Origin of the sequence: Cupriavidus phytorum (assembly GCF_003254285.1) — a bacterium.
Lineage (GTDB): Bacteria > Pseudomonadota > Gammaproteobacteria > Burkholderiales > Burkholderiaceae > Cupriavidus > Cupriavidus phytorum.
Window position 1 is genome coordinate 1 of record NZ_QKZN01000016.1, and the last position, 111297, is coordinate 111297.

107 protein-coding genes, 1 pseudogene and 1 riboswitch (1 of these 109 only partly in view) are annotated in these 111297 nt (G+C 68.2%); of the genes and pseudogenes, 45 read left to right on the plus strand and 63 right to left on the minus strand.

What is annotated here, in order from left to right:
* The 14 genes and pseudogenes from C7416_RS26005 to C7416_RS26070 form a co-directional block, all read right to left on the minus strand.
* Nucleotides 1–134, minus strand: a pseudogene (locus C7416_RS26005) (S-(hydroxymethyl)glutathione dehydrogenase); the annotation flags it as partial.
* 174 nt (nucleotides 135–308) lie between these two features.
* Nucleotides 309–893, minus strand: coding sequence for a glycerol-3-phosphate responsive antiterminator (locus tag C7416_RS26010; protein ID WP_111521548.1), 585 nt, complete (start codon nucleotides 891–893; stop codon nucleotides 309–311).
* A gap of 5 nt (nucleotides 894–898) precedes the next feature.
* Nucleotides 899–2449: an FAD-binding oxidoreductase gene (locus C7416_RS26015; protein ID WP_111521549.1), complete on the minus strand. Its 1551-nt coding sequence runs from the start codon at nucleotides 2447–2449 to the stop codon at nucleotides 899–901.
* Nucleotides 2446–4125 carry a glycerol-3-phosphate dehydrogenase/oxidase gene (locus C7416_RS26020; protein WP_111521550.1) on the minus strand — a complete coding sequence of 560 codons (1680 nt, stop codon included), beginning with the start codon at nucleotides 4123–4125 and terminating at the stop codon, nucleotides 2446–2448. Before C7416_RS26020 ends, C7416_RS26015 begins: the two co-directional genes overlap by 4 nt.
* Before the next feature lie 18 nt (nucleotides 4126–4143).
* A complete protein-coding gene (locus tag C7416_RS26025; protein WP_111521551.1) occupies nucleotides 4144–5694 on the minus strand; it encodes an FGGY family carbohydrate kinase in 1551 nt (516 codons plus the stop codon).
* On the minus strand, nucleotides 5691–7154 hold the full coding sequence (locus tag C7416_RS26030; protein ID WP_111521552.1) for an MFS transporter: 1464 nt from the start codon (nucleotides 7152–7154) through the stop codon (nucleotides 5691–5693). Before C7416_RS26030 ends, C7416_RS26025 begins: the two co-directional genes overlap by 4 nt.
* Before the next feature lie 150 nt (nucleotides 7155–7304).
* Nucleotides 7305–8672, minus strand: coding sequence for an NTP/NDP exchange transporter (locus C7416_RS26035; RefSeq protein ID WP_111521553.1), 1368 nt, complete (start codon nucleotides 8670–8672; stop codon nucleotides 7305–7307).
* Nucleotides 8673–8680: 8 nt separating this feature from the next.
* A complete protein-coding gene (locus C7416_RS26040; protein WP_111521554.1) occupies nucleotides 8681–9598 on the minus strand; it encodes an aldo/keto reductase in 918 nt (305 codons plus the stop codon).
* Nucleotides 9599–9684: 86 nt separating this feature from the next.
* The gene (locus C7416_RS26045; RefSeq protein ID WP_111521555.1) at nucleotides 9685–10065 is read right to left on the minus strand and encodes a type II toxin-antitoxin system VapC family toxin; all 381 of its coding nucleotides are present in this window, start codon (nucleotides 10063–10065) and stop codon (nucleotides 9685–9687) included.
* Complete coding sequence (locus tag C7416_RS26050; protein WP_111521556.1) at nucleotides 10062–10268, minus strand: type II toxin-antitoxin system VapB family antitoxin; 207 nt, start codon at nucleotides 10266–10268, stop codon at nucleotides 10062–10064. The genes C7416_RS26045 and C7416_RS26050 overlap by 4 nt, the downstream gene beginning before the upstream one ends.
* Nucleotides 10269–10475: 207 nt before the next feature.
* A complete protein-coding gene (locus tag C7416_RS26055; protein WP_111521557.1) occupies nucleotides 10476–11837 on the minus strand; it encodes a GntP family permease in 1362 nt (453 codons plus the stop codon).
* A gap of 221 nt (nucleotides 11838–12058) precedes the next feature.
* Nucleotides 12059–12451 carry a RidA family protein gene (locus tag C7416_RS26060; protein WP_012355941.1) on the minus strand — a complete coding sequence of 131 codons (393 nt, stop codon included), beginning with the start codon at nucleotides 12449–12451 and terminating at the stop codon, nucleotides 12059–12061.
* A 52-nt stretch (nucleotides 12452–12503) separates the two neighbouring features.
* Nucleotides 12504–13958, minus strand: coding sequence for an N-acyl-D-amino-acid deacylase family protein (locus C7416_RS26065; RefSeq protein WP_111521558.1), 1455 nt, complete (start codon nucleotides 13956–13958; stop codon nucleotides 12504–12506).
* A gap of 2 nt (nucleotides 13959–13960) precedes the next feature.
* Nucleotides 13961–14866, minus strand: coding sequence for a MurR/RpiR family transcriptional regulator (locus C7416_RS26070; protein WP_111521559.1), 906 nt, complete (start codon nucleotides 14864–14866; stop codon nucleotides 13961–13963).
* A gap of 229 nt (nucleotides 14867–15095) precedes the next feature.
* On the opposite strand from C7416_RS26070, the gene C7416_RS26075 reads away from it, so the two are divergent.
* Genes C7416_RS26075 through C7416_RS26085 form a run of 3 tightly spaced genes read left to right on the plus strand, consistent with a single transcriptional unit; the run spans nucleotide 15096 to nucleotide 18009 of the window.
* A complete protein-coding gene (locus tag C7416_RS26075) occupies nucleotides 15096–16364 on the plus strand; it encodes an amino acid deaminase (RefSeq protein WP_111521560.1) in 1269 nt (422 codons plus the stop codon).
* A gap of 13 nt (nucleotides 16365–16377) precedes the next feature.
* Complete coding sequence (locus C7416_RS26080) at nucleotides 16378–17313, plus strand: sugar kinase (protein ID WP_111521561.1); 936 nt, start codon at nucleotides 16378–16380, stop codon at nucleotides 17311–17313.
* A gap of 51 nt (nucleotides 17314–17364) precedes the next feature.
* Nucleotides 17365–18009 (plus strand): bifunctional 4-hydroxy-2-oxoglutarate aldolase/2-dehydro-3-deoxy-phosphogluconate aldolase, encoded by a 645-nt coding sequence (locus C7416_RS26085; RefSeq protein ID WP_111521562.1) that lies wholly within the window; start codon nucleotides 17365–17367, stop codon nucleotides 18007–18009.
* Nucleotides 18010–18094: 85 nt separating this feature from the next.
* Here C7416_RS26085 and C7416_RS26090 read toward each other — a convergent pair whose 3' ends face one another.
* From C7416_RS26090 to C7416_RS26100, 3 genes are all read right to left on the minus strand, one after another.
* Nucleotides 18095–18226 carry an entericidin A/B family lipoprotein gene (locus tag C7416_RS26090; RefSeq protein WP_012355947.1) on the minus strand — a complete coding sequence of 44 codons (132 nt, stop codon included), beginning with the start codon at nucleotides 18224–18226 and terminating at the stop codon, nucleotides 18095–18097.
* Between the two features lie 145 nt (nucleotides 18227–18371).
* A complete protein-coding gene (locus C7416_RS26095) occupies nucleotides 18372–19688 on the minus strand; it encodes a GGDEF domain-containing protein (RefSeq protein ID WP_111521563.1) in 1317 nt (438 codons plus the stop codon).
* Nucleotides 19689–19991: 303 nt separating this feature from the next.
* Entirely contained in the window at nucleotides 19992–21305 is a 1314-nt protein-coding gene (locus tag C7416_RS26100) for a hemolysin family protein (RefSeq protein ID WP_111521564.1), read from the minus strand.
* Nucleotides 21306–21498: 193 nt separating this feature from the next.
* Between C7416_RS26100 and C7416_RS26105 the strand changes: the two genes are divergently transcribed.
* Complete coding sequence (locus tag C7416_RS26105) at nucleotides 21499–22404, plus strand: helix-turn-helix domain-containing protein (RefSeq protein WP_111521565.1); 906 nt, start codon at nucleotides 21499–21501, stop codon at nucleotides 22402–22404.
* Here C7416_RS26105 and C7416_RS26110 read toward each other — a convergent pair.
* Entirely contained in the window at nucleotides 22379–22903 is a 525-nt protein-coding gene (locus C7416_RS26110) for an acyloxyacyl hydrolase (RefSeq protein ID WP_111521566.1), read from the minus strand. The genes C7416_RS26105 and C7416_RS26110 overlap by 26 nt on opposite strands.
* Nucleotides 22904–23259: 356 nt before the next feature.
* A riboswitch (FMN riboswitch) is annotated at nucleotides 23260–23418 on the plus strand.
* Between the two features lie 166 nt (nucleotides 23419–23584).
* On the opposite strand from C7416_RS26110, the gene ribB reads away from it, so the two are divergent.
* Together ribB and C7416_RS26120 are read left to right on the plus strand one after the other, a co-directional pair.
* On the plus strand, nucleotides 23585–24292 hold the full coding sequence (ribB, locus tag C7416_RS26115; protein WP_146604306.1) for a 3,4-dihydroxy-2-butanone-4-phosphate synthase: 708 nt from the start codon (nucleotides 23585–23587) through the stop codon (nucleotides 24290–24292).
* 103 nt (nucleotides 24293–24395) lie between these two features.
* Nucleotides 24396–24983 carry a surface-adhesin E family protein gene (locus C7416_RS26120; protein WP_111521568.1) on the plus strand — a complete coding sequence of 196 codons (588 nt, stop codon included), beginning with the start codon at nucleotides 24396–24398 and terminating at the stop codon, nucleotides 24981–24983.
* Between the two features lie 37 nt (nucleotides 24984–25020).
* Here the strand turns inward: C7416_RS26120 and C7416_RS26125 are convergent, their stop codons facing one another.
* Nucleotides 25021–25446 (minus strand): RT0821/Lpp0805 family surface protein, encoded by a 426-nt coding sequence (locus C7416_RS26125; RefSeq protein WP_111521569.1) that lies wholly within the window; start codon nucleotides 25444–25446, stop codon nucleotides 25021–25023.
* A 201-nt stretch (nucleotides 25447–25647) separates the two neighbouring features.
* On the opposite strand from C7416_RS26125, the gene C7416_RS26130 reads away from it, so the two are divergent.
* From C7416_RS26130 to mdoH, 3 genes are all read left to right on the plus strand, one after another.
* Entirely contained in the window at nucleotides 25648–26019 is a 372-nt protein-coding gene (locus C7416_RS26130) for a hypothetical protein (RefSeq protein ID WP_111521570.1), read from the plus strand.
* Between the two features lie 378 nt (nucleotides 26020–26397).
* Entirely contained in the window at nucleotides 26398–27996 is a 1599-nt protein-coding gene (locus tag C7416_RS26135; protein ID WP_111521571.1) for a glucan biosynthesis protein G, read from the plus strand.
* Complete coding sequence (gene mdoH / locus C7416_RS26140) at nucleotides 27969–30593, plus strand: glucans biosynthesis glucosyltransferase MdoH (RefSeq protein WP_111521572.1); 2625 nt, start codon at nucleotides 27969–27971, stop codon at nucleotides 30591–30593. Before C7416_RS26135 ends, mdoH begins: the two co-directional genes overlap by 28 nt.
* 69 nt (nucleotides 30594–30662) lie before the next feature.
* Here mdoH and C7416_RS26145 read toward each other — a convergent pair whose 3' ends face one another.
* Nucleotides 30663–31250, minus strand: coding sequence for a hypothetical protein (locus tag C7416_RS26145; protein ID WP_111521573.1), 588 nt, complete (start codon nucleotides 31248–31250; stop codon nucleotides 30663–30665).
* Between the two features lie 392 nt (nucleotides 31251–31642).
* Between C7416_RS26145 and C7416_RS26150 the strand changes: the two genes are divergently transcribed.
* A complete protein-coding gene (locus C7416_RS26150) occupies nucleotides 31643–32866 on the plus strand; it encodes a Bcr/CflA family multidrug efflux MFS transporter (RefSeq protein ID WP_111521574.1) in 1224 nt (407 codons plus the stop codon).
* A gap of 18 nt (nucleotides 32867–32884) precedes the next feature.
* Here the strand turns inward: C7416_RS26150 and C7416_RS26155 are convergent, their stop codons facing one another.
* Nucleotides 32885–33754, minus strand: coding sequence for a mechanosensitive ion channel family protein (locus tag C7416_RS26155; protein ID WP_062803164.1), 870 nt, complete (start codon nucleotides 33752–33754; stop codon nucleotides 32885–32887).
* A gap of 214 nt (nucleotides 33755–33968) precedes the next feature.
* The gene (locus tag C7416_RS26160; RefSeq protein ID WP_111521575.1) at nucleotides 33969–35171 is read right to left on the minus strand and encodes an ammonium transporter; all 1203 of its coding nucleotides are present in this window, start codon (nucleotides 35169–35171) and stop codon (nucleotides 33969–33971) included.
* A 509-nt stretch (nucleotides 35172–35680) separates the two neighbouring features.
* Here C7416_RS26160 and C7416_RS26165 point away from each other — a divergent pair.
* From C7416_RS26165 to C7416_RS26175, 3 genes are all read left to right on the plus strand, one after another.
* Nucleotides 35681–35962 (plus strand): HU family DNA-binding protein, encoded by a 282-nt coding sequence (locus tag C7416_RS26165; protein ID WP_010814166.1) that lies wholly within the window; start codon nucleotides 35681–35683, stop codon nucleotides 35960–35962.
* Between the two features lie 198 nt (nucleotides 35963–36160).
* Entirely contained in the window at nucleotides 36161–36646 is a 486-nt protein-coding gene (locus tag C7416_RS26170; protein WP_012355963.1) for an acyl-CoA thioesterase, read from the plus strand.
* 21 nt (nucleotides 36647–36667) lie between these two features.
* Nucleotides 36668–37150, plus strand: a complete 483-nt coding sequence (locus C7416_RS26175; RefSeq protein WP_111521576.1) for a CreA family protein — start codon at nucleotides 36668–36670, stop codon at nucleotides 37148–37150.
* 22 nt (nucleotides 37151–37172) lie between these two features.
* Here C7416_RS26175 and C7416_RS26180 read toward each other — a convergent pair whose 3' ends face one another.
* The 5 genes from C7416_RS26180 to C7416_RS26200 form a co-directional block, all read right to left on the minus strand.
* A complete protein-coding gene (locus C7416_RS26180; protein ID WP_373425110.1) occupies nucleotides 37173–38015 on the minus strand; it encodes an acid phosphatase in 843 nt (280 codons plus the stop codon).
* Nucleotides 38016–38064: 49 nt separating this feature from the next.
* The gene (locus tag C7416_RS26185; protein ID WP_111521578.1) at nucleotides 38065–39810 is read right to left on the minus strand and encodes a class I adenylate-forming enzyme family protein; all 1746 of its coding nucleotides are present in this window, start codon (nucleotides 39808–39810) and stop codon (nucleotides 38065–38067) included.
* A gap of 96 nt (nucleotides 39811–39906) precedes the next feature.
* A complete protein-coding gene (locus tag C7416_RS26190) occupies nucleotides 39907–40671 on the minus strand; it encodes an SDR family oxidoreductase (RefSeq protein WP_111521579.1) in 765 nt (254 codons plus the stop codon).
* 248 nt (nucleotides 40672–40919) lie between these two features.
* Nucleotides 40920–41786 (minus strand): arylamine N-acetyltransferase family protein, encoded by an 867-nt coding sequence (locus C7416_RS26195; protein ID WP_111521580.1) that lies wholly within the window; start codon nucleotides 41784–41786, stop codon nucleotides 40920–40922.
* Nucleotides 41787–41813: 27 nt separating this feature from the next.
* Entirely contained in the window at nucleotides 41814–42515 is a 702-nt protein-coding gene (locus C7416_RS26200) for a Crp/Fnr family transcriptional regulator (protein WP_373425111.1), read from the minus strand.
* A 201-nt stretch (nucleotides 42516–42716) separates the two neighbouring features.
* Here C7416_RS26200 and C7416_RS26205 point away from each other — a divergent pair, with 201 nt between their 5' ends.
* Nucleotides 42717–43214, plus strand: coding sequence for an Mpo1 family 2-hydroxy fatty acid dioxygenase (locus tag C7416_RS26205; protein ID WP_111521582.1), 498 nt, complete (start codon nucleotides 42717–42719; stop codon nucleotides 43212–43214).
* On the opposite strand, the gene C7416_RS26210 is transcribed toward C7416_RS26205, so the two are convergent.
* The 3 genes from C7416_RS26210 to C7416_RS26220 are packed head-to-tail and all read right to left on the minus strand — an operon-like array spanning nucleotide 43215 to nucleotide 45624.
* Complete coding sequence (locus C7416_RS26210; RefSeq protein WP_111521583.1) at nucleotides 43215–44582, minus strand: sensor histidine kinase; 1368 nt, start codon at nucleotides 44580–44582, stop codon at nucleotides 43215–43217.
* The gene (locus tag C7416_RS26215) at nucleotides 44583–45257 is read right to left on the minus strand and encodes a response regulator transcription factor (protein ID WP_111521584.1); all 675 of its coding nucleotides are present in this window, start codon (nucleotides 45255–45257) and stop codon (nucleotides 44583–44585) included. It lies immediately after the preceding gene.
* A 16-nt stretch (nucleotides 45258–45273) separates the two neighbouring features.
* A complete protein-coding gene (locus C7416_RS26220) occupies nucleotides 45274–45624 on the minus strand; it encodes a PepSY domain-containing protein (protein ID WP_111521585.1) in 351 nt (116 codons plus the stop codon).
* Between the two features lie 347 nt (nucleotides 45625–45971).
* Here C7416_RS26220 and C7416_RS26225 point away from each other — a divergent pair, with 347 nt between their 5' ends.
* Nucleotides 45972–46430 (plus strand): HU family DNA-binding protein, encoded by a 459-nt coding sequence (locus C7416_RS26225; RefSeq protein ID WP_026163989.1) that lies wholly within the window; start codon nucleotides 45972–45974, stop codon nucleotides 46428–46430.
* Nucleotides 46431–46676: 246 nt separating this feature from the next.
* On the opposite strand, the gene C7416_RS26230 is transcribed toward C7416_RS26225, so the two are convergent.
* From C7416_RS26230 to C7416_RS26240, 3 genes are all read right to left on the minus strand, one after another.
* Nucleotides 46677–47045, minus strand: coding sequence for a 5-carboxymethyl-2-hydroxymuconate Delta-isomerase (locus C7416_RS26230; RefSeq protein WP_111521586.1), 369 nt, complete (start codon nucleotides 47043–47045; stop codon nucleotides 46677–46679).
* Between the two features lie 181 nt (nucleotides 47046–47226).
* Nucleotides 47227–47823, minus strand: a complete 597-nt coding sequence (locus C7416_RS26235) for an HAD domain-containing protein (protein ID WP_111521587.1) — start codon at nucleotides 47821–47823, stop codon at nucleotides 47227–47229.
* A gap of 185 nt (nucleotides 47824–48008) precedes the next feature.
* Nucleotides 48009–49634: a methyl-accepting chemotaxis protein gene (locus tag C7416_RS26240; protein ID WP_111521588.1), complete on the minus strand. Its 1626-nt coding sequence runs from the start codon at nucleotides 49632–49634 to the stop codon at nucleotides 48009–48011.
* 245 nt (nucleotides 49635–49879) lie between these two features.
* On the opposite strand from C7416_RS26240, the gene C7416_RS26245 reads away from it, so the two are divergent.
* Nucleotides 49880–51730, plus strand: a complete 1851-nt coding sequence (locus C7416_RS26245; protein WP_111521644.1) for an EAL domain-containing protein — start codon at nucleotides 49880–49882, stop codon at nucleotides 51728–51730.
* 6 nt (nucleotides 51731–51736) lie between these two features.
* Here the strand turns inward: C7416_RS26245 and C7416_RS26250 are convergent, their stop codons facing one another.
* Nucleotides 51737–52492, minus strand: a complete 756-nt coding sequence (locus tag C7416_RS26250) for a response regulator transcription factor (protein ID WP_111521589.1) — start codon at nucleotides 52490–52492, stop codon at nucleotides 51737–51739.
* Between the two features lie 443 nt (nucleotides 52493–52935).
* Here C7416_RS26250 and cls point away from each other — a divergent pair, with 443 nt between their 5' ends.
* The 4 genes from cls (at nucleotide 52936) to C7416_RS26270 (ending at nucleotide 56055) form a co-directional block, all read left to right on the plus strand.
* On the plus strand, nucleotides 52936–54372 hold the full coding sequence (gene cls, locus C7416_RS26255; protein ID WP_111521590.1) for a cardiolipin synthase: 1437 nt from the start codon (nucleotides 52936–52938) through the stop codon (nucleotides 54370–54372).
* A 124-nt stretch (nucleotides 54373–54496) separates the two neighbouring features.
* A complete protein-coding gene (locus C7416_RS26260; RefSeq protein WP_062803149.1) occupies nucleotides 54497–55141 on the plus strand; it encodes a TetR/AcrR family transcriptional regulator in 645 nt (214 codons plus the stop codon).
* A 333-nt stretch (nucleotides 55142–55474) separates the two neighbouring features.
* On the plus strand, nucleotides 55475–55795 hold the full coding sequence (locus tag C7416_RS26265; RefSeq protein WP_111521591.1) for a hypothetical protein: 321 nt from the start codon (nucleotides 55475–55477) through the stop codon (nucleotides 55793–55795).
* Nucleotides 55796–55872: 77 nt separating this feature from the next.
* Entirely contained in the window at nucleotides 55873–56055 is a 183-nt protein-coding gene (locus C7416_RS26270) for a hypothetical protein (RefSeq protein ID WP_111521592.1), read from the plus strand.
* Nucleotides 56056–56092: 37 nt separating this feature from the next.
* On the opposite strand, the gene C7416_RS26275 is transcribed toward C7416_RS26270, so the two are convergent.
* Nucleotides 56093–56518, minus strand: a complete 426-nt coding sequence (locus C7416_RS26275) for a hypothetical protein (protein WP_092316998.1) — start codon at nucleotides 56516–56518, stop codon at nucleotides 56093–56095.
* A 242-nt stretch (nucleotides 56519–56760) separates the two neighbouring features.
* A complete protein-coding gene (locus C7416_RS26280) occupies nucleotides 56761–57882 on the minus strand; it encodes a site-specific integrase (protein WP_111521593.1) in 1122 nt (373 codons plus the stop codon).
* Nucleotides 57883–57995: 113 nt separating this feature from the next.
* On the opposite strand from C7416_RS26280, the gene C7416_RS26285 reads away from it, so the two are divergent.
* From C7416_RS26285 to C7416_RS26295, 3 genes are all read left to right on the plus strand, one after another.
* Complete coding sequence (locus C7416_RS26285) at nucleotides 57996–58955, plus strand: DNA-binding protein (protein WP_111521594.1); 960 nt, start codon at nucleotides 57996–57998, stop codon at nucleotides 58953–58955.
* Between the two features lie 93 nt (nucleotides 58956–59048).
* The gene (gene parS / locus C7416_RS26290) at nucleotides 59049–59564 is read left to right on the plus strand and encodes a type II RES/Xre toxin-antitoxin system antitoxin (protein WP_111521595.1); all 516 of its coding nucleotides are present in this window, start codon (nucleotides 59049–59051) and stop codon (nucleotides 59562–59564) included.
* Nucleotides 59561–60034: an RES family NAD+ phosphorylase gene (locus tag C7416_RS26295; protein ID WP_111521596.1), complete on the plus strand. Its 474-nt coding sequence runs from the start codon at nucleotides 59561–59563 to the stop codon at nucleotides 60032–60034. The genes parS and C7416_RS26295 overlap by 4 nt, the downstream gene beginning before the upstream one ends.
* 7 nt (nucleotides 60035–60041) lie before the next feature.
* On the opposite strand, the gene C7416_RS26300 is transcribed toward C7416_RS26295, so the two are convergent.
* Nucleotides 60042–61619, minus strand: coding sequence for a fatty acid--CoA ligase (locus C7416_RS26300; RefSeq protein WP_111521597.1), 1578 nt, complete (start codon nucleotides 61617–61619; stop codon nucleotides 60042–60044).
* Nucleotides 61620–61803: 184 nt separating this feature from the next.
* On the opposite strand from C7416_RS26300, the gene C7416_RS26305 reads away from it, so the two are divergent.
* Entirely contained in the window at nucleotides 61804–64125 is a 2322-nt protein-coding gene (locus tag C7416_RS26305; protein WP_111521598.1) for an ATP-dependent DNA helicase, read from the plus strand.
* A 124-nt stretch (nucleotides 64126–64249) separates the two neighbouring features.
* Nucleotides 64250–64573 (plus strand): thioredoxin family protein, encoded by a 324-nt coding sequence (locus tag C7416_RS26310; protein WP_111521599.1) that lies wholly within the window; start codon nucleotides 64250–64252, stop codon nucleotides 64571–64573.
* A gap of 21 nt (nucleotides 64574–64594) precedes the next feature.
* On the opposite strand, the gene C7416_RS26315 is transcribed toward C7416_RS26310, so the two are convergent.
* On the minus strand, nucleotides 64595–65026 hold the full coding sequence (locus tag C7416_RS26315; protein WP_111521600.1) for a VOC family protein: 432 nt from the start codon (nucleotides 65024–65026) through the stop codon (nucleotides 64595–64597).
* 123 nt (nucleotides 65027–65149) lie between these two features.
* Between C7416_RS26315 and C7416_RS26320 the strand changes: the two genes are divergently transcribed.
* Nucleotides 65150–66034, plus strand: coding sequence for a LysR family transcriptional regulator (locus tag C7416_RS26320; protein WP_111521601.1), 885 nt, complete (start codon nucleotides 65150–65152; stop codon nucleotides 66032–66034).
* 7 nt (nucleotides 66035–66041) lie between these two features.
* Here C7416_RS26320 and C7416_RS26325 read toward each other — a convergent pair whose 3' ends face one another.
* The 6 genes from C7416_RS26325 to C7416_RS26350 form a co-directional block, all read right to left on the minus strand.
* Complete coding sequence (locus C7416_RS26325) at nucleotides 66042–66377, minus strand: cupin domain-containing protein (protein WP_111521602.1); 336 nt, start codon at nucleotides 66375–66377, stop codon at nucleotides 66042–66044.
* Nucleotides 66378–66500: 123 nt separating this feature from the next.
* Nucleotides 66501–66842, minus strand: coding sequence for a hypothetical protein (locus C7416_RS26330; RefSeq protein ID WP_111521603.1), 342 nt, complete (start codon nucleotides 66840–66842; stop codon nucleotides 66501–66503).
* A gap of 181 nt (nucleotides 66843–67023) precedes the next feature.
* A complete protein-coding gene (locus C7416_RS26335; RefSeq protein ID WP_111521604.1) occupies nucleotides 67024–68487 on the minus strand; it encodes an efflux transporter outer membrane subunit in 1464 nt (487 codons plus the stop codon).
* Nucleotides 68484–69392, minus strand: coding sequence for an efflux RND transporter periplasmic adaptor subunit (locus tag C7416_RS26340; RefSeq protein WP_111521605.1), 909 nt, complete (start codon nucleotides 69390–69392; stop codon nucleotides 68484–68486). The genes C7416_RS26335 and C7416_RS26340 overlap by 4 nt, the downstream gene beginning before the upstream one ends.
* The gene (locus tag C7416_RS26345) at nucleotides 69389–69607 is read right to left on the minus strand and encodes a DUF1656 domain-containing protein (RefSeq protein ID WP_111521606.1); all 219 of its coding nucleotides are present in this window, start codon (nucleotides 69605–69607) and stop codon (nucleotides 69389–69391) included. The genes C7416_RS26340 and C7416_RS26345 overlap by 4 nt, the downstream gene beginning before the upstream one ends.
* Nucleotides 69608–69629: 22 nt before the next feature.
* The gene (locus C7416_RS26350) at nucleotides 69630–71621 is read right to left on the minus strand and encodes an FUSC family protein (RefSeq protein ID WP_111521607.1); all 1992 of its coding nucleotides are present in this window, start codon (nucleotides 71619–71621) and stop codon (nucleotides 69630–69632) included.
* 208 nt (nucleotides 71622–71829) lie between these two features.
* Here C7416_RS26350 and C7416_RS26355 point away from each other — a divergent pair, with 208 nt between their 5' ends.
* Nucleotides 71830–72732 (plus strand): LysR family transcriptional regulator, encoded by a 903-nt coding sequence (locus C7416_RS26355; RefSeq protein WP_111521608.1) that lies wholly within the window; start codon nucleotides 71830–71832, stop codon nucleotides 72730–72732.
* Between the two features lie 40 nt (nucleotides 72733–72772).
* Here C7416_RS26355 and C7416_RS26360 read toward each other — a convergent pair whose 3' ends face one another.
* From C7416_RS26360 to C7416_RS26370, 3 genes are all read right to left on the minus strand, one after another.
* Nucleotides 72773–73339, minus strand: a complete 567-nt coding sequence (locus C7416_RS26360) for a hypothetical protein (RefSeq protein ID WP_111521609.1) — start codon at nucleotides 73337–73339, stop codon at nucleotides 72773–72775.
* A 112-nt stretch (nucleotides 73340–73451) separates the two neighbouring features.
* The gene (locus C7416_RS26365; RefSeq protein WP_111521610.1) at nucleotides 73452–75791 is read right to left on the minus strand and encodes a cytochrome P450/oxidoreductase; all 2340 of its coding nucleotides are present in this window, start codon (nucleotides 75789–75791) and stop codon (nucleotides 73452–73454) included.
* 87 nt (nucleotides 75792–75878) lie between these two features.
* Entirely contained in the window at nucleotides 75879–76874 is a 996-nt protein-coding gene (locus C7416_RS26370) for a Bug family tripartite tricarboxylate transporter substrate binding protein (protein ID WP_111521611.1), read from the minus strand.
* A gap of 179 nt (nucleotides 76875–77053) precedes the next feature.
* Between C7416_RS26370 and C7416_RS26375 the strand changes: the two genes are divergently transcribed.
* Complete coding sequence (locus tag C7416_RS26375; RefSeq protein WP_111521612.1) at nucleotides 77054–77887, plus strand: IclR family transcriptional regulator; 834 nt, start codon at nucleotides 77054–77056, stop codon at nucleotides 77885–77887.
* Between the two features lie 4 nt (nucleotides 77888–77891).
* Here C7416_RS26375 and C7416_RS26380 read toward each other — a convergent pair whose 3' ends face one another.
* From C7416_RS26380 to phnG, 7 genes are read right to left on the minus strand one after another with little or no spacing between them, the layout of a single operon-like run.
* The gene (locus tag C7416_RS26380; protein ID WP_111521613.1) at nucleotides 77892–79118 is read right to left on the minus strand and encodes an alpha-D-ribose 1-methylphosphonate 5-triphosphate diphosphatase; all 1227 of its coding nucleotides are present in this window, start codon (nucleotides 79116–79118) and stop codon (nucleotides 77892–77894) included.
* Between the two features lie 27 nt (nucleotides 79119–79145).
* Entirely contained in the window at nucleotides 79146–79883 is a 738-nt protein-coding gene (gene phnL / locus C7416_RS26385) for a phosphonate C-P lyase system protein PhnL (RefSeq protein ID WP_111521614.1), read from the minus strand.
* Nucleotides 79884–79888: 5 nt separating this feature from the next.
* The gene (gene phnK / locus C7416_RS26390) at nucleotides 79889–80665 is read right to left on the minus strand and encodes a phosphonate C-P lyase system protein PhnK (RefSeq protein WP_111521615.1); all 777 of its coding nucleotides are present in this window, start codon (nucleotides 80663–80665) and stop codon (nucleotides 79889–79891) included.
* On the minus strand, nucleotides 80662–81564 hold the full coding sequence (locus tag C7416_RS26395; protein WP_111521616.1) for an alpha-D-ribose 1-methylphosphonate 5-phosphate C-P-lyase PhnJ: 903 nt from the start codon (nucleotides 81562–81564) through the stop codon (nucleotides 80662–80664). The genes phnK and C7416_RS26395 overlap by 4 nt, the downstream gene beginning before the upstream one ends.
* Nucleotides 81561–82721, minus strand: a complete 1161-nt coding sequence (locus C7416_RS26400; protein ID WP_111521617.1) for a carbon-phosphorus lyase complex subunit — start codon at nucleotides 82719–82721, stop codon at nucleotides 81561–81563. Before C7416_RS26400 ends, C7416_RS26395 begins: the two co-directional genes overlap by 4 nt.
* A 1-nt stretch (nucleotide 82722) precedes the next feature.
* Nucleotides 82723–83340, minus strand: a complete 618-nt coding sequence (gene phnH / locus C7416_RS26405; RefSeq protein WP_111521618.1) for a phosphonate C-P lyase system protein PhnH — start codon at nucleotides 83338–83340, stop codon at nucleotides 82723–82725.
* A 1-nt stretch (nucleotide 83341) separates the two neighbouring features.
* A complete protein-coding gene (phnG, locus tag C7416_RS26410; protein WP_111521619.1) occupies nucleotides 83342–83863 on the minus strand; it encodes a phosphonate C-P lyase system protein PhnG in 522 nt (173 codons plus the stop codon).
* Nucleotides 83864–84041: 178 nt separating this feature from the next.
* On the opposite strand from phnG, the gene phnF reads away from it, so the two are divergent.
* From phnF to phnN, 3 genes are all read left to right on the plus strand, one after another.
* Complete coding sequence (phnF, locus tag C7416_RS26415) at nucleotides 84042–84776, plus strand: phosphonate metabolism transcriptional regulator PhnF (RefSeq protein ID WP_111521620.1); 735 nt, start codon at nucleotides 84042–84044, stop codon at nucleotides 84774–84776.
* Nucleotides 84777–84912: 136 nt separating this feature from the next.
* Nucleotides 84913–85638: a DUF1045 domain-containing protein gene (locus tag C7416_RS26420; RefSeq protein ID WP_111521621.1), complete on the plus strand. Its 726-nt coding sequence runs from the start codon at nucleotides 84913–84915 to the stop codon at nucleotides 85636–85638.
* Complete coding sequence (phnN, locus tag C7416_RS26425; RefSeq protein WP_111521622.1) at nucleotides 85635–86225, plus strand: phosphonate metabolism protein/1,5-bisphosphokinase (PRPP-forming) PhnN; 591 nt, start codon at nucleotides 85635–85637, stop codon at nucleotides 86223–86225. Before C7416_RS26420 ends, phnN begins: the two co-directional genes overlap by 4 nt.
* Before the next feature lie 2 nt (nucleotides 86226–86227).
* Here phnN and C7416_RS26430 read toward each other — a convergent pair whose 3' ends face one another.
* The 4 genes from C7416_RS26430 to phnC form a co-directional block, all read right to left on the minus strand.
* Complete coding sequence (locus tag C7416_RS26430) at nucleotides 86228–86689, minus strand: GNAT family N-acetyltransferase (RefSeq protein WP_111521623.1); 462 nt, start codon at nucleotides 86687–86689, stop codon at nucleotides 86228–86230.
* A 5-nt stretch (nucleotides 86690–86694) separates the two neighbouring features.
* A complete protein-coding gene (gene phnE / locus C7416_RS26435; RefSeq protein ID WP_111521624.1) occupies nucleotides 86695–87507 on the minus strand; it encodes a phosphonate ABC transporter, permease protein PhnE in 813 nt (270 codons plus the stop codon).
* A 105-nt stretch (nucleotides 87508–87612) separates the two neighbouring features.
* Nucleotides 87613–88596 carry a phosphonate ABC transporter substrate-binding protein gene (phnD, locus tag C7416_RS26440; RefSeq protein ID WP_111521625.1) on the minus strand — a complete coding sequence of 328 codons (984 nt, stop codon included), beginning with the start codon at nucleotides 88594–88596 and terminating at the stop codon, nucleotides 87613–87615.
* A 49-nt stretch (nucleotides 88597–88645) separates the two neighbouring features.
* Nucleotides 88646–89500 (minus strand): phosphonate ABC transporter ATP-binding protein, encoded by an 855-nt coding sequence (phnC, locus tag C7416_RS26445; protein ID WP_111521626.1) that lies wholly within the window; start codon nucleotides 89498–89500, stop codon nucleotides 88646–88648.
* 191 nt (nucleotides 89501–89691) lie between these two features.
* Between phnC and ampC the strand changes: the two genes are divergently transcribed.
* The 3 genes from ampC (at nucleotide 89692) to C7416_RS26460 (ending at nucleotide 93020) form a co-directional block, all read left to right on the plus strand.
* Entirely contained in the window at nucleotides 89692–90885 is a 1194-nt protein-coding gene (gene ampC / locus C7416_RS26450; RefSeq protein WP_111521627.1) for a class C beta-lactamase, read from the plus strand.
* Between the two features lie 250 nt (nucleotides 90886–91135).
* Nucleotides 91136–91573, plus strand: a complete 438-nt coding sequence (copM, locus tag C7416_RS26455; protein WP_111521628.1) for a CopM family metallochaperone — start codon at nucleotides 91136–91138, stop codon at nucleotides 91571–91573.
* A gap of 55 nt (nucleotides 91574–91628) precedes the next feature.
* Nucleotides 91629–93020 carry a YncE family protein gene (locus C7416_RS26460; RefSeq protein WP_111521629.1) on the plus strand — a complete coding sequence of 464 codons (1392 nt, stop codon included), beginning with the start codon at nucleotides 91629–91631 and terminating at the stop codon, nucleotides 93018–93020.
* Between the two features lie 39 nt (nucleotides 93021–93059).
* On the opposite strand, the gene C7416_RS26465 is transcribed toward C7416_RS26460, so the two are convergent.
* Nucleotides 93060–95072 (minus strand): hypothetical protein, encoded by a 2013-nt coding sequence (locus tag C7416_RS26465; RefSeq protein ID WP_240988279.1) that lies wholly within the window; start codon nucleotides 95070–95072, stop codon nucleotides 93060–93062.
* A gap of 14 nt (nucleotides 95073–95086) precedes the next feature.
* Here C7416_RS26465 and C7416_RS26470 point away from each other — a divergent pair, with 14 nt between their 5' ends.
* From C7416_RS26470 to C7416_RS26500, 7 genes are all read left to right on the plus strand, one after another.
* Complete coding sequence (locus tag C7416_RS26470) at nucleotides 95087–97108, plus strand: cache domain-containing protein (protein ID WP_240988280.1); 2022 nt, start codon at nucleotides 95087–95089, stop codon at nucleotides 97106–97108.
* Complete coding sequence (locus C7416_RS26475) at nucleotides 97105–97776, plus strand: response regulator (protein ID WP_111521632.1); 672 nt, start codon at nucleotides 97105–97107, stop codon at nucleotides 97774–97776. Before C7416_RS26470 ends, C7416_RS26475 begins: the two co-directional genes overlap by 4 nt.
* Nucleotides 97777–98005: 229 nt before the next feature.
* A complete protein-coding gene (locus C7416_RS26480) occupies nucleotides 98006–99454 on the plus strand; it encodes an aminotransferase class V-fold PLP-dependent enzyme (RefSeq protein WP_111521633.1) in 1449 nt (482 codons plus the stop codon).
* Nucleotides 99455–99488: 34 nt separating this feature from the next.
* The gene (locus C7416_RS26485; protein ID WP_111521634.1) at nucleotides 99489–99950 is read left to right on the plus strand and encodes a RidA family protein; all 462 of its coding nucleotides are present in this window, start codon (nucleotides 99489–99491) and stop codon (nucleotides 99948–99950) included.
* A 180-nt stretch (nucleotides 99951–100130) separates the two neighbouring features.
* Nucleotides 100131–101561, plus strand: a complete 1431-nt coding sequence (gene tcuA / locus C7416_RS26490) for an FAD-dependent tricarballylate dehydrogenase TcuA (RefSeq protein ID WP_111521635.1) — start codon at nucleotides 100131–100133, stop codon at nucleotides 101559–101561.
* The gene (gene tcuB / locus C7416_RS26495; protein ID WP_111521645.1) at nucleotides 101545–102756 is read left to right on the plus strand and encodes a tricarballylate utilization 4Fe-4S protein TcuB; all 1212 of its coding nucleotides are present in this window, start codon (nucleotides 101545–101547) and stop codon (nucleotides 102754–102756) included. Before tcuA ends, tcuB begins: the two co-directional genes overlap by 17 nt.
* A 75-nt stretch (nucleotides 102757–102831) precedes the next feature.
* Nucleotides 102832–103812, plus strand: coding sequence for a Bug family tripartite tricarboxylate transporter substrate binding protein (locus tag C7416_RS26500; protein WP_111521636.1), 981 nt, complete (start codon nucleotides 102832–102834; stop codon nucleotides 103810–103812).
* Nucleotides 103813–103856: 44 nt separating this feature from the next.
* Here C7416_RS26500 and C7416_RS26505 read toward each other — a convergent pair whose 3' ends face one another.
* The 3 genes from C7416_RS26505 to C7416_RS26510 form a co-directional block, all read right to left on the minus strand.
* Nucleotides 103857–104783, minus strand: coding sequence for a LysR family transcriptional regulator (locus C7416_RS26505; RefSeq protein ID WP_111521637.1), 927 nt, complete (start codon nucleotides 104781–104783; stop codon nucleotides 103857–103859).
* 184 nt (nucleotides 104784–104967) lie between these two features.
* Nucleotides 104968–105153 carry a hypothetical protein gene (locus tag C7416_RS29020; protein ID WP_146604307.1) on the minus strand — a complete coding sequence of 62 codons (186 nt, stop codon included), beginning with the start codon at nucleotides 105151–105153 and terminating at the stop codon, nucleotides 104968–104970.
* Between the two features lie 40 nt (nucleotides 105154–105193).
* Entirely contained in the window at nucleotides 105194–106507 is a 1314-nt protein-coding gene (locus C7416_RS26510) for a DUF3422 family protein (protein WP_111521638.1), read from the minus strand.
* 102 nt (nucleotides 106508–106609) lie between these two features.
* On the opposite strand from C7416_RS26510, the gene C7416_RS26515 reads away from it, so the two are divergent.
* Nucleotides 106610–107476 carry a LysR family transcriptional regulator gene (locus C7416_RS26515; RefSeq protein WP_111521639.1) on the plus strand — a complete coding sequence of 289 codons (867 nt, stop codon included), beginning with the start codon at nucleotides 106610–106612 and terminating at the stop codon, nucleotides 107474–107476.
* Nucleotides 107477–107733: 257 nt separating this feature from the next.
* The gene (locus tag C7416_RS26520; protein WP_111521640.1) at nucleotides 107734–108012 is read left to right on the plus strand and encodes a hypothetical protein; all 279 of its coding nucleotides are present in this window, start codon (nucleotides 107734–107736) and stop codon (nucleotides 108010–108012) included.
* A 68-nt stretch (nucleotides 108013–108080) separates the two neighbouring features.
* Here C7416_RS26520 and C7416_RS26525 read toward each other — a convergent pair whose 3' ends face one another.
* Nucleotides 108081–109382 (minus strand): MFS transporter, encoded by a 1302-nt coding sequence (locus C7416_RS26525; protein WP_111521641.1) that lies wholly within the window; start codon nucleotides 109380–109382, stop codon nucleotides 108081–108083.
* Between the two features lie 272 nt (nucleotides 109383–109654).
* Here C7416_RS26525 and C7416_RS26530 point away from each other — a divergent pair, with 272 nt between their 5' ends.
* Entirely contained in the window at nucleotides 109655–110632 is a 978-nt protein-coding gene (locus C7416_RS26530) for an NAD(P)-dependent oxidoreductase (protein ID WP_198035627.1), read from the plus strand.
* Between the two features lie 45 nt (nucleotides 110633–110677).
* Nucleotides 110678–111297, plus strand: the start of a protein-coding gene (locus C7416_RS26535; protein ID WP_111521643.1) for an aldehyde dehydrogenase family protein. Its footprint extends 811 nt past the window's final position; the window shows 620 of its 1431 coding nt (coding positions 1–620); its start codon is at nucleotides 110678–110680; its stop codon lies beyond the right edge, outside the window.

Here is a 111297-nt window from a genome sequence, read left to right on the forward strand (position 1 = left end):
TAGTAGTCGGTGTGGCAGATGCCGGTGGCCTTCACTTCCACCAGCACTTCGCCGGCGCGCGGGCCGTCGAGGTCGACGTCTTCGATGGTCAGCGGGGCGCCGGCTTTCCAGGCGATGGCGGCTTTGGTTTTCATGGGGTCCTCCGGGATCACGAATATGGGCGGCTTGCGGGGTGGCGCGGCGGCCAACGCCGCGAGAGCCGGCAAGCCCGGTCCGAGGACATGACTATACGATCTTCCTGCGGCATGAGGCCAGCTTTGGCCGATCAGCGGTCAGCGAAACCCGCCGGGCGATGCCCGGCGGGGGTCTCACGGCTGGAGCGCCTTCGCGTCCAGGCTCCATAGCGTGCGGTCGCTGGTCGACACCGCGACGGCGCCATGTGCCAGCGCGGCGCGGATATCGTCGCGGTTGCAGACAAAGCCAGAGGTCACGATCGGCGGCAGCGCCTTGCGGTCCGCTTCCGGCAAATGCGACAGCATCGGCGCCGGCATCAGCTGCACCAGGTTCGGGTCGCTCTGCTCGAGCGCCTTGACGCTGCGCGGCCACGTGGAGCGGTCGGTGACGAAGACCTTCTGCATCGTCACCATGCCGGCCCGATTGGCGCGCTGGATGGTGGCCACGCGTGTCGAGACCAGGCTGGTCACGCCGATGTCGGCAAGGTATTCGACGCCGCCCTTGTCCTGCGACAGGCCCTCGCAGCTGTCGATATTGACGATGACATACTTGCCGGCGCCGGCCAGCGTCGCGATCACGCGCTGCAGCTTGCGCAATTCGACGTTGGCGACGATGCAGACTTCGGCGACGCTTTCGAGGATGGCGTCGATCTGGTCGACACCGTAGAGCGTGCCGATGACGGGATGCCGCGTCAGGCGCGCACCGAGGGACCTGTCCATGCGGATTACTTCGCTTCATTGGCGAGCCGGTCGCCGAGACCCAGCTTGCCGGGGTTCAGGAGATGCTGCGGGTCAAGTGCCTGCTTGACCGCCGCCAGCAGCGGGAGCGCCGTATCTAGCGACGACGCCATATAGGGTGCGCGCAGCAGCCCGATGCCGTGGTGGTGGCTCAGTGCCGCATTGTATTGGATCAGCACCGCATTGGCCGCATCCCACGCCTGGCGATACCATTTCTGGCGGTCTTCCACCGCCACCTCGCCGCGCAAGGAGAAGTACAGGCAGGCCCCGTCGACGTAGGCATGCGACTGGTGCGCGGAGCCGGCGAGGGTGCCCGGCACCGCGTTGATCGCCTTGACCACGTCGGCGTAGATCGCAGCCAGGTCGCGCCAGGGTCCGCACATTTCCAGCGTGTCGGCGACAAAGCCGGGGCTGCGCTTGAAGCCCTCGGCGCTCTTGCCGGTCAGGTAGCGCGTGTCGAGCCAGCGCTCGAAGATGGCGGCGCCGTCGAGTTCCTCGCCCAGTTCCCGGCACACGCGTTCGCTGATCGTCATCACGGCATCGACCATCTCGCGCGCACCCTCGTCGGCGACCAGCAGCACATTGGTGTCGGGCAGACCGAACTGGACCCCGCTTTCGAGGGCGTCATAGAGGCGCAGCGCGGCCGGGTTGGCGCCGCGCTGCATGATCTCGCGGCAGGCGTCCAGGCCGGCCGCGAAGCTGCTGAAGCCATAGGCGATGGCGCGCCCGTAGTCGGGCAGGCGATGCAGCTTCAGGCGCACGCGTACGATCACGCCCAGCATGCCCTCGGAGCCGATGAACAGCTGCTGCAGGTCAGGGCCCACGGCCGCGCGCGAATAGCCCCCCACGGTCACCAGCCTGCCGTCTGCCAGCACCACGTCCATGCCGAACACCATGTCTTCGATCTTGCCGTAGCGCGTGGACAGCTGCCCGGCGCCGCGGCAGGCAACCCATCCGCCAACCGTGCTGATCGCGTACGAAGACGGCCAGTGGCCCATGGTCATGCCGAATTCGCGCTGCACGGTCTGCTCGAAGATGTCGCCGAACATGCCGGCTTCGACCTCGACGATCTGGCTTTCCTTGTCGATCCCGATCAGGCGGTTGAGCGCGCACACGTCGAGCACAATGCCGCCGCGCACGGGCAAGGCCGCTCCGGTCACGTTGCTGCGTCCGGCCGACACGGTGACCGGAATGGCGCCCGCGCTGGCGATGCGCATGACGGCCTGCACCTGTTCGACGCTGGAGACGCGCACGACGACAGCGCGCGGCGTGGCGGGCTTGCCGGCGGTCTCGGTGATCATGGAGCCGGCCCACCAGTCGCGGGTCCATGCCACCACATCTGCCGTAGCAGTGAGCACTTCGTCGGCAACCTCGCGCAGGGCTGAGAGCGTTGCGGCACTGACCTCGACCGCATCGCGCTGCAGGCCGGGCGCATCCGGGGTGTCGCGGATATTCGCCGCATACCCGGGCGGGGTATGCGCGCCGATGACGTATTGGCCGCGGTTGTAGCCGCGTTTGATGGCTTCCTTGCTGATCATGCTGGGTCTCCCATGAGGACGGATTTTTCGTGCGCGACGGCGGCGAGGTATGCGTTGACCTGCTGCGCCACTGCGGCTTCGGACAGGCCCAGTTCGGCCTGAAGGATCTGGCCCACCCGTGCCGCGGCGCGGGCGGAGGCATCGCGTGCCATCAGGCGCGCGCGGATGCGTCGTGACAGGACGTCGTCGACCGTGCCGGCCAACTCATGGCGCGCGGCATAGACGATCTCGGCTTCGGTATAGGGCAGGCCGTCGACGATCGGCCTGGCGAGGGCGGGGTCGGCCTGCAGGATGTCGCTGACGAAGCGGGCTTCGGTGCCATAGCGCTCGCCCAGGTGCGCGGCCATGCCGCCGGACGCGACGATGGCCTGCGCGTCATATCCGGCAGCGCCGAGCAGGTAGGCCGAACGGGTCCGGCACTTGCCGCGCTTGCCGATGACCTTCTGCGCCGCGTCGATGGTTTGCTCGGCCATGTGGCGCGAGGTGGTGAGCTTGCCGCCGACAATGGTCACGAGCCCGTCGTGCGCGGTATGGATCTCGTGGTCGCGCCTGATTTCCAGCGTCTTGCCGCCGGGCGGAGCCACCAGCGGGCGGCAACCCGCGATGCTGCCCACCACGTCCTGCGGCGAGAGGTCGACCTTGAGCGCCGAGCGCGCGCCCTCGAGCAGGAAATCCAGTTCCTGGCGCGTGCACAGCACGTTGTCGAGGTCGCCGTCATAGTCTTCGTCGGTGGTGCCGAGGTAGGACACGTTGCCCCAGCGCGTGATGGTGGCGCGGCGGCTGCGGCCGGGCACCGGGATCGTCACGGTGCAGTCGTTGCGGATCTTCAGCCACGGTATGGCAATGTGGACGCCCTTGGCCGGGCGTATATGCAGCGGCCTGGCTTCGCCCGGATTGCGGCCGGTCCAGTCGCGCAGCCAGACCCCGGTGGCCATGATCACCGCGCTCGCGCGCACGCGGATCTCGCGCTCGCCGGCGTGGACGATGGCGCCATCCACCTTGCCGTGCCCGTCGCGCGTGATCGCCGCGACGGTGGCATGGTTGAGCACGGCCGCGCCGTGGAATGCCGCGGTACGCGCCAGGTTCAGCGTCAGGCGGGCATCGTCGACGCGCGCGTCGAAGTACAGGTAGCCGCCGGTCAGGTGTTCCTCGTTGAAGGTCGGGCAGTGGGACAGCACCTCTGCCTTGGTCAGCTTCTGATGCAGGATGCCCTCGCGCCATCCGCCGGCCAGGTCGTAGGTCCACAGCAGGCTCTCGAAGGCCTTGGCCAGGCGCTTATCGAAGACGCCGTTGCGCTCCATCACCGGGAACAGGAACGGCAGCCGTTGCACCAGGTGGCGCGCGTTGCGGCGCAGGCGCTGGCGCTCGAGCAGCGAATGGCGCACCAGGCCAAGGTTGCCCTGTTCGATATAGCGCAGGCCGCCGTGCACCATCTTCGACGACTTGGACGAGGTCCCCGCGGCGAAGTCGCTCTTTTCGACCAGCGCCACGCGATAGCCGCGCAGGCTGGCATCGAGCGCGGCGTAGGCGCCGGTGACGCCGCCCCCGACCACGAGGATGTCGAACGTGTCCGTGCCAAGGCGGTCCAGCAGGTCTGCGCGCACCAGCCGCAACGGCTCCGTGCCGGTCATGGCGGCACGCTCGCGGTTCGCGCTGCGGGAGGGAAAAATCACCATGTCTGTGGTTGCTCCTGGTTAATGGGTCTGGGTGCGCATCCCGGCCGGCTTGGCCGCGAGCGCATCGGCATGGTCGAGTTCGGAGGCCACGCGCGCCTGCCAGTGCGCGCGCCGCTGGGCACGCTGATCGGCGCTGATTGCCGGCTCGAATACCGCCTCGGGCGTGGTGGTCGCGCGCGCTTGCTGCATCGAGTCCCACAACAGGCCCGAAGCGCCGGCAAGGTAGGCGATGCCGCGCAGGCTGGCGCGGTCAGTCTCTTTCATCCGGTGGACCGGAATGCCGCTGAGGTCGGCCTGCATCTGCAGCAGCGCATCGCTGCCGGACAAGCCGCCGCCAACCACCAGCGCCGACACCGGCACGCCGGCAATGTCCTGGTTGGCGTCGATGCATGAGGCTACGGACTGCGCAATGCCTTCCAGGATGGCAAAGGCCATCTCGGCGCGCGTCGTTGCCATCGAGATGCCGCTCAGCGCTGCGCGCGCCTCGGGCTGCATGCGCGGCACGCGCAGGCCGGTCAGCGCCGGGATAAAGCTCACGCCGCGCGCCGACGCCACCGTGCCGGCGAGCGCGCTGATCTGCCTGGCGTTGTCGAACCAGCCCAGCTTGCCGCAGACCCAGTCGAGCGCCGAGCCGGTGGTCGCGACAAATGTCTCCACCGAGAAATGCGACACGCCCTGTTGCCGGCGCGCCGTCATGGTCAGGGTGCTGTCCGACATGCCGGTGCGTGCGGGCAGCTGCGGACCGACGATCAGGTCGACGAAGCTGCCGGTGCCGTGCAGGCACATCGCCTGCCCGGGATCGAGGCATCCCAGGCCGATGGCCCCCGCGAGCTGGTCGCCCGCACAAGCCAGGATCGGCACGTCGAGCCCCAGCACTTCGGGCCGGGTGCGGCCAAAGTCGTCAGCATCCTGGCGCAATTCGGGCAGCAGTTCGCGCGGGAAGCCGAGCGCATCGATCCAATCGAGCTGGTAGCGGTGTTCCGTCAGCACGTAGGCGTTGCAGGACGTGGCATTGGTCGGCGTGGTCAGGCATGCGCGCGCTGTCGAGAGGTGCCACAGCAGCCAGGTGTCGATGGTGCCGAACGCCAGCCTGCCCGCACGAAAGGCTTCGGCTACCGTCGGCGTGTCGCGCAGGTGCCGCGCAGCCCACAGGTATGGCGAGCGAACGCCGCTGGGGCGGCCGACGGTCTGGCGCAGGATGGGGTCCCAGGCCGGCGCAAGCTGGCTGAGTTCCGCCGCATAGCGGGTGTCCTGCCATACCATCGCGGGTACCAGCGCGCGCCCGGTGCCGGTATCCCACAGCACCGCGGTGGCGCGTTGGGTGGCGACGGCAAGGGCCACTACGTTCAGGTTTTCGCCAGCCGCCTGCGACAACGTGGCGCGGCAAACCGAGAGGGTCCGCTCGAGCAAGGCGTTGGCGTCCTGCTCCACCACGCCGGGGCAGGGGCTGTGGATCTCGAGCGTGGCGTAGTGAAGGCATTGCACATGGCCGTCGGCGGAGACCACCGCGGCCCGCGTGCCCGAGGTGCCTTCATCGATCGCAAGGATGACGTCGTTGCGCGGAGTCATGGCCGGGCCTTTTCGATGACAGGATGCATCAGGGCCGACGCGTCGGCGATATCGCCCTTGAACTGCGGCGCATCCGCTTCGTTGTCGGGATGGATCGTGGTACGGGTCGGGTCCCAGCGGATCGAAAAGCAGACGACGCTGGCGAGCAGCGGCACCACGGACAGGATCAGGAAGGTGGTCTCCAGCCCGTACTGCGCGCGGAACAGGGGGAACACCAGCAGGCCCAGCGCCGCGCCGATGGCGCCGAGCGCCCCGATGATGCCGTTGGCACCGGCGCGCAGTTCGCTGCGGAAGGACAGGGACGAGAGGCTTTTGCCATTGGCGCCTGGCCCGGCAGAGTGGAACAGGATGAACAGCGACGGCACCACCACGGCCACCCAGATCGGCATCTTGCCGTTGAACAGCCCCAGGATCAGCAGCATGGCGAACACCGCTGCGAAGCCGAATGCCGAGGCTCGGCGCAGGCCCAGCGTGCGGCCTACCAGCGGAGACAGGAAGCCGCCGACAATGCCGCATACGTTGAACACCAGCGCGCCGATGGTCGCGTAGACGAAGTCCTTGCCGAACAGCGCGGCGCTGATCAGTGGCAGGTACCAGCCGATCGCGAAATACTGGATCGACTGCCCGATCTGCACGGTGGCCGCGAGAACGGTACGCGGCAGATAGGTGCCGCGGAAGATCAGCAGCACGTTGGCCAGGCCGCGGCGTGCCTGGTTGAGAACGCGGATCCGCTCCGCCGGCGGCGCGGCGACGAAGGCGCGCCCGTAGATGCGTGTCATGGCGCTGGCGGCATCGTCGAGCCGTTCCTTGCGCGCCAGCCAGGTCGGGCTTTCGACCAGGAACAGGGCCTGCAGCAGCAGGATAGCCACGCCGAACACCGCCGTGGCGGCGACCGAGTAGCGCCAGATCGCATCGCCGACGTCCCATGAGTAGAACAGCAGCGCCAGCAGCAGGTTGGCGCAGACGGCCGTGTACCACATGCCCTGCCATGTGTTCAGCCGGCTCTTGAGCTTTACCGGGGTGAATTCCGCCAGCACGGCCATGGCGATGGCAAAGTCGATGCCATAGGCGGCGCCGACAAAGAAGCGCCCGGCCAGGATCACTTCGAATCCGGGCGCAAACACCACCAGCAGCGCACCGGCCACTGCCAGGATTTTGGCCAAGATAAGCGGACGGACACGGCCCCAGCGGTCGGCCATCCAGCCACCGATCGGGTTGAAGGCAATGGCCACCCACGACGCAAACGACGTCAGCAGCGCAACGCTGGCGGGCGCGAGCTGGAGATCGCGCGTCATCGGCCCGAGGCCTGCGCTCAGCGCTGAATTGGAAAACGCGTCGAGGAACAGCCCGCCCAGGGCGAGCCACCAGATGACACCGGCCCTGCCGCGTATCCCGGGGCAGGAATCGATATAGGCAATGACATCATCGATGCCACGAAGCTTGATCGCAGAGGATTGCACGGCGGTCTCCTTTTACTTGTTCTGTAAGAGGCCGCGGCAACCGCAAGGCGCGAAGAGACCATCTTACAGATGGTCTCTATCTGGATCTGCGAGGCCAATGTATGACTTCGCAGGGTGGAGCGTCAACCGGGAAAACCCTTGATGGCGAGTCTAGCGTGCCGGCACATTGCGCGCCGCATGGCCAGGGCTGGCATCGGCCGGCTCAAGCTGCCCCGCATGCCGTCGCCCCAGCCACCAGCCCAGGCCCGCCCAGACCACCGCGAGCAACGCGCCCGCCAATGCCACCGTCGCCGGATGTCCGGACAGTGCATCGATCGCGGACTTGACCCACGCGCTGACCGCATCGCCGGCGCGGTAGACGGCGGTGTCGATGACGTTCTTGGCCTTGTACTTGGTCTCGGCATCGACGACGGTGAACAGCATCTCGCGGCCCGGGCGCAGCAGCGCGTATTCTCCGACGCGCCGCAGGATCATGACGCCGGCCAGCACGCCGAAGGTGGGCAGCAGCGCCAGCACGACAAAGCCAGCGGCAACGGCCAGCGGCACTGCGGTCAGCAGCACGGTGACGCCATAGCGGCGTGCCATGCGGCCGGTGAAGAATAGTTGTACCAGGATGGTCAGCGCCTGCACCACGGCATCCAGCGCGCTGAACACCTGGGTCTGGCGGGTGCGCTCGGGGAAGGCCTCGGCAACGAGCCGGGCCTGCTCGAAGTAAAGGAAGGTACTGGCCGTCGCCAGAAGGATCACGAACAGGCCGATGCCGAGCAGGTAGCGCGAGCGCAGCAGCAACGACAGCCCGGCCAGCAGCCCGCCGCCGATCGGGTTGGCCGGATCCTGCTCCGCGCTGGCAACGGCCTGGTCCGGCGGCCCCACGCCGGCGCCGGCACGGCGGCGCCAGCCGAACAGCCAGCCCACGCCCGGCAAAGTGGCGGCCAGCAGGGCGGCCGACAGCAGCATCAGGCCGGTCAGGCCGATGTGGGGCACCAGCCAGCCTCCCATCACCGGCCCGGCCAGTCCGCCCGCGCTGGCGCCGGCGGCCAGCAGCGCGAACAGGCGGCGCGCCTGCTCGGGCCGGAACACATCGGCCATCAGGCTCCAGGCCACCGACACCACGAACAGGTTGAATACGGACAGCCACACGTAGAACACGCGCGCCAGCCAGACGTTGTCGGGCAGGGCGCGCGTGGCCAGCGCAAAGGCCAGCAGGTTGGCAATGAAGAAGGCATAGACCCAGGGCACGAAGCGGCGCCGCGGCAGCCAGGCGCAGACCGCGCCGTACAGCGGGATCGCCGCCAGCATCACGACAAAGGTGGCGGTGAACAGCCATTGCAGGTTTTTCACGCCGCCGGCAATGCCCATGGTCTCGCGCACCGGGCGCAGCATGAAGTAGCTGGCGAACAGGCAGAAGAAGAACAGGAAGCCGGCCACCACGGCGCCGGCTTCGCCGCTGCGCACGCCGAAGCCGCGCCACAGCCGGGCCAGGCCGCCGGTGGGGGTGTCGCGCGCGGGCTCGTCCACGGGGCGGCTCAGCGCAGCAGCGCGGCGATGCGCTCGCGCTGGCCGGGATCGGGCATGCGGCCGAGCGCGGCGCCGAGGTTGTCGGCCATGTTGCGGGGCTTGGAGGTGGCCGGGATCGCCACGGTCACGGCCGGATGGCTGACGACGAATTTCAGGAACAGCTGGCCCCATGAGCCGCAGTCAATGTCGCCGGCCCATGGCGGCAGCGGGCGGTCCTTGACCACGCGGAACAGGCGACCGTCCTGGAACGGCCGGTTGACCAGCACCGCCACGCCGCGCGCCTCGCACAGCGGCAACAGCGTGCGCTCGGCATTGCGCTCGCCCACGGAGTAGTTGATCTGGACGAAATCCACGCGCTCGGCACGCACGATCCTCTCCAGCGCCTCGTGGGCGTCGTCGCGGTAATGGGTGATGCCAAGGTAGCGGATACGGCCCTGTTCCTTCAGCTGGCGCAGCCAGCGCAGGTTGCCCTGCCAGTCGATCAGATTGTGTATCTGCAGCAGGTCGACCTTGTCGACGTGCAGGTCGGCCAGCGACCGTTCCCATTGCGCCTGCGCCGGCGTGCCGGAACGGGCCGAGATCTTGGTGGCGAGGAAGACCCGGTTGCGCGCATTGGCCGCGCGCAGCAGATCGCCGGTCACGGCTTCGGCGCTGCCGTAGCTGGGCGCGGTGTCGACCACCGAGCCTTCGGTCTGCAGCAACAGCCCCATGACCTCCGCCAGCGGCTTGCGTTCGTCGGGGCCGGTGCCGACGTTGAAGGTATCGGCTGTACCCATGCCGATCACGGGCAGGGCTTCGGTGGTGCCGGGAATGGTGCGGCGCAGGGGCGCGGCAACGGTGGCGGCATGGGCCGGCGGCGCTGGTCCGATCCCGGTCGCGGCCAGTCCGGCGGCCAGAGCGAGAAATGAGCGACGGTCGATCGACATGGGGAGGGCTTCCCGGCGAGTCACTGACTGGTTGACCTTAGGCGGTGGGCCCGCCCATGTAAACCGTTGCGTGCGCGGCGCAAGCCCTAGTGCAGGCGAGGACGATATACCACGCCAAACCGGACGGACAGGTCGCTCAGGCGCTGGTCCAGCGTCCACAGGCGGGCACCCGGGGTGATCAGCGTCGAAGCCAGCAAGGTGACATCCACCAGGCCGCAGCCCAGCCCATACAGTTGCTCGCGCTCCACCAGTGCGATGACTTCTGCCAGCGTTGCCTGCCTGGCCGCCTGCAGCAGCCCGATGTCGCCGAGCGTCTGTGCCCGGGGCGCCGGGGGCGTGCCGCAGGCCAGTTCGGCCACGACCAGGGGATGGGTCAGCACCTGGTCCGCCTCCATCAGGCGGATCAGGGCGTCATTGCGCTGCCGGAAATGGCCCACCCATACCGAGGTGTCGACGAGCACGTTCATTTGACGCCGGGTTCGGGACTGCGGCGCGGTACGTCCTGCATGCCGGGCGCTGCGCCGCCGAGGGCCGCGAGGCGCTTGGCGGCCTGCACCCGAACGAATGTCTTGATTGCCTCGCGAAACAGATCTGCCTTGTCCATACCAGGGTCCGCCATCTCCAGTGCTTGTTCGTACAGGGCGTCATCGATCGTGACTGTCGTGCGCATCGCGGGCTCCTTGAATCAGTTTTGATGTCAATATGCATCAAAAACGGAATCAGGGCAAGGCCGCAATCGCTTGCGGACCGGGCGCTGCCGACACGCTTGCAGTATTGGCTGCCGGTGGCAGGGCGTCGATGAGAGATGTCGCATTCCGGGCCGGGCAGGCATGGTGCCGGAGCCGCCGCAGCGCGGCCCCGTCGGCCCCGTCCGTCGTCAGATCACCGTGGCCAGGCCGAGCGTCAGCAGCAGCGCCACCACCGAGATGATGGTTTCGCAGACCGACCAGGTCTTGAAGGTCTGGGCCACGGTCATGTTGAAGTACTCCTTGACCAGCCAGAAGCCGCCGTCGTTCACGTGCGACAGGATCAGCGAGCCGGCGCCGGTGGTCAGCACCAGCAGCTCCGGGCGGGTGCCGGGCACGCTCGCGGCGATCGGCGCGACGATGCCCGCTGCGGTGGTCATGGCAACCGTTGCCGAGCCCGTGGCGATGCGGATCATCACCGCTACCAGCCAGCCGAGCACCAGCACCGAGACATTGGCGCCGGTGGCGACGTCCACGATGGCGGTGGAGATGCCCGAGTCGCGCAGGATGCGGCCGAAGCCGCCGCCGGCGCCGACCACCAGCGTGATGATGGCGGTGGGCGCCACGCACTCGTTGGTGAACTTGAGGATGGTCTCGCGATTGAAGCCGCGCGCCTTGCCGAAGGTGTAGAAGCTCACCAGCGCGGCGATCAACAGCGCCATCACCGAGTTGCCGATCAGCTTCAGGAAGTCGTTGGCGAAGGTCTTGGGCGTGGTGAACAGGTCGGCCCAGCTGCCGATCAGCATCAGCACCACCGGCAGCAGGATGGTGAACACCGTGATGCCGAAGCCCGGCAGCTCGTGCGATTCCTTGACGCGCTCATCCTCTTCGGTGAACTGCTCCGCCAGCGGGTTGTATTCGGGCAGCTTGACGTAGCGGTCCATCAGCCGGGCGAACAGCGGGCCCGCCAGCGCCGCGGTGGGGATGCCGACAATCAGCGCGTACATGATGGTCTTGCCGATATCGGCGCCGTATGCGGTCACCGCCAGCAGCGCCGCCGGGTGGGGCGGGATCAGGCCGTGCACCACCGACAGGCCGGCCACCATCGGAATGCCGACCAGCACCATCGACGTGCCGGTGCGCTTGGCGACGTTGAAGGCGATCGGCACCAGCAGCACGAAACCCACTTCGAAGAACACCGGCAGGCCGACGATGAACGCGATGGTGGCCATGGCCCAATGCACGTTCTTCGCGCCGAAGAAATCGATCAGCGTGTTGGCGATGCGCTCGGCGCCGCCGGACTCGGCCATCATCTTGCCAAGCATCGTGCCCAGACCCACCACCAGCGCGATATGCCCCAGGGTGCCGCCGACACCGGCTTCAAACGACTTGACGATCTCGCTCATCGGCATGCCCACGGCAAAGCCGAGCAGCACCGAGACGACGACCAGGGTAATGAACGGGTTGAGCTTGTAGCGCGCGATCAGCACCACCAGTGCGATCACTGCGATCAGCGCATACACCAAGAGCGTGGTTCCGGTGACGGCACCCATATTGTCTCCTTGCGTGGAAAAAGAGCCGCTTGTGGCGGCAGCAGAGGTTTGGCTTTCTTGTTTCTCTCCGTGCGGGAGAGGCGGTGGGAAAGAGGGCACGCGTGGCGAGCGCCCTGGCGGCTCACCTTGTGGTGGCGCCGGCCGTCTTTCCCGGTCCCTCTCCCGCGTGCGGGAGAGGGGAGCAAACAGTGCGGAAGCTGTGAATCAATCTGGCAGCAGGCTCAGGCCGCCGGCTTCTTGTAGGCGATGCAGTCGACCTCGACCTTGCAATCGACCACCATGCTCGACTGCACGCAGGCGCGCGCGGGCGGGTTGGCGCCGAAGTATTCCTTGAAGATCTTGTTGAACGAGGCAAAGTCGCGGGTGTCGTCCAGCCACACGCCGCAACGCACGACATGCTCGGGGCCGTAGCCTGCCTCGGCCAGGATCGCCAGCACGTTCTTGATGGCCTGGTGGGTCTGGGGCACGATGCCGCCGTCGATGACCTCGCCGTTGACCATCGGCACCTGGCCGGAGACGTAGAGCCAGCCATCGGCCGCGACCGCGCGGGCAAAGGGCATGTGCTGGCCGCCGGTACCGGTGCCGCCTTCGACGCCGAATCGTTTGATGTCCATGGGTACTCCTGGAATAGGTTGGATAGGGGAGGGAAGCGGCGGTGCGTGCGGGTCAGTCCGCACCGCGGGGCAGGAACCGGCCGGCGCGCACGCCGGTGCTCTGGCGCTGCTGCCATGACAGCTCGCCGTTGACCCAGACCGAGGCAATGCCCTCGGCCGGCTGCATGGGATCGGTAAAGCTGGCGGCGTCGCGGATGGTGGCGGCGTCGAACAGCACCAGGTCGGCCCAGTAGCCTTCGCGCACGAAGCCGCGCTGATGCAGGCCGAAGCGCTCGGCCGACATGCCAGTCATCTTGTTGACGGCCACGGTCAGCGGGAACAGCTCGCGGTCGCGCGCGTAGTGGCCCAGCACGCGCGGGAACGCGCCCCACAGGCGCGGGTGCGGCAGCGGGTCGTTGGGCAGCCCGTCCGAACCGACCACCGTGGCTGGATGGCTCAGGATGCGGTCGACATCGGCGTCTTCCATGCAGTGGTAGACCGCGCCGGCGGGCATCAGCCGGCGCGCGGCTTCGTGCAGGTCGACCTGCCATTCGGCGGCGATGTCGGCGAGCAGGCGGCCGCCCATCTCGGGCGCGCCTTCGGACCAGGTCACCATAATGTCGAAGTCGCCGGTGACCTGCTTCAGGTCGAGCGTGGACGAGCTGGCGGTGTACGGATAGCAATCGCAGCCGACGGGCTGCCAGCGCTGCGCGCCGTCGAGCGCGTCCAGTACTTCGGTGCTGCGGCCCCAGTTGGCCACGCCGGCGCATTTCAGGTGCGAGATCACCACCGGCACGCGCGCATGGCGGCCGATGCGGAAGGCCTCGTCCATGGCCTCGAGAATCTCGGCGAATTCGCTACGCAAGTGGGTGGCGTAGAGCGCGCCGGCCTTGGCCAGCGGTTCGGCCAGCGCGAGCACTTCCTCGGTCGGCGCACTGAAGGCGTTGGCATAGGCCAGGCCCGTCGACAGGCCCAGCGCGCCGTACTGCAGCGCTTCTTCCAGCTGCGCGCGCATCGCCTCGATTTCCTGCGGGGTGGCGGCGCGGTCGAAGCGGTCCATATGGTTGCTGCGCAGCGCGGTATGGCCGACCAGCGCGGCAACGTTGACCGCCGGCTGCGCGGCCTCGACCGCATCGACATAGGCCTTGAAATCCGGGTAGCGGAAGGCGTCGGCATGGCCGAGCAGGTTCATCGGGTCGGGCGGATCGCCCGCCAGCGTGACCGGCGCGGCGCTGATGCCGCAGTTGCCGACCACCACCGTGGTCACGCCCTGCGACAGCTTGGGCGTCATCTCCGGCTGGCGCACCACGTTGGTGTCGTCGTGCGTGTGCACGTCGATAAAGCCGGGCGCGAGCACCAGGCCATCGCCCTCGACCACATGCGCGGCCGCATCGGGATCGATCGCGCCGGGGGCATCGATGCGGGCGATGCGGCCATCGCGCAAGGCCACGTCGGCCAGGCGCGCGGCCGCGCCGGAGCCGTCGATCAGCGTGACGCAGCGGATCAGGGTATCGAACAGGTGTGGCATGGTCAGTCTCCCAGCGGCTGGCGGCTGTCGGGGCCCTTGCCGGGGCCGCTGTCGCCGCGATGGCTGTCGAGCACGTACTTGAGCCGGCGCAGGCGCTCCTTGCTCTGGTCCGGCTGCAACAGTGCGCACTGCGTGGCCAGCACGTCCAGCACCATCAGCATGGCGTAGCGCGAGGCCGATGGCTTGAAAATGAAATCCGTCTCCAGCGTGCGCACCGGCAGCAGCACGTCGGCGCGCGCGGCCAGCGGCGAGCCCAGCGCGGTCACGGCCACCAGGCGGGCGCCGTACTCGCGTGCGATATCGCAGCTGGCCAGCATCTCCGGCACGCGGCCGCTGGCGGAGAAGGCCAGCACCACGTCGTCGCGGCCCAGCGTGGCCGCCACCATCTTCTGCAGCAGCGCGTCCTGGTAACTGGCCACCGGCATGCCCAGGCGCGCCAGGCGGTGGCGCGCTTCGTCGGCCATGAACGACGAGCCGCCGCCCATGCCAAAAGCGTAGACCATGCGTGCGCCCAGCAACAGGCGCGCGGCCTGCTCGATGCGCTCGGTATCCAGCAGCCCGCGGTTGGCTTCCAGCGCGGTGAGGATGTCGGCGTGGATGCTGTCGGCAAGCGTGGCAGGCGCGGCTTCAGCGGCGGGAACGTTGCCGGGCTGCAGGAAGCGCGCGCCCACCGCCGCGGCCTGGGCCAGGCGCAGCTTCAGGTCGCGCACGTCGCGGCAGCCGATGGCCTTGGCAAAGCGCGTTACGCTGGCCTCGCTGACGCCGGCCTGGCGGGCCAGTTCGTTGATGCTCGCCGCCGCCGCGCCGGCCAGGTCTTCCAGCACCACCTGCGCCACCTTCTGCTCGGCCAGCCGCAGCGCGGGGCCGCGCTCGGCGATGCGGGTCAGGATGTCGAAGGGCGCGGTCATGGTCGGTGATGGGAGGAGGTGGCGAAGTGGGTTCGAATCGTTATGTGACGAGATCTGCAGTCGGCGCGGGCAGGGGCTATAACAGTGACTGGCGCCTGATGGCGAGCGCCCTTCCTGGTACCGCGCGGTTGCTGCCGCAGCGCCGTGTGTTACTTTATAACAGGGATGAAATATCTTATTTTCAGGGCTATGATTACGTCAATCAGATTTTTTCAGGGTGATGACAGGCATGCGTGAAATAAAGTATCAGGCTGGCGTGATCGATCCGCTCAACAAGGCGCTGGGCCGGATGGAGGCCCCGATTGCTCCGGAAGCCGCTGGCCAGACCGGCTGGAACCTGTTGCAGGAAGAACTGAGCCTGCCGGCCGCGGTGCTGTATGAAGACCGTCTTGCGCACAACCTGGAGTGGATGCGCCGCTTCATGAACGAATACGGCGTGCAGCTGGCGCCGCATGGCAAGACCACCATGGCGCCCAAGCTGTTTGCCCGCCAACTCGATGCCGGCGCATGGGGCATCACCCTGGCCACCGCGCACCAGACCGCGGCCGCGCATGCGCACGGCGTCAAGCGGGTGCTGATGGCCAACCAGCTGGTCGGCCGCCGCAATATGGAAATCATCGCGGACCTGCTGCGCGATCCGGCGTTCGAATTCTTCGCGCTGGTGGATTCGGCTGAACTGGTCGACCAGCTCGGCAAGTTCTTCAAGGAGCGTGGACAGACGCTGCAGGTGCTGCTGGAGCTGGGCGTCGAAGGCGGGCGCACCGGCGTGCGCGACGACGCGCAGCAGCAGGCCGTGCTCGACGCGCTGGCGCGCTGGCCCGACGCCTTGTCGCTGGCCGGCGTGGAAATCTACGAGGGGGTGCTGAAGGAAGAGGCCGATATCCGCAAGTTCCTGCAGCGTACCGTGGCGGTGACGAAGCAACTGGCCGCGCAAGGCCGTTTCGGCCGCAGCCCGGTGGTGATGTCGGGCGCGGGCTCGGCCTGGTACGACGTGGTGGCCGAGGAATTCGCGCGCACCGACATCGGCGCGCCGATCGACATCGTGCTGCGCCCCGGCTGCTACCTGACGCACGATGTGGGCATCTACCGCGCCGCGCAGCAGCGCATCCTGGCGAGCAACCCGGTCGCGCAGAAGATGCGCGAGGGTTTGCTGCCGGCGCTGCAGCTGTGGGCCTATGTCCAGTCGATTCCGGAACCGGACCGCGTCATCATCGGCATGGGCAAGCGCGATGCCGCCTTCGACGCCGGCATGCCGATCCCGGCGCGCCGCTACCGTCCGGGTGAAGAGGCGCCGGTGGACGTGCCCGCGCATTGGGAGGTCACCGGCATGATGGACCAGCACGCCTACCTGCAGATCCGGCCGGGCGACGACATCCGGGTCGGCGACATGATCGCCTTCGATATCTCGCACCCGTGCCTGACCTTCGACAAGTGGCGACATATTCCGGTGCTGGATCGCGACCTGCGCGTGATCGACATCGTCCAAACCTTCTTCTGAGGCAAACCGCCCCATGAGCATCGACATCCTGGCCTATGGCGAGCCGCTGGTTGAATTCAACCAGCAGCCGGACGATCCCTCGCGCTACCTGCAGGGCTTTGGCGGCGATACCTCCAACTTCTGCATTGCCGCTGCGCGCCAGGGTGCGAGCACCGGCTATATCTGCGCGGTCGGTGCCGATACCTTCGGCGAGCGCCTGCGCGCACTGTGGACGCAGGAACGGGTCGACACGCGGCATGTGCATGTCGACGCCAGCGCTCCCACCGGCGTCTACTTTGTCTCGCACGACAGCCACGGCCACCGCTTCGACTACCTGCGCGAGGGTTCCGCTGCCAGCCGCTACCAGCATGAACAGCTGCCGCTCGGCGCCATCGCGTCGGCGCGCTACCTGCACCTGTCGGGCATCAGCCTAGCCATCAGTACCAGCGCGTGCGATGCCGGCCTGGAGGCGATGGAGCACGCGCGCAAGGCCGGCACCAGGGTCACGCTGGACACCAACCTGCGGCTGCGCCTGTGGTCGCTGGCGCGTGCGCGCGGCATCATGCGCGAAGCGTTCCGGATGACCGACGTATGCCTGCCCAGCTGGGACGACATCACCGTGCTGACCGGGCTGGACGACCGCGATGCCATCGCCGACTACCTGCTCGGCTGCGGCATCGGCCTGGTCGCGCTGAAGCTGGGCGAAGAGGGCTCGTACATCGCCACGCCCGAGTCCCGCAGCCTTGTGCCGGCCTATCCGGTCAAGCCGGTCGATGCCACCGGCGCGGGCGACTGCTTCGGCGGCAGCTTCGTCGCGCGGCTGGCCGCGGGCGCCGATCCGTTCGAGGCCGCGCGCTATGCCAACGTGGCGGCAGCGCTGTCCACCACCGGCTATGGCGCGGTGGCGCCGATTCCCGATGCGCAGACCGTGCTGGCGCGGCTGGCGCAGTCGGTATCGGTGATCGCCTGAGCCGCTGCCCGATCCTGATGTTTTACTGAACCCCCATATCGCGAGATCGCCATGTCAGACCAGACTTCCCCGCTGCTTCAACGCCTTGCCGATGTGCCGGTGATCCCGGTGCTGGAATTCCACTCGGTCGACGAGGCCCTGCATGTCAGCGAGGCGCTGGTGACCGGTGGCTTGCCGCTGCTGGAAATCACGCTGCGCACCCCGGTGGCGTTGGAAGCGATCCGTGCCGTCGCGGCGGCGCTGCCCCAAGCCTGCGTCGGTGCCGGCACGGTGCTGAGCGTGGAGCAACTGCATGCGGTGCGCGACGCGGGCGCCCAGTTTGCGGTCTCGCCCGGCCTGACGCCGACGCTGGCCGCGGGCGCGCGAGGCGCGGGGATTTCGCTGCTGCCGGGCGTCGCCACCGCCAGCGAAGCCATGGCGGCGCTGGAAGCCGGCTTCACCTTCCTCAAGTTCTTCCCGGCGCAGGCCGCGGGCGGGGTGCCGATGCTGAAGTCGCTAGGCGGGCCGCTGCCGCAGCTGCGCTTCTGCCCAACCGGCGGCATCGATGCCGCGCTGGCGCCGTCGTACCTGGCGCTGCCCAATGTGGTGTGCGTGGGCGGGTCGTGGGTGGTGCCCAAGGATGCCGTCGCCGGGGGCGACTGGGGCCGCATCCGCGCGCTGGCGGAACAGGCCCGGGGCCTGCGCGGCAAGCCCTGAGCCGGCGCGCAGCAAAGCTACACTGCAAAGCAAAACGGCACGCCATCGGGCGTGCCGTTTTGCTGTCCAGGCAGCCCTGGCCGGCTTACTTGTGGCGTTCTGCCGAGCTTTCCAGCTTCTGGCCGCCGCGCTGAATGTCCTGGCCGAGCCCCGCCATCGTGTTGCAACCGGCCAACAGAGTGGCAAACAAAACGCACCAGATCCAACCTTTCTTCACGCCGGACTCCTTTCGATAGGGTCGAGAATCGAGCGATTCTCCGAGTTTTGGGATTGACGCAGATTTTACCGCTGCTGCGCGCGGCTTTGATAGCCGGTATGTCGCAATTTGTAAATCGTGCAACCCCACGCACGGGGCCCGCCGGTCAGGCCGGCGGCGCCAGCAAGGCGCGGGCGCGCTGCTGGATCGCCGCATGGGTCTGCATGAGCCAGACAGCGGGAAACGGCTGCGCCAGCAGGTAGCCTTGGACGCTGTGGCAGCCCCACGCACGCACCGCTTCCAGCTGCTGGCGGGTTTCGATGCCCTTGGCGCAGACCGACGCGCCGGCGCGCCGCGCCGCGCGGCAGGCTTCGCGCAGGTTGTCGGCACGGCAGCGGCCCTCGCGCGCATGGCCCAGGCCGCGCGCGTCGAGCGTGACGGCGTCCGGATGCAGCGCTGCCAGCGCTTCGCGGCAAGCCGGGCTGTCGTCGAAATCGCCCAGCGCCAGCTGCAGCCCGCGCCGGCGCAGGGCGGCAAAGCGGTCGATCAGTTCGACGTCGGTCGGCACGGTGCTGGCCGGCAGTTCGATGCACAGGTGCTCTGGCGTGATGCCGCCCGCATCGAGCGCCTGCGCCAGGGCTTCGACCATTTGCGGGCGATGCAGTTGGGCGCTCGAGGCCAGCAGGGTGAATTGCAGCGGGGCGATGGTCTCCGCGGCACGGACCAGCGGCAGCACGCTTTCCAGCAGCCAGCTGCCGATGCGGCCGACCAGTCCGAGTGCTTCGACGCCGGGCAGGAAGTCCTGCGGCGCCACGCGCCCGAGCACCGGATGCTGCCAGCGCAGCCGCACCGTGTAGCCACTGACGGTAGCGCCGGCGAGGTCGGCGCGCGGTTGCAGTTGCAGGCTCAGCTCGCCGCGCTGGAGTGCGTCGGGCAGCGCCGCCAGCAACGGGGCAACGGGCGGGGACAGCGGCTTGTCGGCACGCGCCAAGCCAGCGCCGCCCTGGCGGTTGACCCGCAGCATGGCATCGAATGCCTGCTGCAGGCTGCGCTCGGCCGGAATGTCGGCATGGTCATTGGCCACGCCAATGCTGCAGGACAGGTGCAGCTCGAAGCCGTCCAGTGCAAAAGGCCGGGACAGGTCATCGGCGACGCGGTTGGCCACCTGGCCAGGATCGGGCACGCCCGCGGGCAGCGCAGTGATGACCACCAGGTCGGCCGTGGCAATCCAGTGCATGAACGCGCCCGGCGGCAGCAGGCAGGCGATGCGCGCCTGCACGATGCCGCGCAGCCTGGCGGAGCGGCCAGCCCCGATGGTTTCACCAGCGCTGGCAAAGCGGTCCAGGCGGATCGCCAGGATCGCCGCCGGCGGACCGGCCCGGGCGCGGCGCGCGGTCAGCGCGCCTACCAGCGCGGACGGTTGCATCGCCCCGCTGCCGCCGCTGGCAGCGCTCTCGACGAGGTCGTCGGCATCAGGATCCATGCATGATCTTGCGGGCCGCCGGACCTTGGCTTGCGGCGCTCGCGTCTCCCCGTGTCTGAAATGGTTCTTCGGCAGGCCGCAGGCGCGCTGCGGTCGCAGTCATCGCCAGGGGCAGCCATGCGTGCCGCGGCCGCCTGCGGGCCGCGAAGCCAGATCATAAGCGAACGGAAGAGGGAGGGGCGTTGCCGATTACGCCAAAGTGATTTGGCCGCAACTGCATTTGATTTGGATCAACGCGGCGCCTTCGATCCAGGGAAGATGCGATTGACGCCACGGCGTAACGGTGATGCCGGCCTGTGGTACTCAGCCAGTGGTTTCTTCCTCGGGCCCTTCCTGCGGCGGCAGGCGCTCGGCCAGCACCTTGTCGATGCGCTTGCCGTCCATGTCGACGATCTCGAAGCGCCAGTCGCCCCATTGCACCGTGTCGGCAATCTGCGGCAGGCGCCCCAGCAGCAACAGCAGCATGCCGGACAGCGTGTGGTAGCGCTCCTTTTCTTCCTCGGGCACCTGGCGCAGGCCGATGCGGTCTTTCAGCTCGGGGATCGGGATCAGGCCATCGAGCAGCCACGAGCCGTCGTCGCGCTGGACTGCCCATTGCTCGCCGGCGGCCTCGGCCTTGAATTCGCCGGTGATGGCCTCGATCAGGTCCTGCAGCGTCACCAGGCCCAGCACCTCGCCGTATTCGTCGATGACAAAGGCGATCTGCCCCCCCGAGGCGCGGAAGTTTTCCAGCAGCTCCATGCCGGTCACGCTTTCGGGCACGAACACCGCAGGCTGCACCGCCGCCTGCAGGTCCGCTTCCTCGCCGCGCAGCCGGCGCGCCAGCAGCTGGCGCGCGCTGACCACGCCAATGATGTCGTGCATGCCGCCACGCACCACCGGGAAGCGCGAATGATCGGATTCCTCGATGCGGCGCAGGTTCTCGTCCATCGAGGCTTCGACATCGAGGTAGACCACGTCGCCGCGCGGCACCATCAGTGACGCCAGTTGCCGGTCATCCAGCCTGAACACGTTGCGCACCATGGTGTGCTCATGCTGCTCGATCACGCCGGCCTCGGAGCCTTCCACCAGCAGGGCATGGATTTCCTCCTCGGTCACGCCGGGGCCGCGGTCGACCTGGGTGCCGAGCAGCCGCAGCACCAGCCGCGTGGAGCTCGACAGCAGCTTGACGAAGGGGGTCGAGGCCACGGCCAGCCAGCCGATCGGGCGCGCCACCAGGCGCGCAATGGCCTCGGGCGCCATCTGGCCCAGGCGCTTTGGCACCAGTTCGCCCAGCACGATGGAAAAATAGGTCAGGCCCGCCACCACGATCGCGGTGGCCACATAGCCGGCGGTGGTCTCGGAGATGCCGAAGCCCTGCAGCCACAGGCCCAGCGGCTGCGCCAGCGTCGATTCGCCGACCACGCCGTTGAGCACACCGATCGAGGTGATGCCGATCTGCACGGTCGAGAGGAAGCGGGTGGGATCCTCGCCCAGCTTGGCCGCGGCAATGGCGCCGCGGTCGCCGTTCTCGATCTGGCGTTGCAGGCGTGCCTTGCGGGCTGTAACGAGTGCAATCTCGGACATCGCAAACAGGCCGTTCAGCAGGATCAGCGCCAGTAATATGGCAATTTCCATCAGGGTGCGCGCCCTCTGCGCGCCGGGTGTCTGAAAAGATCAAGCATACCATTCGCCTGTTACACGACATCGCCGCTGTGATGCGCCCGCCGCAAACGGTGGCGTGTTTCCAGCCATCGACTACCGCTCTGGATGGCTGCGATTACCTGCCAGGTATTCGCGCCGAGGCCGCTGCCATGCTGTAATAGCCCGCATGGAAACGCTGACCCCTGCCTCCGAGGCCACTCTCGACTTCCCCGGACTGTTGCGCTACTGGCGCGGCAAGCGCGGCTACAGCCAGCTGGCGCTGTCGCTGGCCGCCGGAGTCTCGCAGCGCCACATCTCCTTCCTCGAATCCGGGCGTGCCCGACCCAGCCGCGAGATGGTGCTGGCGCTGGCCGAGCGCCTCGGCGTGCCGCTGCGCCAGCGCAACCGGCTGCTGCTCGCCAGCGGCTTCGCCCCGGCTTACAGCGAACACGCGCTGAACGCGCCGCCGTTGCAAATGGTGCAGCAGGCAATCGCCCTGATCCTGGCCAAGCAGGAGCCGTACCCGGCCGTGGTGCTGGACCGCTTCTGGAACCTGGTCGACGCCAATGCCGCCTACCGGCGCATGTTCGACACCTTGCTCGGCGGCAGACCGCCGGCATCGCTGGCCGACGATCCACACCGGATCAACCTGATGCTGACGGTGTTCGATCCGGACGGCCTGTGGCCGGTGATCGAGAATGCGCGGCAGGTGGGCCGTTACCTGTTGCGGCGCGTCTGGCAGGAGCTGCAGGTGCAGGCGCACGACCAGACCGCGCGCACGCTGTTCGCGCGCATCGCGGACTGGCATCCGGACATGGTCGGCCCCGGCGGCGTGCTGCTGCCCGAGGACGACGGCAGCGACGGGCCGCCGCCGCCGTTGCTGCCGGTGGTGCTGCACGCGGGGGCGTTCCGCGCGTCGCTGTTCTCGACCCTGACCACGCTCGGGATTCCGCAGGACGTCACGCTGCAGGAGCTGCGCATCGAGTGCTTCTTCCCGGCCGACGACGCCACGCGCGTCCTGTTTGAAACGCAGGGCGGGGCGCAGGGGGCGGTGCACGATCGGCCCGTCAGAAGCGGTAGCGCAGGTAGATGACGTGGAAGGTGGTGCCAGGGTTGGGCTCCTTGATGCCGCCATTGGACAGATGCTGGATGCGGTAGCCCGCGGCAAAGTTGCGGTCCTTGCCTAGCATCACGCCAAGGCCGGCGTATTCCGAGAACTGGAACGCGCTGGAGATGACGTGATCGTCGGAGGTGCGCGTGCCGCTCAGCAGCCGCGCGCCCACCGACAGCTCCAGGAACGGCACCCAGGTGTGGCGCCACCATGCGATCCGCACCACCGGCGACGCGCCGAATTCCCACAGATCGTTGGGATTGTTGTTGCTGTCGCTGAGCCAGCGCGCAACATTGACCTCCCATTGCAGGTCGACCTGCCAGCCCTGGGGGTTGCCCCACGCCAGGCCCGAATCCCATAGCATGGCGATCTCCGCCTTTTGCACGTGATGGCTGTCGTCGAAGCCGTAGCCTAGCTGGACCGCAGGCGCCGCGCGTGCGGCTGTGCTCAGGCACCCGGCCAGCGCAAGCAGCGCCGCCATGGCGGCGCGGCGCGGCCGCCGCCACCGCCGCGCGGAGAAGGTTGGAAGGAAGGGGATGCAACTCGCATGGCTGTCTTGTCTGGCTTCTTGGTCGGGTCGGCGCATGGGAAGCACGCTGAAAAGATGCTGCGTTGTTGTCAGGCAAGCCATGGAAAAACCGGCGCTTGCAGCCCCCAGGCGCTGCCTCCTTACCCTATTTGTAGTACATGGGAAGGCACGTTGCCGAGGCCGAACGTGACCGGCACCACGACGCGGACTGCAGCAGGATACGGTCCTGGCGCGCGGCGCGCAGTGACAAAGAACAATCGTGCTAACATGCGCGGGCCGGTGCCGGCCGTCTGGGCGGCCCGGTTACGTTACGTCTTCAGGGCGGGGTGAAAGTCCCCACCGGCGGTATGCCGCGACGCGCAGCGCGTGTCCGGCGAGCCCGCGAGCGCTCGCATTCCCGTGCGAGGTCAGCAGACCTGGTGAGAGGCCAGGGCCGACGGTCATAGTCCGGATGAAAGAAGATGGACGGAGCTTGCCCGCGTGGCCTGGCGCTTGCCTGGCCCGTGGTTTGCCGAGCCTTGCGAGCGCAGGGCGCGGCGGTTCGTGCGCATGCGCTCAGCATGGCGCGCGGGCCTTGCAGTTCCGTTGAACCTTCCCCTGGAACGCCCATTGATGTTGAACCAGGAGCGTTTCATGTCTAGCTTTTCCACCGAAGCCATTGCCCCCGCGGTGTCCGCGGATACCAACCCCAGTGCCACTGTCGATACGATGGCTGGGGCCGACGCGCGCGCGCTGAAGTTGCGCATCGAACAGGCCCTCGAGGCCATGCGCCAGGGCCGGCCCGTAGTGCTGCTCGATGACGACGACCGCGAGAACGAGGCCGACCTGATCCTTGCCGCCGAGCGCCTGACCCAGGCCAACATGGCCATGATGATCCGCGAATGCAGCGGCATCGTGTGCCTGTGCCTGCCGGCGGACAAGGTGCACAGCCTGGGCCTGCGGCCGATGGTCGAGCACAACCGCAGCCAGTACGGCACCGCCTTCACCGTGTCGATCGAGGCCCGTGAGGGCGTCAGCACCGGGGTCAGCGCGGCTGACCGGATCACTACCATCCGCGCGGCGATTGCCGAGGACGCCGGCGCCGATGCCGTGGTCAGCCCCGGCCATGTGTTCCCGCTGGTGGCGCGTGACGGCGGCGTGCTCGAGCGCCGCGGCCATACCGAAGGCTCGGTCGACCTGGCGCGCATGGCGGGGCTGTCTCCCGCCGCGGTGCTGTGCGAGTTGATGAATCCGGATGGCACCATGGCGCGGCGCGCGGAAGCGCTGGCCTTTGCCGGGATGTACCGCTTGCCGGTGCTGACCATCGAGGACCTGGTCGCCTGGCGACGCCTGCACGGCTGACGGCCGCCGCGATGCATGGAGCGGGAGGTGCTTGCGCGCCGCGATGCATGCATCCTGTGCGACAATGCGGATCGCTTTTTCCCGTCTACATGAGGGTAATTCCATGATGTTCCGCATGTTTCGACACGCAGCCGCACTGGCCGGCTGCGTGTTCGGCCTGGCTCTGCCGCAGGCGCACGCCGATGACGGCGCTGTGCCGGCCACTGACGTGGCGCCGGCCTCTGCATCCCGGCCGGCCGCTGCCGCCGGCCTCTACGAATGCCAGGTTCCAGGCTCCGGCACCGTGTTCCGCTCCACACCCAGGGAAGGTTGCCGCCTGGTGGCCGCGCCCGATCCCGGCGCGCCCGACCCGCAGCGCTGGCTGCCGCTGATGGGCGCCAATGGCGTGATTTCTTATTTCGATCAGTCGGCGGTGCGCCGCCAGGGCACGCAGGTCGGCGTGGTGGTGATGCGCAATTCGCCGTCGGGCGTAATCCGCACCGCCAGCGGCGAACCGATCCGTTCCTCGCTCAAGCGCATGGTGCTGAACTGTGCCACGTCGATGTTTGCCGTGGTCGAGCAGACTCTCTACAGCAAGCGCTTTGCGCGCGGCGAATCGCTCTATACCATCCGCGCGCCGCAGTCAGGCACCTTCCAGGTGGCGGGCCCGGGCACCATCGCCGGGGAGCTGCTGCGCAAGCTGTGCCGCTAAGCCAGAAGCCGCGCCACACAGCCTGCTGCCGGCCAGCTTAGTCGCCTACGTGGCGCGATTTCCATTGACCGTTGGACTGCTTGCAGAACCAGCCGCTCCAGTGCTCTTCGGCACTGCCGCGCTTGAGGTCTGACTTCAGGCGCCGGCACGGCTGGCCCTTGTCGGTCTTGCTCTCGACCGGGGTGATGGTGCCGTCGATCTGCTGGCGCCGTCCCGCTGCCGGATAGGTCCATGCCACCGCTTGGCCATCGGCGGTATCGTTCAGCGCGGTACGCACCGACTTGGCCAGCGACGCGCCTTCCTTGTCGTTGAGCGTCCCGATGATGGTGCCGCTCAGGTAGTTGTCGAAGTACGCGTGCGCCGGCGCGGCGCAGAGCAGCACGGCCCCCAGCGCGCCTGCAAGTGCGGCACGCAGGGCGGGGCGGGCGAGGCTGGCAGAGAATGAGGTTTGCCGGGTCAGCATGACGGTTCCTTGTGGCTACATGGTGGCGTTGGAGTGGCATTGTAAGCGCAATGCGGTGCGGGGGACGACGGGTTGCCGCCGTGCCTGGGCCACTGCGGCCACCCGGCCGCGGTTGACACGTGCGTGCCCCTGACCTAGCGTTGATTTCTGTCCCATCGTGCCGCTGCACGACGGGCGTCCATTCCTGCGAGAGGAGGTCCCATGACGCTGCGCTATCTCACAATCGGCCTGGCCGTCGCCTGCGCCTTCGGCACGGTGCACGCCCAGACTGCGGGCAAGGCCGACCAGTTCAGTCCGTACACCGACGGTGCCAAGCAGGACAAGTTCAATACCTACACCGATGGGGCCAGGCAGGACAAGTTCAGCCCTTACACCGACGGCGCAAAAAGCGACAACGTGACCGCGCTGAACCCGGGCGCCAGGCCCGACCAGATGGAGCCGATCCAGGGTGGCGCGCAGAAATCGTTCGACTCGTTCAGCCAGGGCGGCATGAACAGTGGCAAGTTCGATCCCTATTCCGAAGGCGCCAAGAGCGGCAAGTTTGATCCATACAGCGAAGGCGCCAAAAAGTAACAGTGTATTAAACGGGCCGGACGCAGACAGGATGTGTTCGGGCCCGCATCGGTGCGCGACCGGGGCTGCCGATCGAGGCTGACCGTGCCGAGGCTCGCGGCGATGTGACCTCATCGCCCGCAAAGCCATGCGTGGAGCGGCTTTCGGGCTACGTGGCCAACATTTTGTTTCAAACCTTGCGTGATCGAAACGTGACTTTTGCGTCTCGAATTGCTATGGTTTATTGCGCATCGCAACAACCCGGACACGGTGCCCCGCGGGCAACCTGCCCCGCGTCAGGGCCTCGCCACTCGGCGCCGGGCTCATCTCTTGCCGTGTCCTTCATCGTTCAGGCCGCCGATGCCGGCCACTCCGATTCAACCGCTCACCCTGGCATACATGTCACAGATCGCCACGCCACGAATAGCCGTACCGTTTACCTTGCCCGCCGCCGGGCCGGGGGCGCGCCGCCGCGCCGCGCGCGCTGGAGCGCGGATCGCGGCCTGGCTCGGCGGCGGCGCGCTGGCACTGTGTGCGATGGCGGCCCATGCGTTCGACTTCGACACCGTCGCCTCGCGCGCGCGCCAGCTGGCGGCGTCGCCATACAAGGCGCCGGCCCAGAACCTGCCGCGCGAGTTGCGCGAGCTGACCTACGAGCGCTACCGCGAGATCGAATACAAGCCCGAGCGCTTCGCCTGGCGCGGCTCGCGTTCGCCGTTCGAGCTGTCGTTCTTCCACGAGGGCATGGTGTTCGACCAGCCCGTGCGCATCCATGAAGTGGTGGGCAACAGCGTGCGCGAATTCCGCTTCGACCCCTCCGCGTTCAACTACGGCCCGCACAAGGTCGATGCCGCCAAGCTGAAAGGGCTGGGCTACGCCGGCTTCCGCATCCTGTATCCGCTGAACCAGGGCAAGCGCAAGGACGAACTGGCGTCGTTCCTCGGCGCCAGCTACTTCCGTGCGCTCGGCAAGGACCAGTGGTACGGGCTCTCGGCGCGCGGCCTGGCGGTGGATACCGCGCTCAACTCGGGCGAGGAGTTCCCCCGCTTCGTCGAATACTGGATCGAGCGCCCGGGCGCCAATGCCAAGGAAATCACCATCTATGCGCTGATGGATTCGCGCCGCATGAGCGGGGCGTACCGCTTCACCATCAAGCCCGGCGCGGAGACCGCGATGGAGGTCAAGTCGCGGCTCTTCCTGCGCGAGAACGTGACCAAGCTTGGCCTCGCGCCGCTGACCAGCATGTATTTGTTCGGCGAGAACCAGCCGGCGCCGGCGCAGGATTTCCGGCCGGAAGTGCATGACTCGGACGGCCTGTCGATCCACCTCGGCACCGGCGAATGGGTCTGGCGTCCGCTGGTCAATCCCAAGCGGCTGCTGGTGACGTCGTTCGCGGCGACCAATCCGCAAGGCTTCGGGCTGATGCAGCGCGACCGCAGCTTCAACAGCTACCAGGAGATCGGCGCGTGGTATGAGCGCCGGCCCAGCGGCTGGGTGCAGCCGCGCGGCAACTGGGGCTCGGGCCGGGTCGAGCTGGTGCAGATCCCGACGCCGGACGAGACCAACGACAACATCGTCGCGTACTGGGTGCCCGACAACCCGCCCAAGCCGAAGCAGCCCTTCGACTACGAATACCGCCTGCTGTGGCAGAAGGACGGCGAGCAGGAGCCGCCGCTGTCGTGGGTGACCCAGACCCGCCTGGGCCAGGGCCAGACCCGCAGCAAGGAGGACACGAGCTTTTCGCTGGTGGTGGACTTCGAAGGCCCGGCCTTCCGCAGGCTGCCGGCGGACGTTCGCATCGACCCGGTGGTTTCGGCCGATGCCAACGGCGAGCTGCTGAAGACGTCGGTGCAGCGCAATGACGCGACCGGCGGCTGGCGCATGACCATGCTGATGCGCCGCAAGGACGAAACCAAGCCGGTAGAGTTGCGCGGCTATCTTCGCAACGGCAATACAACCCTGTCCGAGACGTGGAGCTACATCTTACCCCCCGCCTAAAGCAGCGACCGGCCCAGGCGGCGGCATGCGAGCGCTATCTCGATCGCCTGCCCGTATCGCCCGAAGTGCGCAGCGAACTGCTGGCCGACAGCGCCGGCATGGCCGCCGCGGCAGCACCCGCCACGCCGCTGGCTTCGGTGACGCCGGTGATCCCGGTCACGGCCGATGGCCGCGACGCGCAGGAGGCGATCACGCGCCTGCAGTCGCGCCTGGCCGGCAAGGAAACGCCGCCGGCGCACGGCAGCAGCGCCTACGCCTCGGTGCAGCGGCGTTTCGCCATGGCCTACGGCAATCCGCAGGTCGGCGGCGCGCCGCTGCTGCGCCGGCGCGAAGACGGCACCGTGAAGGCCGACACCGGCCCCGCGCCCGAGCGCAGCTCGATGGTGCCGCGCCAGTGGCCGCCGCATATCGTCACCGGCTGGCTGCGCAACACGTGGCGCCGCATGCTTGGGCGCCCGCCGGTGCCCGAGACCTGGGACACCCTGCACGATGGCCCCGACGCCGAAGGCAAATGGCATCCCGCCGGCTCGCACCGGCGCTGGGTGCTGCTGGCACTGGTGGCGGTCCAGACCGTGCTGGCCACGTACTTCATGACCAACGTGCTGCCGTACCACGGCGCCGATCCGCTCGAGATTGCCATCCTGGTGCTGTTCGCCATCCTGTTCTCGTGGGTGTCGGCCGGCTTCTGGACCGCGATGATGGGCTTCCTGGTGCTGGCCAAGGGCGGCGACAAGCACCTGATCTCGCGCTCGGCGGTGCCGGACCGGCCCGACGCGCCGATCGCGGCCGAGGCCCGCACCGCGATCATCATGCCGATCTGCAATGAAGACGTGACGCGCGTCTTCGCGGGCTTGCGCGCCACCTATGAATCGCTGTCGCGCACGCCGCACCTGTCCAACTTCGATTTCATCGTGCTGTCGGACAGCGGCAATCCGGACCTGCGCACCGCCGAGCACGATGCCTGGATGGAGCTGTGCCGCGCCGTCGGCGGTTTCGGCCGCATCTTCTATCGCTGGCGCCGCCATCGCGTCAAGCGCAAGACCGGCAACGTGGCCGATTTCTGCCGCCGCTGGGGAAGCAAGTACCGCTATATGGTGGTGCTCGACGCCGACAGCGTGATGAGCGGCGACTGCCTGGCCACGCTGGTGCGGCTGATGGAAGCCAACCCAGGCGCCGGCATCATCCAGACCGCGCCGCTGGCGGTGGGCCGCGAGACGCTGTATGCGCGCGTGCAGCAGTTCGCCACGCGCGTGTACGGACCGCTGTTTACCGCCGGGCTGCACTACTGGCAGCTGGGTGAGTCGCACTATTGGGGCCACAACGCCATCATCCGCGTCAAGCCGTTCATCGAACACTGCGCGCTGGCGCCGCTGCCGGGCCGGGGCCCGCTGTCGGGCGAGATCCTGTCGCACGACTTTGTCGAGGCCGCACTGATGCGCCGCGCCGGCTGGGGCGTTTGGATTGCCTACGACCTGGAGGGCTCGTACGAAGAGCTGCCGCCCAACCTGCTCGACGAGGTCAAGCGCGACCGCCGGTGGTGCCAGGGCAACCTGATGAACTTCCGGCTGTGGCTCAAGCAGGGCTTCCACGTAGTGCATCGCGCGGTGTTCCTGACCGGGATCATGGCGTACCTGTCGGCGCCGCTGTGGCTGCTGTTCCTGCTGCTGTCGACGGCGATGCTGGCCAAGCACGCGCTGGTGCCGCCGGAGTACTTCACGCAGCAATACCAGCTGTTCCCGACCTGGCCCGAGTGGCATCCGGAAAAGGCGCTGGCGCTGTTCTCGGCCACGGCCACGCTGCTGTTCCTGCCCAAGCTCGCCAGCGTGGCGCTGCTGATGAAGCAGGCGCGGCGCTACGGCGGCGCAGTGCAGCTGTTTGCCAGCATGCTGATCGAGGTGCTGCTGTCCGCGCTGCTGGCGCCTACGCGCATGCTGTTCCACACCAAGTTCGTGGTCGCGGCGTACAGCGGCTGGGGCATCTCGTGGAAATCGCCGCCGCGCGAGGACGCCGAGACTACCTGGGGCGAAGCGTTCCGCCGCCACGGCTGGCATACCGCGCTGGGACTGGCGTGGGGCGGGCTGGTGTACTGGCTGAACCCGTCTTATGTGCTGTGGCTGTTGCCGATCGTCGGCTCGCTGGCGCTGTCGATCCCGCTGTCGGTAATGCTGTCGCGGGTCTCGCTGGGCCGCGCTTCGCGCAACGCGGGGCTGTTCATGATCCCGGAGGAAACGCTGGTGCCGCGCGAGATCGTCGAAACCCAGCAGCATGTCGAAAATGCCGCCGAAACGCCCAACTTCGTCGACGCCGTGGTGGATCCGGTCACCAACGCGCTGATGTGCGCCACCGCGACGCCGCGCGTGGTGCAGCCGGAATCGGCCCGCAAGCGCCACGAGAGCCTGGTCGAGCATGCGCTGACGCACGGGCCGCGCGCGCTCACGCCGGCGCAGAAGCACGTGCTGCTGGGCAACCCGTTCGCGCTGGCGCGCCTGCATGAACTGGTGTGGGGCTCGCCGCTGGCCGACGCCGGCTGGAAGGACACGCGCATGCTGGTGCGGCGCGCCGCCAACGTGGTGCCGCTGCGCCCGCGCGCGGCATGAAGCGAGTTGCCAGAAACTTGAACGGCCCGCATCAGCGGGCCGTTTTTTTTTGCTTGCGGCAGGTTGCTGTCAGCGCAGCGCTGCGCTGCAGATCGGGCCGTTGATATAGACGTCGCCGATGCGGCGCTCGCCGCGGTCCTTGCGGGTCATGTAGCGGAACAACATGCTGACGCCCAGCTTGGTCAGGATTTCGACATCGCGGTTGGCGCAGATATTGCGCTGCAGCGGCGCGGCGTAGTTGACCTCGAAGCTGGCCAGGTCCAGCATCGGCCCACGGTAGTTGGTCAGTTCCAGCTGGAACAATACGTGTTTGCCTGGAACCGACTGGCAACGGCGCAGGCGGGTCTCGCCGTCGATCTCGATCGGCAGGGCATCGTTGAGCTGGCGGCAGGCGCGCGCCAGCACGTTGTCGGGGCGGGTGGCGTTGCGCAGCAGTTCGGGCACGCCGGCGGCGCCGGTGTTCTGCCCGGTGGCCGCGCCCTTGAGCATGCGCGCCACGGGATCGGCTTCGTCGGTCGCGGGCACCAGCAGCGGGACGCTGGCATTGCGCAACTGCGCCGGCGCCGCCTGGGCCGTCTGGGGCAGCGGCAGCAGCAGCACGACCACGAAAGCGGCGGTGCCTAGCGAAGCGGAAAGCGGCGTTTGTCGTATTCTCATGCAGGCTAATGTTGCGGGGACCTGTACTGTCGTCCCTCTCTGCGAGGCCGACGGCGAGTCTTACGCCGACAGGCTGGCATTGTACCCTCCACCCCGGCGCGCATGAAAGTCGCGCCCCGTCAGCGTCGTCGCATTGCGGTCATGCGATGACCGTGAACACCCTGGCCTGTCACAACAATTCCTCAATCCTGTCAGGCTAGCCAGCTTTTGCCGGACCTGGCTTCGGCAATGAAAATCCGGCAGGCCGGTTTTTCGCACCAACTGCCGCATGCCAGCGTCACCGTGTCGGCGGCTCCATTGGTTATGTTGTGCAACAATTGCGTCTTTCCCCGGGGCTGCCCGTGCCGCACGGCCGCGCACGGCAGCGCCATCGCCCTCGGATACTGTCCTCCATGCCTCATTCCCCAAGCGCCGCGTCGACGCCGCGTTTCCCTGCCTGGCTGCTGATCTGCGGTTCGCTGATGGCGATTGCGCCGCTGTCGATCGACATGTACCTGCCGAGTTTCCCGACGCTGGCGGGCGACCTGGGCGTCGACATCGGCCAGGTCCAGCTGACGCTGGGCACCTTCCTGGTCGGGCTGGCGGTCGGACAGGCCTTCTATGGTCCCTTCAGCGACCGCTTCGGGCGCAAGCCGCCGCTCTATGTCGGGCTATGTCTTTACGTCATCGCCGCGGTGGGCTGCGCGCTGGCGCGCAACGTGGAATCGCTGATGCTTTGGCGCTTCCTGCAGGCGCTCGGGGGCTGCGCCGGCATGGTGATGGCCCGGGCGGTGATCCGCGACCGGCTCGAGGCGCATGAATCGGCGCGGGCGTTTTCCTCGCTGATGCTGGTGATGGGGGTGGCGCCGATCCTGGCGCCGATCATCGGCGGCGCGGTGCTGACCGTATCGGGCTGGCGCGCCATCTTCTGGGTGCTGGCGGGGGCCGGCCTGCTGATCCTGCTGCTGGTCCACCTGCGCATGGAGGAATCGCTGGACCGCGGCCATGTAGCGCCGCTGCGGCTCGGCACCGTCGCCCGCAGCTACGCGGAACTGCTGCGCGACCGCGAGTTCCTGGGGTATTCGCTGTCGGCCGGCTTCGGCTCGGCCGGCATGTTTGCGTATATCTCGGGCTCGCCCTTTGTGCTGATCGAACTGCACGGCATCGCGCCGTCGCACTATGGCTTTGTGTTCGGCGCCAATGCGCTCGGGCTGATCACGATGTCGCAGCTCAATGGCCGGCTGGTGCGCGGGCGTTCGCTCGACCAGGTGCTGGGGGCCACGCTGCTGGCGGCGCTGGGCGCGGGGCTGGTGCTGGCGCTGGCCGCGGCGGCGGGGATGGCGGAGCTGCCGGTACTGCTGGGCGGGTTCTTCGTGTTTATCGGCGCGCTGGGCTGCGTCTCGCCGAATGCCTCGGCGCTGGCGCTCGCACACCAGGGGCATCGCGCCGGCACGGCTTCGGCGCTGATGGGCACGTTGCAGTTTTCGCTCGGCACGCTCGGCGGCGCCGCGGTCAGCGTGTGGCGCGACGGCAGCGCGCTGCCGCTGGGCGTGGTGATGGCCGCGTGCGGCGCCGGTGCGGTGCTGATGCGCCATTACGGGCGCTCGGGCGCACGCGCGCGCCCGGGCACCCGCTGAATCCGCCGCCGCGCCGGCTCAGGCGGCTTGCTGCGCCGCGGCTTGCTCCGCGGCGGCGTGCGGCACCCCGGCCTGTTGCACCACCACCATGTGCGCCGGCATCGGCGCGGCGTAGCCGGCTTGGCCGAAGCACTCGCGGATGACGCGGTTGGTGTCGAAATAGACTTGCCAGTAATGGTCGTTATGGCAATAGGGCCGCACCGCCAGCACCGGGCCGACCAGCGTGAACTCGAGGATCTCTACGTCGACCGGGGGCTCGGCCAGCACGTTGGGGATCTCGGCGATGCGGGTCTTCAGCAGCGCCACCGCCTCGGCCACGTCGGTGCTGCCCGCCAGCTGCGCTTTCAGTTCCACGCGCCGGAACGCATTGGCGGTGAAGTTCTGGATGGTGTCGCTGAAGATCTTGTTGTTGCCGATCACGGTCTGGACATTGTCCGGCGTGTCCAGCGTGGTGGCGAACAGGCCGATTTCGCGCACCGTTCCGGTTACGCCGCCGATGGTGACGAAGTCGCCCACCTTGAACGGCCGCAGTACCACCAGGAAGGCGCCGGCGGCGAAGTTTGCCATCAGCCCCGACCAGGCCATGCCGATGGCCACGCCGGCCGCAGCGATCAGCGCGGCAAAGGTGGTGGTCTGGATGCCGAAGTAGCCAAGGATGCCGATCACCAGCACCACGTTCAGCGTCACGGTGACGATGGAGCCGACATAGCGCAACAGCGTCGGATCGACCTTCTGCTTGCCGAGCGCGTTTTGAACCAGGCGCACGACAAAGTGGATCAGCCAGCGGCCAATGACCCAGAAGGCGAGGGCCGCCAGGATCTTGACGCCGAATTCGGTGGCGTAGGAGACCACCAGGGTCTTGAGGTTGTCGAAGGTAGAGGCGTCCATCGGCGTATTCCTTTCGTGTTGGTGTAACCGGCCAGCCGCCGGCCCAACATCCCCCAAACCAGCCGGCTGCGGCGTGCGAGCCCCTGCGCGTTGCGCGCAATTCCTGGGCACGGCAATTATTGAGAGGCCGTGCGCGGAAGTGCAAGCAAATAATTGTTAAGACAAGACGCTTTGCACGGCTCGTCCCTTGATATCGGAAAGGCGCTGGCGGGTATTACCAGTTGGTTTCGCGCTCGGGGGTCGCGGAAATCCGGTGCAGCGTCAGGTCAGCGCCGTTGAACTCGCCCTCGGCGTCGAGGCGGATGCCCACCAGCCGCTTCAGCGTGCCATAGACCAGCGTGCCGCCGGCCAGCGCTACCACGATGCCAAGCAAGGTGCCGAGCAACTGCGCGCCGAGCGACACCCCGCCAAGTCCCCCCAGCGCCTTCGCGCCAAAGATGCCCGCAGCGATGCCGCCCCAGGCGCCGCACAGCCCGTGCAGCGGCCACACGCCCAGCACATCGTCGATATGCCATTTGTTTTGCGCCAGCGTGAACATATAGACGAACAGCGCGCCGGCCACGGCGCCGGTGACCAGCGCGCCGAGCGGATGCATCAGGTCCGAGCCGGCGCAGACCGCCACCAGGCCGGCCAGCGGCCCGTTGTAGACGAAGCCCGGATCGTTGCGTCCGGCCAGCCAGGCGGCCAGCGTGCCGCCGGCCATTGCCATCAGCGAATTGATCGCCACCAGGCCGCTGATCTTGTCGACGGTCTGCGCGCTCATCACGTTGAAGCCGAACCAGCCCACCGCCAGAATCCAGGCGCCCAGCGCCAGGAACGGGATGTTCGAGGGCGGATGCGCGCTGATGCGGCCATCCTTCTGGTAGCGCCCGCGGCGCGCGCCCAGCAGCAGCACCGCCGGCAGCGCGATCCAGCCGCCCAGCGCATGCACTACCACCGAACCGGCAAAGTCGTGGAAAGGGGCGCCGGCCACGCGCGCGATCCAGTCCTGCACGCCGTAGCGCTGGTTCCATACCATGCCTTCGAAAAACGGGTAGACAAAGCCCACCAGCACGAAGGTGGCGACCAGTTGCGGATTGAAACGCGAGCGTTCGGCAATACCGCCGGAGATAATCGCCGGAATTGCCGCGGCAAAGGTCGCCAGGAAAAAGAACTTGACCAGCTCATAACCGTTCTTCTGGGCCAGGGTTTCGGCGCCGGAAAAGAACTGCACCCCATAGGCAAGGGTGTAGCCGATAAAGAAATAGGCGATGGTGGAAACCGCGAAATCCACCAGGATCTTTACCAGTGCATTGACCTGGTTCTTCTTGCGCACCGTGCCCAGTTCGAGGAACGCAAAGCCGGCGTGCATGGCCAGCACCATGATGGCGCCCAGCAAGATAAACAGCGCGTCGGTGCCGGTCTTCCAGTTGTCCATAGTGATCTCATGCTCAAAATGGGCGCACCAGTATGCAAAAAGCGTTCCACAGACGGCCGCATCCTGGTGCCGTTTGCACCGAGCCGGGTAAAAAAGCCGCACCGGCATGCCGCACGCGGGATCGTTCCCCGCGGGCGGTGTTGTCCGGACGTTGCCGGCGGCGGGCGCCCCTGCGCCAGAATGGAGCCGGCAAGGTGCGTCCTGGCGATCCGTTATGGTGCGTCGCCCCATTTCGGGGAATCTGTCCTATGCTGTTTAGCTTTGAGGGCACGATTGCGGGCGTCCGGTCCCGGCGCGGGTCCGGCCTGGCAAAAACCGGCGCCTGGCAAGTGCGAACAGCAGTGGAAATTGCCCGCTAACCGGCCTCAAGCAAGGATTTGCGGGTTTTTTTGTCGCATTGGTGCCACTGGGGATTGCTCAACGCGCGAAGGGCAGATTAGACTGCGCCGATCGATGGCCTGCCGCGAGGCACGCACATCGGTGACGACGACCAACAAGGGAAATCAGCCATGAATAAAGGTGAACTGGTATCGGCCATCGCCGCGGAAGCAGAATTGAGCAATGCCGCCGCCGAGCGTGCGCTCAACGCAGCGCTGGACAGTATCAAGAAGGCAGTGGCAAAGGGCGATTCTGTAACGCTGGTGGGTTTTGGCAGCTTCAGCGCCGGCAAGCGCGCTGCCCGTACCGGCCGCAATCCGCGCACCGGCGAAACCATCAAGATTCCGGCCGCCAAGACGGTCAAGTTCTCGGCAGGCCAGGGTTTCAAGGACGCCGTGAACAAGAAAAAGTAAGCAGTTTGCGTCCATAGCGAAAGAAGCGGCCTGGCAGGCCGCTTTTTTTTGTGCCGGACGCGCCCGCCGGGCCCGATGCGCCGGCAGGCCGGTTGCCGGCGCCGCGCCATGCCAGCCGGCAACGGCGCGGCGATCCGGGTTAAACTGCCGGCGCCCGCAGCCGGCAATCCCGCCCCCGCAATCTTCGTATCCCGCATCATGAATGACCTGTCCCACCAGCTTTCCATGACCGTGCTGATGACGCCGGACATGGCCAACTTCTCCGGCAACGTCCACGGCGGCACCATCCTCAAGTACCTGGACATGGTGGCGTATGCCTGCGCCAGCCGCTATGCCGGCCGCTACGTGGTCACGCTTTCGGTGGACCAGGTGGTGTTCCGCCAGCCCATCCACGTGGGCGAGCTGGTGACCTTCCTGGCATCGGTCAACTACACCGGCCGCAGCTCGATGGAGATCGGCATCAAGGTGGTGACCGAGAACATCCGCAGCAAGCTGGTGCGCCATACCAACAGCTGCTATTTCACCATGGTGGCGGTGGACGACAACGGCACCCCCGCCGAGGTGCCGCCGCTGGAGCCGCGCGACGAAGTCGAGCGCCAGCGCTTTGCCGCCGCGCAGCAGCGCCGCGCGCTGCGCCAGGAAATGGAAAAGCGTCACGGCGACATCAAGTCGTCGGTGAACTGAGTGCCGATGCACGATACAGCCATGAAGTCCTGCCACCCACTCGTTCGCCTCCTGCTCGCCGCCGCCTGCGCCGGCGCCGCCGCGGGGGCCAGTGCCGAGGAAATCGGCAGCGTCAGCACCAATTTCCGCATGACCGGCTCCGACAAGGTCGTGATCGAAGCCTATGACGACCCGCAGGTGGACGGCGTCACCTGCTACGTGTCGCGCGCCCGCACCGGTGGCATCAAGGGCCAGCTCGGCATGGCGGAAGACCCGCCCGAGGCCTCGATCGCTTGCCGGCAGGTGGGTCCGATCGGCTTCAAGGCGCCGATCAAGCAGCAGGACAATGTGTTCTCGGAGCGCATGTCGATCCTGTTCAAGGCGCTGCACGTGGTGCGCGCGGTCGACCGCAAGCGCAATACGCTGGTCTACCTGACGTATTCGGACCGCATTGTCAGCGGCAGCCCGCAGAACAGCGTGACCGCCGTGCCGGTGCCGGCCGGCACGGTGATTCCGGTGAAGTAAGCGCACCGGCCAGGGCCCGTCATCAGCGGGCCAGCGCCGCGGTCTCCGCCTGGCAATCGCGCGATGGCCGCGCTCCGGCTGCGCGTGCGGCAGCCACTTCACTGCGTGCCCGTTCCAGGTCGGCGCGGAAGGTAGGATCGGCATGCAGCCGCGCCACCGTGGCCGCCGCCATGGTGCGGCCCGCATTGACATCGCTCTGCCAGTGCACGTTGCACACCACGCGGCTTTGCCCGAAGGCCTGGCCGCGCGCCAGCAGTTCATTGGCGCGCGCCGGCTCGATCTCGGTCAGGATCAGCGCCCAGGCCCAGCCGATGGCGCTGTGGCCGGACGGGTAGGAGCCATCCTTCTCCAGCTTGGCGGCTTCGGCCTGCGTGCACATCGGGGTCTTGGTGGCCACGAACGGGCGGGTGCGCTTGTAATGGTCCTTGGCCTTGTACGTGGACAGGCCGGCATCGACCAGGCTGCGGCGCAGCAGCATGTTCAGGTAAGGCGTGTCTTTTTCACCGACGGGCACGCCCAGCGCGCAGGAGAAGGTGCTGGCGGCCTGCGGGAACGTCAGCACCGCATCGTCGGACGCCAGTTGCCAGCGGGGCGAACCGCGCAGCGGACCGGCCTGGCGCGCGGCGTCCTCGTCCAGCGCCAGCGCGGCCGAACCCTGCGCCGGCGGCGCGGGCAGCAGCTTCAGGCTGTCGGGACGCGCATCGGCGGCGAGGTAGCCGGCCGGCACGCCGGGACGCAGCTCAGGCACTGTGGCCAGGTTGGTGCCACCGGCGGCGCAGCCGGCCAGCAGCGCGGCGAGCGCCGCCGCGCCAGGCATGCGCATGGGGTGGGAGAGGGGGGAATCCGGCTTGGCTTGGCCCGTCAATTTGTTTTCCTGGTGAGGGATCGGATCGATGCGTTTGGACCGCACTGGCTTAAGCGGCGTCGAACAGCTTGCGCAGGTTCGATTTCATGATCTTGCCATTGGCATTGCGCGGCAGCATCTCGTGGTAAATCAGGATACGCACCGGCACCTTGAACGCTGCGAGCCGCTCGCGCACGAAATCCTGCAGCTCGGCTTCGCTCGCCTGCATGCCAGGCTTCAGGCTGACCACGGCGGCCGGCTCCTCGCCCAGGGTCCGGTGCGGCAGCCCGACCACGGACGCATCCATCACCGCGGCATGCTCGTACAGCGCGCTTTCCACTTCGATGCAGTAAATGTTCTCGCCGCCGCGGATCAGCATGTCCTTCATCCGGTCGACGATGTAGACGTAGCCCTCGTCATCCAGCCGGGCAATGTCGCCGGTGCGTAGCCAGCCATCGACAAAGGTCTGGGCGGTGGCCTCGGGCTTGTTCCAGTAGCCGCGCACGACATTGGCGCCGCGCGCCATCAGCTCGCCGGTTTCACCGGGCGGCAGCGCCTGGCCGCGGCCGTCGACCACCTTCATCTCGCCGATCGGCAGCGCCGGGCCGCTGCTGTCCGGGCGCATCACGTACTCTTCGGCGCTGTGGCTGGTAAAGGTGGACGAGGTTTCGGTCATGCCCCAGCCTATGCCCGGCGCGGCCATGGGGAAGACCTCGCGGATACGCCGGACCAGCTCGGGCGAGGCGGGCGCGCCGCCGTAGTTGATGTTCTCCAGCGACGACAGGTCGAAGCGGCCGCGTTCGGGATGCTCCAGGATCTGCCAGGCGATGGTCGGCACGCCGCCGGCCGCGGTGCAGCGCTCGCGTTCGATCAGTTCCATGCCGCGCAGCGCGTCCCAGCGGTGCAGCAGCACGATCTTGCCGCCGGTGGCGATGGCGCCGTTGAGCACCGCCATGCAGCCAGTGACGTGGAAGAATGGCACCGCCAGCAGCATCGATTTCTGCGGCGCGGCCGGATCCGGTGCCGGGATCGGCTCGCCCCGGCGCAGCATGTTGCGCAGCGGGCTGAAGCCGCCTGCCACCGCGACCGAGGTGGAGTTGCGGTGCGTGCCGAGCGCGCCCTTCGGCTTGCCTGTGGTGCCGGAGGTGTAGAAGATGGTGGCGTCGTCGTCGGGGTCGATGTCGACCACAGGCGGTGCCTGCTCCGGCAGCGCCGCCCAGCTCGCCGAAGGGCCGATCACGCTTTCCAGCGCCGTCACGCGCGGGTCGGCCGGTGCGGTGCCCGCGCGCGAGACGTAGATGCGTTCCAGCGCCGGGCAGCCCGGCAGGTGTTCGAGGATGCGGTCGAGCCGCTCGGCATCGACGATGGCGATGCGGCTGCCGGAATCGGCCAGGCCATATTCCAGCTCCTGGCCGGTCCACCACGCATTGAGCGGAGTCACGATGGCGCCGGTCAGCAGCGCGCCGTAGAACGCCACCGGCCATTCGGGCAGGTTGCGCATCGCCAGGGCGACGCGGTCGCCCTTGCGCACGCCGTCGCGCACCAGCGCGTGGGCCATGGCGATGGCGGCGCGCACAAACGCATCGTAGGATACGCGCTCGTCCTCGTACACCACGAAGGTGCGATCGGCAAACGCGCGCGTGGCCAGCAGCAGCTCGCGCAGTGTGGGCGGCGCGTTCTTCCAGACCGTGGTGGGGATGCCGCGGATCTCTCGCGTCTCGGTTTCGAACGGCGCGCCCGGCGCGGTCAGGCGGGCGTGGGCCTCGGCCAGCGACATGACCGGCCAGGTGCCGGCCGACTGCGGATTGCTCAACATGGACTGCCTCCCGGAACTGCACTGCAGGTTGAGGGAAATGCAGGAAGGCGGCCGGCGCCATCAGCGCCGGCCGCCTGCAACGCTTGCGGTTAAGGCTCAGATGGTTACGCCGCCGTCCACCACCATGGCCTGGCCGGTCATGAAGGTGCTGGCCGCGGAGGCCAGGAACACGGCCGCGCCGGCGATCTCGATGGGCTCGCCGATGCGGCGCAGCGGGGCGCCCTGGGTGGACTGCTTGTAGCGCTCGGGATCTTCCCACAGCGCGCGCGCGAAGTCGGTCTTGATCAGCCCCGGCGCGATGCAGTTCACGCGCACATTGTGCGGCCCGAACTCGACCGCGAGGTTGCGCGCCAGCTGGAAGTCGGCGGCCTTGGAAATGTTGTAGACGCCGATGGTGGGCGAGCCGCGCAGGCCGCCGATCGACGACACGATGATGATCGAGCCATCCTTGCGGTCGATCATCTGCGGCGCCACCATCTGGATCAGCCAGTGGTTGGAGATGACGTTGTTGTCCAGCACCTTGCGGAACTGGTCGTCCGAGACGCCGCTCATCGGCCCGTAGTAGGGGTTGGACGCGGCATTGCAGACCAGCACGTCGATCTTGCCGAAGGCGCGGTTGGTCTCGTCGACCAGGCGCTGCAGGTCGTCCTTCGAAGAGATGTTGGCCGGGACCGCGATCGCGGTGCCGTCGCCATGGCGGGCGTTGATCGCATCCACCACTTCCTGGCAGGCCTCGGCCTTGCGCGAGGAAATCACGACCTTGGCGCCCTGTACGGCCATCTGCTCGGCAATGGCGCGGCCGATGCCGCGCGAAGAGCCCGTGACGATGGCAACCTTGCCCGTCAGATCGAACAATGACATGGAGTCTCCTGTATGGCTGTGCCGGCGTCAGCGATGCTGGCCGGCTTGTGCTGGCGGCGGGGTGCCGCGCTGTGGTCCTGCGGACGCGCCCGCAGGCGGCATCGCCGGGACATTATGTGGCGCGGCCATGGCCGCGTCCACAGCGCCGGGTGGCGGTTACAGGCCTTATCAGCATTCTTTCTGCGGGCAATGCGCGCGGTGCATGGCGCCGATGCTGCAGTGCGCAGCCGCTGCCAGTCAGCTGCAATTCAGCCGCCGGCGGATGCCGTCGCAGGCGCCAGCAAGCCAGGCAGAGCAGCCATCAGGCCCTGGCGCAGCGCGTCGTCCAGCACGATGCCGAAGCGTTGCGACAGGGCCTGCACCACGGCGTCGGCCTGCTGCAGGTGCGTGCGGCGCACGCTGCCGTCCGGGGCGCGCTCGGCCAGTTCGCCATTGGCCAGCGTCACGCGCGTGCCGCCATCGGTGCGCGCGGCCATCAGGCGCTGCAGGAAGACGCTGTCCGGGTGCGTCGAGACATACCAGTTGCGTGCCTCGAAATCGATCGGCGCCTGCGGCGTCAGGTCGAACCGGTAGACCGGGATCCAGCCCGCATCGCCGCGTGCCTGCAGGTCGTAGCTGTGGAACGCGCTGGTGCCGGCTTGCGCCGGCGAGGGCGCAAGCCGGTAGGGAAAGCCATCGTCGGTTGGTTCGGACAGCGGCATCGCACGGAACGGCGTGGGGCCGCCGAAGCCGACATCGACCAGATAGCTGCGGTGCGCCACTTCGACGCGCAGCAGCATGTGCGAGGTCATGGTCGGCACGTCGTCCGGCACGCCCCAGCGCACGCGCGCGGCCAGCGGCGTGACCTCGTAGCCCAGCGCACGCAGCCCGGCGCTGAGCAGCGTATTGAGTTCAAAGCAGTAGCCGCCGCGCCGGCGCGTGACCAGCTTGTCGAATACGGCGTCGAGGTCGATGCGCACCGGGCGGCGCAGCAGCGGGTCGACGTTCTCGAACGGAATGCTGGCCAGGTGCGCGGCCAGCACCGCGTCCAGCGCCTGCAGCGTCGGCGAGGGTGGCGCGGCGATGCCGAGGCGCGCCAGCCAGGCGTCGAGTTGGGCGGCGTCCAGGATAGTCATGGTGTATGGGGCTCCGATACGGTGCGGTCAGTTGAGCGTTTCCAGCGCGGGCAGGTCGAGCAGTTCGATGCCGCCATATCGAAGACGCAGCAGGCCGTGCGCCTCCAGCTCGCGCAGCGCGTGGTTCACGGTCTGGCGCGACAGACCCAGCATCTGCGCCAGCTGCTCTTGCGCAATGCGCACGCGCCGCGTGGCACTGCCGTCCGGCAGGTTGCCGTAGCCATGCGCGATCGCGGCCAGCCGGCGCGCGACGCGTGCCGGCGGCGGCAGCAGCTGCGCTTCCTCGACGTAGTGGAAGGCCTCGCGGGTCTTGGCCGCCAGCAGTTGCCCGAACGCCTGCCACCATGCCGGCTGCTGCGCGAGGCGCTGCGCCAGGGCGGTGCGCGGCACATGCCACAGCGTGGCGGCGCTGGCCGCACGCGCGTCATGGGTGCGCGGCAGGCCGTCGAACAGGCAGATCTCGCCGAACCAGGTGCCGGGTTCGAGCAGGCCCAGCACCGCGGCCTTGCCCGATTCGCCGCTGGCGTGGATCTGCATGGTGCCGCTGGCGACACAATACAGGCCATCGAAGCGGTCGCCGCGCGCAAACAGGGTTTCGCCGGCGACCAGCCGGCGCAGGCTGCCGTCTTCCAGCAGCGCCTGCCGCAGCGCCGGCGGCAACTGGCTGAACCATGCGCCCGCGCGCACGGCGGCGAGCGGGTCGCTGCATGGCAACATCGGGCTGGACATTGTTTCTGGGGGCTGCATCTTGGGGTCTTATGGGGAGAGCAGAGCGGGGTGTGGCGGGCGCGCCAGCCGCATGCCGGTCTCCCTGTCCGGGCACCTGGCGGAATGTCAAAAACCTGACAGACCGGCCGGTGCGCGCCCACTACTATAAATCCACCTCGCGCCCGCCGCGCGCGCACCATAGCGCAGTCCAGGAGACGCCCCGTGAAAACCCTGATCGAACATCTCGCCAACTACGCCGCCTACCATCGCGATCCGCGCAATGTCTTCACGCATTTCATCGGCATCCCGATGATCGTGCTGGCCGTGACCACGCTGCTGGCGCGGCCGGCGCTGGCATTGGGCGATGGCAGCGCCGTGCTGACGCCGGCGATGCTGCTGTATATCCTGTCGTGCCTGTTCTACCTGCGCCTGTCGCTGAGCTTCGGCGTGGCCATGGCGCTGATCCTCGCGGTGTTCCTCTACGCTGGCGCGCATATCGCGGCAATGCCGACGAGCTGGTGGCTCGCGCTCAGCGTCGGGCTGTTCGTGGTGGGATGGGTGATCCAGTTCATCGGCCACTATTACGAGGGGCGCAAGCCCGCCTTCGTCGACGACCTGGTCGGGCTGCTGATCGGCCCGCTGTTCCTGGTTGCCGAAACGGCCTTTGCAATGGGCCTGGCGCGCGATACGCGCGACGCCATGGCCGCCCGCGCGCACTGATCAGGGCTGCCCCGCCGGCAGCTGCAGACGAGCCGCCAGACCGCCCAGCTGGCCTGATGCCAGCGCCAGGCTGCCGTCATACAGGGCGGCGATTTCCGTGACGATGGCCAGGCCCAGGCCGCTGCCGGCAGCGGCCTCGTCGAGCCGGCCAAAGCGCGCGGTCGCCAGCGCCTGCGCCTCGGGCGGCATGCCCGCGCCATCGTCCTCGACCAGGATTTCCAGCACGCCAGCGTCCTCGCGCAGCGTGACGCGCACGCGGGTACGCGCCCACTGGCAGGCGTTGTCGAGCAGGTTGCCCAGCATCTCCACCAGGTCCTGACGGTCGCCGGCGAAATGCCCGCCACCGTCGACCGTCAGCTCCAGGGCCCGTTCACGATGCAGCCGCGCCAGCGCGCGCGCCAGCTCGCGCACCGCGGGTGCTGCGTCGATGCGCTTGCCGCGGGCTGCGGCCGCGCCGGCGGCACGGGCGCGCGCGAGGTGCCGGTCCACCTGGCGCCGCATCGCTTCGACCTGGCCCGAAACGGACTGCGCCGCGGTGCCCGGCAGCGCCGCGGCCTCGTTGGCCAGCACCGCCAGCGGGGTCTTGACCGCATGGGCCAGGTCGGCGGCCTGGCGGCGCGAGCGCTCCAGCGCCTGCGCGTTGCGGGCCAGCAGGGCATTGATTTCCGTCACCAGCGGTTCGACCTCGGCGGGCCAGGCGCCGCCCAGGCTTGCCTCGCGCCGCGCCTGCATGGTGCCGAGCGCGCGCCGCAACCGTGCCAGTGGCGCCAGGCCGAAGCGCACCTGCGCCGCTACCGCGAGCATCAGCCCCAGTCCCAGCGCCGTCAGTGACCACGCCAGCGTCTGGTTGAAGCTGCGGCGCGCGGCGCGAAGTTCGGTGCGGTCCAGCGCCACCGAGATTTCCACCGGGGTATCGGCCGACGCCAGCACCAGTTGCCGCGACACCACCAGCAGCGACTGCCGGTTCGGGCCGGAGCGCACCTCGGCGACTCCATCGGATGCATTCGACGTACCGGACGCATCGAAAAGACGGCGCAGCCCCGTCGCCGGCATCTCCGTATCCCACAGCGAGCGCGAGCGCAGCAGCGCACCGGGGGCCCGCGCCTGCCAGTAGGCGCCGGAATAGGGCAGTTCGTAGCGGGGATCGGCGGGACTGCGGTGGAGGACCAGCTTGCCCTCGGCATCCCAGTCCAGGGCCGCGGCCAGGCTGGCGAGCTGGTGCTCGAGCTGGCGCACATAGGTCTGGTTGACGTGGCGCTCGAACAGCGCCGACAGCAGCCAGCCGCCAATCCCCAGCGCCGCGGCGAGCCAGATCGCCGCCACCGCCAGCAGGCGCAGCGCAAGCGAGCGACGCAGGCGCACCGGCATCTAGGATCGAGCCTGCGACGGCGGGCGCAGCCGATAGCCCTGGCCGCGCACGGTTTCGATGACATCGACGCCGAGCTTGCGCCGCAGGCGGCCGACAAAGACCTCGATGGTATTGCTGTCGCGGTCGAAGTCCTGCGCGTAGATGTGTTCGGTCAGCGCGGTCTTGCTGACGATCGCGCCGGGGTGGTGCATCAGGTAGTCCAGCACGCGGAATTCATGGGCGGTCAGCACCACCGGCGCGCCGTCCACGCTGACCGTGCCCGCGCGGGGATTCATCCGCACCGGGCCGCACTGCAGCTCCGGCGCGGACATGCCGTGCGCGCGCCGGATCAGCGCCCGGATGCGCGCCAGCAGCTCTTCCATGCGGAAGGGCTTGGCCAGGTAGTCGTCGGCGCCGGCATCGATGCCTTCGACCTTCTCGGTCCAGCTGTCGCGCGCGGTCAGGATCAGTACCGGCGCGTTGACCTGCGCGGCGCGCCAGCGGCGCAGCACCGAGAGTCCGTCCAGCCGCGGCAGGCCGAGGTCGAGGATGACCGCGTCGTAGGGTTCCTCGGCGCCCAGGTGCCAGGCGTCCAGGCCATCGGCGGCCGTGTCGACGGCATAGCCGGCGTCGGCCAGGCTGGCACGGACCTGCGCGGCAAGGGCGGTTTCATCTTCGACCAGCAGGATGCGCATGGTTGTCTTTGCCGGGTCAGGGTTTGCGGCGCGCGCCTTCCAGCCCGCGCCCCTTGGCCTTGAGCAGGGCGGCGGTGCGCGCATCGTACTCGAGCTTGGCCACCGAGCCGCCGGGCAGCAGCAGCTTGACCTCGTACTGCCAGATGCCGTCGTCGTGATCGAGTTCGACGCCGATGACGTCGCCGGCGTACTGGCGCGAGACGGTCTCGAGGATGCGCGACAACGGCAGGATTTCGCCGGACTGCACCGCGGCGCGCGCGCGATCGGCATCCTTGTCGGCGTGCGCGGCGGGGACCGCCGCCAGTGCCAGCAACGCGGCGGCCACCAGCGCGCGCGGGCGCAGAAGGGCCTGGAAACAAGGGGTCATGGCTCGGAGTTTGCATCAAAACAGCTGAATGCGGGCTGAACGGAACGCTCGATGCGAGCGCGAACGGTAGCGTTCGCAGGCGCGCGCAGCGTTGCGCGCGAGGCCTGGCGGCGCGGCCGCGCACGCCAAAACGGGGGGACGTAGGCCGTTTTCGCGCTTGCACTGAGGCAAAGCCGCGACAAAACCCGGGGTTTTCACCGGGTTTTGCGTGTCGCATGCATGAAAACCCCTTGACTTACGGCACTTTCCGCTATGATTCAGTGGGCGTCGATCAGGCGATTGCGCAACGCTCAGAAGCAATGCATAACACCTGCCGGCATCTATCTGTTCAACCTACGAATATCGATATGGCGACCAAAGCGAAACCGACCGCGAAGACTGCAACCAAGCCCGCCGCCAAGAAGGCTGCGGCAACCAAGGCACCCGTGAAGGCTGCCGCCAAGAAGGCCACGCCGGCCAAGAAGGCCGCTCCCGCCGCTGCGCCCGTTGCGCGCCCGCTGAAGGACACCTTCAACAAGTCGAGCCTGGTCGCTCACCTGGTAGCCCAGACGGAACTGGAAGCCAAGACCGTGAAGACGGTGCTGGCCCACCTGGAAAACACCATCGTCGGCGCGCTGAACAAGAAGGGCGCTGGCGAGTTCACGCTGCCCGGCCTGCTGAAGGTCACGGCGCAGCAAGTGCCGGCCAAGAAGAAGCGCTTCGGCAAGGACCCGTTCACCGGTGAAGAGCGCTGGTTCCCGGCCAAGCCGGCCAGCGTCAAGGTCAAGGTCCGTCCGCTGAAGAAGCTGAAGGACGCCGCAGCCTGATCTGCGCCAGTTGTCCAGAAAGAAAAGGAGCCGCTTGCCGGCTCCTTTTTTTATGGCCGCCGGCACCAATCCGGCAGCGTTTAATCCAGGTCAAGTCGGTGGCCATGTCGGCCACCTAGAATCGACTACGTCATGGGTGCGGGGGCGCTCCCCATGACAGAGCTTCCGGAGTCTTCCTGAAGCTTCCGCCCGCGGCCGCAACGGCCGCGGGTTTTTTATTGGGCGGCTGCCCGACAGTGCGGCGGGTCAGGCCACCAATTGCTTGGCGTAGGTGGCGCGCGCCATCTCGCACACTTCCACTGACACCTGCACGTTCTGGCCGCTGCCGCCACCCGAGCGCACGGCTTCGGCAATCACATCGCAGACCGCCTGCGCCAGCGCCTGGCGCACGGCGGTATCGCGCCCGTCCAGAATCGACAGGCGCGCATGGACAAAGGCCCGCTCGACGGCATCGATGCCCTGGCGGTAGGTCGACAGCGTGATGCAGCGCGACTTGATATCCGCCTCCTGGAACTGGCCGGAAGCCAGCAGGGCGGCATTGGCCTCATCCAGCAGTTCTTCCTGCGAGCAGTTCAGGCGGGTGTTTTCGGTCAGTTCGATGACGAGGTGAGGCATGGCGGGTCCTGGCACAAAGCTCCGGCATGGGCCGGCGACAGCGAGCATGATACGGGATCGCTGCGACAGGTATGCGCCAGAGCGCGGAAGCCGGGCCGTTGATATGGGTCCATTCCGGAACGCCGCACGCAAAACGGGGCGCCCGTGGGCGCCCCGTCGGGGACTGCATGGCAGCGTCGGCTCAGGCGTGGACGGCCGTCACTTCGCGCGCCGGTGCCAGCGCGCTGCCGAAGCGGGCAGGGTTGTCCCGTGCCAGTTGCTGCAGTTGCGCCAGCTTGGCCTTGAGGCCGGCATCGAGCTTGGGCGCCGGCATGACCGTCGACGGACAGGCGACGCCCAGGATATCCAGCGCCTGCTGGAAATTTTCCAGGGTCAGGCCCACGGCCGGGTCGACCGTGACCAGATGCTCGCGCAGCGCCTCGGGCATCGACTCGGCCGCGGCGCAGGACAGGATCACATAATGGACCGGGCGTGCGCCCGCGGCGAAAAACGCTTCGATCTCGGCGGCGTGGCCGCCTGCGACCGGCGGCGTCATGGCTTCGACCTGCAGGTCCAGCTGTTGCAGGATGGCGGCGGGGGTGCCCCGGCGCCAGGCGTCGGATACCACCACACGGGCGCCAGCCACGCCGAACAGCCTGCGCACGAACCCAAGCGCGACCGGGTCGAAGAACCTCACATCGCGCGGCGTGCCCGAATCCGGAATGCCGCCGAGGCGGGCGCGGGAGCGGTCGGAGTACAGGACGCCGGGTACGTCCAGCATGATGAGTCGTTCAGCCATGGTTTCCTGTGCGGGTGCCAGTTCAGTTGGTGTGAAGCAAGGTTACTCGCCGCAACCGGGCTGTCACGTTACCGGGGCTGGTTCAGTTGCAACATATCTGTAACTTCGTCGCGGAAGACGTAAATGCCGGTTACGTCGTCATGACAAATGTTTCGACCCGACACATCTTGGCCGCGACTGCCTGGTCACGGCTGCTGGAAACGAAAGCGCGCCACGTCGCTGGCCAGCGCCGCGGCCTGCTGGTCGAGACGCGCCGCCTGGCCCGCCAGTTCGTCGACCAGCGCAGCATTCTGCCGGGCCGTCTGGCGCAATTGCTTCGCCGCCCGGCCGGCGCCCTGCACGCTGCCGGCCTGCTCGTCCGCGAGCGCGCGCAGCCCCTCGGCCAGCGCATGGCTGTGGCCCACCGTGGCGGCAATGCGGTCCATCGCCGCCACCACGCTGCCGCTCAGGCTGGCGCCTTGCTGGATCTCGTGCGTGGCATTGCCGACAATGCCGCCGATCTCGCGCGCTGCCGCGGCGCTGCGCTGTGCCAGCGCGCGCACTTCCTGCGCCACCACGGCAAAGCCGCGGCCCGCCGGGCCCGCACGCGCGGCTTCCACGGCGGCGTTCAGCGCCAGAATATTGGTCTGGAACGCGATGCTCTCGATCACCCCGACGATCTCAGCGATATGGCGCGAATGGCCGTGCAGGGCGTCCATGGCGCCGCGCATGCGCTGCACCACGGCCGCGCCGTCGTCGGTGGCGGCGCGGGCTGCGCTGGCCATCTCGCTCGATTCGGTGGCCCGCGCATGCGCGGCGGCGACGTGCGCCGCCAGTGCCTGCATGCTGTCGGTGGTGGCGTCGAGCGCGCTGGCCTGCTGCTCGGTGCGTGCCGACAGGGCCTGGTTGCCCGCCGCGATCTGCTGGCTGGCCGCGGTGATCTCGTGGGCGCTGGCCTGGATCCGCGCCAGCACGCCGGCCAGCTGGTCGCGCATGCTGGACACATGGTGCAGCATGCTGCTGTGGTCCGTGGGGCGCAGCGCGATCGGGGCGGTCAGGTCGCCGGCGGCAATGCGGCGGGCGATGTCGGCGGCATCGCGCGGCTCGCCTCCAAGTTCGGCACGCAGGCTGCGCGCGGCAATCCACGCCAGCGCGACGGCAGCGAACAGGCTGGCGCCGAGCAGGCCCGCCATCCAGGCTTGCGCGCGCAACTGGCTGGCGGCGACGCTGGCGACGGTGGCGGCGGCCTGCTGCTCCTGCTGGCGGCGTACGGCCTCGACCTGCTTGCTGAGCCGCTGCAGTTGCTCGGTAACGAAATGGCCATCGACCGAGACCGCGCTGTCGAACTGCAGCGGATCCAGCGGCTGCTTGCGCAGCAACGCCACGTAGGCCTGGGCCAGTTCGCCGGCGCGCTGGCGTTCGCGCAGCAGTGGCGCCGCCTGGACCGGGGCGGCCCGCTGCACGCCGGCCAGTGCTGCATCGAGCTGCGACAGCGCCGCCGCCATCTCGTCGGCGGCGCCGTCGCGCTCGGTGCTGCTGGTGGCCATGGTCAGCGCCAGTTGCGCGCGCCCGAGCGCGGCCAGTGCCGATTGCGCCCGCTCCGCCGAGATGGCGCCGTGCATGTCGTGCTGGTACAGGGTATCGGTGCGCGCCTTGATCGAGACCAGGTTGGCGATGCCGGTCAGGCCGACCGCGGCGCCGAACAGGTAGACCAGGGCAAAGGCGGCGCACAGGCGCGCCACCAGCGGCAGGTGGCCCAGCCGCGCCAGCCAGCGCGCGGGGGCAACTGCCCGAGGCTGGCCGGGCAGGGATGTCTTGAAAGCTTGCAACACGGAGATGACTCCAGACGGGCGCGCCGGCGTGACCAGCCTGCGCAGCCCGGGCTTGACCCGATTCGCCGCTGGCGCCGTCCTCTGTACGGGACAGTCGCTGCGGCGCACGGGATCGTCGTCGATCAACGTGACGTCAACGTGACATCCTTCCAATATGGACTGTCATCGTGCTGTCATATGGATGTCATGCAATGTGGGCCGCGCTGCGCCCTGACCGCTGCCGCACCATCCCCCGCTTGCTTCCCATGAATGGCCTGACTGTCGCCACCTCCCAGCACGATCCCACGCCCGCCGCTGCCAGCGTTGTCCCGGGCGGGGCCGTGCTTGCGCCGGCGCGTCTGCCGCCGCTGCACGCCGTGTTCCAGCCCATCGTGCAGGCGGACAGCGGCGCCATCCTCGGCTACGAAGCGCTGATCCGCGGGCCCGTCGCCTCGCCGTGGGCGGCACCGGACGCGCTGTTCCGGCTGGCGCAGGGCGTTCCCGCCACCATTGCGCTGGAGGTCGAGGCGGCGCGCACCGCGCTGGTCGCCTGGCGCGGCTTCGATCTGCCCGGCAAGCTCTTTCTCAATTTCAGCCCGCAGACCTTGCGCCACCTGCTGGCGGACCGGGGGCGGCTGATGGCGGCGCTGCTCGAAGCCGGCATTGCACCGTCGCGGCTGGTGATCGAGGTTACCGAACAAACCCCGATCGGCGATGCCGCCAGTTTTGGCGTGGCCATGGCGGTGTTGCGCGAGCTCGGCATGCAGTACGCGCTGGACGATTTCGGCACCGGGCACGCCAACCTCGACTTGCTCGCGCACCTGTCGCCGCATTTCGTCAAGATCGACAAGTCGCTGGTGCGCGGCATCGCGTCTTGCTCGCGCCGGCTGGAGATCCTGCGCGCGCTGCTGCGCATGATGAGTGCCTTCGGCGGGCGCGTGATCGCCGAAGGCATTGAAGACGAAGATGAACTGGCCGTGGTGCGCGACCTGGGCGTGACCGGCGCCCAGGGCTATTACGTGGGACGGCCGGTGGCGCAACCGGCGGCGCAGGCCGCGCTGCATGTACGGCAGGCGCTGGCGTCGCGCCGCATTGCCGTGTTTCCGCAGATGGTGCGCTCGGGCTGGTCCGGCATCACCGCGGGACGGCTGCTGCGGCCGGCGCCGACGGTGTCGCCGTCGGCCAGCAACGATGCGGTGCTGCGCACCTTCCAGGACCAGCCCGAGCTGCAGGCGGTGGCGGTGGTCAATGACGAGGGGCGGCCGCTGGCCATCATCGGCCGCCAGGCGTTTATCGACCGCTACGCGGCGCCGTTCCATCGCGAACTCTATGGCAAGAAGGCCTGCATCGCCATGGCCAGCCGCGATCCGGCCTGCTTCGACCAGCGCGCCAGTCTGGAGGACATGGCGCAGATCCTGTCGGGCGAGAACACGCGCTCGCTAGCCGACGGCTTCGTCATCACCGACCAGGGCCGTTATATCGGGCTCGGCACCGGCGCCGACCTGATCCGGGCGATCACCGAGGTGCGCATGGAGGCGGCGCGCTACGCCAATCCGCTGACCTTCCTGCCGGGCAATATCCCGCTGAACCAGCATATCGAGCGCCTGATCGAAGCCGCCAGCGAGTTCCATGCCTGCTATGTCGACCTGAACCACTTCAAGCCGTTCAACGACAAGTACGGCTACTGGAAAGGCGACGAGATGCTCAAGGGCGCGGCCGCGATCCTGGCCGAGGCGTGCGACCCGGCGCGCGACTTCCTGGGCCATGTGGGCGGCGACGATTTCCTGGTGCTGTACCAGAGCGCCGACTGGGCCGAGCGCATGCGGGCCGCGATCCTGCGCTTCAACGATGCCGCGCGCGCCATGTATGCGCCGCCCGACCGCGCCGCCGGCGGCATGCATGGCGAAGACCGGCACGGGCGGCCGGTGTTCTTTCCTCCGGTATCGATGGCGGTGGGGGTGGTGTGCGTCAGCGGCGAGGGCGTTGCCGGCCTGCAGCGCCTGGGCAGCCAGCAGATCGGCGCCGCGGCGGCAGCGGCCAAGCGCGAGGCCAAGCGCTCCGCCGATGGCATGGCCGTGCTCGACTTCCTGGCGCTGTCGGCGACGCTGCCGGCGTAGCGCGGCTCAGTTGTTCGCGGGGCCGGGCATGGAGGGCCGCGTCGGTGGCTTTGGCAGCCTGGGCGCGATGCTCTCTTCCAGCACGTCGAGCCGGTAGCCGTGCGCGTAGACCACCGTGATCACGATGCCGTTGGCCACGCCGATGCGCAGGGTCTTGCGAAGCCGCGAGATCAGGCCCGCCAGCGCCCGCGACAGCGGTGGCAGTTCATGCCGCCAGATCGCCTGCTGGATGCGCTCGGCGGCCAGCACACGGCCGACATTCGAGAACAGCATCATGGCCAGGTCGAATTCCTTCGGCGTCATGGCGATGCGCTCGCCGTGCAGCGTGGCGAAGCGACCCATGCTGTTGAGCTGGTAGGGGCCGGCCTGTACCACGAGGCCCTGGCGCAGGCGTTCGCCGGTCACGCGCCGGCGCAATGCCGTGATGCGCGCCATCAGCACGCGCGCATTGAGCGGGCGGCAAACGTAGTCGTCGGCGCCCGCGTCGAGCGCATCGACCAGCTTGTCTTCGCTGTTGTCGGTGGCCAGCAGGATGATCGGCACATCGCGCGAGCGCGCGCTGCGCACCGCGCGCACCACTTCCAGCGCCGGCAGGTCGGGCAGGGCATCGTCGATCAGCAGCATGTCGTACAGTTCCTGGCTGACGCGGTGGATCAGCTCGCGGCCAGTCTCGAACACGCGGCAACGGAAGCCGGCGCCCTCCAGCAGTTCGGCCACGGTACGGAGTTGGGGCGAAAAGCCCATGAGCAGCGCAATATTCATCGGAGGCGGACCACAGGGCAGGATACGAACCGTAAGGCGAAAGCAGCAAGGAGCGCCCGGGCCGCGGTCGGACAGCCCCGGCCACGGCACCTCGATGGCACCGCGTTGCCTAGCCGGAAAGCGTATTAAAAGTGCGGTCCGAAAAACAATCAGACATTGCTGAAATATCTGTCGATTTTCGTGGTTCGCCACGATCGAGGCGCAGTCGATGGTGATGCCGCGGCAGCTGCCGGGCGCTACGGAAAGTTGTCCACAGTTCCTGTGGACAAACGGGGGCACGCTGCCCTGACAGCGGCCTGGCACCGTGATGCCATCGGCGTGCCAAAAAAGAAGGCAAAGCCGGCAGCCGGTGGGCAGCCGGTAGGCAGCGGGTGCCTACATCCGGACCGTGCTGTGCCAAAATAGCGCGCATCGCGAACCGGTCAGCGGACACAAGCCCACCGATGCTGCAGAGCCCGAGTGTCATCGCCATCATCGTGCTGGCCTTTCACGTCGTAGGCGTGGTGGCCGCGCTGCATGCCGTCATGACGGTGCGCACCGCGCCGGGCGCGATTGCCTGGGCCGGCTCGCTGCTGATGATGCCGTACTTCACCCTGGTGCCTTACCTGATCTTCGGGCGCAGCACCTTCGCTGGCTATGTCGACGCGCGCCGCTTCAACGACGACCGGCTGCGCGAAATCCGCCACGGCATGACCCCGCGCGAGCGCGAGGCCCGCAGCGCCTGCGTGGTCCACGCGCCGGTGCAGGCCTGCATGCGCGCGCTGCCGCGCCTGACCGGCATGCCGTGCCTGGCCAACAACGATGTGCGCCTGCTGATCGACGGCGAGCAGACCTTCGAGGCGATCTTCGCGGCGATGGCGCGCGCCCGGCAGGTGTTGATCGTGCAGTTCTTCATCGTCCACGACGATGCGCTCGGCCGGCGCCTGCAGGCGCTGATGTGCGAGCGCGCGCAGGCCGGTGTCAAGGTGTACTTCCTGTTCGACCGCATCGGCTGCCACGCCATGTCGCGCCGCTATGTGCGCACGCTGCTCGATGCCGGGGTCGAGGCGAAGGCGTTTTCCACGCATCGCGGTTTCGTCAACCGGTTCCAGCTCAATTTCCGCAACCACCGCAAGCTGGTGGTCGTCGACGGCTGCGAAGCCTTCATCGGCGGCCACAATGTCGGTGTCGAATACCTGGGCCAGCGTCCGCCGCTGGCGCCCTGGCGCGACACCCATATCGCGCTGCGCGGCAGCGCCGTGCTCGACTTGCAGATGGCCTTTGCCGAAGACTGGTACTGGGCCGCGCGCGAGGTGCCGCATCTGCTGATGCCGCCGCCCGAGGCGGGCGGAAGCATGACCTGCCAGGTGGTGCCGTCCGGGCCGGCCGATGCGCAGGAAACCTGCTCGCTGTTCTTTGTCGAGGCAATCCAGTCGGCGCGCCACCGGCTGTGGATCACGTCGCCGTATTTCGTGCCGGACGAGGCCGTGTTCGCGGTGCTGCGCCTTGCGGTGCTGCGCGGCGTGGATGTGCGCATCCTGATCCCGGCGCGACCGGACCACCTGGTGGTCTATGCCGCCTCCACGCTGTACGCGCACAAGGCCATTGCCGCCGGCATCAAGATCTACCGCTACCAGCCCGGCTTCCTGCACCAGAAGGTGATCCTGATCGACGACGAGGCCGCCGCCATCGGTACCGCGAACCTCGACAACCGCTCGTTCCGGCTCAATTTCGAGCTGATGGTGATGACCGCCGACGAGGGCTTTGCGGCGCAGGTGGCGGCAATGCTCGAGGCGGATTTTGCGCAGGCCCGCCGGGTCGGGCTGGACGAGTTCCTCGCCGCACCGGCACCGCTGCGCGTGGCGATGCACGTCGCCTCGCTGTTCGCGCCGATCCTCTGAGCCGCGGCCTGCCAGCGCCCGTCCCATCGTCGATGCAACGAGCTTGTGACAGTTTGATTGTGTACACTGTTCACTATAAGACTCTGCACATCATGAACTGTCATTCGTTTTCCGGGAGGCCCGCATGAACCGGGAGGCCTCCGCACCGCCCGCACGGGCGACCTATCGCCATGGCGACCTGCGCCGCGCGCTGCTCGATGCCGGCATCGACCTGGCACGCGAGGGCGGTCCCGACGCCATCGTGCTGCGCGAAGCGACGCGGCGCGCGGGCGTGGTGCCCAATGCCGCGTACCGCCATTTCGCCAGCCGGCAAGACCTGCTGCAGGCGGTGCGCGCCTCGGCGCTGTCTTCGCTGGCGATTGCCATGGAGGCCGAAATCGGCGGGCTGCGCCCGGGCCGTGGCGCCGCCGCGCATGCGCGCGCCTGCCTGCGCGCGGTCGGCACGGGTTACCTCCGTTTTGCCCTCACGGAAACCGGCCTGTTCCGCACGGCGTTCTCGGTGCCGGATGAAGTGGAAGACGACGCCGACCCGGCCAAGGCCGGCAACAGCGGCCTGAACCCGTTCCAGTTGCTGGGCGCGGCGCTGGACCAGCTGGTGGAGGCGGGGGTGCTGCCGGCCGAGCGCCGCCCGGGCGCCGAATACCTGGCGTGGTCGGCCGTGCACGGCCTGGCGATCCTGCTGATCGACGGACCGCTGCGCAGCCGCGCCAGCGAGCAGGCGGAGATCCTGGGGCAGCGCGTGCTCGAGATGGTCGAGAAAGGCCTGTAGCCTGAAATTGCGGCATAAATCGCGGCAAAAAAAATGCCACGATGGCGGGGACCATCGTGGCAACGTAAGGAGCCAGGAAGGGGGGCAACCTGGCTCTATCGGGCACCCAGGGTCGGGTGCAAGAACAATGTATTCCGTTGATTCTCATCTGAATATCGGACACTTCTTAAATATGCCTTTGTTTTGTCCCGATATAGGCACCCGCACGGCCATGGCTTGGCCGGGGGCGCGTCGGGCGGGTGCGGTTCACCGGAATGCAGGGCTGGCTGCGCGGTCTAATTTGCGTGCCTGCCAGGTCTGGCAGGCTGAGCGCTGACGGTGAGGAGGGGCATCATGCAATACGGAATCGGAGTGGTCCTCGTCGCGACCGCGCTGGCAGGATGCGTTGCGTACCCGTATGCCGGCGACCCGTATCCGGCATATCCCGCCTATACGGTGTCGACGCCGTACTACCAGACCTACCCGGCCTATCCCGCGTATCCGGCATACGGCTATCCGTACTACCGTCCGTGGCCGGCCTATGGCAGCTTCGCCTTCATCTATGGCGGCGGTGGACGCGGTCATCACTGGCATGGCCATCGCCATCACGGGCGCGGTGGCTGGCATGGTGGCGGGCGAGGCGGCGGCAGAGGAGGTGGCGGCAGAGGCCACTGACGGGTGGGCGTCCGCATGGCAATGCGGGGCCGCCAGGGTTACCATCGGTTCACGGTCGCCAACGGAGCCTTATCGCCATGAGCAAGCCCGCACAGAAGCACCAGCCCCAGCCGACGAAGCCAGCGCAGCAGCCATCCAGCGACGAACTGATCGAGCGCGAACTGGATGAGGCGCTGAAGGATACCTTCCCCGCCAGCGACCCGGTCGCGGTCGACACCGACGTGCCGCGCCGGCCCGGCAAGTCGAAGCCGGGCAAGTAAAGCGCGGGGAAACAAGGCGTCCGGAAGCGCGGGCGCGCTAGGGGAGCTGGCGCAGTTGCCCGATGACGGACATCAGCCGGCCGTGCGCGACGATGACGCCGGACTCGTCCTGCAGCGCTTCCTGGTAGCGCTTGCGGAACGCGGGGTCGGCCCCGTCGCTGAAGAGCTTTTCGGCGGCGCGACCGACGGCACGGCAGGTGTCGTCGTGGTGTTCCTTGGCCTCGAGCTCTTCGTCGATCTCGATGATCAGCCGCGACAGCGGGTCGAGCCAGCGGAAGTAGTTGTCTTCAGTCACCAGCTGGACAAACAGGCCGGCCGGAATCGGACCGTTCAGGCGTTCGTACTGGGCCCGGTCATAGCCGATGACTTCCTTGTGAACCTGCAGCAGGGCCGCGCGCAGGGCCTTCAGCCCAGAGCGGCGCGTTTCCTGCGTGGCGAGGAATTGTTCGTTGGGCATGCCCATCTCCGCGTTTCCACTTGATCGGGTCCGGGCAGCGGCGCGTCGTCGCGCGCCTGTACCGCCAGCGCTTGCGCGGCGGTGACTGTCTGCCGGATGTTCCGTGCGCGGCGTCCGGCCTGTGCCGGCACTGTCCCGCGCGCCTGCCAGTATAGGCAGGCCCCGCGGGGCGAGCCAGAGGCGCCGGCTAGCGAAATACCCGTATTTGCGCCGGCCCCGGCGCATGGTTGGCGGACATGGCGAGTCGCTCAGGGGCTGCCGGTGGCATCGGGTGTGAGCAGATCGGCCGCGCGCGAGCGCCGTGCATCGGCCGCGCGGAAATAACGGACCACCGTCGAGACGCTGGCATGGCCGGTCATGGCCATGGTTTCAGCCAGCGGCACTTGCTGCGCGGCCGCTTCCGTGACAAAGCCCGAGCGCAGCGAATGCGCGGAATAGTCGCCGTCCAGTCCCGCCAGCGCGCAACGTGCCTTGACGATGCGGCTGATTGCCGCATCCGACAAGCCTTCACCCACATGCCCACCGCGCCGGATGCGGCGAAACAGCGGGCCGTGCTCGATCCCCGCGGCGGCCAGCCACGCCTCGAGCGCCTGCCCGGCGGCGCCGGTGACGGGCTTGGCGGTATCGGCGTGCTCGCTGCCTGACTGGTTGGTCTTCGACCAGCCCAGCACATAGACAAAGTCCCCGGGCCCCACGCGCGTCAGGTGGTCCATGGTGGCGCGCGCGACTTCGGAGCGGCGGCGCCCGCCGCTGGCCCACGCGAACAGCAGCAGCGCGCGGTCACGCAACCCGGCTAGCGAGCCATCGCAGGTATCGAGCAGGCGCAGCAGCGGCGCGCGCGTCAGGGCGGCCTTGCGTGCCTGGCGGTGGCCGCGGCGCGCATAGGCGCGGCGAGTGCTGGCCATCAGCTCGCGCACGCCGGCATCGGCGCAGGGGTTAGGCAGGCCTTGCAACTGATGGGCCTTGGCAATGACCGCGAGCCGGTGGGTCAGCGTCGACAGCGCGGGCGGGCCGGGTCGTGCCTTGCATCCGTCAGCGACCAGCGCCTGGTCGATCGCGGCCGGCATCTCGCAGACAGGGCCCTGCGGCGTCTGGCGCGTGGCATGGTCGACGATGAACTGGATAACGACGGCGGGCGCAAGCGGAAGCCGGACTGGCTGCCGGTAGCGCAGGGCATACCAGGCAGACCAGTAGCGCAATGCGGAGCGGTAGCTTGCCACCGTGTTTCGGGATTCGCCTTCCTGGCGCAACGCGTTGGCCGCCTGCTCGGCGAGAGGATCCAGTTGGGACGTGCGGAGCGGGGCCGGTAAGTCGACATCGGAGGGAATGGGTGGAAAGTATGCCTCGTGGGCGTCTCGGATTCTGATCATATTAAATATGATGTATGCTGTAATATATCATACATAAATAAGGGATAACAACCGATAAGCCTTCATTATCGAACCTTATTTGTGACTTTCGAGTAATCAGTTGAGTCCTGCCCATGGAAACGCTCCGCAGCCGAGGCATCACCCGCGACGACGTCTGGCAAGCCGCCGACAGCCTGCTCAAGGCCGGCCAGCGGCCGACCATCGAACGCATCCGCCTGCATCTGGGGCGAGGGTCGCCGAACACGGTAAGCCCGCACCTGGATGCGTGGTTTGCTGCGCTGGGCGGGCGGATCCAGGATCCACAGGGTTTCGCGCCGGCGCCAGGCTGTCCCGAGCCCGTCACGGAAGCCGCGCGATACCTGTGGGAGGCGGCGCTGCAAAGCGCCAGAGCCTCGGCCGAGGCCGCGTTGGCGCAGCGGGAAGCCGCACTGGCGGAGGCGAGCACCGCGCTGCAGCAGGAGCGCGAAGCGCTGGCGCAGGAACGCCAGGTCATGCAGGCGCGGCTGGAAGGCGCGGAGGCTGCCATGGCGGAACTGACGCGGGCACGCGACGAGGCGGCCGAGCGCGCCGCGCGTGGGGAAACCGCTGCGGCCGCATGGCAGCAGCAAGCCGAAGCGCTGCGCGCGGAGCATGCCTCAGCGCTTGCCGCGCGCCATGCGATGCAGAACGACTTTGAAGCCCGGCGCGCGGCATGGGACCAGGAACGCGAAACGCTGATGCAGCGCACCGCCGCCAACGAGCGCCGCATGGCGCTGGAACTCGACGCGGCGCGGGTGGCCGCCAGGGAAGCGCAAAAGCTGCTCGAGGCCGAACGCAAGGCGGCGGTCGAGCGCCTGAGCCGGGCCGCGGAGGCGGCGTCGCGCCAGGGCAGCGAAATGACCCGGCTCGGCCAGGCGATTGCAGTGCTGGAAGAGCGGGTGCGCCAGCGGGAAAACTTGCTGGCGGAGTATCGACAGCAAGCGGGCGCGGCACCTGCCGAACCCGCGGCTGCCGCAATGCCACCCCGGCGGAGCCGGCCGGCCCGCATGGCGCTGTCCGCCGGCAAGGGGCGACGGCGTGGCCGCAGGCTGTAGGCCAACCGTGCCTTCCGGCAAAAAGCGCAGCGTAGGGCATGTTGGCGATAAATCAATTGAGCTATAGTGAAGGCTCATTTGATGAGGTCTGCCATGCCGCGCACGCTCACGCCCGAAGGCCATTATCCGCTCGCACACCGACGCCGGCCCGCCCGCGAACTCGGCGTAAATAGCTACCTGGCCGTCTACGAGGCCACGCTGTCGTCCGAGGGCGCCATGGCGGTGATCCACGCCATCCGCGAGGGCGTGCCGGCTTCCGACCTCAACCGGCTGGCCGAATCGATGGGGACGAGCAAGGAACAGCTGATCAAGACGCTGGATTTGCCGCGTGCCACCGTCGACCGCAAGGCGCGCGCTCACCAGAACCTGTCGAGCGAGCAGAGCGAGCGCGTGCTGGGCATGGTGCGGCTGGTTGGCCAGGTGCAGGCGCTGGTGGAAGGCTCGGGCGATGCGCGCGGCTTCAATGCGGCGCAGTGGGTGGCGCAGTGGTTGGAGCAGCCGTCGCCGGCGCTGGGCGGGCAACGTCCCGCCGCGCTGATGGATACCGTCGCGGGCCAGCGCATCGTCTCCGACCTGGTGGCGCGGATGCAGAGCGGGGCCTACGCTTGAGGCCGGCCTGGCGCATCGCGACCGACACGCCCCTCTACACCGCGGACGATGCCAGCGGCGCCGGCGCGAAGGCGACCGGGGGACGCTGGAACCGGCAGGGCACGCCGCTGATTTACGCGGCGTCCAGCATTGCGCTGGCGTGCCTGGAAACGCTGGTCCACCTGGGCTCGGCCGGCCTGCCGCTGAACCGCTACCTGGTCCGCATCGATATCCCCGACGACTTGTGGGCCGAGGCAGGCCACTTGACGGCTGCCAGCGCGCCCGTCGGCTGGGATGCCATTCCCGCCGGCAAGACCAGCCTCGACGCCGGCGAGGCCTGGGTACGCGCCGGCACCAGCGCCTTGCTGCTGGTGCCTTCGATCGTGATTCCCGAGGAGTACAACGTGCTGGTCAATCCCTTGCACGCGGATGCCGGGCGGCTGGCCTATGCCAAGGTGCGCCGCTGGCAGTACGACGCACGCCTGGCCTGAGGCAGGATCACGCCGCGCCGCCGGCGCGCAGCAGGTGTTTCTGGATCTTGCCGCTGGTGGTCTTGGGCAGCGCTTCGACGAAATGGTAGCGGCGCGGCCGCTTGTAGGCGGCAAGCCGGTCGCCTTGCAGCAGGAAGGCATCGAGCTGTTGCGCGTTCGGCGCGGCCTCGCCGCGCGCCACCACGTAGGCGGCGACGACCTGGCCCCAGGTGGGATCGGACTCGCCGATCACCGCGACTTCCAGCACGCCGGGATGCTCGATCAGGGAGTCTTCCACCTCGCGCGGATAGACGTTCTCGGCGCCGGAATTGATCATGTAGTCGATGCGGTCGCGGATCCACAGGTAGCCGTCGGCATCCACGCTGCCGAGGTCGCCGGTGTGGTACCAGCCGTGCGCCAGCGCGCGCGCGTTGGCGTCCGGGCGGTTCAGGTAGCCCTGCATCATGCACGGGCCGCGCACCAGCACTTCGCCGACTTCGCCCGGCGCGCATGGCTGCGACGGGTCGGTCGGTGCGCCGTCGTCGCGCAGCCTTGCCACCACCAGCTCGTGGCCCAGCGCCGGCAGCCCGGCCGAGCCGGCGTGGCTTAGTTGTTCGTGCGGGTAGAGCACCGACATGCATGGTCCCATTTCCGTGGTGCCGTAGACCTGCACCAGCCCGGCGCCGATCTTGCGGTTCCATTCGCGGATCAGGTGCGGCGCCATCGAAGCGCCGCCGTATTCCACCAGCCGCAGCGAGGACAGGTCGCGGGTGGCGGCGTCCGGGTGGTCGAGCAGCATGCCGACCATGGTCGGCGCGGCGAAGAAGTGCGTGACGCCCTCGGCTTCGACCAGCTGCCAGGCCTCGCCCGCATCGAAGCGGCGCTGCAGCACCTGGGTCGCGCCGACCTGCAGGCGCGGCAGGAAGCTGGTGTGCAGCTCGGCGGTATGGTTCAGCGGCGCGATCGACAGGCCCACATCCTCGCGCGACAGCATCATGGCCTGGTGCATCATCGCGTTGTGCTGCAGCTTGCTGCGATGGGTGTGCATGACGCCCTTGGGCCGGCCGGTGGTGCCGCTGGTGTACATCAGGATGCAGGGATCATTCTCGTCGACCGTCACCGTTGGCGGCGTGTCTGGCTGGTCCGCCGCCAGCGTGTCGAGCCGGTGCGTGGCGAAGGCGGGTGCCGGGCCGACGTCGGCATAGAGGCGCAGCGTGGTGCCGGGCGCCAGTTCGGCGGCCTTTGCCGCGACGGCCGCGCCTTCGCGCTCGAACAGCAGCGCCCTGGCGCCGCCGTCGTTCAGGATGTAGGCCAGCTCCTGCGCCGCCAGGCGGTAGTTGACCGGGTTGAAGACCGCGCCGAGGCGGGCCGTGGCCAGCAGCGTAAAGACAAAGGCGGGCGTGTTGTAGAGGAAGGCCGCCACCACATCGCCCTTGCCGATGCCGAGCGACTGCAAGGCATGCGCGTGGCGGTTGACCTCGGCATCCAGCTGCGCAAAGGTCCACGCGCGCCGCCCGGCGCCGATGCCGCTGACCAGCGCGGTCTTGCGCGGCAGGTTGCGCGCGGACCAGGTAAGGGTGTCGCCAAGGGTGATGCCGCAGGTCAAGGTCGGGCTCCGTCGTGTCCGCTGCCAGGCTGGCAGGCGCTCGTTGTCTTGTCAGCCGGACAATATAGAGCGACGTGTGGGACACATGGAAATAACGATTTGCTCTTTCTTTATGTCCGTGGGGCGGTAAGAGCGTTCCTGGCCAGGCCGCTACTGTATATTTGTACAGTTTCCGCTGTGCCCATTGCCTGTGTCCGCCGCCACCGCGCCCCCTCCTGTCACGCCCGCACCGCCCGCTGCGCCAGCGCAGCCCGCTTACGTCGTTGCCGTGCGCGCGCTGTGCGAGTTCACAGCCAAGGCGGGCGACCTGGACCTGCGTTTCGTGCCGACGCCGTCGGCGCAGGAAGGGGTGGCGGGGCATGGCGTGGTGGCCAGCCGTCGCGGCGCGGGCTATCAGGCGGAAGTGGCGCTGTCCGCGGATTTCGGACCGCTCCACGTCCGCGGCCGTGCCGATGGCTACGATCCGGCTGCCAACCGGCTCGAGGAAATCAAGACGGTCCGCGGCGACGCCGCCGTGCCGGACAACCACCGCCACCTGCATTGGGCGCAAGCCAGGATCTATGGCTGCCTGCTGTGCCGCAAGCTGGGGCTGCCAGGGCTGGAGATCGCGGTGGTCTATTTCGATATCGTCAGCCAGCGCGAGCACCCGGTGGTGGCGCATTTCGACGCGCCGGCGCTCGAGGCGTTCTTCGTCCAGTCCTGCGAGCGCTTCCTGCACTGGGCCCAGGCCGAGCTGGCGCACCGGCAGGCGCGCGATGCCGCGCTGGCGCAGCTGGCGTTTCCGCACCAGGGCTTCCGCCCAGGCCAGCGCGAACTGGCGCAGGCGGTCTACAACGCCAATCGCGCCGGCCGCCACCTGCTGGCGCAGGCACCCACCGGCATCGGCAAGTCGGTCGGGACGCTGTTTCCGGTGTTAAAGGCCATGCCGGGCCAGCGGCTCGACAAGGTGTTCTTCCTGTCGGCCCGTTCCACCGGGCGCGGGGTGGCGCTGCATGCCGCCGCAGCCCTGCGCGGCCATGGCGCGCAGCCGCTGCGCGTGCTCGAACTGACGGCGCGCGACAAGGCCTGCGAGCATCCGGAGCTGGCCTGCCATGGCGAATCGTGTCCGCTGGCGCGCGGCTTCTATGACCGCCTGCCGGCCGCGCGCGAAGCGGCCCGCGCCGTGCCGGTGCGCGACCGCGCCGCGGTGCGCGAACTCGCGCGGCAACATGGCATCTGCCCTTACTACCTGGCACAGGAGCTGGTGCGCTGGAGCGACGTGGTGGTGGCCGACTACAACTACTACTTCGACCGCAGCGCGATGCTGTACGCGCTGACCGTGGCCAATGGCTGGCGCGCCAGCGTGCTGGTGGACGAGGCCCACAACCTGGTCGAGCGCGGCCGCGCGATGTACACGGCGGAGCTGGATCCGCAAGCGCTGCGCGAGCTGCGCCGCGGCGCGCCGGCGCCGCTATCCCGGCCGCTGGCACGGTTGGCGCGGCAGTGGAGCACACTCGCGCGCCGGGGTGACGATGCCTACGAGGTCCTGCCCGAAGTGCCCGCGGCCTTTCGCCGCGCGCTGGAAGAATGCTGTGCGGCAGCGCTGGCCTACATGACCGAGCATCCGGGCGCGCACGATCCGGCGCTGCAGCGCTTCTACTTTGACGCACTGCATTTCGCCCGGCTGGCCGAACAGCTCGATGCGCATTCGCTGTTCGATATCCAGCGCGTGCCGCGGCGCCGCGGCCACCATGCGCGGCTTTGCCTGCGCAACGTGATCCCGGCCCCGTTCCTGCGCCCGCGCCTTGCCGCCGCGCATTCGGTCACGCTGTTTTCCGCGACCCTCGATCCCGCGGACTATTACCTCGACACGCTGGGCCTGCCGTCCGATTGCGCGCGCGTGCAAGTGCCATCGCCGTTCCGCGCCGAGCAGCTGTCGGTGCGGATTGCCGCGCGCATCTCCACCCGCTATGCGCGGCGCGAACAGTCGCTGCCGGACATCGTCGCGCTGATGGCGGACCAGTTCCGCGCGCGCCGCGGCAACTACCTGGCCTTCTTCAGCAGCCACGAATACCTGCAGCAGGCCGTCGCCCGCTTCGCCGGGTCGCACCCGGATATCCCGCATTGGGTCCAGGCGCGGGGCATGGACGAAGCCGCGCAGGCGGCGTTCCTTGAGGCCTTTGCGGAAGGCGGCGAGGGAATTGGCTTTGCAGTGCTCGGTGGTGCGTTTGCCGAGGGTGTCGACCTGCCGGGCGAGCGCCTGATCGGCGCCTTCGTCGCCACGCTGGGGCTGCCGCAGTTCAACGCCGTCAACGAGCAGTTCCGCGCGCGCATGGAGCAGGCGTTCGGCCGGGGCTACGCCTATGCCTACCTGTATCCCGGTATGCGCAAGGTGGTGCAGGCCGCGGGCCGGGTGATTCGGACGCAGCAGGACCAGGGCGTGCTGTATCTGATCGATGACCGCTTTGCCGCTGCGGAGGTGCGGGAGCTGCTGCCGTCCTGGTGGGAAATCGCGCCGGCGGCGTAGAAATTACACGCTGGCGCCGCGGATGCGGCATGCTGGCGCCGTAGCCCCGCCTCAGGTCGGCCTCGCGCTGGCCTGGAACGAATCTGGCAGGCACACCGTCACGCGCCAACCGAAAGGAAACACCATGCCGATGACTCAACACTATGCCGCCACCGAGCCGACCCGCACCGAAGTGGACACGCTGTCCGGCGCCACCGTGCTGGAGTTCGGCGCGCCGTGGTGCGGCTATTGCCAGCGGGCCCAGCCGGCGCTGGCCGAGGCGTTTTCCGTGCATCCGGACCTGCGCCACCTGAAGATCGAAGACGGCAGCGGACGGCCGCTGGGCCGCTCGTTCCGCATCAAGCTGTGGCCGACGCTGGTGTTCCTGCGCGACGGCCAGGAAGTGGCCAGGCTGGTGCGCCCCACGGAAGCAGAGCCCATCCGCGAGGCGATGCGCCGCATCGCCTGACCGCCGCGCGCTGGCGCCGGCTTACTTCGCGAACACCTGGCTCAGGTCGCCAAAGGCCTTGAATTCGAGCGCGTTGCCGGACGGGTCCAGGAAGAACATGGTGGCCTGTTCGCCGACCTGGCCCTTGAAGCGCACGTGCGGCTCGATCACGAACCGGGTGCCGGCCGCGCGCAGGCGTTCGGCCAGCGCCTCCCATTGGTCCATCGGCAGGATCGCGCCGAAATGGCGCACCGGCACGTCGTCGCCATCGACGGCGCTGGTGGCACGGTGGCCGCATTCATCGGGCGACAGGTGCGCTACCACCTGGTGGCCATAGAAGTTGAAATCCACCCACGCGTCGGAACTGCGGCCTTCCGGGCAGCCCAGCAACCCGCCATAGAAACTGCGCGCCTCGGCCAGGTCGCGCACGGGAAACGCCAGGTGGAACAAGGGGATCGTGGAAGTCGTGTTCATGGGGCTTGTTTTGGAGGGAAGGTTTTGACCGGGCCGCGGAGCGGCCTGCGGGTTGATTGTAGTCAGCACAACCCGTAATATGAAGCGAATCATTTTTGCCCTGAGCATCAAAGATTTCGATAGATGATCCGCTACTTCCAGACCTTCCTGACGGCTGCCGAAACCGGGTCGTTTTCCGCCGCGGCGGCGCGGCTGGCGCTGACCCAGTCGGCCGTCAGCACGCAGATCCGGCGCCTCGAGGAAGACCTGGACTGCCGCCTGTTCGAGCGCACCGGCAAGTCGGTCGCGCTCAGCGAAGCCGGGCGCAGGCTGCTGCCGGAGGCGCGGCGCTTTGTCGAGCTCTATGCCGCGATGAAAGACCGCGCCGGGCCGCATGCCGATGCCGCGCCGGTCGAGCTGGGCGCGGTGTCGACGGTGCAGGCCACCTTGCTGGCCGAGGCAATGCGGCACTTCCGCCAGCGCTTCCCGGACTCGCACGTCAACGTGGTGCCCGGCATGTCGACCCAGCTGCTGACGCAGGTCGATGCGCGCGAGCTCGACGTGGCGGTGCTGATCCGGCCGCGCCTGGGTTTGCCGCCCGACCTGAAGTGGGTGCCGCTGGTGCGCGAGCGCTTCGTCGGCATCGGGCCGGCGGGCTCGCCGCAGGAACTGCGCGCGCTGCTGGAGGCGCTGCCGTTTATCCGCTACAACCGCCACAGTACCGGCGGCCAGCTGGTTGACGGCTACCTGAAGCGACAGCGGCTCTGGGTCAGGGAAGGGATGGAACTGGACGAGCCGGCGGTGATCCTGCAGATGGTGGCGGCGGGCCTGGGCTGCGCCATCATTCCGGCCGAACTGGTGCCGCTGCGCGAGGCGGCCGGGGTGGTGCAGGTGCCGCTGCCGGGCGGACCGCTCTATCGCGAGGTGGGCGTGCTGGTGCGTGAAGCGGCGCTGCGCCGCGCGCCGGTCGCGGCGCTGATCGACGCCTTCGTGGCGGCGAGCGCGCGCTGGCAGCGAGTCGAGGCTTAGGGAAGGCTCAGAGGCTGGCGGGCAACACCATCGTCACCAGCACCGAGGCATCCGACACCGCCGTCACGTCGTAGCGCACGCAGGGCCCCAGGTACAGCAGGTCGCCCTGGTGCAGCTGGCGTTCGGAGCCGTCGACGCGCACGCGGACCTCGCCTTCCAGGCATTGCACGGTCATGGGTCCGTCCACCGCATGCGGAGGCACATGCTTGCCGGCCTTCAGCACCAGCCGCATCACTTCGAGGGGACCTTCCTTGAACAGGGCCTGGGTGGCGGTCTGGTCCAGCCGCACGCCCAGGGGCAGCACGCTGGCGATCTGTCCGGAAGCTAGGTGGGGAAGGGACATGCGCGGCTCCTCGCGTCTGTGGGGTGGCTTGTCAGGCGCGTCGACGCCGGGCGGCGGCACGCCTTTTCAATCTAGCACCGGAGCGCGCGCATCCCTAGCACGCAGCGTGGTTTCGCGGCCAGATCAGGCCGCGGCGGCAGCGCGTGCGTCGCGATGGGCCGGCGCCGCGGAGACTCCGCTGCGGTCCAGGCCTGCAACTTCCGGGCCGGTGGCGCGGTTCGCGCCATCGGTGAAGGGGTCGCGCCGGTCGTTGACGCGCGCGCCATCGGTGAAGGGGTCGCGCTTGTCGTTGACGCGCGCGCCGTCGGTGAACGGATCGCGCTTGCCGTTGTGCAGGGCGTAGCCGTAGCGGTCACCGGCAACGCCGCGATCGTTCAGGCCTTGTGCCATGGCGGGGGTGGTGGCGCTGATTGCTGCGAGGGAGAGAGTCGTGGCAAAAAGGGCTTTGAGAGCGTTTTTATGCATGTCTGCTGTTTTTTGGGGTAGGGGGACGGCCGGCCCGCAAGGAGCCGCGCAGGCTGGCGGGTTTGCTGCCTGCGCCGTCCGGATTCGCCTTGTGGGCGGTGCCGCGCCTGGATGTTTGCGCGGCACGGGACGAAGTGTAGTCACGCCGAGCCATTCCCGTGATGATTTAACCGGTCATCGTTCAGTCGTTTTTTTCATCCATCGATCCTGGTACGGCAGCCACCTTGAGCGCGGTCTGCCAGCCGCCTCCGAGCGCCAGGAACAGGTCGACCTGCCGCGCGGCAACGTGCCCCGAAGAGGCCGCCAGCGCGGCCTGCGCGGCGGCGAGGTCGCGCTCGGCATCGAGATGCGCCAGGTAGGGCAGGCGCCCCGCCTCCCATAGCCGGCGTTGCTGCCGCGCGGCTTGCGCGGCGTGCTCGCTGGCGGCATGCAGGGCCGCGTGGCGTTCCAGTTCGCGCGTATAGGCCGACAGCGCGGTCTCGGTTTCCTGCAGCGCGCGCAGCACCACGCCGTCGAAGCGCGCCAGCGCGGCATCCGCGGCGGCTTCCAGTCCGTGGATGCGGTGCCGCACGCCATTGGTGGGCCAGGTCCAGCTCAGCAGCGGCCCCACGCTCCAGCGCGCCGTGGGCCCGCTGCCAAGATGGCTCAGCACGCCGGTCAGTCCGGCACTGGCGCCGATGCGGATCGACGGATACAGGTCGGCCGTAGCCACGCCGATGCGCGCGGTGGCGGCGGCGAGCTCGCGTTCGGCCTGGCGCACGTCGGGGCGCCGTCGCAGCAGCGCGGCGCCGTCGCCGACCGGCAGCGGCGCGCGCAGCACGGGCTCGGCATCGCAGGCCACCTCGGCCTCAGGCAGTGCGCCTGGCGGTTGGCCTAGCAGCAGCGCCAGCCGGTAGCGTGCGGCGCTGCGCGCGGCCTGCAGCGGCGGCAGCGCCGCGCGCAGTGCTTCGATGCGGGCACGTTCGCGCGCCACCTCGGCCGGCCCGGCGCGGCCCGCGGCGAACAGGCGGCGGGTGGCATCCAGCGTGCGCTGCTGCACCGCCAGCTGCTGCGTGGCGGCATGCAGGTCATGCGTGGCGGCGCAACCTTGCACGTAGGCGCGCACGGTCTGCGCGGCGACGGTGACGCGCACCATGTCCAGTGTCGCCTCGCTGGCCTGGGCACCGGCAAGCGCGGACTCGTCGGCGCGCGCCAGCTTGCCGAAGAAGTCGATCAGGTAGGACGCGCCCAGGCCCAGGTCGCCCAGGTTGAACACCGGCGGCTGGTCCTGCTGCAAAAAGCTTTCACCCGACAGCTGCGCGCGCGATACGCCGGCCCCGGCGCTGCCCTGCGGCAGGTTTTCGGCTTCGACTTCGTGCAGCAGGGCCAGCGCGCGGCGCAGGTTGGCGCTGGCGGCGCGGATATCGGTATTTGCCGCCAGCGCCTTCATGACCAGCCGGTCGAGCCGTTCGTCGTCATAGAGGCGCCACCAGTCGTCGGGCACGGGGGCGATCGCCACGTCCGGTGCCTGTGCAGACTGCAATGGGCCATTGGCCGCGGTCGCACGTACCGCCGCGTGGTCCGGCACGCGATAGTCCGGTCCCACCGTCGTGCAGGCGCTCAGGTACGCAATCAGGCATGCCACCCAGGCACGGCGCGGCCTCACGATCGCGGCCCCGCGCGGCGCGCGGCGCCGTTGTTTGCGGCCGGCTCGCGCACCGCCACGGTGGCGGTGCGCCCGGAGACCAGGCGCACGTCGGCAGGCACGTCCTCCAGCACGATGCGCACCGGCACGCGCTGCGCCAGCCGCACCCAGTTGAAGGTGGGATTGACGTTGGGCAGCAGGTTGGAACCCGCGCTGCGGTCGCGGTCCTCGATGCCGGCGGCGATGCTGTGCACGTGGCCGCGCAGGTGGCGGGGCTCGCCCATGATATGCACGTCGACCGGGCTGCCGATGTGGATGCGGTGCAGCCTGGTTTCCTCGAAATAGCCTTCGACGTGGAAGGAGCCGGCATCGACCATCGACAGCACCGGTCGCCCGGTCGTCACGTAGTCGCCCAGCCGCGGCAGCCGGTCGTTGAGATAGCCCGCCACCGGGCTGCGCACGCTGGTGCGTTGCAGGTTCAGCCGGGCCAGCCGCACCGCGGCTTCGGCCTGCGCCAGCGCGGCCTGGCCTTGCTCGACGCGCGCACGCCCTTGCTCGGCGACTTCGGCGGACACCACGCCGTCCAGGTCGCGATTGCGTGCGGCTTCGCGCCGCGCCTGCGCCAGCGCGGCACGCTGGGTCGCCAGCGTCGCCAGCGCCTGTTCCAGGGCGAGCGCGTAGCGGTCGCAGTCGATCTCGAACAGGACTTCGCCGGCCTGGACGTACTGGTTGTCGCGCGCCAGCACGCGCGTGACCAGTCCCGAGACGTCGGGTGCCACCTGGACGATGTCGGCACGCACATGGCCGTCGCGGGTCCAGGGCGCGGCGGTGTAGTAGTCCCACAGGTGGCGCAGCACCAGCAGCGCGGCAATGGCGGCCAGCAGCGTCGGCAGCACGGGAAGCAAGGAGCGGGGTCGGAAGGTCATGACGGCAGTCCGGGCACCGCGGCGAATACGGCAGCCACGGCGCCCAGGACGATCACATAGAGAGAAAGGTTGAACAGCGAGCGGTGCCAGATATGCCGGTAGCAGCCCAGCGCGGCCAGCACCATGCGGATTGCCGTGGCCACCGCAAAGGCCAGCACGGCCAGCACCAGCACGCCAGGCACGAACACGCCGTAGAGGTCGATTTCACTAAGCATGGGCGCAGCGAAGAAGGTGGGATCAGCGGGACAAGGTCATGGCGGGAGGCGGAAGCAGCGTGACCTGCAGTACCACCAGCGCGCCCAGCGTGCCGCGCTGGCTGGCGCGACCGCTGGCCGCCACCGCGGCCATGGCCTCGCCCACGGCCGCGGACAGGTCCGCCGGCACCGGTACGCGGCTGCCCGCGCGCAGATGCGCGCGGAAATGCCGCGCCACCGCGGCCAGCACCCGGCGCACCGGCTTGCGCGCCGGCGGCGGCAGGTCCGGCAAAGCCTTGCGCAGCGCCAGCGCGCAATAGCCGACCTGCAACGCATGGAAGCCGTCGGTAGACAAGGGATCGCCGGCTGCGCCCAGCCGCGGCACCAGCTGGCCCAGCCGGTCGAGCATGCGCGCGCCCAGCCGCGCATCGCCATCGCTGGCGCGCAGCGTGGCGGCCTGCGCCAGGTCGTGCCAGCTGGCGCGCACCAGCCGCCGTGCCGCCGCGCGCGCGCCGAACGGGCGTGCCGCCACCGACCACAGCGGTGCGAACACCATGGCCGCGGCGCTGGCCAGGCAGGTATTGAAGAGGGCGAGGAAGTCCGCGTCGAACACCGCCTGCACGTTGGCAAACGCAGCGGTATTGACCGACAGCAGCATCGCGATCAGCTGGAACCCCGGCCGCGAAATCAGCAGGCCGATGCCGAGATAGGGCAGCGCCAGCAGCGCGGCCAGCGCTTCGAAGGTGTGCGCATGCGGCACCACCAGGAACAAGTAGCCGGACGAGATCAGCAGGCAGATCGCGCTCCAGCGCATGAAGGCGCCGGCCATGCGCCGCGGCTCGTCGACCGCGGCAAAGAAGCAGCAGGCGATCGAAGCCACCACTACCGCGCCGGCGCCGTCCTCCCAGCCCGAGAAGATCCACAGCAGCCCGGCGCAGAACACCGCCAGCCCGCTGGACACCGCGCCGAACAGCAGCATGCCGTGGTCATGGTGATGGCCGGCAGCTTCCGCAGCGGGTTCGCCGCGTGGCAGCGGCGTGCCGCTGCGGTGGTCGCCGATGCCTTGCTGCAGCGCGCGGCATTCGCCGTACAGGGCGTACAGGCGCTGCAGCTGGTCGGCCGCCGTGGCGGCAAGGCGATCATGCCAGCCGCTCGGGTCGGGTCCGGGCGGCATCCGCCAGCCTTCGGGCGCGGCGGCGGGCGCCGTGGCAGCATCCCCGGCGAGCCATGCAGCCGTCGCCGCCAGCGCCTCGCGCAGCTCGGCAGGGATGCCGCCCGCATGGCAGCGCAGCGCCTGCAGCACGCTATCCAGCGACGACAGCAGCGGCATCAGCATGGTCATGCGCCGGCGCAGCGCGCGCGCGTGGCGCAGCGTGTGGCTGCCTTCGGTGTCGTAGGCGAGCTGGCTGATCAGCTGGTCCAGTTGCAGGATGTCGGCGGCCAGCCGGTGGCGGCTGTGTTCGGCGCGCGGGCTGCCGGCAAGGATGTCCGAAGCCCACGCCGCGGCGTCGGCCAGCCACGCATCGGCACGCGCGCGCAGCGCCGGCGCGACCTTGGCCGGAAACACCACCGAGCCCACCAGCCCGGCGCAGACGATGCCGATCACGATCTCCTCGATCCGCGCCACGGCGATGTCGAAGATCTGCGCCGGCTGGCTGACCGCCGGCAAGGCGACGATCGGCAGCGTGTAGGCCGCCAGCAGGCACACGTAGCTGCGCGGCGTGCGCTGCAGCAGCGACAGGTACACCAGCACGCTGATCCACAGCGCGATCGCGCCCATCAGCACGATCGGCATGTTGACCAGTTGCGGCACCGTCGCCACCGCTGCGGTGGCGCCCAGCACCGTGCCGGCAACGCGATACGCCGCCTTGGACCGGGTCGCGCCGGTGAGCGGATGCGAGACGAAGTACACCGTCGCCATGGCCCAGTACGGCCGTGCCAGTCCCAGCGCGAGCGCGATGTAGAGCGCGAGCATCGCGGCGGCGAATGCCTTCAGCGAGAACAGCCACTGTCGTGCATTCGGCCAGCTAGCCATTGAGCGGGGTCTTGAAGGGAAGGTTGGGGGCGCTTGCCGCCACCTGCCGCTCCGCGCTTCATTGAGGGCGCGCTTTGGGCAGGGGCGACATGTTGGGAGCGAAGTGTAGCCCCACTGTAGCCGCACATTCTGCATTCCATTCATGATTTAATATTGGCTTTTCCATTCGCGTTATTCATGGAGCGGCACGCCCGCATTCCACGCCAACATGCCCATCGATATCCGCGCGCTGCGCTATTTCGTCGAGACCGCGCGGCTGCGCAGCTTTACCCAGGCCGCCTCGTCGCTGTTCGTGACCCAGTCGACCATCAGCAAGATGGTCCGCCAGCTCGAGGACGAGGTCGGCCAGCCGCTGCTGATCCGCGAAGGCAAGAGCGTGCGCCTGACCGACGTCGGCCGCGTGGTCTACGAGCGCGGCCAGGAGGCGCTGGGCGTGGTGCACCGGCTGACGCTGGAAGTCGCCGACCTGTCCTCGCTGGGGCGGGGGCAGCTGACGGTCGGCATCCCGCCGATGGTCAACCTGTTCTTCTCCCCGGCGGTCAGCGCGTTCCGGCAGCGCTATCCCAACCTGTCACTGACGCTGGACGAGCACGGCGGGCAGGTGGTGGAACAACTGGTGGCCAACGGCGAGCTGGAGGTGGGCGCGACCGTGCTGCCGGGCGACAGCGGCCTGGCGCTGGAAACGCGCCAGTTCGGGCGCTATCCGATCTGGGCGGTGGGGCCGCGCAAGGCGGCCTGGGCGCGCGGACGCACCGTGTCGCTGGCGGCGCTGCGCGACGAGCCGCTGGTGATGCTGACCGAGGATTTCTCGCTGACGCGCAAGCTTCGGCAGGCCTTCCTGGAAGCCCGCATCGAGCCGCGCGTGGTGGCGCGCAGCGGCCACTGGGACTTCCTGGCGTCGATGGCCGCGGCGGGGCTGGGCACCACCTTCCTGCCGCAGCCGCTGGCCGAGCGCCTGCAGGCGCAGGACACGCTGGCCATGGCGCGCCTGACCGAACCCGCGGTGGACTGGACCATGGCCCATATCTGGTCACCGGGGCGCTACCTGTCGCACGCGGCGCGAGCGTGGCTGGCGGTGTGCGAAGAGGTGCTGGGGAATGGGCGGGGCTGAGGGGCAGGGGCTGAGGGGCGCGCGGGCTGAGCTCGTCGCCTCACTTGCCGCGGCACTGCTCGGGCGGGATGTCGAGCAGCACCAGCGGCTTCTGTCCGGCCGCATAGTGGTAGCGCAGCCGGATCCCCAGCTTGCCCAGCACCGGCACATCCGGGTTGCGGCAGATGCCGCGCTCCAGGATCGGCTTGGCCGTGGCCATGAAATCCCGGGTGTCGTCGCGGCTGGCATCGATGCCAGAGACTTTCAGGTGAAAGTCGACGATCTTGCCGGGCCGCGCCACGCAGCCGTCGAAGCGCGTGGTGTCGTCGAGGTCGACCGGGCCCGCGCGCATCAGCTCCTGGCAGGCCAGGCGCAGTTGCCGGTCGGCGTCGCCGGTGGTCAGGCGCGTGACGCCGTGCATGCCGGTCGGCTTGCCGCGCACGGTGCCCAGCAGCAGCGTGGCAAGCTCAGACAGCGGCGGCGCGGCCACGGTCGCGGCTTGCGTGGCGGCTGGTGTGGCGGAAACAGCAAGCGTCGCAGCCAGCAACGACAGGGGGACGGCGGTGCGGCGCCAGCGGCGGGGAGCGGGATCGGGAACGGCGTGGACGGCGGCGGGGTCAGGGGGCATGACGCAGACAGAACGGGGGCGGCGGTTGCGCTGCTACTTTAGCCCTGTGTCCTTGCGGCCGTTGTCAGGCTTTGTCCTACGCTGCAACAGTACGCTTGCCGGCCCCGCGCGCTCAGAGCTCCAGCACCAGCCGGCCGCCGCCGCAGGCGCGCGAGCAGCACGCCATCATGCGGTGGTTGGCGTCGCGCTCGGCGCGCGTCAGCACCACGTCGCGGTGGTCGACCTGGCCGGCCAGCACGCGCACTTCGCATGAGCCGCACAGGCCTTCCTCGCAGTCGCTCTGCACGTCGATATTGGCGCCGCGCAGCGCGCCCAGCAGGGTCTGCCCCGCCGGCACTTCCAGCACCAGGCCGGAGTCCTTCAGCTCCACGGTAAAGGGCTGCTCTTTCGACGCATCCAGGGTTCCCAGCCTCGAGACGAAATGCTCCACGCGCAACGCGTCGGCCGGCCATGCCGCGCAGCATTCGGCCAGCGCATCTAGCAGGCGCTGCGGCCCGCAGGCATAGATCTGCGTGTCCGCGTCAGGCTGCCCCAGCAGCTTGCCGAAGTCGGCGCGCCGGCCTTCGTCGCTGGCGTGGACCTGCAGCCGCGTGCCGTGCAGCGCCTGCAGTTCATCGAGCATGGCCATGGCCTGGCGCGAGCGCCCGCAGTAATGGAAGGTGTAGTCGATGCCGAGCGCGCGCGCGCGCCGCGCCATCGCGCTCACCGGCGTGATGCCGATACCGCCGGCGATGAAGATCGCCCGCCCGCATTGCTCATCGAAGCGAAAATGGTTGCGCGGGCCGCGGATGCGCAGCCGGTCGCCGGCCCTGACGCTGTCGTGGACCCATGCGGAGCCGCCGCGGCTGGCGGGATCGCGCAGCACCGCGATCTCGAGCGCCGCCGCATCGTCCGGATCGCCGCACAGCGAATACTGGCGCGACAGCCCGGTGTCGCCGCATTCCACGTCGATATGCGAGCCGGGCGCCCAGCGCGGCAGCGGCTTGCCGTCGGGTGCCACCAGCCGCAGCCGCAGCACTCCGTCGGCGGCGGGCGTGGCGCGCTCGACCACCACCGTGCGGGCGATGGTGTGCGCCGACGGCTCGCCGATGCGCACCGGCTGGCGCACCGCCAGCAGCGCCGGGTCGCGGCGCTCGGGATTCTGCGCGGGATCCCATTCCACCAGCAGGTGCTCCGGGCCGCGGAACGAGGTGTTGGGCACATAGGTGAAGGTCTGCTCGGCCAGGCGCATATGCGGCAGCCGGCGCGTCAGCTCTTCCAGGAACACCTGCATCTCCATGCGCGCCAGGTTCTTGCCCATGCACTGGTGCGAGCCGTAGCCGAAGGTCAGCTGCTCGCTGGCGTTGTCACGGCGGATGTCGAACAGGTCGGCATCGGCGAAATGGCGCTCGTCATGGTTGGCCGACGAGGTCACGATCAGCAGCTTGCTGCCCGCCGGCAGGCGGATGCCGCCCACCTCGGTGTCGCGCGTGACCAGCCGGCGCCACGCTGCCACCGAGCCGTTGTGGCGCAGGCATTCCTCGACTGCGTTGGGGATCAGCGCGGGATCTTCGCAGAGCTCGCGCCAGGCGTCGGGATGCTGCAGCAACAGCTTGATGGCATTGGCCGAGGCGTTGGCGGTGGTCTCGTGCGCGGCGACGATGCCGGCCATCATCATCGAATGCAGGTAGGAGTCGGTCACCACCTCCGGCAGCTCCTTCTGCTTGCGCAGCCCGTACTGCATCCAGCCGGGGCCGGACGGATCCTCGCGCATCTTGTCGAGGATGCGCCCGGCCAGCTGCCAGAAGTTGCCGACGGCGTGCGCCACCGCGACCTGTTCCTCCGGCTTCGGCCGGCCCCAGGTGTTGACGGTATGGGCGATGGAGTACTGGCGCAGCAGGTCCATGTCCTCTTCGGGCACGCCGAGAAAATGCAGCGCCACCGTCAGCGGCACCTCCCACAGCATCTGGTCGACCAGGTCGGCGCGGCCATCGTCGATAAAGCGGTCGACATACTCGCGCGTCAGGCGCCGCACCAGCGGCTCGTGGTGCGCCAGTTCGGCGGGCGTGAACGGCGCCATCAGCGCGCGCCGGCGCGGCATGTGGGCAGGCTCGTCCTCGTTGACCAGGGTGCGGTTCATGGCGTAGCCGTAGCTGGCCAGCACGGCGTTGGCCTCGTCGCCGGTGGGGGTGATCTTCTCCAGCGCGATCGACGGGCTGAAGGTCAGGTTGTCGCGGAAGATGGCCTTGATGTCGTCGTAGCGCGTGACCACCCAGTAGCCCAGCTGCGGGCTGTAGAACACCGGCTCCTGCTCGCGCGACCAGCGCACGTATGCGGGCGGGTCCTGCTGGTAGCCGTCGCCGAAGGGGTCGAACTGCGCCGCGTTGTGGCTGACCGGGCAGCCGTTGGGCGCGGCGAGGGTGCTGTGGTCGATCGGGCAGCCGCGCGCGGCGCCGGCGGAGGGGAGGGTCATGCTGCGTACTCCTGGCAGGCATCGATGCCTGGCAAAAAAGCGCTGCCGTCCGGGCGCGCCGGACGGCCCGCGGTGTTGCGGCCGGACTCAGTTGTCCAGCGTGATCTTCAGGTCGCGGATCAGCTTGGTCCAGCGCCCGGATTCGCTGCGCAGCAGCTCGCTGAACTGCGCCGGCGTGTTGCCCACCGGCTCGACGCCAAAGTCGACCAGCCGCTTGTTGACCGCCGGCTCGCGGATGGCCGCGACCACGTCCTTGTTGAGCGTGTTGATCACCTCCGGCGGCGTGCCGGCCGGCACCACCATGCCCACCAGCGCGGCGGCTTCGACGCGCGCATAGCCCAGCTCGGCAAAGGTCGGCACGTCGGGCAACTGCGGCAGGCGGGTGGCATTGGCCACGGCCAGCGGGCGCACCTTGCCGCCCTTGATAAAGCCAGCGCCGGCGGCGTAGTCGACCATCATCGCGGCGACCTGGCCGGCGGCCACGTCCGACAGCGCCGGCGCCGCGCCGCGGTACGGGGCGTGCGTCATCGGCAGGCCGGCTTCCACCTTCAGCAGCTCCATCGCCAGGTGGTGCGGGCTGCCGGCGCCGGCGGAGCCGTAGTTGATGCCGCCCTGCGTGGACTTTGCCTGCGCGATGAAGTCCTTGGCTGTTTTGGCCGGGCTGCCGGCGCCCACCACCAGGATCATCGGGAAGCGGCCCAGCAGCGTCACCGGGGCCAGGTCTTTCGCGGGATGGTAGGACAGCGACTTGTACAGCACGGGATTGAACACCAGCGTGCCGTTGTCGGCCGACAGCACGGTATAGCCGTCGGCAGCGGCGCGTGCGGTCTCGGCGGCGCCGATGGCGGTATTGCCGCCGGGCTTGTTGTCCACCACCACCGGTTGCCCGACCTTCGCCGACAGCCCCTGGCCGATGGTGCGCGCGAGGAAATCGGAGCCGCCGCCGGCGGCGTACGGGACGATCCAGCGGATCGGCTTGGCGGGATAGGGCTCGGCGGCGTGGGCCGCGCTTGCGGCCAGCATCGGCAAGGTCAGCGCGCCGATGGCGAGGCGCACGGCAACGGCAAGGCGGGGGCGGGGCATGGTTGTTGTCTCCTGATGGATGGTCCGGGTCGTTGCCCGGTGTTTCTGTTTTGCGTAAATCATATACGCATTGCGTAACGATTGAATGCGGGTTAACCTTGAACCGGCTTCCCGTCACGGTATGGCATCGTCCGCTGTCGCCGTGAACCCCCGCACCCATCGCGTAGCTCCGTCCCGCCATGCCCCGATCCAAAGCCCCTGAACCCGTCATCGAAACCGCCGCGACCCGCACGCGCGAACGACGCCAGCGCGTGCAGTCGGCCGTTACCGGCATGGCCGTGTTGAAGGGCCTGGCGCGGCTGGGCGGGCGGGCCAGCCTGACCGCGCTGGCCGCGCAGATCGACGAAAGCCCGGCCAAGGTCCACCGCTACCTGGTCAGCCTGGTGGAAGAAGACCTGGTGGCGCAGGAGCCGGGCACGCAGCAGTACCACCTGGGCTTCGAGGCGCTGCAGATCGGCATGGCGGCGATGCGCCAGGCCGACCCGATCCGGCTGGCCGAGGCGTCGCTGGTGCGCCTGCGCGAGACCCTCGAGGTAACCTGCTTCGTCGCGGTGATGGGCAACAAGGGCCCGACCATCATGCGCTTCGAGGAACCGGGCCTGCCGGTGACGGTGAACGTGCGCGCGGGCTCGGTGATGCCGCTGCTGTGGTCCGCGACCGGGCGCGTGTTCCTGGGGCTACTCGATGAAAAGGGTGTGCTGGCGCAGGCGAGGGAAGAACTGGCGGCGGCCAGCCCGGCGCGGCTGGCGCAGCTCGATGCCGGCGACCCCATCGGCGCGTTGCGCCGCGCGGTGCAGGCCGATGACTGCGCCTGGGTGCGCGACACCAACCTGACCGGCATCAGCGCGGTAGCCGCGCCGGTGCGCGACTACACTGGGCGCGTGTGCGCGGTGCTGACCGCGCTCGGCGCCACCGGCGGCTTCGACCCCGCCATCGACGGGCCCATCGGCAGCGCCGTGCGGCGCGAGGCGCGCGCGGTCAGCGCGGCGCTGGGGTTCAACCCGCAGGGCTGAGCGGTCAGGCGGTCGCGTGCTCTCGTGCGGCACCCGGCCGGCGCGGCATGGTCGCATCGCGAGCCGGCCGCAGCGACGGATAACCCGCCGCAAACACCAGCCGCCCGGCCGACCACGTGTGCGTGACCAACGGCTGGCCCGCCACCTCGGAAACCGCGATCACGTCGGCGCGCAGTCCCGGCGCCAGGCGGCCGCGGTCGTCGAGCTGGCAGGCATCGGCGGGGTGGGCGGTGACCAGTGCCAGCGCCTGGTTCAGCGGCAGCCCGGCCTGGCGTCCGGCGGCATACGCTGAGGCAATCAGCGTGGAGGGCTGGTAGTCCGAGCACAGGATGGTGCCGGCGCCGGCCCGGATCGCGTCGATGGCGCGCATCGATCCGCTCTGGCTCTTGCCGCGCAGCACGTTGGGCGCGCCCAGGATGGTGGGCAGCGCTCGCTCGCAGGCGGCCTGCGCGGTCTCCAGGTTGATCGGGAACTCGCTCATGCGCACGCCCAGCGCGTGCATGGCGGCGATGCGCTGCGGCGAATCGTCGTCGTGGCTGGCGGTGGGAATGCCGAGCGCGTGCGCCGCGGCCACCAGCCGGTCGACGCGCTCGTGCGCGCCCTCCATCGCCGCGGCCTTCTGGCGCGCGGCATCGGTGGCGGCGTCGCGGCTCATGCCGTGGTTGCCCATCATGTAGGCCAGGTAGGCGTCCATGGTCTTGAACTGGCCCTGGCCGGGCGAGTGGTCCATCACCGAGAGCAGGTCGACCACGCCTTCGGCCATGAGCGCCTCCAGCACCGGCACGGCGCTGGCGTCGGCGACCTCGTAGCGGCAGTGGACGCGGTTGTCGACCAGGCTGTGCTGCCGGTAGGCGGCGATCGTGCGCACCACCGTGGCTGCGGTGTCGACGTTGCGCACGCCGAACTGGTTGCCGGCGAAAGACAGCGCGTGATAGGGCGTGGTGATGCCGGCCGCGGCGTTGCGGCGGTCGACCTGCGCCACGGCGAAATCCAGCGGGAACAGCACGCTGGCGCGCGGTTCCACTTCTTTCTCGATGGCGTCGCAATGCACGTCCACCAGGCCGGGCATCACGGTGTGGCCATGCAGTTCGACCACGGTGGCATGCGCGGGCACGGCCGCGGGTGCCGGCTCGATCGCCGCGATGCGGCCATCCTCGAGCAGCAGCGCGCTGTCGTGCAGCACGCGGTCCGGCAGCACCAGGGTGGCGTGGGTCAGGTAGGTCGCAGGCATGTCTGGCTCCGTTCGGGGCGGTTCGGTTCAGGCGAGGGCGGCAGGGGTAGCGGTAGCGGATTGCAGCGGCAGCAGGCGCGTGGCCACGGCATCGCGCACGGCTTCGTCGTGGAAGATGCCGATCAGCGCGCGGCCGTCGGCCAGCGCTTCGCGGATCAGCGCGACCACCACGGCGCGGTTGTCGGGGTCGAGCGAGGCGGTGGGCTCGTCCAGCAGCAGGATCGGATGGCCGCCGACCAGGCCGCGCGCGATATTGACGCGCTGCTGCTCGCCGCCCGAGAAGGTGGCGGGCGGCAGGTCCCACAGCCGGCGCGGCAGGTTCAGCCGCGCCAGCAGCTCGGCCGCGCGGGCGCGCGCCTCGTCCTCGTCGGCGCCGCGCTGCCGCAGCGGATCGGCCACCACGTCGAGCGCGCCCACGCGCGGGATCGCGCGCAGGAACTGGCTGACATAGCCGATCACGTCGCGGCGCAGCTGCAGCACGCGCTGCTCGCTGGCGCGGCCCAGCTCGACCCACGGCGCGCTGTCGGCGCTGGTGTCGCGCAACCGGATGCTGCCCTCGGTGGCCAGGTAGTTGCCATACAGGCAGCGCAACAGCGTGCTCTTGCCGGTGCCGGACGGCCCCGACAGGACCAGGCATTCGCCGCGCGCGGCATCGAAATCGATCGCGCGCAACACCGGCAGGCGGATGCCGCCCTGGTTGTGCAACGTAAACATCTTGCCGAGGCCGCGCACCTCGACCAGCTTCTGTGGTTGTTCTGCGTGCATCGTGCTCAGCCCTGCAGGATGGAAGAAACCAGCAACTGCGTGTACGGATGCTGGGGATCGTCGAGGATCTGGTCGGTCAGGCCCTGCTCGACCACGCGCCCGCCCTGCATCACCAGGGTGCGGTGCGCCAGCAGCCTGGCCACGGCCAGGTCGTGCGTGACCAGCACCGCGGCCAGGTCCAGGTCGGCCACCAGGCGGCGCAGCAGGTCCAGCAGCCGCGCCTGCACCGACACATCGAGCGACGCGGTGGGCTCGTCCATGAACACCAGGCGCGGATGCGTGACCAGGTTGCGCGCGATCTGCAGCCTCTGCTGCATGCCGCCGGAAAAGGTGCCGGGCACATCGTCCAGCCGCGCCAGGTCGATCTCCATCTTTTCCAGCCAGCTGCCGGCGACTTCGCGCAGGTTGCCGTAGTGGCGCTCGCCCACGGCCATCAGCCGCTCGGCGATATTGGCGCCGGCGCTGACCTGCATGCGCAGGCCGTCGCGCGCGTGCTGGCGCACGAAGCCCCAGTCGGTGCGTGCCAGCAGCCGCAGGCGCGCGCTCGACAAGGTGGCCAGGTCGGTCAGGCCGGATTCGCGCATGGCGTAGCTGACCGTGCCTCGCTGCGCAGGTGCCTGCATCGACAGCGCCTGCAGCAGCGTGCTCTTGCCGGAACCCGATTCGCCCACCACGCACAGCACTTCGCCCGGATACAGGTCGAAGCTGACGTCATGGCAGCCGTGCAGGCCGTCCCAGGTGCGCGTCAGGTTACGCACCGACAGCAGCGGAGCGGCGCTCATTGCGCACCTCCGGCAGCGGTGTTGACGGCTTGCGCGGCCTGGCGGCCGGCGCAGTACTCGGTATCCGAGCACACGAACCGGCGCGTGCCGGCGTCGTCGGTGATGATCTCGTCCAGGTAGCTGTCGGTGGCGCCGCACTGCGCACAGCAGTTGGACCACGACTCCACCGTGAAGGGGTGGTCGGCAAAGTCCAGGCTCTTGACGGCGGTGTAGGGCGGCACCGCATAGACGCGCTTTTCGCGGCCCGCGCCGAACAGCATCAGTGCGGGGCTGCGGTCCAGCTTGGGGTTGTCGAACTTCGGGATCGGCGACGGCCGCATCATGTAGCGCTGGTTGACGATCACGGGGTAGTCGTAGGTGGTGGCGATATGGCCATGGCGGGCGATGTCCTCGTACAGCTTGACGTGCATCGCGCCGTATTCCGCCAGCGCGTGCATGGTGCGGGTCTCGCCTTCGCTGGGCTCGAGCCAGCGCAGCGGTTCGGGGATCGGCACCTGGAACACCACGGTCTGGCCCGGGCGCAGCGGGGTTTCCGGAATCCGGTGGCGGGTCTGGATGATGCTGGCCTCGGTGGTGCGCTCGGTGGTCGGCACGCCGGTGACGCGGGCGAAGAAGCGGCGAATATTGATGGCGTTGGTGGTGTCGTCCGAGCCCTGGTCGATCACCTTGAGCACGTCGTCCTTGCCGATGATCGCGGCAGTCACCTGGATGCCGCCGGTGCCCCAGCCGTATGGCAGCGGCATCTCGCGGCTGCCGAACGGGACCTGGTAGCCCGGGATCGCCACCGCCTTGAGCAAGGCGCGGCGCAGCATGCGCTTGGTCGATTCGTCGAGATAGCCGAAGTTGTAGTGCTGGTCGCGGGCGATGCCCGCTGCCATGGTGGTGTCGGCGGCGTTCATGCCAGCGTCTCCTCTTGCGGCTGTTGCAGCGGCTGCGGCCGTGATTGCGGCTGCGATGGTGCGGTCACGACTTCGGGGCAATCCGGCGCGTCCACGCCTTCGGCGCGCAGCCGGCGCAACAGCTCCAGGTTGGCCTGGAAGTCCACGTAGTGCGGCAGCTTCAGGTGCTGGACGAAGCCCGAGGCCTCGACGTTGTCGCTGTGGTACAGCATGAATTCGATATCGTTGGCCGGTGCGTCGGCGGCCTCGCCGAGCGCTTCGGCGCGCATGGCGCGGTCGGCCAGCGCCATCGACATCGCCTTGCGCTCGTTGTAGCCGAACACCAGCCCATAGCCGCGGGTAAAGCGCGGCGCCTCGTCGGCATTGCCAGCGAACTGGCTCACCATCTGGCATTCGGTCAATTCGATCTCGCCGATGGTGACGGCAAAGCCGAGCTCTTCGACGAACAGCTCCACCTCGGCGGTGCCGTAGCGGATCTCGGCCGCGAACGGGTGCGAATTGCCGTAGCCGCGCTGGGTCGAGTAGCCCATCGACAGCAGGAAGCCCTCGTCGGCACGCGCCAGGTTTTGCAGGCGCGCGGCGCGGCCAGCGGGGAAGGTCAGCGGCTCGCGCGTCAGGTCGGGCGGCGCGGGATCCCCGGGGGGAATCGCGTCGGCCTCGACCAGCTCGTCCGCTTCCAGCAGGCTGGTCACGCGCGGCATCGCGGCGGCGAGCGGTTCCTGATCAGCGGGCAACGGCTGCGGCGCGCGGCCGGTTTCGAGCGAGAAATCCAGCAGCCGCTGCGTGTAGTCGTAGGTGGGCCCCAGCACCTGGCCGCCCGGCACATCCTTGAAGGTCGACGAGATCCGGCGCTGCAGGCGCATCGCGCCGGTATCGAGCGGCTGCGTATAGCCGAAGCGCGCCAGCGTGGTGCGGTACGCGCGCAGCAGGAAGATCGCCTCGATCTGGTCGCCGGCGGCCTGCTTGAGCGCCAGCGCGGCCAGGTGCGGATCGTACAGCGAGCCCTCGGCCATCACGCGCGACACCGCCAACGGCATCTGCTCGCGGATCTGTGCCAGCGTCAGTTCCGGCACCGCAGTATCGCCGCGGCGATAGGCGTCGAGCATCCGGTAGGAATTGAGGATGGCGCGTTCGCCTCCCTTGACGGCTACATACATGTCAGTCCTCCACGATGGTGGTGCGCGTCAGCGCGCAGAACCGGTCGCCGCTGCATAGCAGCAGGTCCACGCCGAGCGGGAAGCCGGCGTTGTTGGCACGCCAGGCCGCGCGAAAGCCCGCGGGCAGGCCGGCGACACGCAGCGGCTGCGTGTGCTCGATGCCGGGGCCGCGCAGCGTCAGGGCGTCGCCGTCGGTCAGCGAAGGCACTTCCACCAGCAGCGTGGCTGAGCGGTCCGGGAAGGCCGGGTCGCCCTGCGCGCAGTCCGCGAGCGCCGGCATGGCATGGCCGGCCGGTACGCAGACGAAGGCCGCGGCGCCGGGCGCTTCCGTCAGCCGGCAGCCGCAGTGGAAGCGCAGGAAGGCGCGCGCCGCGGCCGGCACGGCGGCGGGCAGCCAGACCGGCGTATCGGCATCGGCCAGTGTCAGCAGCAGCGCGGCCAGCGCCGGCGACAGGCCGTCGGGCAAGCCGCTGCGGGCCGGCAGCGTTTGCAGCTGGCCCGGATGGGCAAACGCCTGCAGCGCGGCGCGGAACACCTGCTGGGCGTCGTCGACCGGATCGTCGAAGCCGGGCAGCAGCGCGGCGGCCGGCGTGGACAGCATCGGTTGATGGGTGTGCATCTCAGTCTTCTCCGCGGACCATGGTGAAGAACTCGACGCGCGTCTGCGCGGCCGTGGCCGCGGCGTGCGCGGCGCGGCTGGCGTGTGCGTCGGCCAGCGGTGCAAGCACCAGGTCCTGCACGCGCTGGTGCCACGCCGGAAGCTGCAGCAGCGCGTCCAGCACCGCGGCCTGCTCGGCATGGCGCTCGCTGCGGCCCTGGACATAGGCGATGCCAGCGGCAGCGGCCCCGTCGACATCGGCGCCGCCATCCTCGAGCACGACCGCGCAGCGCGTCACCGTGATCTCGCCCAGGTTGAACTGGGCCCCGGTGCCGCCGGCGCGTCCCCGCACCATGGCCATGCCGGCCTCGGGCTTGCGCAGCAGCCGGTAGGCGGGCAGGGCTTGCGCTTGCGCAAGCCGTTGGTAGACGCCGTCGAGCGCATCGGTCGGCGCGGTCGCCAGGATCCGCAGCCAGGCGGCGCGGGCGGCATGGGCAGCTTGGGCGGCCGGCACATCCGGCCGCGCGGTTTCGCTTTGCATCATCACCCCTATACGTCTATACGTTTAGATGTCGTTGCTGGAACACGCAGCCACTAGACCACAGCGAAATGAAGCTTTCATGACGGGGCAGGGGATTGCTCGGGCACGCTGCCAGCGCGGCGTGGCTCAGGCACAATCGCACGGCATGGGTTAACGCTTGATGACAAGAGGACAGCGCAAGATGTCTGATCGAGAAGTGGAACGGGGTTCGGGCGTCGCGGTGTGGCGGCAGATAGGCGAGGCGCTGGCGGACGACATCCGCAACAAGCTGTACCTGCCGGGCGAGCAATTGCCGCCGGAGCCTGAGCTCGCCAACCGCTTCGCCGTGAACCGGCACACCATCCGCCGCGCCATGGGCGAGCTGGAGCTGAGCGGCCTGGTGCGCATCGAACAGGGCCGCGGCACCTTCGTGCAGGAGCACGCGATCGACTACGCCATCGGGCGCCGCACCCGCTTCTCGCAGAACCTGGCGGCGCAGGGCGTGCGCGGCCATACCGAAGTCGTCGCCAGCCAGGTGGTGCGCGCGCCGGAGGTGGCCAAGCAGCTCGGGCTGGCGCGCACCGCCGAGCTGGTCCATGCGCAGATGATCGGCAAGGCCGAGGACCGCACCATCGACGTGGCCGAGCACTACTTCGACCTCAAGCGCTTTCCCGGCATCGACGAGGTGCTGCGCGCCAGGCAATCCGTATCGCGTGCGTTGGCGCATTACGGCATTGCGGACTACACCCGCAAGTGGTCGCGCATTACCGCGGCGATGCCCAGCGCGCCGGTGGCGCGGATGCTGAACCAGCCCAAGACGCGCCCGGTGCTGCAGGTCGAGGCGCTGAACGTCGATATCGACGGCAACCCGGTGCAGTACAGCGTCGTGCGCTTCGCCGGCGACTGGGTGCAGCTGACGGTGTCGGACCGCGACTGAGGCGCTCATGCCGCATTGGTCTAGACATCCGGCTGTCATCTGCCTGCGCTACTGTCTGCGGTCAACCCCACCAAACCGGGGCAGTCTGCGCCCGCACGCGCGTGCACGTGCATGACGCCGCTGGTAACCTTGCCGCATGACTCAAGCCGCGTACCGCTACGCCATCTACCTGTCGCCATCCGGCCCGCTCGACACCTTCGGCAAACATTGGCTGGGGCGTGACGCCGACACCGGCGCCATGCTGCCTCCGCCCACCGGCCAGCCCGCCGCGCCGCCCGAGTGGATCAAGGCGCCGGCTCACTACGGCCTGCATGCCACCCTGAAGCCGCCGTTCCGGCTTGCCGACGGCGCCAACGGGGCCATGATCGATGCCGCCGCGCGGGATCTTGCGCGCCGGCAGACGCCGTTCGACGCGCCGCTGGCGCTGCGCGCGCTGCGTGGTTTTGTCGCATGGACGCTCGCCGATGGCGGCTCGCCGCCGATGCAGGCGCTGGCCGATGCCTGCGTGCTGGCCTTCGATCCCTTGCGCGCGCCGCCTTCGGCGCAGGAACTGGCCAGGCGCGCGCCGGACCAGCTGAGCGATGAAGAGCGCCGCATGCTGGACGCATGGGGCTACCCGTATGTGTTCGGCACCTTCGTGTTCCATATCACGCTGACCGGCATGCTCGATGCCGCCAGCCAGCGCGCCGCGATCGCGCAACTCGAAGCGGCCAGCGGCAAGCTGCTGCAAGACCCGTTGCATGTTGACCGCATCAGCGTCTTCGTGCAGCCCGCCGCGGGCGAGGATTTCGTCGTCGCCCGCCACTACGGCTTCGACGACAGCATCACGGACGGCGCCGGCGCGGCGTACCTGGGCGCATGAGCGCGGCGACCGTGGCCGACGGACACGGCCTGTTCTACCTGATGGGGCCGTCCGGCAGCGGCAAGGACTCGCTGCTGCGCGCGCTGCGCGAACGACTGGGCGCCGATCACCGCATCGTCATCGCGCATCGCTACATCACCCGTGCCGCCGACGCCAACGAGGCCTCGGTGGCGCTGACGCCCGAGGAATTCCACCGCCGCCGCGCGCTGGGCTGCCTGGCGCTGGACTGGCACAGCCACGGCCTGCACTACGGCATCGGCATCGAGATCGAGCAGTGGCTGGCGCGCGGCCTGACGGTGATCGTCAACGGCTCGCGCGAGTACCTGCCGCAGGCGGTGGCACGCTACCCGAAGCTGTGCGCGGTACACGTGCGGGTGCAGCCGGAGGTGCTGGCCGCGCGCCTGCGCCAGCGCGGACGCGAGGCGGAAGACGCGATTGCAAAACGGCTGGCCCGCGCACGGCAGGCATTCGCCGTCCCGCCAGGATGCCGGCTGGTCGAGATCGACAACAGCGGCGGGCTGGACACGGCAGTGGCGGCGCTGGCGCAACTGGTGGGCGCTGCACCTCCAGCGGCACGGCAAGCCTGAGGTCAGAGCTCGATGCTGAAGCTGATGCCATGCTCGGTAAAGCCGAGCTGGCGATAGAAATGGTGGGCGCGCAGGCGTCGCGCACTGGAAGACAGTGCCAGCTTGGCCGCGCCGGCTTCCCGCGCCAGCCGCATCGCCTCGCGCATCATGGCCTTGCCGATGCCCATGCCGCGCGCGGCCGGCGCCACCACCACGGCTTCGACGATCGCCTCCGGGCGCCCGTCGTGGACCATCACCGAGAACACCAGCAGGCTGAAGGTGCCGAGCGGCACCTCGTCCGGGCCCACCATCATGTAGCAGCGATAGTCCGGATAGCGCCGCATGGTGGCATAGCGCTCGCGCATGGTGGCGAGCGGCAACGGCGCCTCGCCGTCCATCGTGGCGAGCAGCGCGGACAGGTGCAGCAGCTCCGCGTCGGAGCCGCGCACTTCGCGCAGCGCCAGCGAGACTTCGGTAGTCGGCATGGCGTTCAGACCAGCACCTTGCGGATCTGGGCCGACAGGATGTCGATGGCCGAGACGAACACGATGATGATGATCATCACCGCGCAGGTCTGCCCGTACTGGAAGCTGCGGATGATTTCCCACAGCACGGTGCCGATGCCGCCGGCGCCGACGATGCCCACCACCGACGCCGAACGCACGTTGGATTCGAAGCGGTACAGCGCGAACGACAGCCACAGCGGCAGCACCTGCGGAATCACGCCGTAGACGATTTCCTCGACCGGGCCGGCGCCGGTGGCGCGCACGCCTTCGACCGGGCGCGGGTCGATGGCTTCGACCGCTTCGGCAAACAGCTTGGCCAGCACGCCGGTGGTGTGGATCCAGATCGCCAGCACGCCGGCGAACGGGCCCAGCCCGACGGCGACGATAAACAGCATGGCGAACACCATTTCATTGATGGCGCGGCATGCATCCATGATGCGGCGCGCGGGCTGGTAGACCCACGCCGGCACGATATTGGCCGAGCACAGCAGCCCCAGCGGCACCGCCATCACCACCGCCAGCGCCGTGCCCCACAGTGCGATCTGCACCGTCACCAGCATCTCGTCCAGGTAGTGGCGCCAGTCGCGGAAATCGGGCGGGAAGAAATCGCCCGCGAACCTGGCCATGTTGTCGGAATCGCGCAGCAGGTCGAGCGGGCGCATGTCGGCGCCTTGCCACGACAGGGCCAGCATGGCCAGCAGCACCGCCCAGGTCAGCGGCACGGCAAGGGGCGTGCGCGGCGGGCGCACGTGGCTTCGGGGCGTGGGAGGCAGGCCGGGCGTGGCGGAGACGGTCATGGAGCGGTCCGGATACAGCGGGAATTGAAAAGCGGTGCGAAGCGGGCGGTGACGGGCCGCCGGCTCCGGCAAGACAGGTCGAACAGTGCGGTGGCGGCCAACCGGTTACTGCGTGCTGCCGGCGGCCTTGTCCAGTTCCGCCAGGCGGCGGCTCACGTCGGACAGGCGCTTTTCCTTGTCGGCGGCGGCCAGCGTGGTATCGGATTCGATCTTGGCCTTTTCGCGAGCCAGCTCGATCTGGCGGATCGGCACCAGCTGCGCATCGTTCGAGGCGCGGAAGCCCTGGTAAGTCAGGTTGGCCAGCACCTGCTTCTCGCGCGCCGCGTCGGTGCCCTTGCCGTAGTTGACGAAGAAGGTCTGGATCTTCTTTTTCAGTTCGGGCGCCAGGTCCTTGCGGTAGACCATCGGGTCGGCCGGGATCAGCGGCGACTTCCACAGCACGCGCACCTGGTCATAGGCGTTCTTGCCCGTGTTGATACGGTAGCGCTCCATGTTCTCGGTGTTGTTGACGGCCACGTCGACCTGCTTGTTCAGCACCGACAGCAGGTTGGTTTCATGGTTGCCGATGCGCACGGCCTTGAACAGCGTCTTCGGCTCGACCTTGTTGGCGCTCCACAGGTAGAAGCCCGGCACCGCCGTGCCCGAGGTGGAGTTGGGGTCGCCGGCGCCGTAGGTCAGGTCCTTGCCGCGCCTGATCACGTCTTCGACGCTCTTCAGGTCGCTGTCCTTGTTGACCACCAGCACCGACCAGTAGCCCGGGTTGCCGTCCTTGTCGATCACCGACGCAAACACCTCGCCGCTGGCGCGGTCGACCGCTTCCATGGCCGACTTGTTGCCAAACCAGGCGATCTGCACCTTGTTGAAACGCATGCCTTCGATGATGCCGGCATAGTCGGAGGCGAAGAACGGCTTGATGGGCACGCCCAGGGTCTTGCTCAGGTCGTCGATCAGCGGCTGCCAGGCGGTTTTCAGGTTGGACGACGACTCGGTCGAGATAAAGCCGATGTTCAGGCTCTTCGCCTCCTGCGCGAAGGCGGGCAGGGCAACCGCGGCCGAGGCCGCGACGGCGATGAAGGTTCTGCGAAGCATGGGCTACTCCGGTGGAAAGCGGTTGGGGGAATGGGGCTGCGGCAATCGCTCAGGCGGCCGCCAGGTTCATCGTGACCAGCGCCGGCGCCGGCATGGGCGTGGCGCTGTCGTCGTCTTCAGGCACGGCATCGCGCAACAGTTCTTCGGCTTCGGTGCCATAGAGATCGCGCAGCATGGCCGGCGTCAGCGCGGCCGAGGGGCCGTCATAGACCACCTTGCCGTGGCGCAGCGCGACCACGCGCGGGCAGTAGCGCAGAGCCACGTCCACCTGGTGCAGCGACACCACCACCGCCACCTTGCGGCTGCGGTTGATCTGCCTGAGCAGCGACATCACGCGGCGCGAGGATTCCGGATCGAGCGAGGCGATCGGCTCGTCGGCCAGGATCACGCTGGCGTTCTGCACCAGCGTGCGCGCAATCGCGGCGCGCTGCTGCTGGCCGCCCGACAGCGTCGAAGCCCGTTGAAAGGCATAGTCGTCTATACCAACTTGCGCAAGCGCATCGAGCCCCCTGCGGATTTCGTCGGCCCTGAACACGCGCAGCAGGCCGCGCCATTTGGGTACGCGCGCCAGCATGCCGACCAGCACATTGGTGATCACCGGCAGGCGTCCCACCAGGTTGAACTGCTGGAACACGAAGCCGATCTCGCGCCGCACCTGGCGTACGTTGCCGGCCAGGCGGCCATTGCGCTGCACGTGGCGGCCATTGACCAGGATCTCGCCGGCGCCGGCGTCGCCGGTGACGAAGCCGGCCACATGGCGCAGCAGCGTAGACTTGCCGGATCCGGACGCGCCCAGCAGCGCGACCATCTCGCCCGGTGCGATCTGCAGCGTGACATCGTCAAGCGCCTTGCGGTCCGCACGGAACGATTTGCTCAGCCCGCGGACTTCAATTGCGTGCGTCATGTCGACTCCCCTGACTTGAATGACCTGCGCATTCTGGCGGGGGTGGATGACAGAACGATGACTGGTGGACCGATCCGGAACGGTCATCGGACACTGGTTTGGGCGGGCGAGGCCGGGGAACCGGTAAAGTCTTGTTTATTTTCCGCGCCCGCTGCACTGATTGCCGGCGCACCACGGTCAGACGATCTGATATGAACCAAACTCTTCAAAAGGCAATGCAAGCCATTGCCGCCGCCGCGGCGCTGCTTTGCGGCGCTGGCGCCCACGCTGCCGAGCGTGTCGATGCGGACACGCTCAGGCGTGTCGTCGACGCGGCGATCCAGCCGGTGATGCAGGCGCACGATGTGCCGGGCATGGCCGTGACCGTCACGGCCGGCGGCAAGCAGTACGACTTCCACTACGGCGTCGCCGCCAAGGCGGGCGGCCGCAAGGTCGACGCCGATACGCTGTTCGAGATCGGTTCGGTCAGCAAGACCTTCACCGCGACGCTGGCCGCCTATGCGCAAGCGCGCGGCGACTTGTCGCTGACCGACAATGCGGCGAAGTACCTGCCGCAACTCGCTGGCAGCAGCGTGGGCGCGACCAGCCTGCTGGACCTGGGGACGTACACGGCCGGCGGGTTGCCGCTGCAGTTTCCGGAGGGCGTCACCGATACCGGAAAAATGGTCGAGTACTTCCGCGACTGGCGTCCACGCTACGCCCCCGGCACCCACCGGCAATACTCGAAGCCCAGCATCGGCCTGTTCGGCTACCTCGCCGCACGCAGCATGGGGCAGCCGTTCGATGTGTTGATGGAGAAGACGCTGTTCCCCGCGCTCGGGCTGCGCAGCACCTACATCACGGTGCCGCAGGCGCGCAGGAAGGACTATGCCTATGGCTACGCCAAGGATGGCAAGGCGGTCCGCGTCACCCCGGGCGTGCTGGATGCCGAGGCCTACGGCGTCAAGACCACGTCGGCCGACATGATGCGCTTCGTCATGGCCAATATCGACGGCAGCGGGCTGGACCAGACCCTGCAGCGCGCGCTGGCCACCACCCGCACCGGCTACTTCAAGGTCGGCGACATGGTGCAGGGGCTGGCGTGGGAAATGTACCCCTGGCCGGCGCAGCGCGACAGCGTGCTGGCCGGCAGCTCGCAGCAGGTGGTGTTCGAGGCCAACCCGGTGGCGCGGCTGGAGCCGCCGCAGGCGCCGCGCAGCGCCATGCTGGTCAACAAGACCGGCTCGACCAATGGCTTCGGCGCCTATGTCGCCTACGTGCCGTCGCAGCGCATCGGCATCGTGATGCTGGCAAACAAGAACTACCCGGTCGCGGAGCGGGTGAAGGCGGCGTTCAAGGTGCTGCAGTATCTGGACGGACAGCAGGTGGGGGAGGGCAAGCCTTGAAGGGTGATTTGACTTCGTGGATGCGCTGGCCCTCTCCCCCGCCCCTCTCCCGCAAGCGGGAGAGGGGAGAAAACAGGCGGGCAAGAAAAGCCGAAGGGATCGCCAGCGACATCGCAATTCAGTGCCGTAATGATTGAAAGCACCAAAAATTTTTGTCAGTGACGGAATAGTCCAGCCTCCCCACGTGTATACGCAGGAAACTATCCCGACCCAGGCCCACGCCAGTCCGCGGCCAACCGGAGACCCTGCGATGCAACGAAGTTCCTCATGTCATGCCGCCGGCACCGCGGTGCGCGCCTTGGCGGCACTGTGCCTGTCGGCCGCGAGCCTGGCCGCGCCGGCCGAGAACGCGCACCAGCACCCGGGCAAGGCGGCACCTCCGCCCTTCATCGCCAGCACCGCGAAACCCTATGCCGCCCTGATCGACGATGCCATGAACGTAATGCACCACGGCATGACGCAGGCCCCCACCAACGGCATCCCCGACCATGACTTCGTCGCCATGATGATCCCGCACCACCAGGGCGCGATCGACATGGCCAAGGCGCTGCTGCTGTACGGCAAGGATCCGGCGCTGCGCAACCTGGCGCAGGGCATCATCACCGAGCAGCAGAACGAGATACGGTTGATGCAGGCGTGGCTGCAGCGCCACCAGGCCCAGCCGTCCCAGTCCACGCCGCCGCGTTGACCGGCCCATGCCTGTCGCGCGCCTTATGCCAACCGCATCCAGCCCCCTTACCGCCATGAAGAAGAACACGCTTGTCGCCCTGGCCATTTCCCTCGGCGCGCCACTGGCCAGCGCCGCCCCGCAACCGCAGGACCGGGTCTATACCGCGGACCAGAACAGCAACACCGTGTCGGTGATCGATCCCGCTGCCAACCGGCTGCTCGGCCAGATCCGGCTTGGCAATGCACGCCCCGATGTGCTGTCGCCGCTGTACAAGGGCGAACTCAACGTCCACGGCCTGGGTTTTTCCCCGGACCACCGGACGCTGATCGCCATCTCCAATGGCTCCAACTCGGTCGCGTTCATCGAGACCGCCACCAACCGGGTCAAGGGCATCGCCTATATCGGCCGCTCGCCGCACGAGGGCTTCTTTACCGCCGATGGCAAGGAGGTATGGGTGGTGGTGCGCGGCGAGGACTACATCTCGGTCATCGATCCCGCCACGTTCCGTGAAACCCGGCGCATCCCGACCACGGCCGGGCCGGGCATGGTGCTGTTCCACCCGGCGGGCAAGCTTGCCTTCGTCGTGTCGAGTTTCAATCCGGTGGTCGATGTGATCGACGTCAAGGCACGCAAGGTGGTGAAGCGGCTGGACGTGGCCAGCCCGTTCTCGCCCTTCCTGCAATTCACGCCGGACTTCAGGGAAGTCTGGATGACGCACAAGGACGTGGGCAAGGTCACACGCATCGATACCGAGAAGCTGGCGGTGAAGGGCGTGTTCGATACCGGCTTCATCACCAACCACCTGGCCTTTGCCCGCACCGCGCGCGGCACGCTGGCGTACGTGACGGTCGGGGGCGAGAACGTGGTGAAGGTGTTCACCACCGACGCCACGCCCACGCTGGTCGCGACCATTCCCGTCGGCGCGCTGCCGCATGGCATCTGGGCGGCGGACGATGGCTCGCGCGTCTATGTCGGCCTGGAAAACGGCGATGCGGTGGATGTGATCGACACCGCCGACAACCGCGTCGTCGCCCGCGTGCCGGTGGGCCAGGCGCCGCAGGCGCTGGTCTATGTCAGCAACGCGGTGCCTGGCGGCGCCGGCACCGCCAACCTGGTGCCGAGGGCGAACACCGAGCCGCTCAACGTTGCGCTCAAGCCGCTCCGCGGCGGCGACGCCAAGGGCTTTGTCGTGGCGCGCAACTTGGGCGTGGTCGATGCGCTCGAGGTCTCGCTGTTCAAGCTGAAGCCGGAAGCGCAATACAGCGTCTACGTGGGCGGGCAGAAAACGCCGGTGGCAAGCTTCAGGACCAACCCGGCCGGCATGGCCAACGGCACCGCGATCGGCCCGCTGCGGGAGGTGGTGTCGACGCTGTCGCCGCAGGCGCCGTCACCGGTGCAGCTGGTGGTGATGGAGGGCAACGCGCCGCCGGATCCGGCCAACGCGGTACTGGTCAGCGCGCCCTGAGCGCGATCGCGAGCAGCGCAGCAGCACGGGGCAGGGTGCTCACGGCACATTGCTCTGGGTGAAATCGAACGGTTTGCCGGGCACGTCGTAGGCGCCGCCGAACTCGAACGGCGCATTGCCCGACTTGCCGACGCCGATATGCAGAGGCGTATTCCCGCCTTGCAGGCTAATCGGCGCGTAGCGATAGTTCATCACCTGCCTGCCGGTGTAGTCGGCAATGGTGATCACGCTGGTCAGCAGCGGGTTCTGCTGGGTCTCGTCCACCGTGATGGGATCGACGATGCGCGAATCCTGCAGCGTCTTCTCGACAGTCAGGCCCACCATGTCGACCAGCTGGATTTTCTGCGCGCCGCGAGATACCACCCACAGCCTGGTGTTGGAATTGCCCAGCCCCACGTTGACATGGTGCTTCATGCTGGTGGGATTCTTGCCAACCTGCACGCTAAGCATCTCCTCGATCAGCTTCGGGTCGGGATTGCGGCCGGACTGCAGCCCCGCCACGGAGAACGCGCGGATCTTGCCTTCCTCCGTCGCCACCCAGGCGCGGCCGGGAATCGGCAGGATCGAGATCCTGACGGCCGTGGGCTTCTGCGGCAGGCGGACCGACTTGACGATGGCCGGCGCGTAGTTGTCCACGGCAAATACCGGCGGCCACTGGGCATCGCCCAGGCCGGTGTTGGCCAGCGTCGCTTGCAACGCGGCATGGCTGCCTTCGAAGTAGGCCCGGTTGACCTTGTCGAACAGCGGCTTCAGGTCGAGGAAGATCACCTTTTTCTCGGACTTCGAAATCACCGCCGCCACGCCGGCCCGGGACACCAGCCTGCCGTTGATGCCCGTGCGCGTGAAGCTCTTCTGGTTGATGCTGCTGGTGGCCGGGTTTACCTCCGTCTTGGTCCGGCTGGCGCCGCGGCGGCCGACCGGGTCGATCAGCCAGCCCTGCGTGCTGTTGTCCTGCATCACGCCAAAATCCGTGACCGCCGAGATGTCCGTCGGTGCCACCATGCCGGGCAGGTCGATAAAGCCCAGCAGCTTGATAAAGACGAAGTTGGAAATATTGCGCAGTCCGGGGTAAAGACCCGGCCACGAGCCCGCGCTGGGATCATAGGGCCCGCCGACCTTGCTGCCATCGGCCAGGCTGCCCAGCGCCAGCACGGCCACCTGGCCCTTGAAGGCGACGGTATCCCAGATCGTTACCAGGGCGAATTCCGAGTTGGTCGTGATCGCAATCGCCGTCGGCACCTTGCCCGTGGGTAATTTCACGGCAGCGGAGTGCGAGGCGGTATTGCTGCCGACCGAGGCAATCAGCCCGTTCTGGAACGCTATCAAAGCCTGGGCGCAATCGTGTTCGCTGCAGCGCCCCATGGCGATCGGGCGCCTGGGCATTTCGCCGCCATTGACCGCGATATGGTTTTTCAACTGGGGGTCGGTGGCGACATGCCCGTAAACCCAAGGCAACTGCGGTTTCTCGGCAACCGTCCCGGCACTCAGCGCCAGCGTCAGCAGCGAAGTCACGCCAGGGTCCGACGCCGCATCGGCGCGATAAATGACGTCCCCCATATTGCTGCCGTAATCGTTGCGGGAGCAATCCAGCTGGCCCAGCTGATAGATGACCTTCAGGTTGTGATCCAGCTCTGATTTGGGAAACTCCTTTTGATAGCACGGATTGGCGTGCGGATAAAAGGTCTTGTCGCCCGGCTGCCAGTGCGTTGGCGCCCCAGCCACCGGCCTGGTATTGGCCGGGCCGTAGCGATAGGCAATGGCCTCGTCGCTGCTGTAATCGGACGCAATCGCCAGATAGGCTTCCCGCACCAGCTTGCCTTCTGCATCCACGACGTCGTCGAACCATGGCCGCGGCGGTGCTGCCGGAGCTGTCGCTGCGGGCAGCGGGCGTTCCGCGGGCACTTGCGCGGGCACCGGCTTGGCGGCCACCGCCACCGATGCGGTAGCAGACGGCACCGGCGCCGCGGCGCGGCGCTCGGCATCGCGTTCGCAGCCGGCCAGCGCCAGCATGACGACGCAGGAAGCCAGCGTCAGTTTGATGGCCCGACGCATGGCGGTGTGGTGCGATGGCAAGCGTTTCCCAGGCATCAGTCTTTATGCGGCGCAAAAGAAAATCGTGGGGCGCAAAGATTCGCCAGGTTGGACTTTGGCAGCTTTCCGGCCGTGGCTTAGTACGCCAGCACATATTTCTGGTGCATTGGCTCGCGCGGCTGCACTCCATGTCTGCATTGTTATCGGTAATCGCCCCAATCGACGTTCCGGCGCGCTTGCATAATGCGTTGCCGGTTCCGGCACGCTGCTTGCTTTTTGCCACAAAACGACATAGGTTTCCTCATGCATATCGGTTGAGCCATTGGTTCGCCGGCTGCATCAGGGGTCGAGAAACCGGCTGGCAAAGCGCGGGACCAAAACACAGGACCAACACGCGCGCACAGGGCGGTTTCGATAAATCGAACTGGGAGGAATCGATTTGTCGTGGTGGCGTCGGCATTCTCGCCAACGCCGCCTTGGTGTTTTCGTCGGCGGGCTTGCAGTCGGCTCGCCAGCCCGAGTATGACCGGCTCCCCTGGGCCCCCGCGATGATCCATCTGCCCCCGCGCGTGCAAAGCATGACGATCCGCATGAGAACGGTCGCCTTGTCGGCGGCCTTCATGCTGCTGGTGTTTCTGCTGGTGACCTGGATGGTTTCGTACCAGATGGTCAGCCATTCCCGCCAGGACCGCAAACAGGTCCAGGCCGTCTACGTGGCCAGCAAGGAAAAGGAGTTGCGCCACTACGTCGAACTCGGGCACGCGACCCTGACCCGCATCGCCCAGGGCAGCGGCGAGGAGGCCGCGCTGCAGCAACAGGCGCTCGCCGCGCTGTCGCGCATGCATTTCGGCAATGACGGCTATTTCTTTGTCTACGATCGCCTCGGCAACGTGCTGCTGAATCCGGGCAGCATGGGCATCGACGGGGTCGATTTCTGCGACCCGGCCGATACCGGCAGCGACCAGGCCAGGATGCTGATCAAACAGGCGCAAGCCGGCGGCGGCATTGTCCGGTACAACTGGATCAAGCCATCCTCGCGTACCGAGGCACCCAAGATGTCGTATGTGAGGACCGCCGACAAATGGGGGTGGGTTATCGGCGCCGGCCTCTATATGGACGATATCGAGCGCGAACTGGCCGCGTTCGATGCCAACGCCGCCCGCACGCTGCGCGATACGCAGATACGGCTGACGGCCTTCGCGATCGGCTCGGTCATGCTGATCAGCCTGGCCGGCCTGGCCTGGAACCTGCGCAATTCGCGCATCTCTGGCGAGAAGCTGCGGCGCCTGGCGCGGCGCGTGGTGAGTTCGCAGGAAGAGGAGCGCGCCCGCGTCGCACGCGAGCTGCATGATGGCGTGGTGCAGGTGCTGGTGTCGTCCAAGTACCTGCTCGAGACCGCGCAGGTGCATCTGGAACAGGACCCCGGCACCGCCCCGGACAAGGACCACCCGCCCTCGCGCCGCCACGCGCCGCAGGCCCTGCTGGCACAGGGCCTGGGCCGCCTGCAGGAAGCGCTGGTCGAGATCCGGCGGGTCTCGCACGGGCTGCATCCGGCCTTGCTGAGCGACCTGGGGCTGGCCGCCGCGCTGCGCATGCTGGTCGAGCAGCTGCACCCGCCGCGCGCCGTGGAGGTGCGCTTCATCGAGCAAGGGGCCATCCCCGCGCTGTCGCAGGCCCAGCGCACCGCGCTGTTCCGGGTCGCGCAGGAGGCCTTGAACAACGCGCTCACGCACGCGCAGGCGGGCCGGGTCCAGGTCACGCTGGCCGGCAGCGGCCATCACGTCGCGCTGACCATCGAGGACAACGGCCATGGCTTCGACCTGAACAAGGTCCGCGCCGACGGCAAGGGCGGCATCGGCCTGCGCAATATGCGCGAGCGCATCGAAAGCCTGGAGGGCAGCGACTTCGCGGTGCATACCGGTCCCCGCGGCACGCGCGTCGAGGCCCGCCTGCGCCTGCCGGCGCCAGCGCCCGAAACACAGACCAGGATCAGGACCACAACCAGGCCCGCACGACGCCTGGGCCATCATTCCCCCGCCAGGAGGCCTGCCGCATGACCCCCAACCTTCGTGTGCTGCTGGTCGATGACCATCCGTTTGTGCTGGACGGCGTCCGCCTGCGCCTGGAGGCGACCGGGGAAATGACAGTGGTGGGCCAGGCGGCGAGCGTGGAGGAGGCCATCGTCCTGGCCGGTCAGCACGACCCGGACCTGGTGGTGTCGGACATCCACATGCCCGATGCCAACGGCCTGCAGCTGGCCACGCGCTTTGCCGAACGCTTTCCGTCGGTGCGCGTGATCGCGCTGTCGATGCACAAGGACCCCGAATACGTGCGGCGCGCCTTTGCGCTGGGCGTCGCCGCCTACGTCCTCAAGGAAGCGCCCGCGCAGGAACTGGTGACCGCGATCCGTACCGTCGCAGCCGGCGGCACCTATCTCAACGCCGAACTGCAGGCCTTCCTGCACACCGACGAGCCGCCGCAGTCTTCGCGCCGCGCGCTCACGCCGAAGGAAGCCACGGTGCTGAAGCTGCTCGCCGAAGGCCGCTCCAACAAGGAGATCGCCGAGCGGCTCGGCACTTCGGTGCGCACCGTCGAAACGCACCGGCTGCACCTGCGCCGCAAGCTGCAGGTTGGCGGCCGCGCCGAGCTGGTGAAGTACGCGGTCCACTTCTCCGACCTGCACGCGATCCAGCTGGCCGACGCCGCACTGGCCGCCGACTGCTGACTGCCCTCCAGCCGTGCGATGTGTTCATGCCTGGTGCGTCTGCACCGCGGCAGGGCGGTGGTGCGCACCATCATCGTCGCGCAAACGGGCTCTCTGTATTACTGCGTAGGGGAAAGTCGTGCTGCTGTTGCGGCGGTTGTTTGCGTAGACTTTTTTCCAGAACAGGCGCCAGGCATGCGGCACGCTGGCCGGCCGATGCGCCGAACGTCGGACACAACGGGAGAGCACCATGGACGAGCTGAAGCAAAAGCAGAGAGCGGCTGTCGCGACGCCACCGCATCCGGAAGACATGGCGACCTGGACGCCAAAGCGGCGCGATTTTCTACGCATGCTGGCCTACGGTGCCGGCTCGCTGGCGCTCGCGCCGCTGATCAGCGCCTGTTCGGACGACGCCTCGGCGGCATCATCCGACCTGCGTTCGCAGCTGGCGCAGGACGAAGCCTTCTGGACCGAGGTGCAGGGCATGTTCGTGCTCAAGCCCGAGAAGGTCTACATGAACATCGGCACCGGCGGCTCGATGCCCAAGGTAGTGCTCGATGTCTTCGGCCAGGAAAACCTGGCCAAGGCCGCCGATTCATCGAGCGGCTATGGCAACCTGGCCGACCTGCGCGCCGCAGTGGCCAAGGGCTTCGGCGTCGACGGCGATGAAGTGGCATTCTCCGGCAATACCTCGTCGGGCATGTGCCATGCGATCCTGGGCATCAAGTGGGAGCCGGGCGACGTGGTGGTCACCACCAACCACGAACACGGCGGCGGCCTGACCCCGCTCAATATCGCGGTCGACCGCTACGGCATCGAGGTCTCGACCATTGCGCTGCCGGTCGGCAACAACCAGACCGCGAGCACCTATGTCCAGCTGTTCGACGAGCGCATCCGCGCGCTGAAGGGGCAGGGCAAGCGGGTACGCGCGATGATGTGGTCGTCGCCCACCTACAAGACCGGCACCATGCTGCCGATCGCCGACCTGATGCAGGTGGTGAAGGCCCACAGCCTGATCAGCATCGTCGACGGTGCCCACCTGCCTGGCATGATGGCGTACGACTACGGCGCGCTGGGCATGGACTTCATGTCCGGCGCCGGCCACAAGTGGCAATGCGGACCGGGTTCCACCGGCATCCTGGTGATCCGCAACAAGATGCGCCCATCCAATCCGCTGCCGCTGCCGGAGTGGTATCCGATCCATACAAGCTCCTACGTCAGGCAGCCGCGCGGCGCCTACGACATCGCCGCCACGGTCACGTCCTGCGGCAGCCTGCACGTGCCGATGTTCCGGGCGCTGGCGCGCGCCTGCGAGATGTGGGACACCATCGGCAGGAAGAAGATCGAGACCTACGACCTGACGCTGTCGTCGTACCTGAAGGAGAAAATCGTCGAACGCTGGGGCGTCGAGTCGCTGTACTCGCCCAAGGACGATCCGAAGCTGCTGTCCGCGCTGACCTGTTTCAACCCGTTCCGCAACCGCGACGATGTCATGAACCAGCAAAAGGCCACGATGTTCGTCAACCGCATGCTGAGCGACTTTGCCCCGGGCTTCGTGATCCGCTCGGTGAACTTCGAGGTCATCGGCGCGCCGGCTCAGCACTACGGCATCCGCATCTCCACGCACCTGTGGCACGACGCGAACGACATCGACCGGCTGGTGGATTCGATGTGGAACCTGTCCGGTGCCATGGCGTAACCAGTCCCGTTTCAACACGACAAGAGTCAAGCCCATGAAACGATCTATCGCTCTGATGGCCGCGGCGCTGTGCGGCGTGGTCTCGCTCTCGGCCTGCGCCCAGCACGGCGGCACGCTGCGCGCCGTCGCCTCGGCCGACGCCCCCAAGGCCATCGGTCCATATTCCCAGGCCATCCGCGCCGGCAACGTGCTGTATCTTGCCGGCCAGATTCCGATCCACCCGAAGACAGGCGAGTTGCTCAAGGACGCACCCATCGAAGCCCAGACCCGGCTGGTGCTCGACAACCTGAAGGCGGTCCTCGCGGCCGACGGCATGACCATGGCCGACGTGGTTTCCACCACCGTCTACATGAAGGACCTGAACGACTTCGGCAAGATGAACGAGGTCTACGGGACCTACTTCACCGGCGTCGCGCCGGCACGGGCGACGGTCCAGGTCGCGCGCCTGCCGCGCGACGTTGCCGTAGAGATCGGGGCGATCGCAGTCAAGCCCTGAAGGTAGTGTGTACGGAGCAGTAATGTGTACGGAGCAGGGCAGCGGGGTACGGTTCGGCCGTCCCCGCTGTTGGCATTCGGGCGCCGCCACCCTTCACAAAAACTGAACACGCCTTAATCACCACCATCTTTCGTCTCCATCGGGCCCTGCTTACAGTCGAGCCCACAAGGAGATTTCCCCATGAAAGATGTGCTGGTGATCGGCGGCGGCAATGCCGCGCTGTGCGCCGCGTTGATGGCGCGCGAGGCGGGTGCCTCGGTGCTGTTGCTGGAGGGCTCGCCGCGCGAATGGCGCGGGGGCAATTCGCAGCACACCCGCAACCTGCGCTGCATGCATGATGCGCCGCAGGATGTGCTGGTCGACGCCTACCCGGAAGAGGAGTACTGGCAGGACCTGCTGAAGGTGACGGGTGGCATCACCAACGAGCAGCTGGCGCGCATGACGATTCGTGCATCGTCGCGCTGCCGGGGCTGGATGCGCCGGCACGGCGTGCATTTCCAGCCGCCGTTGTCGGGAGCGCTGCATGTGGCGCGCACCAATGCATTCTTCATGGGCGGCGGCAAGGCGCTCGTCAACGCCTATTTCCGCAGTGCCGGGGCACTTGGTGTCGAGATCCGCTACGACACCCAGGTAGTTGCCATCGAGCGCGACGGCGACCGTTTCGTCGCGGCCGTGACGGCCGCCGGCGAACGCATCGAGGCCAGGTCCTGCGTGCTGGCCGCCGGCGGCTTCGAGTCGAACCGGGACTGGCTGCGCGAAGCCTGGCGCCGGAACGAACGCGGCGAGTGGCCGTCGGACAACTTCCTGATCCGGGGCACGCGCTTCAACCAGGGCGTGCTGCTGCGCCATATGATCGACGCCGGCGCCGATGCGATCGGCGATCCGACCCAGGCGCATATGGTGGCGATCGACGCGCGCGCGCCGCTCTATGACGGCGGCATCTGCACGCGGATTGATTGTGTCTCGCTCGGCGTGGTCGTCAATCGCGACGGCGAACGCTTCTACGACGAGGGCGAGGACTTCTGGCCCAAGCGCTACGCCATCTGGGGACGGCTGGTCGCGCAACAGCCGGGGCAGATCGGCTACTCGATCATCGACCAGAAGGCCATCGGCCGCTTCATGCCGCCGGTGTTTCCGGGCACCAGCGCCAATACGCTGGGCGAGCTGGCGCGCAAGCTCGGCGTGCCGGAAGCCAGCTTCGTGCGGACCGTCGAAGCCTTCAATGCCGCCTGCCGGCCCGGCACTTTCGACCACACGGTGCTGGACGACTGCGCCACCGCCGGCATCGCCCCGGCCAAGACGCACTGGGCGCGGCCGCTCGACACGCCTCCCTACATTGGCTACGCGTTGCGTCCCGGCGTGACCTTCACTTACCTGGGCCTCAAGGTCAACGAGAACGCTCAGGTCCACTTCAATGGCAGGCCCAGTCCGAACCTGTTCGTCGCCGGCGAAATGATGGCCGGCAACGTACTGGGCAAGGGCTATACCGCCGGCGTCGGCATGGCTATCGGCACGGCCTTCGGCCGCATCGCCGGCGTGGGCGCCGCGCGTGCGTGCGGCTTCGAACATCCCGATTTCGACATGGAGCAGTCCAATGCCATCGCTAACTGAGCTGGTCGATCAGGCTCGTGCCGACGCGCAAGGCGTGGGCGGGGCCGAGCGACGCGTGATTCCGATCCACCCCGTCTTGCCGCTGACGGCTGCCGAAGGCGAAGTCGCGCGCATCCTGCAGATCTGCAATGCCTGCCGCTATTGCGAAGGCTTCTGCGCGGTGTTTCCCGCCATGACGCGGCGGCTCGAGTTCGGCCGCGCCGACGTGCACTATATGGCCAACCTGTGCCACAACTGCGGCGCATGCCTGCATGCCTGCCAGTACGCGCCGCCGCACGAGTTCGGCGTCAACATCCCGGTGGCGATGGCGGAGGTCCGTGGCCAGACCTACCAGGACTATGCCTGGCCGCCAGTGCTGGGCAAGCTGTACCGGCGCAATGGCCTGACCGTTTCGCTGGCCCTGGCGCTGGCGCTGACCCTGTTCCTGCTGCTGGCGGTGGCGCTCAACGGTACGTTGTGGGGCGGTCCTGCCCGCGGCAATTTCTATGCGCTGTTCCCGCACAACCTGCTCGTGTCGATGTTTGCACCGGTGTTCGGCTTCGTCGTGCTTGCGCTGGCGATGGGCGTGCGCAGGTTCTGGCGCGAAGTCACTCCGGCGACGAGCGGTGCGCCAGTGAGCGCGCCGGCGGCGGCAGAGGCGGGGGCCGTCGTGCTGCGGCTGAAATACCTCGACGGCGGCCACGGTGCCGGCTGCAACAATGCCGATGACGCCTTCACGCTGTCGCGCCGGCGTTTCCATCATCTGACGTTCTATGGCTTCGCGCTGTGCTTTGCCGCCACCGCCGTGGCGACGATCTATCACTATGCCTTCGGCTGGCATGCGCCATACGAACTGCCGAGCTTTCCCAAGGTGCTCGGTGCCGTCGGTGGCGCCAGTCTCGCGATCGGCACAGCGGGGCTTGGCTGGCTCAACCTGCAACGTCACCGTTTGCACCTGGCGCAAGGCCAGCGACCGATGGACCTGGGCTTCATCGCCTTGCTGTTCCTGACTGCCACCAGCGGGCTGGCGCTGTGGCTGGGCCGCGGCTCGCCGGCAATGGCGATCCTCTTATGCCTGCACCTGGGCGCGGTGATGGCACTGTTCGCCACCATGCCCTACGGCAAGTTTGCGCACGGTGTGTTCCGCAGTGCCGCGCTGCTGCGACACGCGGTGGAAAAACGCCGGCCTAACCCGGTCGGTCTCGGGGCGGACTGAGCGGCAGAGCGTTGGCCAATCCCCACGCCTTTCCATATAGACCCTTTACAGAACGACAATACGGAGACCGATTCTATGGACCGTCGACTGATCCTGCGCGCCACCTTGCTGACCGCGCTCTGCTTTTCCTTCTCATCGGGCCTTGCGCAAGCGCAACCCATTGCCGGCGGCAAGCCGGTCACGCTGGTGGTAGGCTTCGCCGCGGGCGGCGCAGCCGATGCGGCTGCGCGGCTGATTGCCAAGAAACTGGCGGACAACCTCGGCCAGCCGGTCGTGGTCGACAACCGTGGTGGTGCCGGCGGCAATATTGCCCACCAACTGGTGGCCCGCGGTCCCGCGGACGGCAGCATGCTGCTGTTCGGCTCGATCGGCCCGCTGACCATCGCGCCGCACCTGATGAAGCTGCCTTACGATCCGTTCAAGGACCTCGCCCCGGTTTCGGGCGGCGTGAACTTTCCCAATATGCTGGTGGTGCACAAGGGCGCCGGCGTGAACAATCTGGCCGAGCTGGTCGCGCTGGCGAAGAAGAAACCGGGGGCGGTGGACTACGCGTCGACCGGCGCCGGTTCCGCCTCCCATCTTGCCGGTGAACTGTTCAACCAGCGTGCCGGCATCGAGATGGTCCATATTCCCTACAAGGGCGGGGCACCGGCGTTGCAGGACCTGCTTGGCCAGCGTGTGACCTCGTACTTCGCCGCACCGCCGACCGCGATGCCGCAGGTCGAGGCCGGCAAGCTGGTGCCGCTGGCCACCACCGGCCCGGTGCGGCCGGCGTATCTGCCAAACGTGCCCACGGTAGCGGAATCCGGCTATCCCGGTTTCGAGGCGTTGAACTGGTATGCCTTCGTGGCCCCGGGCAAGACCCCGACACCGGTCCTCGATCGCTGGAACCAGGAGATCGTCAAGGTGCTGAACGATGCCAGCGTGAAGGATGCCCTGAACAAGCATGGCCTGACGCCGCAGCCGACGACGCGGCCGGAGCTGCTTGCGTTCATGAAGAAGGAGAGCGCCAAATGGAGCGCGATCGTCAGGGAGCGGAAGATCACGGTAGATTGAGGCCGACTAGCAGGCTGGGCGGCAGCGCCGCCGCCGTCCCGGCCTTAATCCTTGTGCAGCGTCGCGCCGAACCACGCGCCGTCGCGCACCAGGCTGCGCGCGGTATCGGCCAGCACGACCCGCGCCGCCAGTGCCGCCGGCGACAGCTCATCATCGGAAAGGCTGGCCAGCAGGTTGTGCCGCCCGACCTGGGCGTCGGCCACCAGCGAGCGGACCAGCGTCGGATCATTGAGCCGCGCGGTCGCGGCACCCGGCTGGATGGTGGCGCCAAAGCCCGCGCGCACGGCGTCCATCAGCAGCGACAGGCCGTCTATTTCGGCCACCACGTTCGGCGTCACGCGCACCCGCGCGAAGGCCGCATCGAGCAGGGCGCGCAGGCCGTGGGTAGCGCTCGGCAGGATCAGCGGTAGTTCCCTCAACTGGGCGAGCCGGGCGCGCTGGCCCTTCGGCAGGCCTGGCAGGCCTGGAGCCCCAAGCACATAGAGCTTTTCGTCGAGCAGCGGCGTCACGCTCCAGCGGCGCGCGGTCTCGGTGCGGAACACGATGGCCAGGTCCAGCCGGCGCGCATTGAGCATTTCGCTCAGATGCCCGGACAGCGCCTCGACCACGTGGACCCGCACGTCGGGATAGCGCGCAGCCATGGCACGCAGCAGCGGCACGCCCAGCACCGCGGCGGTAGTCGAGGCCAGGCCGATGCTGACATGGCCGGACAGCCGCGCCTGCTGCGCGGCCCGAACCGCATCGTCCGCGTGGCGCAGCGTCAACTGGGCCTGCCGCAGGAAGGCCAGTCCGGCATCGGTCGGCACCACGCCCGTGGACTGGCGCTGCAGCAGGCGCGTCGACAGTTCGCGCTCGAGCCGGCTGATCTGCTGGCTGAGCGCGGAGGTCGCGAGATCCAGTTCGAGCGCTGCCTTGCCGAAGCTGCCGAGTTCGCAAACCTTGGTGAAGTAGCGGAGTTGACGCAGTTCCATGGAGTATTCGGTGGCATCGCACTATGCGTGCGCCGCGGCGACGGAGCATGGGCTGGCCGTCGTTGCGTGCGGCATGCCGCCGAATGGTAGCACCTGGCAGGATGGGGGCGCGCATGGGAGCAGGGCACAGAACTGTCCCGGCGGGTTTTGAAGCAGAGTACCCGCCTGGGCGGGCATTTCTGCTTCAGTTGTAGCCCAGTACCGCGATCGTTGCGACGTCCGGCCGGTCGTTCGAGTTGTCGGTCAGCACTTCGGTGGGGGTCCTTTGCTTGCCGGTCAGGACCACCCGAGGCAAGCCAGGCTGCGGCGCCTGGCGGACAGCTCGAAGCAAAGATGCAAGAGACGGGTCAATGCTCGCGATGGCGTTCATGGGTTTTTCTCGGTGGTAAGCACTTCAGTTCGACGACTGTTCAGGCTTGGCCTGCGTGGACAGCGCCATCGTGGGCATTCTGGGTCCGGCTGCGCTTGATGACGCCGAACACGATCAGCACCACCGGCAGGATCAACAGGCCTTCTGCCAGTTCGGGATCCACCGGCAGTTTGATGACATGCAACGCCTTCAATCCCGCTGCCGCGATGGACAACACGTAATACGAGATCGCGGCGACCGACAGGCCCTCGACGGCGTGCTGCAGATGCAGCTGGTTGCGCGAGGTGCGTTCCAGTCCGGCCAGCAGCCTGGTGACGTCCCGCTCCTGCGCCAGGTTGACACGGGTGCGCAGCAGGTCGACCGCGCGCGCCACCCGTGCCGCGATCTGTTCGTGGCGCGACCAGACACTGCGGCACGTCTCCATGGCGGGACCGAAACGCCGCTCCATGAATTCGGAGATGGTAGGCATGCCTTCGATGCGCTGTTCCCGCAACTCGTGGATGCGCGCCAGCACGATGCGCTCATAGGCGCGCGATGCGCTGAAGCGCCCGCTGTGCCCGGACAGCGATTCCACGCGCACGGCCAGCTCGGTAAGCCGGTCCAGCAGTCCGGCATCGTCGTCGCCGGCGCGGCGTGCGTCCATGGCCCGCATCAGTTCCTGCAACGATGCATGGATGTCGTCGAGCTCGCGCCCCAGGCGGCGAGCGACCGGCAACGCCAACAACGCCATCATGCGATAGGTCTCGATCTCGTAGAGCCGTTGCAGCAGCCTGCCGCCCTGTTCCTCGCGGAAGTCCTCGTCGATCGCCAGCATGCGGATATGGCCGTCGGCGCGCACCTGCCAGTCGCAATAGACCTTGCCGCCGCCCAGTACGTCGCTGCCGACCAGAACCGGCCCGTCGAGCCAGTCGCGCAGCTTCGCGCTGACAGCGGCCGCCGCTTGTCCCGACAGCAATTCCATCCGCACCGCGTGGAAGCGCTTGCCGGCGAGCAGGCTCAGCCAGTCCGCCGGAACACCATCGATGGCAAGGTCGTTGAAGTAATCGGTGTCGTCGCGCGGACTGACGAAGGTGAAAGTGGAGAACTCGGTGTGGCGTTCCCATTTCAGATGCCAGCCGAAAGGGGATTGCACGGCGTAGTGCGTGACCCCGTCCGCGGGCAGCGCCATGCCGGTCTGTTCGCACAAGGTGCGCACCAGATACTCATGGATGGCAGGATCCTCGTCCGAGTAGATGGCGTAGTGGGTCAGTGACACGCTGCCGCTGAGCCGAAGAAAGGGCCGGGCGTGCAATTCGGCGACCAGGGAGGCGCGCAGCGGGTGGTCGACGAGGAGGGAAGCGGCTGGGTTGTCCATGCTCGGGGGCGGAATCCTGTTTGCTGTTGCCGAATATCGCATGCCGTTTTCAACAAGAAAAACGCATAATATTGATCGTTACGTTCAGTTTTCCTGATAGCCATGAAGATGCTCGACCACGATGTGCTGGCCACCGTGATCGCCGTTGCCGAGACCGGCAACATGACGCGTGCTGCCGAGGCCGTGAACCGTTCGCAATCCGCGGTCAGCATGCAAATCAAGGCACTCGAGGAAGCGTTGGGCCGGCCGCTGTTCGTGCGGCGGCCGCGCAGCATTGTGCTGACGCATGAGGGCGAAGTGCTGCTGGGCTTCGCCCGCCGCATGCTGGCGCTGCGCGACGAAGCCTGGGCGGCGGTGGTGCGGCCGGAGGTGACGGGCAAGGTGGCGATCGGCGTGCCCGACGATTACGCGTCGTCGCTGCTGCCATCGGTGCTGAAGAAGTTCTCGACCACGTACCCGAAGGTGGAGATCCAGGTCGTCGGTCTGCCCAGCAGCGCGCTCGCGCCACTGGTCAAGGACGGCACCGTCGACCTGGTCTGCGGCACGCGCGTGAAGGGCTTGTCGGGCGACTTCATCCGCCATGAGCCGATGGCATGGGCCGCCATGACCAACGGGGCGCAAGTGTGGGAGGACCGGCCGCTGCCCATCGCCGTGTTCATGCCGGGCAGCGTGGCGCGCGAGAACGCGATACGCAGCCTCGATCGCGCGCGGATCGCGCATCGGACTTCGTACGAGAGCCCGAGCCTGCTGGGCCTGCTCAGCATGGTCGAGGCCGGCCTGGCTGTTGCCGCGCTGGCCCGCTGCGCGATCCCGCCGCAACTGACTGTCCTCGGCCAGGCCCATGGCCTGCCTGACCTGCCGCCGCTCGAGCTTATCCTCGCCCGCAGCGCCAAGTCGAAGCGGCCGCCCTGCGATTTCCTTGCCGAGCAGATCCTGTCGGACTTGCGGGCGGGGGCGGGGCAGGCCTAGCGTCTACCGTCTACCGTCTCATCGGATGCAAGCTCGCCCATTCAGGCCCAGCTCCGGATCGCCGGGGACGCCGGATAAACCACTTGACTTCGGCTTGCCATGCCGAGTCCTGCATTAACAACGGAAAGTTGATATTCAATCTCCGTTCGTCACTCTAGTGCGATGAACGGCAGGCTCCTACATTGAACTCAACGGCGACGCACCCCAACCAGCGAAGCCGCAAAAGAGCGTTCTCTCATCAAGCTTAGGAGCCAATCATGATTTCCGAACTCGCCCGTGTTGCTGTTGTTGCGTCGATGGTGCTGGCCACTGGTGCCGCGCTGCCTGGCTACGCCCACGCAGCAGATGTCGTGATCGCTGGCATGGATCGCACAGGTGTCTCCGCAGCGCCCGCGCGCCAGTTCGACGTGTTCGCGGACGGTGCGCGTGCCAGGACATTTGATCTCTACACCGACGGTGCCCGCAGCGGCAAGTACGATCCCTATGCGGACGGTGCCCGCATCGGCAAGCACGATTCATTCACCGACCACATCTGACGCCAGCGCCGCCCGTCATCGAATCCATACCCCGGTGCGCGACGGGCTGGCAGGTTTGCCCGCATAGCTTAGTCCAGGGCTTTTCCCTTGGTCTCCGGCATCAATGCATACACCAGGCAGCCCGCTGCGCAGACCGCGGCGATATAGGCCCAGCTATAGCCTGCCCAGCCCGCATTCGACATCGATGTCATGATGTACGGCAGCGAGCCGCCGAACAACGTCACCGAAATGGCATAGGGAAGCGCCACGCCGGTTGCGCGCACCTCGGCGGGAAACTGCTCCGCCATGACCGCCGCCGCCGTGGCGGAAAAACCGCACGACAGCAGCATCCCCACGCTGACGATCGCGGTAGCCAGCCAGAAGTCGTTGGCGAGGAAGTGCAGGCCGGGCCAGGCGAACAGTGCGGAACCGCCCGCGAATGCGACCAGCACAGGCTTGCGTCCGATCCGGTCGGCCAGCTTGCCAAGCAACGGGATCGCCACCAGCGACAGGACGATGGATATCACGCTGGCGCTGAAGGCGTCCTGCAGGCTAAGTCCGGTTCGTACATGGGCAAGGGTCGGGAACAACACCAGCCAGAGATAGAGCGAAAGGTTGCCCGCCATGGCGATGCCGATCACACGCAACGACGCGCGCCAGTGCCTGGTGACGACCAGCAGCGAGGGATGCGCGGCAGCGCGGTGGGCGACCTTGCGCTGAAAGGCCCCGGTTTCCGCCACCGAGACCCGGATCCATAGCGCAACCACGCCCATCAGGCCGGCGACAGCGAATCCCAGCCGCCAGCCCCACGCCGCCATTTGCTCGGTATCGAGCCAGCGCGTCAGCATGTACCCGATCAGGGCTGCCACCAGGACGCCGGCATTGATGCCGAAGTACTGCCATGACCCGGCGAAGGCCCGGCGCGATGGCGCCGCCGTCTCGACGAGGTAGGTCGAGGCCGAGCCGAATTCGCCCCCTGCCGCGAATCCCTGCACCAGTCGCGCCAACACCAAAATGACGGGCGCGGTCATGCCTATGGTGGCGTAGGTCGGGCATAGCGCTATCACCACGGTGCTGCCGGACATCAGCGCCACGGAAAGCGTCAGGCCCTTCTTGCGTCCATGCCGGTCGGCATACGCCCCCAGCACGGCGCCACCGACCGGCCGCATGATGAAGCCGACCGCGAACACGGCGAACGCGGACAGCAGCGACGCCATTTCGTTGTTGGCGGGAAAGAAGTGCCGCGAAAACAACGAGGCGAAGGTGGCGTAGATCACCCAGTCGGCGAACTCGACGATGGTACCAAGCGTCGCCGCCGCAATTGCCTTCTTCTGCGCAGGGGTGAGGGGAAGCGGGCGCTCGACTACATCTACTGGCAGGGTCGTTTCCATGCCGTCTCCTTGAATCATCTGTTGTGGTTCTCGCGCCGCCAGCGGCTTGGCGCACTCGCATGTCCGGGTCGACAGAGCCCGGCGCGTTGGGCATCGTAGGTGGCGGGACGAGGCCGGCTCAAACGACTTTTTGTGCGGGGACGCTTGAGTTTTCTGCAACCGATGGAACCGCTCAAAGCCGGGAAAGTCCAGCTTGAGAAGAACTCAATCGAGCCGGTAAGAAATCTCGATTGAAGCGGCGCGGCAGGGCCCCTAGTATCCGTGGCACACAGGTGGCGCCTCACGCCATTTACCACAAACAGGGCCGCGCGGCAGCGGCAAGGAGACTCGGCATGACGACGTTCGGTTTTATCGGCCTGGGCGCCATGGGAAGGCATATGGCGCGGCACCTGGTGCAACACGGACTGCCCGTGACGGTATTCGACAGCAATGTCCAGGCGGTCGATGAACTGGTGCGTATCGGCGCCGCGCGCGGTGTCAGCGCCCGCGATGTTGGCGACCACGCCGAGGTGGTGATGGCTTGCTTGCCGACTCCGGATATCGTCGAACGGGTAGCCACCGGTGAAGGCGGGATCGCGGGCGCAAGCGCCGTGAAAGTGTTCGTCGACCATTCGACCACGGGACCGACCGTGACGCGCAGGCTCGCCGCTGCCATGGCGCAGCATGGCATCCAGGCATTGGACGCGCCGCTGGCCGGTGGCGTGGCGGGCGCCGAGTCGGGTTCGCTGAGCGTGATGGTGTCCGGCAATGCCAGCGCCTTCGCCACCGCGCGGCCGGCGCTCGAGGCATTCGCGGGCGACATCGCATATCTCGGTGCGCAGCCGGGGCTGGGTCAGACCCTCAAGCTGGTCAACAACATGATCGCCGGCTCGGCGCTGGTGACGGCGGCCGAGGCGGTGCTGTTCGGTGTGAAGGCAGGCATCCCGGCGGACACCATCCTCGGCGTCCTCTCAAAAAGCGCCACGGCGCGTGGCTTTGCGGTCCAGACCCTGCTTGCCGACAAGGTGCTGTCGCGCAAATTCGACTTCGGCTTCCGCATGGACCTGATGCGCAAGGACCTGCGGCTGGTGCTCGGCGAGGCCGAAGCCGTAGGCGCGCCCATGTTCGCGTCCGCCGTGATCAAGCAGTTCTTCGATACGGCCGTTGCCGACGGTGCCGGCGGCGACGACATGACCCGCGTCGTCCATCAGCTCGAGAAGCTGGCCGGCGCCACGATCGGGCAGGGCCAAGGCAGTCCTGAGCAGCGCTGAAACGCCACCAACACCAACCCGCCTGAGTCTTTATCGAGTAAGCGTATGAACAGAGTGCTGAACTACATCAATGGAAACGATGTGCCGCCGTCGACCGGCCGGTATATCGAGAAGGCAGACCCGCGCACTGGCATCGCGCTGTCCGAGGTGGCGGATAGCGGCAAGCCAGATGTCGACGCTGCCGTTTCCGCGGCGACGGTAGCGCTGCCGGGCTGGCGGGCAATGCGACCCGCCGAGCGCGGCCGCATCCTGGTCGAGATCGGCCGTGCGGTGCGCAACAGCATCGACACGCTCGGCGGCATCGAAAGCGCGGAGACCGGCAAGCCAGGGCGCGAGATGCCGCAACTGATGGCGCTGATCGCGCAGTACTTCGAGTACTACGGTGGCATCGTCAATACGATGGACGGTGAAGTGATCAACACCGGACCGGACTATCACGTCTACACACGACGCGATCCGTTCGGCGTGATCGGCGTGATCCTCCCCTGGAATGCGCCGTTGCATCAGGCCGCCCGCGCGATCGCGCCCGCGCTTGCTACTGGCAACGCGGTCGTTGCCAAGCCATCGGAATTCACTTCCGGTTCGCTGATTGCCTTCGCGAAGCTGGCTGAAGCGGCCGGATTGCCGCCTGGCGTCCTGAACGTCGTGGTCGGGACCGGGCCAGC

Excerpts from the sequence above, each read along its gene's own strand:
- C7416_RS26010 (WP_111521548.1), bottom strand. The coding sequence starts at position 893 with ATGGACAGGTCCCTCGGTGCGCGCCTGACGCGGCATCCCGTCATCGGC.
- C7416_RS26015 (WP_111521549.1), bottom strand. The coding sequence starts at position 2,449 with ATGATCAGCAAGGAAGCCATCAAACGCGGCTACAACCGCGGCCAATAC.
- C7416_RS26020 (WP_111521550.1), bottom strand. The coding sequence starts at position 4,125 with ATGGTGATTTTTCCCTCCCGCAGCGCGAACCGCGAGCGTGCCGCCATG.
- C7416_RS26025 (WP_111521551.1), bottom strand. The coding sequence starts at position 5,694 with ATGACTCCGCGCAACGACGTCATCCTTGCGATCGATGAAGGCACCTCG.
- C7416_RS26040 (WP_111521554.1), bottom strand. The coding sequence starts at position 9,598 with ATGTCGATCGACCGTCGCTCATTTCTCGCTCTGGCCGCCGGACTGGCC.
- C7416_RS26045 (WP_111521555.1), bottom strand. The coding sequence starts at position 10,065 with ATGAACGTGCTCGTCGACACCTCGGTATGGGTGGGCCATTTCCGGCAG.
- C7416_RS26050 (WP_111521556.1), bottom strand. The coding sequence starts at position 10,268 with ATGCGCACGACAGTCACGATCGATGACGCCCTGTACGAACAAGCACTG.
- C7416_RS26055 (WP_111521557.1), bottom strand. The coding sequence starts at position 11,837 with ATGGGTGCCGTCACCGGAACCACGCTCTTGGTGTATGCGCTGATCGCA.
- C7416_RS26060 (WP_012355941.1), bottom strand. The coding sequence starts at position 12,451 with ATGGACATCAAACGATTCGGCGTCGAAGGCGGCACCGGTACCGGCGGC.
- C7416_RS26065 (WP_111521558.1), bottom strand. The coding sequence starts at position 13,958 with ATGCCACACCTGTTCGATACCCTGATCCGCTGCGTCACGCTGATCGAC.
- C7416_RS26070 (WP_111521559.1), bottom strand. The coding sequence starts at position 14,866 with ATGACCGCGCCCTTCGACATCCTGACCCGCATCGCCGAGCGCGGCCCC.
- C7416_RS26075 (WP_111521560.1), top strand. The coding sequence starts at position 15,096 with ATGCGTGAAATAAAGTATCAGGCTGGCGTGATCGATCCGCTCAACAAG.
- C7416_RS26080 (WP_111521561.1), top strand. The coding sequence starts at position 16,378 with ATGAGCATCGACATCCTGGCCTATGGCGAGCCGCTGGTTGAATTCAAC.
- C7416_RS26085 (WP_111521562.1), top strand. The coding sequence starts at position 17,365 with ATGTCAGACCAGACTTCCCCGCTGCTTCAACGCCTTGCCGATGTGCCG.
- C7416_RS26095 (WP_111521563.1), bottom strand. The coding sequence starts at position 19,688 with ATGGATCCTGATGCCGACGACCTCGTCGAGAGCGCTGCCAGCGGCGGC.
- C7416_RS26100 (WP_111521564.1), bottom strand. The coding sequence starts at position 21,305 with ATGGAAATTGCCATATTACTGGCGCTGATCCTGCTGAACGGCCTGTTT.
- C7416_RS26105 (WP_111521565.1), top strand. The coding sequence starts at position 21,499 with ATGGAAACGCTGACCCCTGCCTCCGAGGCCACTCTCGACTTCCCCGGA.
- C7416_RS26110 (WP_111521566.1), bottom strand. The coding sequence starts at position 22,903 with ATGGCGGCGCTGCTTGCGCTGGCCGGGTGCCTGAGCACAGCCGCACGC.
- ribB (WP_146604306.1), top strand. The coding sequence starts at position 23,585 with ATGTCTAGCTTTTCCACCGAAGCCATTGCCCCCGCGGTGTCCGCGGAT.
- C7416_RS26120 (WP_111521568.1), top strand. The coding sequence starts at position 24,396 with ATGATGTTCCGCATGTTTCGACACGCAGCCGCACTGGCCGGCTGCGTG.
- C7416_RS26125 (WP_111521569.1), bottom strand. The coding sequence starts at position 25,446 with ATGCTGACCCGGCAAACCTCATTCTCTGCCAGCCTCGCCCGCCCCGCC.
- C7416_RS26130 (WP_111521570.1), top strand. The coding sequence starts at position 25,648 with ATGACGCTGCGCTATCTCACAATCGGCCTGGCCGTCGCCTGCGCCTTC.
- C7416_RS26135 (WP_111521571.1), top strand. The coding sequence starts at position 26,398 with ATGTCACAGATCGCCACGCCACGAATAGCCGTACCGTTTACCTTGCCC.
- C7416_RS26145 (WP_111521573.1), bottom strand. The coding sequence starts at position 31,250 with ATGAGAATACGACAAACGCCGCTTTCCGCTTCGCTAGGCACCGCCGCT.
- C7416_RS26150 (WP_111521574.1), top strand. The coding sequence starts at position 31,643 with ATGCCTCATTCCCCAAGCGCCGCGTCGACGCCGCGTTTCCCTGCCTGG.
- C7416_RS26155 (WP_062803164.1), bottom strand. The coding sequence starts at position 33,754 with ATGGACGCCTCTACCTTCGACAACCTCAAGACCCTGGTGGTCTCCTAC.
- C7416_RS26160 (WP_111521575.1), bottom strand. The coding sequence starts at position 35,171 with ATGGACAACTGGAAGACCGGCACCGACGCGCTGTTTATCTTGCTGGGC.
- C7416_RS26165 (WP_010814166.1), top strand. The coding sequence starts at position 35,681 with ATGAATAAAGGTGAACTGGTATCGGCCATCGCCGCGGAAGCAGAATTG.
- C7416_RS26170 (WP_012355963.1), top strand. The coding sequence starts at position 36,161 with ATGAATGACCTGTCCCACCAGCTTTCCATGACCGTGCTGATGACGCCG.
- C7416_RS26175 (WP_111521576.1), top strand. The coding sequence starts at position 36,668 with ATGAAGTCCTGCCACCCACTCGTTCGCCTCCTGCTCGCCGCCGCCTGC.
- C7416_RS26185 (WP_111521578.1), bottom strand. The coding sequence starts at position 39,810 with ATGTTGAGCAATCCGCAGTCGGCCGGCACCTGGCCGGTCATGTCGCTG.
- C7416_RS26190 (WP_111521579.1), bottom strand. The coding sequence starts at position 40,671 with ATGTCATTGTTCGATCTGACGGGCAAGGTTGCCATCGTCACGGGCTCT.
- C7416_RS26195 (WP_111521580.1), bottom strand. The coding sequence starts at position 41,786 with ATGACTATCCTGGACGCCGCCCAACTCGACGCCTGGCTGGCGCGCCTC.
- C7416_RS26200 (WP_373425111.1), bottom strand. The coding sequence starts at position 42,515 with ATGTCCAGCCCGATGTTGCCATGCAGCGACCCGCTCGCCGCCGTGCGC.
- C7416_RS26210 (WP_111521583.1), bottom strand. The coding sequence starts at position 44,582 with ATGCCGGTGCGCCTGCGTCGCTCGCTTGCGCTGCGCCTGCTGGCGGTG.
- C7416_RS26215 (WP_111521584.1), bottom strand. The coding sequence starts at position 45,257 with ATGCGCATCCTGCTGGTCGAAGATGAAACCGCCCTTGCCGCGCAGGTC.
- C7416_RS26220 (WP_111521585.1), bottom strand. The coding sequence starts at position 45,624 with ATGACCCCTTGTTTCCAGGCCCTTCTGCGCCCGCGCGCGCTGGTGGCC.
- C7416_RS26225 (WP_026163989.1), top strand. The coding sequence starts at position 45,972 with ATGGCGACCAAAGCGAAACCGACCGCGAAGACTGCAACCAAGCCCGCC.
- C7416_RS26230 (WP_111521586.1), bottom strand. The coding sequence starts at position 47,045 with ATGCCTCACCTCGTCATCGAACTGACCGAAAACACCCGCCTGAACTGC.
- C7416_RS26235 (WP_111521587.1), bottom strand. The coding sequence starts at position 47,823 with ATGGCTGAACGACTCATCATGCTGGACGTACCCGGCGTCCTGTACTCC.
- C7416_RS26245 (WP_111521644.1), top strand. The coding sequence starts at position 49,880 with ATGAATGGCCTGACTGTCGCCACCTCCCAGCACGATCCCACGCCCGCC.
- C7416_RS26250 (WP_111521589.1), bottom strand. The coding sequence starts at position 52,492 with ATGAATATTGCGCTGCTCATGGGCTTTTCGCCCCAACTCCGTACCGTG.
- cls (WP_111521590.1), top strand. The coding sequence starts at position 52,936 with ATGCTGCAGAGCCCGAGTGTCATCGCCATCATCGTGCTGGCCTTTCAC.
- C7416_RS26260 (WP_062803149.1), top strand. The coding sequence starts at position 54,497 with ATGAACCGGGAGGCCTCCGCACCGCCCGCACGGGCGACCTATCGCCAT.
- C7416_RS26265 (WP_111521591.1), top strand. The coding sequence starts at position 55,475 with ATGCAATACGGAATCGGAGTGGTCCTCGTCGCGACCGCGCTGGCAGGA.
- C7416_RS26270 (WP_111521592.1), top strand. The coding sequence starts at position 55,873 with ATGAGCAAGCCCGCACAGAAGCACCAGCCCCAGCCGACGAAGCCAGCG.
- C7416_RS26275 (WP_092316998.1), bottom strand. The coding sequence starts at position 56,518 with ATGGGCATGCCCAACGAACAATTCCTCGCCACGCAGGAAACGCGCCGC.
- C7416_RS26280 (WP_111521593.1), bottom strand. The coding sequence starts at position 57,882 with ATGATCAGAATCCGAGACGCCCACGAGGCATACTTTCCACCCATTCCC.
- C7416_RS26285 (WP_111521594.1), top strand. The coding sequence starts at position 57,996 with ATGGAAACGCTCCGCAGCCGAGGCATCACCCGCGACGACGTCTGGCAA.
- parS (WP_111521595.1), top strand. The coding sequence starts at position 59,049 with ATGCCGCGCACGCTCACGCCCGAAGGCCATTATCCGCTCGCACACCGA.
- C7416_RS26310 (WP_111521599.1), top strand. The coding sequence starts at position 64,250 with ATGCCGATGACTCAACACTATGCCGCCACCGAGCCGACCCGCACCGAA.
- C7416_RS26315 (WP_111521600.1), bottom strand. The coding sequence starts at position 65,026 with ATGAACACGACTTCCACGATCCCCTTGTTCCACCTGGCGTTTCCCGTG.
- C7416_RS26320 (WP_111521601.1), top strand. The coding sequence starts at position 65,150 with ATGATCCGCTACTTCCAGACCTTCCTGACGGCTGCCGAAACCGGGTCG.
- C7416_RS26325 (WP_111521602.1), bottom strand. The coding sequence starts at position 66,377 with ATGTCCCTTCCCCACCTAGCTTCCGGACAGATCGCCAGCGTGCTGCCC.
- C7416_RS26330 (WP_111521603.1), bottom strand. The coding sequence starts at position 66,842 with ATGCATAAAAACGCTCTCAAAGCCCTTTTTGCCACGACTCTCTCCCTC.
- C7416_RS26340 (WP_111521605.1), bottom strand. The coding sequence starts at position 69,392 with ATGACCTTCCGACCCCGCTCCTTGCTTCCCGTGCTGCCGACGCTGCTG.
- C7416_RS26345 (WP_111521606.1), bottom strand. The coding sequence starts at position 69,607 with ATGCTTAGTGAAATCGACCTCTACGGCGTGTTCGTGCCTGGCGTGCTG.
- C7416_RS26350 (WP_111521607.1), bottom strand. The coding sequence starts at position 71,621 with ATGGCTAGCTGGCCGAATGCACGACAGTGGCTGTTCTCGCTGAAGGCA.
- C7416_RS26355 (WP_111521608.1), top strand. The coding sequence starts at position 71,830 with ATGCCCATCGATATCCGCGCGCTGCGCTATTTCGTCGAGACCGCGCGG.
- C7416_RS26360 (WP_111521609.1), bottom strand. The coding sequence starts at position 73,339 with ATGCCCCCTGACCCCGCCGCCGTCCACGCCGTTCCCGATCCCGCTCCC.
- C7416_RS26365 (WP_111521610.1), bottom strand. The coding sequence starts at position 75,791 with ATGACCCTCCCCTCCGCCGGCGCCGCGCGCGGCTGCCCGATCGACCAC.
- C7416_RS26370 (WP_111521611.1), bottom strand. The coding sequence starts at position 76,874 with ATGCCCCGCCCCCGCCTTGCCGTTGCCGTGCGCCTCGCCATCGGCGCG.
- C7416_RS26375 (WP_111521612.1), top strand. The coding sequence starts at position 77,054 with ATGCCCCGATCCAAAGCCCCTGAACCCGTCATCGAAACCGCCGCGACC.
- C7416_RS26380 (WP_111521613.1), bottom strand. The coding sequence starts at position 79,118 with ATGCCTGCGACCTACCTGACCCACGCCACCCTGGTGCTGCCGGACCGC.
- phnL (WP_111521614.1), bottom strand. The coding sequence starts at position 79,883 with ATGCACGCAGAACAACCACAGAAGCTGGTCGAGGTGCGCGGCCTCGGC.
- phnK (WP_111521615.1), bottom strand. The coding sequence starts at position 80,665 with ATGAGCGCCGCTCCGCTGCTGTCGGTGCGTAACCTGACGCGCACCTGG.
- C7416_RS26395 (WP_111521616.1), bottom strand. The coding sequence starts at position 81,564 with ATGAACGCCGCCGACACCACCATGGCAGCGGGCATCGCCCGCGACCAG.
- C7416_RS26400 (WP_111521617.1), bottom strand. The coding sequence starts at position 82,721 with ATGTATGTAGCCGTCAAGGGAGGCGAACGCGCCATCCTCAATTCCTAC.
- phnH (WP_111521618.1), bottom strand. The coding sequence starts at position 83,340 with ATGCACACCCATCAACCGATGCTGTCCACGCCGGCCGCCGCGCTGCTG.
- phnG (WP_111521619.1), bottom strand. The coding sequence starts at position 83,863 with ATGATGCAAAGCGAAACCGCGCGGCCGGATGTGCCGGCCGCCCAAGCT.
- phnF (WP_111521620.1), top strand. The coding sequence starts at position 84,042 with ATGTCTGATCGAGAAGTGGAACGGGGTTCGGGCGTCGCGGTGTGGCGG.
- C7416_RS26420 (WP_111521621.1), top strand. The coding sequence starts at position 84,913 with ATGACTCAAGCCGCGTACCGCTACGCCATCTACCTGTCGCCATCCGGC.
- phnN (WP_111521622.1), top strand. The coding sequence starts at position 85,635 with ATGAGCGCGGCGACCGTGGCCGACGGACACGGCCTGTTCTACCTGATG.
- C7416_RS26430 (WP_111521623.1), bottom strand. The coding sequence starts at position 86,689 with ATGCCGACTACCGAAGTCTCGCTGGCGCTGCGCGAAGTGCGCGGCTCC.
- phnE (WP_111521624.1), bottom strand. The coding sequence starts at position 87,507 with ATGACCGTCTCCGCCACGCCCGGCCTGCCTCCCACGCCCCGAAGCCAC.
- phnD (WP_111521625.1), bottom strand. The coding sequence starts at position 88,596 with ATGCTTCGCAGAACCTTCATCGCCGTCGCGGCCTCGGCCGCGGTTGCC.
- phnC (WP_111521626.1), bottom strand. The coding sequence starts at position 89,500 with ATGACGCACGCAATTGAAGTCCGCGGGCTGAGCAAATCGTTCCGTGCG.
- ampC (WP_111521627.1), top strand. The coding sequence starts at position 89,692 with ATGAACCAAACTCTTCAAAAGGCAATGCAAGCCATTGCCGCCGCCGCG.
- copM (WP_111521628.1), top strand. The coding sequence starts at position 91,136 with ATGCAACGAAGTTCCTCATGTCATGCCGCCGGCACCGCGGTGCGCGCC.
- C7416_RS26460 (WP_111521629.1), top strand. The coding sequence starts at position 91,629 with ATGAAGAAGAACACGCTTGTCGCCCTGGCCATTTCCCTCGGCGCGCCA.
- C7416_RS26465 (WP_240988279.1), bottom strand. The coding sequence starts at position 95,072 with ATGCGTCGGGCCATCAAACTGACGCTGGCTTCCTGCGTCGTCATGCTG.
- C7416_RS26470 (WP_240988280.1), top strand. The coding sequence starts at position 95,087 with ATGGCAAGCGTTTCCCAGGCATCAGTCTTTATGCGGCGCAAAAGAAAA.
- C7416_RS26475 (WP_111521632.1), top strand. The coding sequence starts at position 97,105 with ATGACCCCCAACCTTCGTGTGCTGCTGGTCGATGACCATCCGTTTGTG.
- C7416_RS26480 (WP_111521633.1), top strand. The coding sequence starts at position 98,006 with ATGGACGAGCTGAAGCAAAAGCAGAGAGCGGCTGTCGCGACGCCACCG.
- C7416_RS26485 (WP_111521634.1), top strand. The coding sequence starts at position 99,489 with ATGAAACGATCTATCGCTCTGATGGCCGCGGCGCTGTGCGGCGTGGTC.
- tcuA (WP_111521635.1), top strand. The coding sequence starts at position 100,131 with ATGAAAGATGTGCTGGTGATCGGCGGCGGCAATGCCGCGCTGTGCGCC.
- tcuB (WP_111521645.1), top strand. The coding sequence starts at position 101,545 with ATGCCATCGCTAACTGAGCTGGTCGATCAGGCTCGTGCCGACGCGCAA.
- C7416_RS26500 (WP_111521636.1), top strand. The coding sequence starts at position 102,832 with ATGGACCGTCGACTGATCCTGCGCGCCACCTTGCTGACCGCGCTCTGC.
- C7416_RS26505 (WP_111521637.1), bottom strand. The coding sequence starts at position 104,783 with ATGGAACTGCGTCAACTCCGCTACTTCACCAAGGTTTGCGAACTCGGC.
- C7416_RS29020 (WP_146604307.1), bottom strand. The coding sequence starts at position 105,153 with ATGAACGCCATCGCGAGCATTGACCCGTCTCTTGCATCTTTGCTTCGA.
- C7416_RS26510 (WP_111521638.1), bottom strand. The coding sequence starts at position 106,507 with ATGGACAACCCAGCCGCTTCCCTCCTCGTCGACCACCCGCTGCGCGCC.
- C7416_RS26515 (WP_111521639.1), top strand. The coding sequence starts at position 106,610 with ATGAAGATGCTCGACCACGATGTGCTGGCCACCGTGATCGCCGTTGCC.
- C7416_RS26520 (WP_111521640.1), top strand. The coding sequence starts at position 107,734 with ATGATTTCCGAACTCGCCCGTGTTGCTGTTGTTGCGTCGATGGTGCTG.
- C7416_RS26525 (WP_111521641.1), bottom strand. The coding sequence starts at position 109,382 with ATGGAAACGACCCTGCCAGTAGATGTAGTCGAGCGCCCGCTTCCCCTC.